This is a genomic window from Sphingomonas telluris (genome assembly GCF_022568775.1).
GTDB lineage: Bacteria > Pseudomonadota > Alphaproteobacteria > Sphingomonadales > Sphingomonadaceae > Sphingomicrobium > Sphingomicrobium telluris.
The window spans coordinates 748,936-861,054 of record NZ_JAKZHW010000002.1; the positions used below are offsets into that span (position 1 = coordinate 748,936).

Annotated in this window: 111 protein-coding genes and 2 tRNA genes (2 of these 113 cut by a window edge); 57 read left to right on the forward strand and 56 right to left on the reverse strand. The window is 63.1% G+C overall.

Going from position 1 to position 112,119, the window contains the following annotated elements:
* Nucleotides 1–113, forward strand: the 3' end of a protein-coding gene (locus LZ016_RS15770; RefSeq protein ID WP_241448216.1) for a LytTR family DNA-binding domain-containing protein. 541 nt of this gene lie to the left of the window's left edge; 113 of the gene's 654 nt are visible here — the last part of the coding sequence; its start codon lies off the left edge, out of view; it ends in the stop codon at nt 111–113.
* Nucleotides 114–225: 112 nt separating this feature from the next.
* Nucleotides 226–630 (forward strand): UrcA family protein, encoded by a 405-nt coding sequence (locus tag LZ016_RS14750; protein ID WP_241448218.1) that lies wholly within the window; start codon nt 226–228, stop codon nt 628–630.
* A 603-nt stretch (nt 631–1,233) separates the two neighbouring features.
* Here LZ016_RS14750 and LZ016_RS14755 read toward each other — a convergent pair.
* Together LZ016_RS14755 and LZ016_RS14760 are read right to left on the reverse strand one after the other, a co-directional pair.
* Nucleotides 1,234–1,419 carry a hypothetical protein gene (locus tag LZ016_RS14755; protein ID WP_241448219.1) on the reverse strand — a complete coding sequence of 62 codons (186 nt, stop codon included), beginning with the start codon at nt 1,417–1,419 and terminating at the stop codon, nt 1,234–1,236.
* A 27-nt stretch (nt 1,420–1,446) separates the two neighbouring features.
* Nucleotides 1,447–1,680, reverse strand: a complete 234-nt coding sequence (locus LZ016_RS14760; protein WP_241448221.1) for a hypothetical protein — start codon at nt 1,678–1,680, stop codon at nt 1,447–1,449.
* A 417-nt stretch (nt 1,681–2,097) separates the two neighbouring features.
* Between LZ016_RS14760 and LZ016_RS14765 the strand changes: the two genes are divergently transcribed.
* Nucleotides 2,098–2,886, forward strand: a complete 789-nt coding sequence (locus tag LZ016_RS14765; RefSeq protein ID WP_241448223.1) for a hypothetical protein — start codon at nt 2,098–2,100, stop codon at nt 2,884–2,886.
* A 62-nt stretch (nt 2,887–2,948) separates the two neighbouring features.
* On the opposite strand, the gene LZ016_RS14770 is transcribed toward LZ016_RS14765, so the two are convergent.
* Nucleotides 2,949–3,254, reverse strand: a complete 306-nt coding sequence (locus LZ016_RS14770; RefSeq protein ID WP_241448225.1) for a hypothetical protein — start codon at nt 3,252–3,254, stop codon at nt 2,949–2,951.
* Between the two features lie 268 nt (nt 3,255–3,522).
* On the opposite strand from LZ016_RS14770, the gene LZ016_RS14775 reads away from it, so the two are divergent.
* The 4 genes from LZ016_RS14775 to LZ016_RS14790 all read left to right on the forward strand — a co-directional run bounded on the left by LZ016_RS14775 (nt 3,523) and on the right by LZ016_RS14790 (nt 6,144).
* Nucleotides 3,523–3,765: a hypothetical protein gene (locus LZ016_RS14775; protein WP_241448227.1), complete on the forward strand. Its 243-nt coding sequence runs from the start codon at nt 3,523–3,525 to the stop codon at nt 3,763–3,765.
* A gap of 806 nt (nt 3,766–4,571) precedes the next feature.
* On the forward strand, nt 4,572–4,880 hold the full coding sequence (locus tag LZ016_RS14780) for a hypothetical protein (RefSeq protein WP_241448229.1): 309 nt from the start codon (nt 4,572–4,574) through the stop codon (nt 4,878–4,880).
* Between the two features lie 207 nt (nt 4,881–5,087).
* A complete protein-coding gene (locus LZ016_RS14785) occupies nt 5,088–5,807 on the forward strand; it encodes a hypothetical protein (RefSeq protein ID WP_241448231.1) in 720 nt (239 codons plus the stop codon).
* 154 nt (nt 5,808–5,961) lie between these two features.
* Nucleotides 5,962–6,144, forward strand: coding sequence for a Flp family type IVb pilin (locus LZ016_RS14790; RefSeq protein ID WP_241448233.1), 183 nt, complete (start codon nt 5,962–5,964; stop codon nt 6,142–6,144).
* Nucleotides 6,145–6,324: 180 nt separating this feature from the next.
* On the opposite strand, the gene LZ016_RS14795 is transcribed toward LZ016_RS14790, so the two are convergent.
* The 5 genes from LZ016_RS14795 to LZ016_RS14815 form a co-directional block, all read right to left on the reverse strand.
* Nucleotides 6,325–6,483, reverse strand: a complete 159-nt coding sequence (locus LZ016_RS14795; RefSeq protein WP_241448235.1) for a hypothetical protein — start codon at nt 6,481–6,483, stop codon at nt 6,325–6,327.
* 498 nt (nt 6,484–6,981) lie between these two features.
* Nucleotides 6,982–7,860: a fatty acid desaturase gene (locus LZ016_RS14800; RefSeq protein WP_241448393.1), complete on the reverse strand. Its 879-nt coding sequence runs from the start codon at nt 7,858–7,860 to the stop codon at nt 6,982–6,984.
* 407 nt (nt 7,861–8,267) lie between these two features.
* Nucleotides 8,268–8,957: a PEP-CTERM sorting domain-containing protein gene (locus LZ016_RS14805; RefSeq protein WP_241448237.1), complete on the reverse strand. Its 690-nt coding sequence runs from the start codon at nt 8,955–8,957 to the stop codon at nt 8,268–8,270.
* Nucleotides 8,958–9,038: 81 nt separating this feature from the next.
* Nucleotides 9,039–10,604, reverse strand: coding sequence for a winged helix-turn-helix transcriptional regulator (locus tag LZ016_RS14810; RefSeq protein ID WP_241448238.1), 1,566 nt, complete (start codon nt 10,602–10,604; stop codon nt 9,039–9,041).
* A gap of 661 nt (nt 10,605–11,265) precedes the next feature.
* A tRNA-Ser gene (locus tag LZ016_RS14815) sits at nt 11,266–11,355 on the reverse strand.
* Nucleotides 11,356–11,472: 117 nt separating this feature from the next.
* Between LZ016_RS14815 and hspQ the strand changes: the two genes are divergently transcribed.
* The 4 genes from hspQ (at nt 11,473) to LZ016_RS14835 (ending at nt 13,485) form a co-directional block, all read left to right on the forward strand.
* Nucleotides 11,473–11,850, forward strand: coding sequence for a heat shock protein HspQ (gene hspQ, locus LZ016_RS14820; RefSeq protein WP_241448239.1), 378 nt, complete (start codon nt 11,473–11,475; stop codon nt 11,848–11,850).
* Between the two features lie 92 nt (nt 11,851–11,942).
* Nucleotides 11,943–12,452: a 50S ribosomal protein L21 gene (rplU, locus tag LZ016_RS14825; RefSeq protein ID WP_241448240.1), complete on the forward strand. Its 510-nt coding sequence runs from the start codon at nt 11,943–11,945 to the stop codon at nt 12,450–12,452.
* 34 nt (nt 12,453–12,486) lie between these two features.
* Entirely contained in the window at nt 12,487–12,759 is a 273-nt protein-coding gene (gene rpmA, locus LZ016_RS14830) for a 50S ribosomal protein L27 (protein ID WP_241448241.1), read from the forward strand.
* Between the two features lie 174 nt (nt 12,760–12,933).
* The gene (locus LZ016_RS14835; protein ID WP_241448242.1) at nt 12,934–13,485 is read left to right on the forward strand and encodes a GNAT family N-acetyltransferase; all 552 of its coding nucleotides are present in this window, start codon (nt 12,934–12,936) and stop codon (nt 13,483–13,485) included.
* Here LZ016_RS14835 and LZ016_RS14840 read toward each other — a convergent pair.
* Nucleotides 13,482–14,360, reverse strand: coding sequence for a metal-dependent hydrolase (locus LZ016_RS14840; RefSeq protein WP_241448243.1), 879 nt, complete (start codon nt 14,358–14,360; stop codon nt 13,482–13,484). The genes LZ016_RS14835 and LZ016_RS14840 overlap by 4 nt on opposite strands.
* 27 nt (nt 14,361–14,387) lie before the next feature.
* Between LZ016_RS14840 and LZ016_RS14845 the strand changes: the two genes are divergently transcribed.
* The 4 genes from LZ016_RS14845 to LZ016_RS15775 all read left to right on the forward strand — a co-directional run bounded on the left by LZ016_RS14845 (nt 14,388) and on the right by LZ016_RS15775 (nt 18,219).
* Nucleotides 14,388–14,975, forward strand: coding sequence for a TetR family transcriptional regulator (locus tag LZ016_RS14845; RefSeq protein ID WP_241448244.1), 588 nt, complete (start codon nt 14,388–14,390; stop codon nt 14,973–14,975).
* A gap of 37 nt (nt 14,976–15,012) precedes the next feature.
* Complete coding sequence (gene obgE / locus LZ016_RS14850; RefSeq protein WP_241448245.1) at nt 15,013–16,056, forward strand: GTPase ObgE; 1,044 nt, start codon at nt 15,013–15,015, stop codon at nt 16,054–16,056.
* Nucleotides 16,053–16,958 carry an NAD-dependent epimerase/dehydratase family protein gene (locus LZ016_RS14855; RefSeq protein ID WP_241448246.1) on the forward strand — a complete coding sequence of 302 codons (906 nt, stop codon included), beginning with the start codon at nt 16,053–16,055 and terminating at the stop codon, nt 16,956–16,958. The genes obgE and LZ016_RS14855 overlap by 4 nt, the downstream gene beginning before the upstream one ends.
* A gap of 955 nt (nt 16,959–17,913) precedes the next feature.
* The gene (locus tag LZ016_RS15775; protein WP_366512944.1) at nt 17,914–18,219 is read left to right on the forward strand and encodes an energy transducer TonB; all 306 of its coding nucleotides are present in this window, start codon (nt 17,914–17,916) and stop codon (nt 18,217–18,219) included.
* A 182-nt stretch (nt 18,220–18,401) separates the two neighbouring features.
* Here LZ016_RS15775 and LZ016_RS14860 read toward each other — a convergent pair whose 3' ends face one another.
* A complete protein-coding gene (locus LZ016_RS14860) occupies nt 18,402–19,220 on the reverse strand; it encodes a hypothetical protein (protein WP_241448247.1) in 819 nt (272 codons plus the stop codon).
* Between the two features lie 571 nt (nt 19,221–19,791).
* Here LZ016_RS14860 and LZ016_RS14865 point away from each other — a divergent pair.
* The 15 genes from LZ016_RS14865 to LZ016_RS14935 all read left to right on the forward strand — a co-directional run bounded on the left by LZ016_RS14865 (nt 19,792) and on the right by LZ016_RS14935 (nt 40,629).
* Nucleotides 19,792–22,827, forward strand: a complete 3,036-nt coding sequence (locus LZ016_RS14865; protein ID WP_241448248.1) for a TonB-dependent receptor — start codon at nt 19,792–19,794, stop codon at nt 22,825–22,827.
* Between the two features lie 110 nt (nt 22,828–22,937).
* Complete coding sequence (locus LZ016_RS14870; protein ID WP_241448249.1) at nt 22,938–24,503, forward strand: tryptophan halogenase family protein; 1,566 nt, start codon at nt 22,938–22,940, stop codon at nt 24,501–24,503.
* On the forward strand, nt 24,500–25,216 hold the full coding sequence (locus LZ016_RS14875) for a SapC family protein (protein WP_241448250.1): 717 nt from the start codon (nt 24,500–24,502) through the stop codon (nt 25,214–25,216). The genes LZ016_RS14870 and LZ016_RS14875 overlap by 4 nt, the downstream gene beginning before the upstream one ends.
* Nucleotides 25,209–26,240 (forward strand): cupin-like domain-containing protein, encoded by a 1,032-nt coding sequence (locus LZ016_RS14880; protein ID WP_241448251.1) that lies wholly within the window; start codon nt 25,209–25,211, stop codon nt 26,238–26,240. Before LZ016_RS14875 ends, LZ016_RS14880 begins: the two co-directional genes overlap by 8 nt.
* Complete coding sequence (locus LZ016_RS14885; protein WP_241448252.1) at nt 26,237–27,739, forward strand: tryptophan halogenase family protein; 1,503 nt, start codon at nt 26,237–26,239, stop codon at nt 27,737–27,739. Before LZ016_RS14880 ends, LZ016_RS14885 begins: the two co-directional genes overlap by 4 nt.
* A gap of 3 nt (nt 27,740–27,742) precedes the next feature.
* The gene (locus LZ016_RS14890) at nt 27,743–28,843 is read left to right on the forward strand and encodes a LacI family DNA-binding transcriptional regulator (RefSeq protein ID WP_241448253.1); all 1,101 of its coding nucleotides are present in this window, start codon (nt 27,743–27,745) and stop codon (nt 28,841–28,843) included.
* A complete protein-coding gene (locus LZ016_RS14895; protein ID WP_241448254.1) occupies nt 28,836–30,032 on the forward strand; it encodes an MFS transporter in 1,197 nt (398 codons plus the stop codon). Before LZ016_RS14890 ends, LZ016_RS14895 begins: the two co-directional genes overlap by 8 nt.
* Nucleotides 30,033–30,093: 61 nt before the next feature.
* Nucleotides 30,094–31,305, forward strand: a complete 1,212-nt coding sequence (gene manD / locus LZ016_RS14900; protein WP_241448255.1) for a D-mannonate dehydratase ManD — start codon at nt 30,094–30,096, stop codon at nt 31,303–31,305.
* Entirely contained in the window at nt 31,302–32,702 is a 1,401-nt protein-coding gene (gene uxaC, locus LZ016_RS14905) for a glucuronate isomerase (protein WP_241448256.1), read from the forward strand. The genes manD and uxaC overlap by 4 nt, the downstream gene beginning before the upstream one ends.
* Entirely contained in the window at nt 32,699–34,177 is a 1,479-nt protein-coding gene (locus LZ016_RS14910) for a mannitol dehydrogenase family protein (RefSeq protein ID WP_241448257.1), read from the forward strand. Before uxaC ends, LZ016_RS14910 begins: the two co-directional genes overlap by 4 nt.
* Nucleotides 34,174–35,157, forward strand: a complete 984-nt coding sequence (locus tag LZ016_RS14915; protein WP_241448258.1) for a sugar kinase — start codon at nt 34,174–34,176, stop codon at nt 35,155–35,157. The genes LZ016_RS14910 and LZ016_RS14915 overlap by 4 nt, the downstream gene beginning before the upstream one ends.
* Complete coding sequence (gene eda, locus LZ016_RS14920) at nt 35,154–35,810, forward strand: bifunctional 4-hydroxy-2-oxoglutarate aldolase/2-dehydro-3-deoxy-phosphogluconate aldolase (protein ID WP_241448259.1); 657 nt, start codon at nt 35,154–35,156, stop codon at nt 35,808–35,810. The genes LZ016_RS14915 and eda overlap by 4 nt, the downstream gene beginning before the upstream one ends.
* Nucleotides 35,807–36,841, forward strand: coding sequence for an SMP-30/gluconolactonase/LRE family protein (locus LZ016_RS14925; RefSeq protein ID WP_241448260.1), 1,035 nt, complete (start codon nt 35,807–35,809; stop codon nt 36,839–36,841). The genes eda and LZ016_RS14925 overlap by 4 nt, the downstream gene beginning before the upstream one ends.
* Nucleotides 36,838–38,001 (forward strand): Gfo/Idh/MocA family protein, encoded by a 1,164-nt coding sequence (locus LZ016_RS14930; RefSeq protein ID WP_241448261.1) that lies wholly within the window; start codon nt 36,838–36,840, stop codon nt 37,999–38,001. Before LZ016_RS14925 ends, LZ016_RS14930 begins: the two co-directional genes overlap by 4 nt.
* A 21-nt stretch (nt 38,002–38,022) precedes the next feature.
* Nucleotides 38,023–40,629 (forward strand): glycoside hydrolase family 3 C-terminal domain-containing protein, encoded by a 2,607-nt coding sequence (locus tag LZ016_RS14935; protein WP_241448262.1) that lies wholly within the window; start codon nt 38,023–38,025, stop codon nt 40,627–40,629.
* On the opposite strand, the gene LZ016_RS14940 is transcribed toward LZ016_RS14935, so the two are convergent.
* From LZ016_RS14940 to LZ016_RS14985, 10 genes are all read right to left on the reverse strand, one after another.
* Entirely contained in the window at nt 40,626–41,876 is a 1,251-nt protein-coding gene (locus LZ016_RS14940) for an MFS transporter (RefSeq protein WP_241448263.1), read from the reverse strand. The two genes, LZ016_RS14935 and LZ016_RS14940, sit on opposite strands and share 4 nt — an antisense overlap.
* A gap of 128 nt (nt 41,877–42,004) precedes the next feature.
* A complete protein-coding gene (gene virB11, locus LZ016_RS14945) occupies nt 42,005–43,003 on the reverse strand; it encodes a P-type DNA transfer ATPase VirB11 (protein ID WP_241448264.1) in 999 nt (332 codons plus the stop codon).
* On the reverse strand, nt 43,000–44,103 hold the full coding sequence (locus LZ016_RS14950) for a TrbI/VirB10 family protein (protein ID WP_241448265.1): 1,104 nt from the start codon (nt 44,101–44,103) through the stop codon (nt 43,000–43,002). Before LZ016_RS14950 ends, virB11 begins: the two co-directional genes overlap by 4 nt.
* The gene (locus LZ016_RS14955) at nt 44,104–44,850 is read right to left on the reverse strand and encodes a TrbG/VirB9 family P-type conjugative transfer protein (protein WP_241448266.1); all 747 of its coding nucleotides are present in this window, start codon (nt 44,848–44,850) and stop codon (nt 44,104–44,106) included.
* Nucleotides 44,847–46,028: a TrbL/VirB6 family protein gene (locus LZ016_RS14960; protein ID WP_241448267.1), complete on the reverse strand. Its 1,182-nt coding sequence runs from the start codon at nt 46,026–46,028 to the stop codon at nt 44,847–44,849. The genes LZ016_RS14955 and LZ016_RS14960 overlap by 4 nt, the downstream gene beginning before the upstream one ends.
* The gene (locus LZ016_RS14965) at nt 46,025–48,424 is read right to left on the reverse strand and encodes a VirB4 family type IV secretion/conjugal transfer ATPase (protein WP_241448268.1); all 2,400 of its coding nucleotides are present in this window, start codon (nt 48,422–48,424) and stop codon (nt 46,025–46,027) included. Before LZ016_RS14965 ends, LZ016_RS14960 begins: the two co-directional genes overlap by 4 nt.
* Nucleotides 48,425–48,434: 10 nt before the next feature.
* Nucleotides 48,435–48,707 carry a VirB3 family type IV secretion system protein gene (locus LZ016_RS14970; RefSeq protein WP_366512935.1) on the reverse strand — a complete coding sequence of 91 codons (273 nt, stop codon included), beginning with the start codon at nt 48,705–48,707 and terminating at the stop codon, nt 48,435–48,437.
* Nucleotides 48,708–48,711: 4 nt separating this feature from the next.
* The gene (locus tag LZ016_RS14975; protein ID WP_241448269.1) at nt 48,712–49,014 is read right to left on the reverse strand and encodes a TrbC/VirB2 family type IV secretion system protein; all 303 of its coding nucleotides are present in this window, start codon (nt 49,012–49,014) and stop codon (nt 48,712–48,714) included.
* Complete coding sequence (locus LZ016_RS14980; protein WP_241448271.1) at nt 49,011–49,622, reverse strand: lytic transglycosylase domain-containing protein; 612 nt, start codon at nt 49,620–49,622, stop codon at nt 49,011–49,013. The genes LZ016_RS14975 and LZ016_RS14980 overlap by 4 nt, the downstream gene beginning before the upstream one ends.
* A gap of 1 nt (nt 49,623) precedes the next feature.
* Nucleotides 49,624–50,655, reverse strand: coding sequence for a DUF1996 domain-containing protein (locus LZ016_RS14985; protein ID WP_241448272.1), 1,032 nt, complete (start codon nt 50,653–50,655; stop codon nt 49,624–49,626).
* Nucleotides 50,656–51,123: 468 nt separating this feature from the next.
* Between LZ016_RS14985 and LZ016_RS14990 the strand changes: the two genes are divergently transcribed.
* The gene (locus tag LZ016_RS14990) at nt 51,124–51,723 is read left to right on the forward strand and encodes a hypothetical protein (protein WP_241448273.1); all 600 of its coding nucleotides are present in this window, start codon (nt 51,124–51,126) and stop codon (nt 51,721–51,723) included.
* Nucleotides 51,724–51,828: 105 nt separating this feature from the next.
* Nucleotides 51,829–53,841: a TonB-dependent receptor plug domain-containing protein gene (locus LZ016_RS14995; RefSeq protein WP_241448275.1), complete on the forward strand. Its 2,013-nt coding sequence runs from the start codon at nt 51,829–51,831 to the stop codon at nt 53,839–53,841.
* Here LZ016_RS14995 and LZ016_RS15000 read toward each other — a convergent pair whose 3' ends face one another.
* From LZ016_RS15000 to LZ016_RS15035, 8 genes are read right to left on the reverse strand one after another with little or no spacing between them, the layout of a single operon-like run.
* Complete coding sequence (locus LZ016_RS15000; protein WP_241448276.1) at nt 53,842–54,258, reverse strand: c-type cytochrome; 417 nt, start codon at nt 54,256–54,258, stop codon at nt 53,842–53,844.
* Nucleotides 54,239–55,117, reverse strand: a complete 879-nt coding sequence (locus tag LZ016_RS15005) for a cytochrome c oxidase assembly protein (RefSeq protein ID WP_241448277.1) — start codon at nt 55,115–55,117, stop codon at nt 54,239–54,241. The genes LZ016_RS15000 and LZ016_RS15005 overlap by 20 nt, the downstream gene beginning before the upstream one ends.
* Nucleotides 55,105–55,446 carry a hypothetical protein gene (locus LZ016_RS15010; protein ID WP_241448278.1) on the reverse strand — a complete coding sequence of 114 codons (342 nt, stop codon included), beginning with the start codon at nt 55,444–55,446 and terminating at the stop codon, nt 55,105–55,107. The genes LZ016_RS15005 and LZ016_RS15010 overlap by 13 nt, the downstream gene beginning before the upstream one ends.
* Nucleotides 55,437–56,051 carry a cytochrome c oxidase subunit 3 gene (locus LZ016_RS15015; protein WP_241448279.1) on the reverse strand — a complete coding sequence of 205 codons (615 nt, stop codon included), beginning with the start codon at nt 56,049–56,051 and terminating at the stop codon, nt 55,437–55,439. The genes LZ016_RS15010 and LZ016_RS15015 overlap by 10 nt, the downstream gene beginning before the upstream one ends.
* Nucleotides 56,048–58,012 (reverse strand): cytochrome c oxidase subunit I, encoded by a 1,965-nt coding sequence (gene ctaD, locus LZ016_RS15020; RefSeq protein ID WP_241448280.1) that lies wholly within the window; start codon nt 58,010–58,012, stop codon nt 56,048–56,050. The genes LZ016_RS15015 and ctaD overlap by 4 nt, the downstream gene beginning before the upstream one ends.
* Nucleotides 58,009–59,022 carry a cytochrome c oxidase subunit II gene (coxB, locus tag LZ016_RS15025; protein WP_241448281.1) on the reverse strand — a complete coding sequence of 338 codons (1,014 nt, stop codon included), beginning with the start codon at nt 59,020–59,022 and terminating at the stop codon, nt 58,009–58,011. The genes ctaD and coxB overlap by 4 nt, the downstream gene beginning before the upstream one ends.
* Nucleotides 59,019–59,573 (reverse strand): c-type cytochrome, encoded by a 555-nt coding sequence (locus LZ016_RS15030; RefSeq protein WP_241448282.1) that lies wholly within the window; start codon nt 59,571–59,573, stop codon nt 59,019–59,021. The genes coxB and LZ016_RS15030 overlap by 4 nt, the downstream gene beginning before the upstream one ends.
* Nucleotides 59,551–61,251 (reverse strand): PQQ-dependent dehydrogenase, methanol/ethanol family, encoded by a 1,701-nt coding sequence (locus tag LZ016_RS15035; protein WP_241448283.1) that lies wholly within the window; start codon nt 61,249–61,251, stop codon nt 59,551–59,553. The genes LZ016_RS15030 and LZ016_RS15035 overlap by 23 nt, the downstream gene beginning before the upstream one ends.
* A gap of 399 nt (nt 61,252–61,650) precedes the next feature.
* Here LZ016_RS15035 and LZ016_RS15780 point away from each other — a divergent pair, with 399 nt between their 5' ends.
* From LZ016_RS15780 to LZ016_RS15060, 6 genes are all read left to right on the forward strand, one after another.
* Nucleotides 61,651–61,785, forward strand: a complete 135-nt coding sequence (locus LZ016_RS15780) for a KGG domain-containing protein (protein ID WP_366512936.1) — start codon at nt 61,651–61,653, stop codon at nt 61,783–61,785.
* 121 nt (nt 61,786–61,906) lie between these two features.
* A complete protein-coding gene (locus LZ016_RS15040; protein WP_241448285.1) occupies nt 61,907–62,647 on the forward strand; it encodes an energy transducer TonB in 741 nt (246 codons plus the stop codon).
* 1 nt (nt 62,648) lies between these two features.
* Nucleotides 62,649–63,350 carry a 6-phosphogluconolactonase gene (pgl, locus tag LZ016_RS15045; RefSeq protein ID WP_241448286.1) on the forward strand — a complete coding sequence of 234 codons (702 nt, stop codon included), beginning with the start codon at nt 62,649–62,651 and terminating at the stop codon, nt 63,348–63,350.
* Between the two features lie 118 nt (nt 63,351–63,468).
* On the forward strand, nt 63,469–64,011 hold the full coding sequence (locus LZ016_RS15050; protein ID WP_241448289.1) for an RNA polymerase sigma factor: 543 nt from the start codon (nt 63,469–63,471) through the stop codon (nt 64,009–64,011).
* 103 nt (nt 64,012–64,114) lie between these two features.
* Nucleotides 64,115–65,824, forward strand: coding sequence for a vWA domain-containing protein (locus LZ016_RS15055; protein WP_241448290.1), 1,710 nt, complete (start codon nt 64,115–64,117; stop codon nt 65,822–65,824).
* Nucleotides 65,825–65,944: 120 nt separating this feature from the next.
* On the forward strand, nt 65,945–66,925 hold the full coding sequence (locus tag LZ016_RS15060) for a hypothetical protein (RefSeq protein WP_241448292.1): 981 nt from the start codon (nt 65,945–65,947) through the stop codon (nt 66,923–66,925).
* Here the strand turns inward: LZ016_RS15060 and LZ016_RS15065 are convergent.
* The 6 genes from LZ016_RS15065 to LZ016_RS15090 are packed head-to-tail and all read right to left on the reverse strand — an operon-like array spanning nt 66,922 to nt 73,428.
* On the reverse strand, nt 66,922–68,574 hold the full coding sequence (locus tag LZ016_RS15065; RefSeq protein WP_241448293.1) for an MFS transporter: 1,653 nt from the start codon (nt 68,572–68,574) through the stop codon (nt 66,922–66,924). The two genes, LZ016_RS15060 and LZ016_RS15065, sit on opposite strands and share 4 nt — an antisense overlap.
* A gap of 59 nt (nt 68,575–68,633) precedes the next feature.
* Complete coding sequence (acs, locus tag LZ016_RS15070; protein WP_241448294.1) at nt 68,634–70,577, reverse strand: acetate--CoA ligase; 1,944 nt, start codon at nt 70,575–70,577, stop codon at nt 68,634–68,636.
* Nucleotides 70,574–71,668, reverse strand: coding sequence for an NAD(P)-dependent alcohol dehydrogenase (locus tag LZ016_RS15075; RefSeq protein WP_277622786.1), 1,095 nt, complete (start codon nt 71,666–71,668; stop codon nt 70,574–70,576). Before LZ016_RS15075 ends, acs begins: the two co-directional genes overlap by 4 nt.
* Before the next feature lie 11 nt (nt 71,669–71,679).
* Nucleotides 71,680–72,510 (reverse strand): HpcH/HpaI aldolase/citrate lyase family protein, encoded by an 831-nt coding sequence (locus LZ016_RS15080; protein ID WP_241448296.1) that lies wholly within the window; start codon nt 72,508–72,510, stop codon nt 71,680–71,682.
* The gene (locus LZ016_RS15085) at nt 72,507–72,959 is read right to left on the reverse strand and encodes a MaoC family dehydratase (protein ID WP_241448297.1); all 453 of its coding nucleotides are present in this window, start codon (nt 72,957–72,959) and stop codon (nt 72,507–72,509) included. Before LZ016_RS15085 ends, LZ016_RS15080 begins: the two co-directional genes overlap by 4 nt.
* Before the next feature lie 37 nt (nt 72,960–72,996).
* Nucleotides 72,997–73,428 carry a hypothetical protein gene (locus LZ016_RS15090; RefSeq protein WP_241448298.1) on the reverse strand — a complete coding sequence of 144 codons (432 nt, stop codon included), beginning with the start codon at nt 73,426–73,428 and terminating at the stop codon, nt 72,997–72,999.
* A 146-nt stretch (nt 73,429–73,574) separates the two neighbouring features.
* On the opposite strand from LZ016_RS15090, the gene LZ016_RS15095 reads away from it, so the two are divergent.
* Together LZ016_RS15095 and LZ016_RS15100 are read left to right on the forward strand one after the other, a co-directional pair.
* The gene (locus tag LZ016_RS15095) at nt 73,575–73,820 is read left to right on the forward strand and encodes a DUF6582 domain-containing protein (RefSeq protein ID WP_241448299.1); all 246 of its coding nucleotides are present in this window, start codon (nt 73,575–73,577) and stop codon (nt 73,818–73,820) included.
* A gap of 116 nt (nt 73,821–73,936) precedes the next feature.
* Entirely contained in the window at nt 73,937–75,115 is a 1,179-nt protein-coding gene (locus tag LZ016_RS15100) for a sensor histidine kinase (protein ID WP_241448300.1), read from the forward strand.
* A 17-nt stretch (nt 75,116–75,132) separates the two neighbouring features.
* On the opposite strand, the gene LZ016_RS15105 is transcribed toward LZ016_RS15100, so the two are convergent.
* From LZ016_RS15105 to LZ016_RS15115, 3 genes are read right to left on the reverse strand one after another with little or no spacing between them, the layout of a single operon-like run.
* Nucleotides 75,133–76,422 (reverse strand): dihydrolipoamide acetyltransferase family protein, encoded by a 1,290-nt coding sequence (locus LZ016_RS15105; protein ID WP_241448301.1) that lies wholly within the window; start codon nt 76,420–76,422, stop codon nt 75,133–75,135.
* 5 nt (nt 76,423–76,427) lie between these two features.
* Nucleotides 76,428–77,432: an alpha-ketoacid dehydrogenase subunit beta gene (locus tag LZ016_RS15110; RefSeq protein WP_241448396.1), complete on the reverse strand. Its 1,005-nt coding sequence runs from the start codon at nt 77,430–77,432 to the stop codon at nt 76,428–76,430.
* Nucleotides 77,429–78,727, reverse strand: coding sequence for a 3-methyl-2-oxobutanoate dehydrogenase (2-methylpropanoyl-transferring) subunit alpha (locus tag LZ016_RS15115; protein ID WP_241448302.1), 1,299 nt, complete (start codon nt 78,725–78,727; stop codon nt 77,429–77,431). Before LZ016_RS15115 ends, LZ016_RS15110 begins: the two co-directional genes overlap by 4 nt.
* Nucleotides 78,728–78,812: 85 nt before the next feature.
* On the opposite strand from LZ016_RS15115, the gene LZ016_RS15120 reads away from it, so the two are divergent.
* Nucleotides 78,813–79,109, forward strand: a complete 297-nt coding sequence (locus tag LZ016_RS15120) for a DUF3297 family protein (protein WP_241448303.1) — start codon at nt 78,813–78,815, stop codon at nt 79,107–79,109.
* Here the strand turns inward: LZ016_RS15120 and LZ016_RS15125 are convergent.
* Nucleotides 79,076–79,306 (reverse strand): hypothetical protein, encoded by a 231-nt coding sequence (locus LZ016_RS15125; protein ID WP_241448304.1) that lies wholly within the window; start codon nt 79,304–79,306, stop codon nt 79,076–79,078. The two genes, LZ016_RS15120 and LZ016_RS15125, sit on opposite strands and share 34 nt — an antisense overlap.
* A gap of 236 nt (nt 79,307–79,542) precedes the next feature.
* On the opposite strand from LZ016_RS15125, the gene LZ016_RS15130 reads away from it, so the two are divergent.
* The 4 genes from LZ016_RS15130 to LZ016_RS15145 are packed head-to-tail and all read left to right on the forward strand — an operon-like array spanning nt 79,543 to nt 81,092.
* Nucleotides 79,543–79,680, forward strand: a complete 138-nt coding sequence (locus LZ016_RS15130; RefSeq protein WP_241448305.1) for a hypothetical protein — start codon at nt 79,543–79,545, stop codon at nt 79,678–79,680.
* Nucleotides 79,681–79,723: 43 nt separating this feature from the next.
* Nucleotides 79,724–80,443 carry a PspA/IM30 family protein gene (locus tag LZ016_RS15135; RefSeq protein ID WP_277622787.1) on the forward strand — a complete coding sequence of 240 codons (720 nt, stop codon included), beginning with the start codon at nt 79,724–79,726 and terminating at the stop codon, nt 80,441–80,443.
* A 17-nt stretch (nt 80,444–80,460) separates the two neighbouring features.
* The gene (locus tag LZ016_RS15140; RefSeq protein WP_241448306.1) at nt 80,461–80,862 is read left to right on the forward strand and encodes a PspC domain-containing protein; all 402 of its coding nucleotides are present in this window, start codon (nt 80,461–80,463) and stop codon (nt 80,860–80,862) included.
* On the forward strand, nt 80,862–81,092 hold the full coding sequence (locus LZ016_RS15145) for a hypothetical protein (protein ID WP_241448307.1): 231 nt from the start codon (nt 80,862–80,864) through the stop codon (nt 81,090–81,092). Before LZ016_RS15140 ends, LZ016_RS15145 begins: the two co-directional genes overlap by 1 nt.
* Nucleotides 81,093–81,175: 83 nt before the next feature.
* Here the strand turns inward: LZ016_RS15145 and LZ016_RS15150 are convergent, their stop codons facing one another.
* A complete protein-coding gene (locus tag LZ016_RS15150; RefSeq protein WP_241448308.1) occupies nt 81,176–83,314 on the reverse strand; it encodes a TonB-dependent receptor in 2,139 nt (712 codons plus the stop codon).
* 101 nt (nt 83,315–83,415) lie between these two features.
* Here LZ016_RS15150 and LZ016_RS15155 point away from each other — a divergent pair, with 101 nt between their 5' ends.
* Nucleotides 83,416–84,618 carry a threonine synthase gene (locus LZ016_RS15155; RefSeq protein ID WP_241448309.1) on the forward strand — a complete coding sequence of 401 codons (1,203 nt, stop codon included), beginning with the start codon at nt 83,416–83,418 and terminating at the stop codon, nt 84,616–84,618.
* A gap of 376 nt (nt 84,619–84,994) precedes the next feature.
* Entirely contained in the window at nt 84,995–85,768 is a 774-nt protein-coding gene (gene xth / locus LZ016_RS15160) for an exodeoxyribonuclease III (protein WP_241448398.1), read from the forward strand.
* 19 nt (nt 85,769–85,787) lie between these two features.
* Here the strand turns inward: xth and LZ016_RS15165 are convergent, their stop codons facing one another.
* Complete coding sequence (locus LZ016_RS15165; protein ID WP_241448310.1) at nt 85,788–87,377, reverse strand: Na+/H+ antiporter; 1,590 nt, start codon at nt 87,375–87,377, stop codon at nt 85,788–85,790.
* A 112-nt stretch (nt 87,378–87,489) separates the two neighbouring features.
* Between LZ016_RS15165 and LZ016_RS15170 the strand changes: the two genes are divergently transcribed.
* Complete coding sequence (locus LZ016_RS15170) at nt 87,490–88,176, forward strand: TMEM175 family protein (RefSeq protein ID WP_241448311.1); 687 nt, start codon at nt 87,490–87,492, stop codon at nt 88,174–88,176.
* 70 nt (nt 88,177–88,246) lie between these two features.
* Here the strand turns inward: LZ016_RS15170 and LZ016_RS15175 are convergent, their stop codons facing one another.
* The 4 genes from LZ016_RS15175 to LZ016_RS15190 form a co-directional block, all read right to left on the reverse strand.
* The gene (locus LZ016_RS15175) at nt 88,247–88,867 is read right to left on the reverse strand and encodes a hypothetical protein (RefSeq protein WP_241448312.1); all 621 of its coding nucleotides are present in this window, start codon (nt 88,865–88,867) and stop codon (nt 88,247–88,249) included.
* Between the two features lie 43 nt (nt 88,868–88,910).
* Entirely contained in the window at nt 88,911–90,095 is a 1,185-nt protein-coding gene (locus LZ016_RS15180) for a zinc-dependent alcohol dehydrogenase (protein ID WP_241448313.1), read from the reverse strand.
* A gap of 242 nt (nt 90,096–90,337) precedes the next feature.
* Nucleotides 90,338–90,937 (reverse strand): calcium-binding protein, encoded by a 600-nt coding sequence (locus LZ016_RS15185; protein WP_241448314.1) that lies wholly within the window; start codon nt 90,935–90,937, stop codon nt 90,338–90,340.
* A 181-nt stretch (nt 90,938–91,118) separates the two neighbouring features.
* A tRNA-Thr gene (locus LZ016_RS15190) sits at nt 91,119–91,194 on the reverse strand.
* Nucleotides 91,195–91,273: 79 nt separating this feature from the next.
* Between LZ016_RS15190 and LZ016_RS15195 the strand changes: the two genes are divergently transcribed.
* Together LZ016_RS15195 and LZ016_RS15200 are read left to right on the forward strand one after the other, a co-directional pair.
* The gene (locus tag LZ016_RS15195) at nt 91,274–92,266 is read left to right on the forward strand and encodes a PQQ-dependent catabolism-associated beta-propeller protein (RefSeq protein WP_241448315.1); all 993 of its coding nucleotides are present in this window, start codon (nt 91,274–91,276) and stop codon (nt 92,264–92,266) included.
* Nucleotides 92,263–93,054, forward strand: a complete 792-nt coding sequence (locus LZ016_RS15200; RefSeq protein ID WP_241448316.1) for a quinoprotein dehydrogenase-associated putative ABC transporter substrate-binding protein — start codon at nt 92,263–92,265, stop codon at nt 93,052–93,054. Before LZ016_RS15195 ends, LZ016_RS15200 begins: the two co-directional genes overlap by 4 nt.
* On the opposite strand, the gene LZ016_RS15205 is transcribed toward LZ016_RS15200, so the two are convergent.
* Both LZ016_RS15205 and LZ016_RS15210 read right to left on the reverse strand, forming a co-directional pair.
* The gene (locus tag LZ016_RS15205) at nt 93,048–93,551 is read right to left on the reverse strand and encodes a DUF4402 domain-containing protein (RefSeq protein ID WP_241448317.1); all 504 of its coding nucleotides are present in this window, start codon (nt 93,549–93,551) and stop codon (nt 93,048–93,050) included. The two genes, LZ016_RS15200 and LZ016_RS15205, sit on opposite strands and share 7 nt — an antisense overlap.
* A gap of 143 nt (nt 93,552–93,694) precedes the next feature.
* Nucleotides 93,695–95,029: an NAD(P)/FAD-dependent oxidoreductase gene (locus LZ016_RS15210; RefSeq protein ID WP_241448318.1), complete on the reverse strand. Its 1,335-nt coding sequence runs from the start codon at nt 95,027–95,029 to the stop codon at nt 93,695–93,697.
* 298 nt (nt 95,030–95,327) lie between these two features.
* Here LZ016_RS15210 and LZ016_RS15215 point away from each other — a divergent pair, with 298 nt between their 5' ends.
* On the forward strand, nt 95,328–95,861 hold the full coding sequence (locus LZ016_RS15215; protein ID WP_277622788.1) for a GNAT family N-acetyltransferase: 534 nt from the start codon (nt 95,328–95,330) through the stop codon (nt 95,859–95,861).
* A 271-nt stretch (nt 95,862–96,132) separates the two neighbouring features.
* Here the strand turns inward: LZ016_RS15215 and LZ016_RS15220 are convergent, their stop codons facing one another.
* From LZ016_RS15220 to LZ016_RS15240, 5 genes are all read right to left on the reverse strand, one after another.
* Nucleotides 96,133–97,401: a hypothetical protein gene (locus LZ016_RS15220; protein WP_241448320.1), complete on the reverse strand. Its 1,269-nt coding sequence runs from the start codon at nt 97,399–97,401 to the stop codon at nt 96,133–96,135.
* A gap of 365 nt (nt 97,402–97,766) precedes the next feature.
* Nucleotides 97,767–98,528 (reverse strand): hypothetical protein, encoded by a 762-nt coding sequence (locus LZ016_RS15225; protein ID WP_241448321.1) that lies wholly within the window; start codon nt 98,526–98,528, stop codon nt 97,767–97,769.
* A gap of 134 nt (nt 98,529–98,662) precedes the next feature.
* On the reverse strand, nt 98,663–98,866 hold the full coding sequence (locus tag LZ016_RS15230) for a hypothetical protein (protein WP_241448322.1): 204 nt from the start codon (nt 98,864–98,866) through the stop codon (nt 98,663–98,665).
* A gap of 136 nt (nt 98,867–99,002) precedes the next feature.
* Complete coding sequence (locus tag LZ016_RS15235; protein WP_241448323.1) at nt 99,003–100,688, reverse strand: ATP-binding cassette domain-containing protein; 1,686 nt, start codon at nt 100,686–100,688, stop codon at nt 99,003–99,005.
* A gap of 41 nt (nt 100,689–100,729) precedes the next feature.
* On the reverse strand, nt 100,730–101,416 hold the full coding sequence (locus tag LZ016_RS15240) for a TIGR02466 family protein (protein ID WP_241448324.1): 687 nt from the start codon (nt 101,414–101,416) through the stop codon (nt 100,730–100,732).
* 360 nt (nt 101,417–101,776) lie between these two features.
* On the opposite strand from LZ016_RS15240, the gene LZ016_RS15245 reads away from it, so the two are divergent.
* Nucleotides 101,777–103,114 (forward strand): HlyD family type I secretion periplasmic adaptor subunit, encoded by a 1,338-nt coding sequence (locus tag LZ016_RS15245; protein WP_277622789.1) that lies wholly within the window; start codon nt 101,777–101,779, stop codon nt 103,112–103,114.
* Nucleotides 103,115–103,173: 59 nt separating this feature from the next.
* Here LZ016_RS15245 and LZ016_RS15250 read toward each other — a convergent pair whose 3' ends face one another.
* Nucleotides 103,174–103,968 (reverse strand): hypothetical protein, encoded by a 795-nt coding sequence (locus tag LZ016_RS15250; protein ID WP_241448326.1) that lies wholly within the window; start codon nt 103,966–103,968, stop codon nt 103,174–103,176.
* 460 nt (nt 103,969–104,428) lie between these two features.
* On the reverse strand, nt 104,429–104,986 hold the full coding sequence (locus LZ016_RS15255) for an alpha/beta fold hydrolase (protein ID WP_241448327.1): 558 nt from the start codon (nt 104,984–104,986) through the stop codon (nt 104,429–104,431).
* Nucleotides 104,987–105,299: 313 nt separating this feature from the next.
* Here LZ016_RS15255 and LZ016_RS15260 point away from each other — a divergent pair, with 313 nt between their 5' ends.
* Nucleotides 105,300–105,737: a Crp/Fnr family transcriptional regulator gene (locus LZ016_RS15260; protein ID WP_241448328.1), complete on the forward strand. Its 438-nt coding sequence runs from the start codon at nt 105,300–105,302 to the stop codon at nt 105,735–105,737.
* A gap of 504 nt (nt 105,738–106,241) precedes the next feature.
* Here the strand turns inward: LZ016_RS15260 and LZ016_RS15265 are convergent.
* Complete coding sequence (locus LZ016_RS15265) at nt 106,242–106,412, reverse strand: hypothetical protein (RefSeq protein ID WP_241448329.1); 171 nt, start codon at nt 106,410–106,412, stop codon at nt 106,242–106,244.
* Nucleotides 106,413–106,621: 209 nt separating this feature from the next.
* On the opposite strand from LZ016_RS15265, the gene LZ016_RS15270 reads away from it, so the two are divergent.
* Nucleotides 106,622–108,712, forward strand: coding sequence for a S9 family peptidase (locus tag LZ016_RS15270; protein ID WP_241448330.1), 2,091 nt, complete (start codon nt 106,622–106,624; stop codon nt 108,710–108,712).
* A gap of 301 nt (nt 108,713–109,013) precedes the next feature.
* On the opposite strand, the gene LZ016_RS15275 is transcribed toward LZ016_RS15270, so the two are convergent.
* Nucleotides 109,014–109,448 carry a MarR family winged helix-turn-helix transcriptional regulator gene (locus tag LZ016_RS15275; protein ID WP_241448331.1) on the reverse strand — a complete coding sequence of 145 codons (435 nt, stop codon included), beginning with the start codon at nt 109,446–109,448 and terminating at the stop codon, nt 109,014–109,016.
* Between the two features lie 115 nt (nt 109,449–109,563).
* Here LZ016_RS15275 and LZ016_RS15280 point away from each other — a divergent pair, with 115 nt between their 5' ends.
* The 3 genes from LZ016_RS15280 (at nt 109,564) to LZ016_RS15290 (ending at nt 111,731) form a co-directional block, all read left to right on the forward strand.
* Nucleotides 109,564–110,265, forward strand: a complete 702-nt coding sequence (locus LZ016_RS15280; protein WP_241448332.1) for an alpha/beta fold hydrolase — start codon at nt 109,564–109,566, stop codon at nt 110,263–110,265.
* Nucleotides 110,266–110,622: 357 nt separating this feature from the next.
* Nucleotides 110,623–110,910, forward strand: a complete 288-nt coding sequence (locus tag LZ016_RS15285; RefSeq protein ID WP_241448333.1) for a nuclear transport factor 2 family protein — start codon at nt 110,623–110,625, stop codon at nt 110,908–110,910.
* Between the two features lie 251 nt (nt 110,911–111,161).
* Nucleotides 111,162–111,731: a VOC family protein gene (locus tag LZ016_RS15290; RefSeq protein ID WP_241448334.1), complete on the forward strand. Its 570-nt coding sequence runs from the start codon at nt 111,162–111,164 to the stop codon at nt 111,729–111,731.
* Between the two features lie 105 nt (nt 111,732–111,836).
* On the opposite strand, the gene LZ016_RS15295 is transcribed toward LZ016_RS15290, so the two are convergent.
* Nucleotides 111,837–112,119, reverse strand: the final stretch of a protein-coding gene (locus LZ016_RS15295) for a winged helix-turn-helix domain-containing protein (protein WP_241448335.1). 1,220 nt of this gene lie beyond the right edge of the window; 283 of the gene's 1,503 nt are visible here — the last part of the coding sequence; the start codon falls outside the window, past its right edge — the gene reads right to left on this strand; it ends in the stop codon at nt 111,837–111,839.

A 112,119-nucleotide genomic window follows, 5' to 3' on the forward strand; every position in this document is an offset into this window, starting at 1 on the left:
CTGCCGTGTTGAGCGACGGGACCGAGGAGCGCATCGCCAAGAGTAACGTGCCAGCGATCCTTCACATGTTACGGAACGGTTCCACGAGCGATGGACCCACTCTGTCGACGTAGGGCCTGATCGTCGAGGTACTGACGCGAGTTAGCGAAAATTAAATGCGAGAAGCGACTTTAGAGATCACCTCAATCCGCGTCCTCGATGCGAGGACCGCGAAAGGTGGGCTCCATGAATTACGGCAAAATCATTTCATTCAGCGCGGCAGTCGCGCTTGCTAGCGGCGTCTTTATGCTCGTTGCTTCCCCTGCGCACGGCAAGCCAGTCGTCGTCGTCGCGAATCCGGCCATACTGACGCGCCACATCAGTTTCGCGGATCTCAATCTCGCGTCTTCGTCTGGGGAACGCACGCTGAATCGACGCGTCGGCGGTGCCATTGGCGGACTTTGTTCAGAGGCCACCGGCGGTGAAGACGGCAGTTTCACCACCAGGCTGGAGAAGAGAAAGTGCAACAATAGCGCATGGGGCCAGGCCCGGCCTCAGATAGCGCGAGCAGCTCAGCGCGCCCGAGACATCGCCTCCACAGGCGTGTCACCTATCGCAGCAGCCGCCATCGCGATCGATTTCCAGAAATAGGCTCGTCCCTCAATCAAGGTGGCCCCTCGCGAGCCGGGGGGCCACGGAGGCTGCCTCTACTCCCCGTAGCGGCAGGAATGGGTCGAAAGCTGCCACTAACCCTCGAGTGGCGAGAATGGGTGGGTACTGACACCGGGCGATACGTTAGCGGACTAGAACGAGCCGCCGGCTTCCGCGCCATGAGCCCAACGGATCCTCGCCGACAGGTCGCGAATGCCATCTATTCGGATCAATACCTTCTCGCCGAGATTCGGCCTCAGGGTGACCACGAGACGAAAGCCGCGGTCAGTCCACTCGGTGATTGTAACAGCATCTTCTGAACCATCGTCGCGGACCAGCGTAGCGGCCTGCCTACTCCGCGGGTTCATCCGAAATGCATTCGCGAGGCTGTGGGTTGTCCGCATGACCTATCTTTCCAGGGCTCAGAACCTTTCGGGGTCCATCTTGCGAGCCGTACACGAGGATTTGGCTCAGTTCTTGCGTTGAGCCGATGTCATAGCACTGCACTTACCGGCGTTGTTCCGGCGCATGGTACGAACCCTTTCGAATGCCACAAACTTCTCCCGCGCAAGGCGGGCCTGCACCCTGCCTGCCATTTCCGTCCTAGGATCGCGCGGCGTCGTACTCATCCTCGGTCGGGAGCTGGTCAAATGAGGGCGAATAGCGTTTGGCCCGGTACGCCGCTTCAGTGACGTAAGTCGGAGTACCGCTGCCCCAGACATAGACCATTGTTTCCCGGTCTCCCTTGGGCTCCGTTCGATATTGGCCTTGCGGTTTTCGCTTATCCATTTCGTACTCCTCGGCCCCGGCAGCCCTTCACGGCCTCGCGATGAAACCCCAACCAGGGCCGCGCTGCTGCCGGGCAGCATCATCCTTCATCAGCTTCGCGGCCAGTTCGCGGCGAACCTGAGCCGCTCCATCGACGCTCATGCATACGAGCCGGGTCCCGCCGGTCGGTAACGTCTGAATGGATGAAATGCCGGTCTTCGTTGCGGCGCAGTGAGCGATCACGGCCTTCTCGGTCATATCGAGGAAAACGGCCCGGCTCATTGCGGCACTCCGCGTCTCGCCGCAGAGATTGCGTCCGTGGGGTTGCTATAACGGTACCCTCCCCACTCGTAGACCGCCTTTTGGACGACCGTGATGCGAAGTTGCTTCAGGAGCGCCGTGACATCCGCTGACGTAGAGGTCTCGCCATTGAGCGGGGGAGGCAGATGGCCATCATGGGCAGTTCCGGCCGCCCCCACGCACGTATTTGCGGACTCTTGCTCGTGTTTCGTGCTTGGAGATGGTTTTGGCACACAATGCTCCCTGGGATCAGCGGGAGCGTTACGTGTCTCTCAGTCGCCGAATGGCTGAAGGAAGTGCCGACGATCCATTGTACCTAGCAGAAGCCCATTCAAGCGGCCACCGAAAAGCCCAGGCCTGGAATATACCGTCTGACACCGGACGAGTGTAGAAGCCTAGATGCTCCGGGACCTGCATTTATGGCCCAACGTTCCGTGCTCGACACCCCAGCAGCCGCTGGCCGCAATCCAGCGCGAATGGTTTCCATTGCCGGCACATTCCGGTTCTTCGAGGACCATAGATCCCCTTCGGCCGCAGCTCGGGCAATCGCGCTCCCACCTCTTCTGGATCAGCGTCAATTCAAATCTCCGTTGGGGGCACGTTCGCTGGCTGTGGCGCTTTGACCGCCCGCAGCCAAGAAGCTCTAACGGCAACGCATTAGGAAAGAATGTAGATGTCCTGAGAACGGGGAGTAAAGAGGCTCTAGCCCTGTCCACCCTCCTCGCGGTGATCCTGGGGCCGAGCGGCCTTGCGCGCCCGCTTCGCCAGCTGCTTCTTTATCTCGGAAAGGTCCGGTTGCGATGTTTCCGGCGAAGCGTCGTGAGGCTCACCCATCGAGCCGAGCCATTGAGACATCACAGCGGCGGCTTCGTCTACCCGCCCGATATTGTGGCACCACATCTGCCGGCCAGGAGGCGAGCAGATCCAAACGTATCCTTGGTCGTCGGGGCCTTGTATCTCAAACGCCGGCTCGTTCATATTCGGAACCACCTTCAAGCCGACGAACGCGCGACTAAAGGCATCGGCATCATCCTCGCGTTCAACACAGCGGGTCGGCCCGTAGCTGAGAACGGTGAAATGCAGGAAAGCGTCGCCGAGGTGGTCGTCGAGTTTGACGAACCCAAATTTCTTTGCGGGGTTGAACCAACCATCCGTCCTGATGCGATCATGCCTGCAATGTCTCCGTGAACGGCGCTTTTCAAAAGCTCGGAATTTTCTCTCGGTAAGCAGCAGGGGCAGCGCCGGTTAGGCTAGCCGACGTCGTGATCATAGGTGGTCGATCTGCTTTGAGGACGAGGAGTATTGCGCCTGACGAAGGCTTCAGCCTCTTCCATGCTGCGAAAGGCGCATTCAAACGTGCTGCCGTCCTCCCGGCTCATGATTGCCTTGAACGGTTGCGTCCCGCCAGGCGTAGAGACGATCCTGCCGGCGATGCAGCTCATGTGCCCGTCTTCTCTTTCTGCCTGGCCAACCTTGCCGATCTTGCCTTCGGCTTCTTCCTGGGCCGTGCGGAAGATCGAGAAGGCCTTCCGCTTCGACAGTTTGCGTTTCGACATGCTGCCAGCCTCCGCATTGAATTGCCGCCCAGGGACATGGATAGATCGCCCCCGTCGTTCGCTAACGCACGACAACCAGCAAAAGAGGCTTGGAAACATGGCAAAGGGTCGGAGACCTCGAACAAGGAGGTTCGCAAACCTAAAGCGAACTCACCGAAGAAGTCCAACGCATCGGCTCCATCCTTGAAGGGCGGCGGCCTCGGTCCGAAGGAATAGCTGCGCCTGGGTGGGCTGACCTATTCGTCGCAGTCGCCAATGAGGTCTGGGCATGAGAACCCGTAAATCTGCCGTTACATTCAACAAGCCGTTCGTCCTGAACGCCGATGTCGGTGAGTTGCCGCCAGGAACCTACGACGTGGAGACGGATGAGGAGGAGATCGGAGCCGGCGAGTACACCGGGCACCGGCGAACCGCTGTCGTCCTGTACGTGCGACAGGGTGGATCCACACGTAGCATCTTCGCGACGCCCAAGGAGCTAGATTCAGCTCTTGAGAGGGATAAAGACGCTTAGTCAGGCAGCGCAGAAAGCTCTTGCACTGCGAGACTAGGCCATTGGAGGGTTCATTGAACCAGCAGCACGCGCATGCCGACAACGATCGTCGGACCCTGAGATCCTGGCATGAGTGGGCGTTCAAGGACGGAGGACGCCGGACGATACTCTGTGTCGAAACCGCGCTCGAAATGCGCTCTGGCGAGCCCGGCTTTGACCCTGACCAATTGTCCCTGTTGATCTCGGAAGCGATGGAGATGATGCGAGCTAGCCCGAGCCCAATCGATGAAGTCCGCATCGTCCCTGAACGTTAGCTCTGGACTGCCCGGGGCCCAAGCACAGATGGAGATAGGCATGGACGCTGATGAGTGGCGTAAGAAACGTGAAGCGCTGATTGGGCAGCTTCGCGATTTGGAGGCGGGTCGCATCTCGCATTGAGATGAGGGCGACACCCGCGAATTGAACAGAGAAACCACAGGAAAGCATCGAACGCGTGAAGCAACGGCTCGCTAACTTGGACGCCAAGTTTCAAGACGAGTCCGGTAGTCAAAATAGAGGTCGCCTATGGCATGGGGCTGAAGCTGATCCAAACTCTAGTCAAAGGCATCGACGGCACGCTCAGTATCAATAGCGCCGAAGGCACTCGCATCGAGGTCACGTTCCCGCTTTAAGCGGTGCCCACGTGCTTTGCACCCATTCCTGCCGGTAGCTAGTGGCAGCTTTAGACCCTTTGCTGCCATTAGCTGGACGTCCGCTCCCGACCCGTTGCGAACGTTGATCGACGTGAGGCACGCTTCTGTGTCTGTGTTGCGAGAGGACGCGCTACGGTGAGGCGGAAGAATTGGGGCGCCTTGGGCTGTGCTGCTTTTGTCGGTGCCGCAGTGGCGTTCCCCGCCGGGATGATTTTCGGCGGGCGCGACGCAAGCCCTCAGAACGACGGTGCGGGAGCCCAGCGGGATGGTGCGTCCGTGAAGACGAACTTCCGCAAAGTCTATTCGCCCAAGATCCATGACGATCCTTATGTCCAAGACCGGTGGCGGAAGGTGGTCGAGGCGCTTGAGGAACAGTGCCGGAATACAGGTGAACATTGCACCGAAGCGAAGGCGGCTCGTCGCTCGTTGGGTGAAAAGCCGTGAGGACTCTCGGCGTCTCCGGATGCACCCCTGCGGAGTGTCCGCTTTCGACCGAAAGCAGACATGAAGTCGACGCCCTCAGCGTGATCGGCTAAGGTGCGGCAAAGCCACCTGGGGGGTGCAATGGCTACTTCCATTGACGTGCCGTTCGCCGCGACTGCTACGGCGCGACGTGGGGACGAACGCTTTTTCTTGGGCGCGGCCATCGCGATGACTCTGGTCATCATCGCAGGCTTCTCGACCCAATTCGCGATGGGACGTTCCACCTTTTACTCGCCTCCCCTCGTTCATGCTCACGCGATCATGTTTATGGGTTGGGTCGCGATCTATCTCACGCAAAACATACTTGTTGCGACTGGGCGCATAGCCGTGCACCGTCGGCTTGGCTGGGTCGCCGCCGGCTGGATCGTGCCGATGATTGTACTGGGCTTTGCCGTGACAATCGCGATGGCCCGGCGGGGTCAGGTTCCATTCTTTTTCCAGCCACTGCATTTCCTCGTCTTCGATCCGCTTTCGCTTCTGACCTTCGCTGCGCTCACCGGTTGGGCTATCTGGTTAAGGCACAGAACGGACTGGCACCGCCGCCTTCACCTCTGCGGGATGGCAATGTTGATGGGGCCAGGTTTCGGCCGGCTGCTGCCAATGCCATTGCTTCAGCCCTGGGCTTGGGAAGCCACCTTCGTTGCCAGCCTTGTCTTCCCAATGGCCGGTTTGGCTTCCGACTGGAAACGCAGTGGCCGCGTTCACCCGGCGTGGCGTTGGGGAATCATGGCGATGACAGGCGGCTTCTTGCTCATCGAGGCCATCACCTACAGCAGCGTTGGGCAGGCGCTTTATACCTTGGTTACGGCCGACTCACCGGGTGCGCAGGTCCCACCGCTTCAGTTTGCGGCGCCCCGCGCGGACCCTTTGATGACTGGACGCGACTGACCTCCGAGCTCTTTAGTCGGCTTTGGGCCGGGGCGCGGGTCGCTCGTCTCCGCTCGCTGCAACGTCCGGTTTTGGCACGAGGGCCGATCACGTGGTTGATCAGGCGCTAACTAAAACGCAGTCCCCGGCGCACCAAACAAAGGGGATCTAAACAATGGCTAAGTTCATCAACATGCTGCGGGACGAGTCCGGCGCTTCGGCCGCCGAATACGCGCTCATTCTTGCGATCGTCGGTTCTGCGATTGCACTGGCGGCTATCTTCCTGGGTGGCACGATCTCGTCGGCTCTCAACGAATCGAGCACCTGCATCCGCACCAACGGCAGCACTTGTAATTAATGGTTCCGTAGCTCCCCCGCCATCGGGGAGCTCCGGCAAAAGGGGTCGCGTGGTCGCTCGGACACGCGACCCGTATCTGACTTTGGTCCACCCATTCCTGCCATTAGCTCGTTGATTGCCGCTCCTAGCCAGCGAGCGACCCATGATAGGGAGCGTAGGCACGGGACGGCTGAAACCCGATTACCTCTTCAGCAACTTGTCTTTGTGCTGGGCCAACAGATTGTCGAGCTCCTCGATCCGCAACCGTTGCGGCGTGCCCGCCGCCAAGCCCTTAAGGCGGCACTCGGCCCACAGTCGTTTGCGCTCCGACTCCAGTGCCTTGAGATACAGATCAGCCACTTCTCAGCTCCTGCTGCCGCGTTTCCTTGTGGGTCTCGATGTCGGGCCCGTCGGCTCTATGCCCGCCGGTCACGGCGGATCAGGCTGGACGGTCTGCAAGTTCCCTTTCGAGGTCCGCGATCAAGCATTTGGAGCGACTCAGTCGATCCTTTCGCTATCTCCTGGCGGGCATGGGTGAGAAGGTCCCTCCAATGGCCAAGCGTGTCTTCGTGGATCGTGTGGCCCTTCAGGCGGCGGGCGCTCTGGACCGCTGAGTTCAAGTTCCGTGCGATGCTGCCATGGATCTCCGTCAGGTGGTCCTTAGAGCAAAATCTCACCGACCGCACCGGAGTGGCATCACGAGAACCCGCAACATTATCGCCAAGACGCAGAACGCTCTCGCCGGATGGCGCACGAGGTTGAAGATGGACGACGCAATGCCAACCTCCTCGACGTGGCGCGGCAATACGATAAGGTCGCCGAGGAAGTCGTGACGAAGCAATAGTCTGCGTCTCGCTTCTATTGGCTAACTTCAGGCAGCGCGTCTCGAAAACTCACCAACGACCGGCGCCGCTCATCCCACAGCGCCAGGCGCCAGCATCCCAGGCTCTCCCGCAGAGTGACAACGTTGACGATGGGAATCAGCTCAGGGGCCGCGTCCACGCAGGCCTGAAGATGATAATTCGGAACCCGGCTGCAAAGGTGGTGCACATGGTGAATGCCGATGTTCCCCGAAAACCAGCCGAGAATCGGCGGGAGCTTGAAATGTGAGCTGCCGTTCAACGAAGCGGCATGGAAGTTCCAGTCGTGATCACGTTCCCAGTCTGCGGCGTGGAATTGGTGCTGGACATAGAACAGCCAGTTGCCGACCCACGCAGCGATAATGATCACCGGCAGATAGATCTTCAGCACGTGAACGGCGCCGAACGAAAAGCATGCAATGCCGAAGGTGACGACCAGCGCAAGATTGAGGCCAAGAATGCTGCGGCGTGAATCCTTATTATCGTGCGAGGGCAATCTCTGCAGGATAATGAAGTTGATCGGGGCTCCAAAGCCGACCATCACGAGCGGATTGCGGTAGAGCCGATACAATACCCGCTTCAACGAGCTGGCTGCCCAATACTCCTCGACTGTCCAGGTCTCCACGTCACCGCGGCCACGTCGATCCAAATTCCCAGTCGACGCATGGTGCGCCGCATGACCCTGAGCCCAACTACCGTAGGGCGTCAGAGTTAGCACGGAAAGCAGTCGCCCCAAGTGGTCGTTAGCGGATCGCGAGCGAAAGAAGGAACCATGTCCGCAATCGTGCTGAATGATGAAAAGCCTCACGAGCAATCCCGCCGCCGGCACTGCTAGTAACAGGGAAAGCCAGTAGCGATTCGCCGGAGTGGCGCCCATAAGGAGGAGCAGCCCCAAAAAGAGCGTCCCAGTCGCCGCTAGCTGGAGCAGACTTCGCTTTGCGTCCGCGCGATAGACGCTGAAACGTCGCGCTAGGAGTGGCCAGAGCGTCTCTGCTGTTGCAGGGTCACCCTCCCCAGGTTCGTGCACCACCAACGCAATCCACCCTTTCGCGGCCTATGGACGCAAGCGGATGAACTTTTCCCCTCGCTAAGACGCCATGGCGTATCGCGACCGTAAAGGCGACCTTTAGTCTTTGGGTCCTTGCAGCAGTGTTCCTCTGCCGGGAGACCGGTAATGGCAGGAATGGGTCGAAAGCTGCCACAGCACTCCACAAAAGTAAGATGCAGCCCGAAGTGATGCGAGGACTGGACCCGACACGCTCAATGCCGGGTCCGAAGGCAATTTCACGCGGCACTCACCTCCTCGTCAGGATTGTTGCGCCCCGCGCGAAGAAGCAAACCAGCAAACGCGAAGCCTAGCAGCAGCGTCATCCACGTCGCGGGCTCGGGGACGCTGCGCGCGGTCAGCGAGCCCGAAGACGTCAGGAAGTCGGCGATTTCCGCGTTTGTGCCATCTGCCGCTGGGTTCACGCGCGCTCGCGACCACAGGCTGAATGTGTAATTCGCTGGATCGAAGCCCATGGATCCGAGCAGCGCGAGGGGGACCGTCGCCGACAATGCGTCGCCGGCGACGCTAGTGCTACCCGCAAATTGATTAATCGTCGGAGCGCCCATCAGCGGGAAGGTGACCACCCGAAGCGTGCCGTCGGGGAACATCACCACGACCGCGTCGAACAGGATGCCCGCACCGACACTGGGGCTGCCGAACGACAGCCGTGGTGTCCCTGAGCCGCGATTGATGCCCCATACGAACAGGCTTCCGGGCGTCGTGCCGACGGTACCATTCTCAACGGTACTTAGAAGATAGGAGGACCCATCGAAGGCCACGTCACCGCTCAGAATGTCGACGTCGCCGTTTAGCGGGCCCGTGTAGGTGCCAAGATAATCGCCTTCTACATCGGCGATGGCGGCGGAGGCGGCCGTGGCCGACGTCAGGAGTGCCAACGCAGATACAAACTTGTACAAGAGCCGCATTACATCCTCCATGTTCAGGATTTGGATGCGCTCAGCATGGTGCGCGAACGTGCGCGGCCGATATGGGCCGCGGCTGATGATTTACCGGCGAACGCCTGATTTCAGGGCCGCGATGGGCGACTGCATGCCGATGCCGCTCCAATAGGCATCCAGGCCAATCGCGCGCGTCAGGTCGTCGAAGCGAGGGTCGCTCCAGGCGCCGCGCATCGGCGGCCAGAAGAGGAAATCTGTGTAGCGGCGGGTGTACGGTCCGATCGGCGCCGGAGTGCCAAACGCGCCACGGTTGAGGAAGTAGCGCTGCATGCTTTCGAAGCTCAGGTCGAGGCGACCTAACATTGCGAAGACTGGAGCGGCGTCGCCAATGGCTCGTACGTCTTGCTGAGCCATCTGCAGCTGGAAACGGATCGCCGCATCGATGTCGGCAGGTTGGCCGCGGTCGACGGCACGCGCGAGCGCCAGATAGGGCGCCACATCGGTGTCGGTGACCCCCGAGGGGCGGGCCTCCGGATCCAGCAGCAGCGCGACTGCCGAGGCGGGGCGGCCGCTGAACAGCAGGTGGTTGTACTTCGCGCTCCAAATGAATGGATTGGCAGGCCAGCGATCACTCGCCTCCTTGAGCAGTGCGTCCGCTTCCTGGATGCGGCCGGCGTTTGAAAGGGCTGCCGCGGCGAAGGCATAAGGCCCTGGAATGAGCGGGTCTCTCGCGATGACGCCCTGATGAAGCGCCGCACCTTCGAGGAGCCGGCCGACTTGATAATAAAGGATGGCGAGCCTGCCGTTGGCCAGCCAGTGTTCGGGATGGGCATCGCGGATGCGCCGAAGCTCCGTTTCCATGCGAGACCAATTACGGAAATAGGGTGTGATGCAGGCGAGCGCGAGCTGAGCGTCCGGATTGTCGGGATCGAGTTCCAGCGCTCGAAGCGCCGACGATCGGATGCGGGCCGGAAGTCCGTCCAGTTGAGCTTCGCTGAAGCCGTCCAGGCTATGAGTGTAGGACAAGGACAGCATGCCCCATGCTGCAGCGTATTTCGGGTCGACGCGCACAGCGCGTTCGAAATAGGCGACCGCCTGCCGCGTCTGGTCGGGCCTCGCGGCGCGTTGCGCGAGATCCCCACGACGCACGAGCTCCACGGCCTCAGGGTCTGGCCGGTGCGCCCACGGTTTCTGCCAAAGCATACCAATCCCGAGAGCGCCTCCCGCAGCTGACGCAGCCGCAATCAGCCACCTACGGCGATCCATGCGCGGGTTTGCCCCGCGCGGCAGCGACGCAGGGGACTTTGTCGCGCCAGTCCCCTCGACGATCCGGTAGCCGACCTTCGTGATGGTCTCGATGGTGAACGTGCCCGCGCCGACATCCGCAGCGACTTGGCGTAGCCGGAATATCGCGCGATTGATCGCGTCCTCGCCCACGATGCGTCCACCCCAGCACCAAGCAATCAGTTCGTCACGGGTAACGATGCGGCCGTTCGCGCGAGCCAGCGCGACAAGGACCTGCATCACGCGAGGCTCCAGTGTTTCCTCTTTGCCTTCATGCTGGATCTGACGGGTCGGTGGGTCGACCCGCAGCGCGCCCACAGTAAACGGCGGCTCGTGGGCGAGCACAATGTGACCTGGGATGGCGAGACCGTCGTGCTTCTCTTCCCCCATGCTGTGAGGTTAATCCATGTGGGCAAGGTTGGGAAAGAGGCCACTCGTGCTGGTTCCATGGGGTTCTAGAACAGCCGGAACTCACATATTAAGACATCGGGCCATCGATAACCCCGCGTCACTTCGCGCGGTCGTGCGGCGACTAGGTCATTGGGCCTAACCGCATCTCCTCATGGCAACTTTGGGTCGAAAGCTGCCATTACCTACTCACCAGAATGACGCGGGCGACCAAGAGCCCGCACCAGCCGGTATAACGCGCCTTGCATCATCATCTGTTATGGCGATCCGACGACCTGTTCGAGCAGGGTAAAATCCCTGTTTTGTCGATTGAGACACCTGTTCCGACCAATAACAGGGAACGCTCGCGGAACCTTTGAAAAGCGGCAGAAAATCGCCATTGCTTGGGGGATGGCTGCCCCAAACACGTTGCCCAACTGACTGTTTTGCGCAGCCAAATGAAGGTTTTTCCCTGTTCTTTCTGCTCGAGCAGGGAAAGTGGACCGTGCATCCGCCATACGGAGATAGGACCAGGCAAGTTGCCCTCTTCCCCCTGCACAGGTCCGGCTGGCGCGTCAGGCAGCGGCGGTTTGACTAGAAGAACCGGCCTTGTTCCGGGAGCTTAGGAGCTCGTTCAGGAGAAGAGACTAGTTGACCTGGTGCGTGGCGGAGAGGGTGGGATTCGAACCCACGGTACGGTTGCCCGTACGCCGCATTTCGAGTGCGGTGCTTTCGACCACTCAGCCACCTCTCCGCAGGGTTTGAAGGCGCTGGCCGGAACGAAGCCGGCTGGGCGGAGGGGCCTCTAGCAGCGCATATCGGGATTGCCTAGCCGCCTTGTCGACAGCCGCGAAACCCCTAGATTGCACCCATGACGCATCCCGAACGTTTCACGGACGTGACCTCGACCCCGATCCTCCCCCAGCTGCCGCAGGCGCGCTTCACGATAGGGGACGTCGTCCGCCATCGCCTTTTCGATTTCCGCGGCGTGATCTTCGACGTCGACCCCGTCTTTGCGAATACGGAGGAATGGTACGAGGCCATTCCCGAGGCGCTGCGGCCGTCGAAGGACCAGCCCTTCTACCACCTGCTCGCAGAGAATGCCGAGCAGAGCTACATCGCCTACGTAAGCCAGCAGAACCTGGTTGCGGACGAAACAGACGAGCCCGTCGACCATCCCGGCCTCGATGCCTATTTCAATGGCTACGAAGGCGGTCGCTACGAACTTCGCCCCGAGCACCGTCATTAGGTTGACAGCGTGAAGCCGCTGCCATAGGCGGCACGCTTTCGCGCGGGGGCCCTGCCTTGGCGCGCGTCCAGTTTTGCAAGAGAAGTGAGCCAATGTTCGCAGTCGTGCGCACGGGCGGTAAGCAATATCGCGTCACCGCCGGAGACAAGATCGTCGTCGAGAAACTCGCTGGGGAAGCCGGCGACCGCATCGACATCACCGACATTCTCCTCGCTGGGGAAGGTGCGGACCTGAAGCCGGTTGCCGGCCTGATCGTGGGCGCGGAAATCGTCGCCCAGGCGAAGGGCGAGAAGGTCACGGTCTTCAAGAAGCGCCGTCGGCACAACTATCGCCGGAAGAAGGGCCATCGCCAGCAGCACACGATCCTGAAGATTGTGTCGATCGGCGACCAGAAGGCCTCTTCCAAGGGTGCGAAGCCCAAGGCTGAGGCCGCTCCGGCCGAGACCAAGGCCGCTGCTGCACCTGCGAAGGCGGAAGCGGCTCCGGCGGCCGAGGCTCCGGCCAAGAAGGCTGAGCCGAAGGCAAAGGCCGACAAGGCGCCGTCGACAAAGGATGCTGCACCTGCTAAGGCCGCAGCCAAGAAGGCCCCGAAGGCCAAGTAATTCCACCTTTACGAAATTCAGGTAGCAGTACGTCATGGCACATAAGAAGGCAGGCGGTTCCAGCCGCAACGGTCGCGACAGTGAAAGCAAGCGCCTGGGCGTGAAGCTCTTCGGCGGCCAGAGCGCGCGCGCCGGAAACATCATCGTTCGTCAACGCGGCACGAAATGGCACGCGGGCACCAACGTCGGCATGGGCAAGGACCACACCCTTTTCGCCCTTACGGACGGCTGTGTGAACTTCCGCGACGGCAAGCTCGGCCGCAAGTACGTACATATTATGCCGAACGCAGCCGAGACGAACGCATAGGGACAGGTCGATAAAGGGCCATCCCGAGAGGGGGCAGCCCACCGAGTTCCAGCAGGATCTCAAAGGGAGAAGAGGGAAGCCCCCTCCTCTCCCTTTCTTGTTTCTGAAAGGCCCAAATCTTCTCCCGAAACAGTCACGGAGCGCCGCTATGGCGCGCCGCAGAGGAGAAGAACGATGTTTGCGAGAACCGAACGCCTGCTGCTGAGGCCCGGCTGGGCTGAAGACGCCCCGGCACTTGCCGCGGCGATTGCAGACGAGATGATCGTGCGCAATCTCGCGACCGCTCCGTGGCCCTATAGCCTGCGAGACGCTGAGGCCTTTCTCGCGCAGCCCCGCGACCCGATCCTGCCGTCCTTCCTCATATTCGAGCGGACGGACGGCGAACCCAATCTCGTCGGCTCATGCGGCCTGGGCCGGCGCCCATCCGGCGCCGTCGAGCTCGGCTACTGGATCGCCCGGCCTTACTGGGGGCTCGGCTATGCGACTGAGGCCGGCCTCGCGCTGGTCGAGATCGCCCGCGCGCTCCGTCTCCAGAACCTCGAGGCGTCTTACTTCCTCGACAACCCCGCGTCGGCGCGGGTCCTGGAAAAGCTCGGATTCGAAGCGATCGGCATCACTGCGCCTCGCATGAGCTGTGCGCGCGGCGTTGAAGCGCAGGCGAGGCTGCTGCGGCTGGACCTCAGCAATGCGGCAGAGATTGAGGAGGACGAAGCGCTGGCCGCCTAGGACGCGTTACGGACCTTCTTGAGCGGGGCGGGCGCTGCGGTCGCGGCGGCGCTCGCCTCGTACCGCCTCAGCAGGTCGCGGTCGTCGATCGACCAGGGGTGGAAGCCCGGCAGGAAGAAGTGGATCCAGGCACCGGCGATCTTCCGGAACATGCCGGGATAGACCCAGAGGTACCAAAGCAGCTTCGACCAGGCGCGCAGACCCGTCACGCCGTCCTGACGCATCAACTCCAGCGATCCCAGGGTGCGATCGACGAGGAAGTTGCGGGTGACGAAGAGCATCACCTTCGCCTTCACGCTCCAGCGCTTCTTGCGCGGCCAATTGCGGGTCGCGTGCAGCCAGGTGTCGTAAGCGACGCCCTTGTGCTCGATCTCCTCGCACGCATGCCACCGCCAAAGGTTGGCCGCCTCTTCATCGGCACCCTCGAGGTGCGACGGGTTCTTGAGCAGCTGGTGCGCGAGGATGGCCGTGAAATGCTCGAGCGCCATGGTGGCGGCGAGGCTGACGACCGGGGGCCGCTGGCGGCTGAAGCTCAACCGATATTCGATGCGCTCTTCCAGCTCGGTCAGATCGTAGCCGGCGTCCGCGGCTCGACGATTGAAGGCATCGTGCTCGCGGCTATGGATCGCCTCCTGCGTCGTGAAGGCCTTGATCTCAGCGGCAAGTTTGGGCGGCGTTCCCTCGCGGAAGGCGCGGACGCTCTCCACGAAATAGGCCTCGCCGGCCGGGAAGGTCGCCGACAGCGCATTATAGATGGCAGTGGCCTCGACGCGGCCGCCGTGCCACAGACGTTGACTGAGGGCTCCGCGCTCGAACTTCCGGTCGCGCGGAGTGATCGTCAGATCGGCGGGTGTAGGCAGAGTCGTCGTAGCCATATGCTCAGGGTAGAATAACTTACACAAGTGTCAATAAGCCGTAAACGCCTGAACTCCGAAGAGAGCCGTTCCGTCGCTCTGGAGGCCGCGCGTCTCCTCCTCCTCGAACAGGGTCCGCAGGCCGTCACGCTCAAGGCCGTGGCGGCGAAGGTCGGGCGCACGCACGCCAATCTGCTTCACCACTTCGGCTCGGCCGCGGGACTGCAGGCGGAGCTTGCCCGGTCGATCGCCGATCGCGTGACCGGAAGCATCGCCGAAGCCGTCGGCCGCGCACGCGCAGGAGAGGCTGAAGCGCGTGAAGTCGTCGACGGCACGTTCGACGCGTTCGACCGTGAGGGTGCCGGAGCGCTCGCCGCCTGGATGATCCTGTCGGGCAACCGCGACGCCCTCGACCCTATCCTCGAATCCATCCGCGCTTTGGTCGCCCAGCTCAGCATCGGCCACGAAGAGCATCACGTGGGCGAGACGACGCTTTGGCTCGTGCTTGCCGCACTGGGCGATTCCTTGCTCGGCGCATCGATCGCCGATGCCCTCGCCCTGCCCCGCGATGCCGCCCGGAGCCTCGCGGCGGAGCGCCTGCGGTTCCAGCTGGAGTCGGCGCATCCTCGCCCCTGAGGTGGCAATCCGCGCCGCGCGCGCCTAACTCCCTGCGATGCATTTTCTCGACCAGGCCAAGATCTACGTCCGTTCCGGCTCCGGCGGCCCCGGCGCCGTGAGCTTCCGGCGCGAGAAGTTCATCGAGTTCGGCGGCCCCGACGGCGGCGACGGCGGCAAGGGCGGCGACATCATTTTCGAAGCCGTTCCGGGCCTCAATACGCTCATCGACTTCCGGTACACCCAGCACTTTCGGGCCAAGCGCGGCACGGGCGGCGCGGGATCGAACCGCACCGGCGCCAACGCGCCCGACCTCGTCATCAAGGTTCCGGTCGGCACGCAGCTCCTCGCCGACGACGAGGATCGCACGATTCTCGCCGACCTGACCCTTGAGGGTCAGCGAGTCACCTTGCTCGAAGGCGGAATGGGTGGGCGCGGCAATGCCAGCTACAAGACCTCGACCAATCGCGCGCCTCGCCAGCACCAGCCGGGCATTGAGGGCGAGGAGATGTGGGTCTGGCTGCGGCTGAAGCTGCTCGCCGATGCCGGGCTCGTCGGCCTTCCGAATGCGGGCAAGTCGACCCTCCTTAATTCGGTGACGAACGCGTCGGCAAAGGTCGGCGACTATCCCTTCACGACGCTGCGGCCGCAGCTGGGCGTGGTTCGCCACAAGGGCACGGAGTTCGTGCTTGCCGACATTCCGGGCCTGATCGAAGGAGCGGCGGAAGGTGCCGGCATCGGCGACCGCTTCCTCGGCCACGTCGAGCGCACGCGGCTGTTGCTGCACCTTGTGGACGCCGCCGGCGAGGATCCGGTCGAGGCCTGGCGCGTCGTTCGCGGAGAGTTGGAAACCTACGGCGAAGGGCTGGAGGACAAGCCCGAGGTCATCGCACTTAGCCGCGCCGATCTCGTCGACGAAGAGCGCCTTCGCGAGCTGAAGGCCGAAATCGCGGACGTTACCGGCACAACGCCATTCCCCATCTCCGCCCCGCTTGGCGAGGGGCTGGAGCCGCTACTCGACGCCATCATCCAGCGGCTGGGGCCGTCCGATGAGCCGCTGGAGGAAGTGGCCGAAGGCGATCGGCCCTGGTCTCCCCTATGATTCTAGCCGTCACGGGCGGCACGGGATTCGTCGGCCGGCGGCTCATCACCCTCGCAGTTCAAAGCGGGCATCAGGTGCGTGCCCTCACCCGCCGCCCGCAACAGCCGGCCGACGGCGTCGAGTGGATCGACGGCGACCTCGGCAACCGCGACGTCCTGGAGCGGCTCGTCACCAGCGCCGATGCGGTCATCCACGTCGCCGGCGTGATCAACGCGCCGGATGCAGCAGGCTTCGAAGCAGGCAACGTCACCGGAACCCTGACGATGCTGGCCGCGGCCACGGCGGCGGGGGCCCAGCGCTTCGTGCACGTATCCTCGCTCGCCGCACGCGAGCCGAAGCTGTCGCAATACGGTGCGTCCAAAGCGCGCTCGGAAGAGCTCGTCGAAGGCTCGGGCCTCGACTGGGTGATCGTCCGCCCGCCGGCCGTGTACGGACCTGGCGACAAGGAAACGCTGGAGCTGTTCAAGATGGCTCGCGGCGGTCAGATCTTCATGCCGCCGGCGGGTCGCCTCTCGCTGATCCACGTCGACGACCTCGCACGGCTGCTCCTGTCCGCCGCGGCGCCGGACGCACCGAAGAAGATCGTCATCGAGCCCGATGACGGACGGCCCGGCGGCTGGAGCCACCGCGAATTCGGTGCTGCCCTCGGCAAGGCCGTAGGAGTGCCCGCGCGCACAATATCGACGCCGCGTTTCCTGCTTGCCGTGGGCTCCAGGCTCGACCGGATGGTCCGCCGCCACAAGGCGAAGCTCACGCCCGACCGCGTCGCCTATTTCTGCCACCCGGACTGGGTGGTCTCGCCGGATCGCGCGCCGCCGCCCGCCTTATGGCAACCGCTTGTCCCGACCCGGGAGGGCTTGGAGGAGACGGCTCGCTGGTACCGCGAGCAAGGCTGGCTTTAGCGACGCCGCCCCCGCTCGGGCCGGGCATTCCAGTATAACGCAGTTGAATGTCAGGCACTGGGGTCTCGGGTTAAGAACGATCCCAAGATGTCCTCGAACTTCGAAGATTTGGCGCGCATTTGTCGCCAGCAGGCCCTGCTTTCCCTGAGCAGCGAGACGCGGGCTGCGCTTCTAGGGCTGGCGGAACGCTACGACGCAGAAGCGAAGAAAAAGCTGAGCCGGAAAACTACTTTCGAGAGATAAAGAAACAGCTGGCTAAGCGAGCGCGTAAGGCCTCTCGACCCGCGGATCACCGCCAGGAGGGCGGAGAAGGCTAGCGCCACTTCACCGTGTGTTTGCCCAAGGGTCGCGACCTTCAGTTGCGACGACCAAGGCGTCGGCCTTCCACCCATTCCTGACACCGACTAGCGCACGCTGGATTGGTCTGTCGCAACTCTACCCCTCCGTTGGGCGTTGATGCGGAGGTGGAGACTGCATCTTCTTGACTGGCCGGTGCAGCGCTCGACGGACTTGTCGGGCCCCTCAAGTGTCGCTCGTACTGTTCCCGGGGTCTGCCGCCGCCGGAGGAAGATTTGTGTCCTACGCACAACGAAGACCAATAGGCGCCAGTCGAACATTCGCGATTGCGATCGTTGCGCTGACCCAGGCCTCGCTCGGTTACGCCATCGTCGCTGGTCTCGCTTTCACGCCAATCCATGAGGCGCACGATGGCTTGAAGACGTTCAACGTCGAGGAGGTGCAGCCGCCGCCAGAACTGCCGCTGCCAGAGGTCCCTCCGCCCAAACCGAAGGAAGCGCGAATGAGTGATCCGCCGGTCGTGGCGCCGCCGACACCGACCAAAGCGGATCCGTTCCCGCTCATGTTTGAGGCTCCACCCTCAGTAGCCGGCCCCGCGGCTGCACCCCTACCGCCGGCGCCGAGCTTTCCATCGCAGCTTTCCTCGGCGCCGCCCGTAATGGAGCAGGTTCCACCCCGCAGCGCGACTGGCGATCTGCAGAGCTTGTTTCGCTCAGCGGACTACCCGATCGCGGCGCTCGAACGCAGGGAGCAGGGCTCTGTGAGCGTAAGGATGACAGTAGGCGTTACAGGCCTTGTGACTAACTGCGACGTCACCTCCTCAAGCGGCTCGCGCACGCTCGACGAGGCGAGCTGTCGAATTCTGCAAAGTCGCGCCTTATTCACTCCGGCTCGCGACAGCGGAGGAAACTTGACGACGGACACCGTGCGCCAGGAAATCCGCTGGGTTCTTCGCTCAACCTGAAGCGTGTTTCCGACCCTTTCCTGCCGTTAGAAAGCGGGCATCATCACCGTGGTTAGCGGGATTTCTCATTTGCCCCTGTCGTGGTGCAGGAGACCAGCGCCAAGCAGCCTCTTTCGGCTAATGGCAGCTTTCGACCCAAAACGGACATTAGGGCGGCTGGAACGCGCGCGCCCAGAGCTAATCTAGTGTGCTGCCTGAACACTTCGGAATCGCAACGGATCGGCGCCCCCAGTCAACTCGGAAATCAGTACCGAGCCATGATGTTCCTCGACGAGGACATTACCGATGTTCGGGCAATAATACTTGAACTCGGTCGACCCCTTTTCGAGGCTGCTGAACTCTTTGGTCTTGATGCAATTGGTGAACGTTCCTGGCGGGTAGGCGTCTTCGCGTTTGAGCTTCACGGTGACGCTCGTTGACGTCACGGTCGCCTGATCGACGGCCACATCCTCAGCTTGCTCCTGGTAATAGGTATCGCCCGAACGAGGTTGGGCGAGCATGATGATTCCGGGGAGTGCACCGACCGGGTTGTCGCCGGCAATCCATGAACCTTCGCCGAGCGGGCAGGTGCCGAGGGCGCAATTATAAGTGTCCTCGCCGAAGTACCAGACATTGCCGTCATCATCCTGGGCGTAATAATCGAGGGTGTCTTCGACGAGCGCCGAGGCGTCGGTCGTGCAGGTTTCATTTTCATAGGCCGTATCGCGAACGACGCGGGTCGTGACCCCATCGATGACCCTCGTGTCGCTCGTGACGGTCGTGACGACGACTTCGCAGCCGTCCATGGATTCGGCTTTGTAGGTTTGCGTAGTGCCCGGAGAGAGTGGGAAGTAGGCGTTGTCGATGCCGAGCGGATCCGAGAAGTTGGTCGCGCTAAAGGTCGCCTCGATGGTTCGAGCCTGCGCGCCGGTCGCGATAACCGCACAGCCTGCTGCAAATATAGAACTGAGTGATCGTGCCTTGCCGGAGTTTCGCATCATTCTCTCCTGACGATGATCCAAGGAGGAAGTGCGGGGCTGAGCGAGTTTGCGGCCCGCGAGCGGCCTTTACTCTTTCACACGTCGGATTGCGAGGAAAAGCAAACGGATTGCAACGTCCGCTTTCCACCCATTGCTGCCATTAGCTCGTTGATTGCCGCTCCTAGCCAGGGAGCGAGCCAAGAACCGACCGCCGCAAGTCATCGTAGGAGCAAGGCTCCCGCTCAGACTTATGCACGTCTGGGCCATTCGGGTTCGGCTCCAGATCGAAGGAGGTGTGCTCTGAAGGTGCCGTATTCTGCGGTTGCAGAGCGCTGAACTAGGCAATGGGTCCGGAAACCAGACGCTCGCTAATGGCAGGTATGGGTCGAAAGCGGACGCTAGGAGTGGACGGCAAACATCTGAGAAAAGTTCGCAGGTGACTGCCTCCACCGCCAGAAGCCGGCTGCCAAACGCCTAACTGTTGCATCCAGCACACGGTGTGCCTTTCGCATGATCGGCGGGCTTGACAACTCCATCAGCCGCAATGAAAGTGAACGTTCTCAATATCGGGGCGTAGGGAGACCGCGCCGACGTTTGAGGGGGAGAGAAATCAATGCGTTCTTCGGCGGCTCGTGCACCCATGCACTGGTTGGTTGGCGTGTCTGCACTGGCGATGGTAGCGGTTCCGGGAACTGCGCTGGCCCAGGATGCAGCGACGACTGCAGGTCAACCTGGCGATTCGGAGATACCTCCGTCTCCGCCTGCCGACGAGGCGCCCGCAGGCGACATCGTCATCACCGGCATCCGTGCCAGCTTGCGCGCGTCAATGGACATCAAGCGCGATGCTTATGGTGTCGTCGATGCGATCTCGGCCGAAGACATCGGCAAGTTCCCGGACACGAACCTGGCGGAATCGCTCCAGCGCATCACCGGTGTGTCGATCGACCGTTCGAACGGCGAAGGCCAGTTTGTCACGGTTCGCGGATTTGGCCCTGAATTCAACCTGGTAACCCTTAACGGACGCCAGATGCCGACGTCCTCGCTGGGCGATGGCGCCAGCCCGCCGTCGTCGCGCTCCTTCGACTTCGCAAACATCGCGTCGGAAGGCATTTCCGCAGTCGAGGTCTACAAGACCGGCCGCGCCTCCATTCCGTCGGGCGGTATCGGATCGACCATCAACATCCGCACGCCGCGTCCGTTCGACAAGACGGGCATGCGCGGCAGCGTCGCGGTCAAGGGTGTCATCGACACCTCACGCGAAGGCGACTTGACGCCGACGCCGGAAATTTCCGGCATCTTCAGCGACACGTTCATGGACAATCGCGTCGGCATTCTCGTCACCGGTTCCTACCAGCGGCGCAAGGCCAGCACGAACCAGGCGAACGTCGGCTGGCGCGACGGATACCTGGGTTCCGAGAACAATTGGGGCTCGCTCGCACAGCCCGGCGACCCACGTTTTGGTAACATTATCAATCGGCCTGGTCCGACCGACGTTTACGAGGTTCCTCAGAACGCGTCGTACGACCTGAACCAGATCGACCGGAAGCGCGTGAACGGGCAGGCGGTTCTGCAGTTCGAGCCCGTCGACAATCTCGTCGGCACGATCGACTACACCTATTCGCGCAACACGGTCGAAGTTCGGAATGCCAACGTCGGCATCTGGTTCAATCACGGAGACACGTCCAGCGAGTGGACTGACGGTCCCGTTGCCGGGCCCGTGTTCTACACGGAGCGCTTCACGCCGCCGGATCCGGGCTGCGTCGCGCCGAACTCGACCTGCAACATCGGCAAGGACCTGTCCTACAGCGGCGCGCTGACGGCGAACCGCACCGTCAACAAGTCGCTCGGCGGCAATCTGCAGTGGAAGGGCATCGACAACCTGACCCTGACGCTGGACGGCCATCATTCGACGGCGGAATCGAAGCCGACCAACAAGTACGGCACCAGCGTTTCGGTCGGCACGGCGATCTTCGGCGTGACCAGCCAGACGATCAACTTCGACCACGACCTGCCGATCATCTCGTTCGACATGGCTGCCGGCGTCGACCCGATGAACAGGGCGCTGATCACTCCGACGGGCAATGCCTTCCGCAACGCCTACTTCAAGGACGAGATCAACCAGGGTCAGCTGACCGGGCGCTACGATTTCGACACGTCGTTCCTCGACAGCGTCGATTTCGGAGTCTCGTACACCGAGAACAAGATCCGCTCCGCCTACGGCTTCCTGCAGCACGACACCTGGGGCGGTGCCGGACCCGCGACCGACATTCCCGACGACATCTTCCGGCTGGTCACTCTGCCGGACAAGTTCGACGGCGTGTCGGGTCACAACGATCCGAGCATGGTCCAGAGCTTCTACTCCTGGGACTTCGAGCGGATGGTCGACCTGATCGACAGCCTCTACGGAGTCTGCGGCGGTGACGGTAACTGCCTCGCGGAGTTCACGGTCGACCGGCGCACGAAGGAGCGGACGTTCGCGCCGTATATCCAGCTGAACAACACGTTCGACCTGCTGACGCGCCCTGCGCACCTTGTGGCGGGCCTGCGCTACGAGAAGACGAAGGTCGACTCTTCGGCGTTGGTCCCGATCCCCTCTGGTACCCAGTGGGTCGCGGACAATGAGTTCAACGTCACCTACAGCGGCGACAGCGACTTCACGACATTCAAGGGCTCCTACAAGGAGTGGCTGCCGTCGGTCGACTTCGACATGTCGCCGATGGACAACGTGAAGCTGCGCGCTTCGTACAGCCACACAATCACCCGTTCAGACTATGCGAGCCTTCAGGGCGGCCGGACGATCGACACCTTGTTCCGAGTAGGCGGCGGCACCGGCAGCCAGGGCAACCCGGGCCTGCTTCCGTACAAGTCGAAGAACATCGATTTCTCGGCGGAGTGGTACTACGGGCCCGAAAGCTACGTCTCGATCGGCTATTTCCACAAGAACGTCAGCAACTTCATCTCTTCGACGCAGGTCCACACGCCGGCGTTCGACCTGCACACGCCGGTCGGAGGCCCGCGCTACAACGCTGCGCTCGCGGCACTGGGACCTGACGCCAGTGCAACGGCGATCCGGAACTACATCTTCCAAAACTATCCGGGCAGCTCGGCCCAGGCGCCGAACGGGCAGATCCTCATCTTCGGCCTGCCCGAGGATCCGCTGGTCGACTTCGTCATCAACACGCCGTTCAACAGCGACCAGAAGGCCAAGATCCACGGCTGGGAATTCGCGGTTCAGCATAGTTTCTGGGACACGGGCTTCGGCGTCATCCTGAACTATACGATCGTGAACGGGGACGCGAAGTACGACAACGCGCTGCCGTGGAACGTGCCGCAGTTCGCGCTGCCGGGTCTCAGCGACAGTGCCAACGCCGTGCTCTTCTACGACAAGAACGGGCTCCAGGCGCGTATCGCCTACAACTGGCGCGACGAGTTCCTGTCCGGAACGGGCATCAACCCGTTCTACATCGAAAAGTACGGACAGGTGGATGCCAGCGCGAGCTACGAGTTCCGCAAGGGGCTGTCGGCCTTTATCGAGGTCATCAACCTGACGGGCGAAGGCCGCAGGGGGCATCGCAGGTCCGACCGGAACGTGTTCTTCGCATCGCCGGGCGATGCCAGATGGTCAGGCGGTTTCCGCTTTACCTTCTGACGCGACAGGGATGCCGCGACCTTGCGGAAACGGTACCCTGCTGCGAGGATAGCTTCTCAAGCAGTTGAGCTTGGTGCGGGAGCGGCAGGCCGAGCGGACGGATTCGGGGCGTGACAACCGCAGTTTCGAAGGTTGTGATCGTAGGCGGCGGGACGGCCGGATGGCTCTCCGCATGCAGCATCGCGGCCGCTGCCGGGCCTGTTTCCGAGCGTCGCGTCGAAGTCATGCTCGTCGAATCCCCGGACATCCCGACCATTGGCGTCGGTGAGGGCACCTGGCCGACGATCAGGCGAACGCTGGAGCGGATCGGCATCTCGGAAGCCGAGTTCCTGGTCAGCTGCGATGCTTCGTTCAAGCAAGGCTCGCGGTTCGATGGTTGGCACACCGGTGAAGCCGGCGACCGTTATTACCATCCGTTCGTCGCGCCCATCGGCGGAGATCCCAGCGAAGCCGTAGAGGCCTGGCAACGCCATGCGCGGAGCGCCACTTTCGCCGAGGCTGTCTGCGCACAGCCGAAAGTCTGCGCGCTAGACCTCGCGCCGCGGCAGAGGACGATGCGGGATTATGCCGGCGCACTGAATTACGCCTACCATCTCGACGCCGCGAAGCTGGCCACGCTGCTCACCAGGCACGCGACCCAGCGGCTGGGGGTCCGCCACATCCGCGACCATGTCACGGAAGTGGAGATGGCCGGGAACGGGGACATCGCCGGAGTGCGTACGCGCGACAACGGACTGATCGAAGGCGACCTGTTCCTCGACTGCACGGGGCATTCCGCGCTGCTGATCGGCGATCGCTACGGAGTGCCATTCGTCGATCGCTCCGCGCAGTTGTTCAACGATCGAGCGTTAGCAGTGCAGGTGCCCGTGGCGCCGGGCATTGCGATCGCTTCGCAGACGATCGGGACCGCGCACGCAGCGGGCTGGCTGTGGGACATCGGCCTTCCGACCCGGCGCGGTATCGGCTGCGTCTATTCGTCGAGCCACATGAGCGACGAAGCCGCGGCGGAGACGCTCGAGGCTTACATCCGGCGCTCCACTCCTGGAGCGTCCATCGACGATCTTTCGCCCCGGCGCCTGACATTCCGTTCCGGTCATCGTCAGACCTTCTGGCATCGCAACTGCCTTGCCATTGGCCTCTCCGCGGGATTCCTCGAGCCGCTTGAAGCATCCGCCATCGTCCTCATCGAGCTTTCGCTCAACGCGCTGATCGAGAACTTCCCGGCGTCGCGCGACACGATGGAAATCCACGCGGGGCGCTTCAATCGCCTGTTCTCCTATCGCTGGGACCGGATTATCGAATTCCTGAAGCTGCACTATGTACTCAGCGAGCGAACCGAGCCGTATTGGCAGGATCACCGCCGCGCGGATTCCATTCCGGAGCGCCTCGCCGAATTGCTGCGCCTCTGGCACGACCAGCCGCCGTCGACATTCGATTTGCCGGAGATGGACGAGATTTTCCCCGCAGCCAGCTATCAGTACGTGCTCTATGGCATGGGTTATCCGGGGCCGAGACTGGGCCCGCTAACGGAGCCGTCGCAGGCCGACCTCAGCGGAGCCTTGCGGACGGTCAGCGATCGCTCACGGGCATTATCGTCGGCCCTTCCAACGAACCGCGCGTACCTCGACGCCTTGCGCGCCGCGCATGAGCCGATGCCGGCGGGAACAGTCCAATGAGCACGCACGAAATCCTGACGGCGGAAGCGCACCGCGACCTTCGCATCCGCACCGAGCGCAACGCGGATCTCGGCGACGCAGTCATGTCCTGCGTCACCGTGCCCGACGAGTTTCGCCGAGTTCAGAACGAATATCCGATCCTGTTCCGGCTCAGTCCGGAGCGCGACAGCTTCACCGCGCTGGCCATCTTCGGTTTCGAAACCGGCGAGAACCTGTTTCTCGAGGATGGGAAGTGGGATGCGCGCTACCGGCCGCTCGCCATGGAGATCCAGCCGTTCCTGATCGGCACGCCCGCCGAGGAGGGCGGTGGGCGGCAGGTCCATATCGACACGGCGAGCAGCCGCATCGGGAAGGGCGAAGGCGTCCGTGTCTTCGACGAGCATGGCCGTCCCACGCCTTTCCTCGAGAACATCGCCGACCAGCTTGGCGCTCTCCACGAGGGGTATCAGGCCTCTTCCGACTTCTTCGCGTCGCTACGCCGGCACGATCTGCTCGAGCCGATGACCCTTGAGGTGACGCTGAACGACGGATCGAAGAACCGGCTGGTCGGCTTTCACACGATAGACGAAGCGAGGCTTGAAGTGCTCGACGCCGACGCGGTGGGTGAGCTGCACGAGAACGGCCACCTGATGCCGATCTTCATGGCCGTCGCATCGCTTAGCAACCTGACCGCTCTCATCGCGCGCAAGAACAAGAAGATCGGCCATGGCTGAGGCTGATCCGGGTGCCATCGGCCAGATCGCGCCAATCGAGGAAATTTCGATTGCGGACGCCCCCGCTCTCGACGAGCAGCTCCGGAATGCGACCAAGCCCTTCGTCGTGCGCAGCCTCGTATCCGACTGGCCACTGGTGGAAGCCGGCAAGAAGTCCGGCCGCGAGGCGCGCGAATATCTGCTGCGCAAGCGCCGCAACGCGCAATTCACCGTGTCTATTGGCGAACCGGGCACGGGCGGGCGCCTGTTCTACGACGATGCGATGCAGATGAACTTCCGCACGGTGCGCGCGAAGCTTCCCGAGATCTTCGCGCAGATCGATGCGGCCGAGGACCAGGCCGACCCACCGCCGATCTATCTCGCCTCCATAGACATGCACGATTTCTTCGACGGGCTTCACGAGGCCAATCACGTCGACCTCGGCAAGCGCGATTGTCTAGCCAGCATCTGGATCGGGACGCGAACGCGGATCGCGGCGCACAACGACTTCCCGCAGAACCTGGCCTGCGTCGCGGTCGGCAGACGGCGCTTCACGCTCTTTCCGCCCGACCAGTTCCGAAACCTCTACCTCGGGCCGATCGACAATACGCCGGCGGGGCGCGCCGTCAGCATGGCCGACCTGCACAATCCGGACTTCGCCGCGCACCCGCGATTCCGCGAGGCGCTGAAGTATGCGCAGGTGGCAGAGCTCGATGCAGGCGACGCGCTCTACATCCCCTCCATGTGGTACCATCACGTCGAAGGGCTCGATCGCTTCAACATCCTCGTGAATTATTGGTGGCGCGAGACGCCGCGCTGGCTCGGCCAGCCGCAGGATGCGCTCAATCACGCCATGCTCTCCATCCGCGACCTGCCCGAAGGCGAAAAGGCGCACTGGCGCGAGCTGTTCGACTATTACGTGTTCGGAAAGCCTGAGGAGGTTACGGCCCACATTCCGGAGAAGGGCCGCGGAGTGCTCGGCCCTCTGACGACGGAGACGGCATCGCGCATCCGCAGTTTCCTGTTGAGGCAGCTTAGCCGATGAGCGGCGAGCACCGGCTTCGCCGTATCGTCGTCGCTGGCGGCGGAACCGCCGGCTGGATGGCGGCTGCCGCCATCGCGCGCACCTTGGGGAAGGTTGTCGACCTCACCTTGATTGAGTCCGACGCGATCGGGACGATTGGCGTCGGTGAGTCTACCATCCCGCCGCTGGTGACCTACAACCGCCTGCTCGGCATCAACGAAGCCGAATTCATGCGGGCGACCAACGCTACCTTCAAGCTCGGCATTCTATTCGATCATTGGAAGGACGTCGGCCACCGCTACTTCCATTCGTTCGGCCTGACGGGGAAGGACCATTGGTCCGCCGGTTTCCAGCACTTCTGGCTCTACGGCCTGGAGAAGGGACATCACGAGTCCTACGACGATTATTGCCTGGAGCTGATCGCGGCGCGGGAGGGCAAGTTCGCGCACCTTCCCGACGATCGCATGAACTATGCGTATCAGCTCGATTCCACGCTCTATGCGAAATTCCTGCGTGGCATGGCGGAAGGCGACGGCTGCAAGCGCGTAGAAGGCAAGATCGCCGATGTCGAGCTGGACGGCGAGAAGGGCGACATCGCTGCACTGCTGCTGGAGGACGGCACGCGGATCGAAGGCGATCTCTTCCTCGACTGCACCGGATTCAGAGCGCTGCTGATCGGTCAGACTTTAGGCGTCGGACATGACGATTGGACCCATTGGCTGCCATGCGATTCCGCCATTGCGGTGCAGACGGAGAGCGTCGGTCCGGCGGTGCCTTACACCCGCGCGATCGCGCACGACGCTGGCTGGCAGTGGCGCATTCCGCTGCAGCACCGCGTGGGCAACGGTTACGTCTGGTGCAGCCGCTATCGCGAGCAGGACGCGGCGATGGAGCGCCTCCTCGCCAACGTCGAAGGCGAGGTGCTCACGAAGGCGAACATCCTGCGCTTCGGTGCCGGCATGCGGCAGAAGCAGTGGCACCGGAACTGCGTCGCGGTCGGTTTGTCGGGCGGCTTCATGGAGCCGCTGGAATCGACCAGCATCCACCTGATCCAGCGCGCCGTGCTGCGCATCATCCGCATGCTTCCGCTACGCGAGATCAGCGAGCGCGACGTGAATGAATTCAACGATCAGCAAATCACGGACATGGTGCAGATCCGCGACTTCCTGATCCTGCACTATAAAGCGACCGAACGGGACGACAGCGACTTCTGGCGGTACTGCCGCGACATGCCGATTCCGGACACGCTCGAGCAGAAGATGGAGCTGTTCCGCGAGACCGGCCTCGTCTTCCGCAAGAATGACGAATTGTTCGTCGAGAACAGTTGGGTGCAGGTGATGATGGGGCAGGGCATCACGCCACGATCCTATCACCCGATTGCCGAGAAGCTGTCCGACGAAGAGCTGGCGAAGCTCCTCGCGACGATCCGCGAAACCGTCGCGCGCACCGTCGCGTCGCTTCCGGACCATGAAGCCTACGTGTCACGCTATTGCGCCACGTCTCGCGCGGCGGCCGCATAGCCCGTGAACGACGGGGCGACGGCAAAGGTGTCGGTAGACGAGAAGCGCGGCAAGCGCCCGAAGTCGGCCACGATCAAGGATGTCGCCGCCGAAGCCGGCGTCTCTCTGCAAACCGTTTCCCGCGTGATCAACAAGGGACCGAACGTACGACCTGCCATCGTCGAGCGCGTCAACGCAGCGATCGAAAAGCTCGGCTACGTCCCCAGCCTCGCCGCAAGGCGCATGGCCGGCAAGCGGTCTTACCTATTGCTCGCGCTGAACGACCGCGATCGTACCATCGAAGGCTGGCGGTCCGGCGACGGTACCGACTGGGTCGACCAGATGCTTCTCGGCGGCATGCTGGAATGCGCGAAGCACGGCTATCGCATGATCTTCGAGCTGGTCGACACGCACAGTTCGAACGTGGAACGCGAGCTGACGTCGGCCCTGGGGGCCATCCACCCGGACGGTGTGATCCTGACGCCCCCGCACGGCGATAACCCGATCATTCGCCACCTCCTGACCGAAAAGCACATCCCCTTCGCGCGGATCGGATCGGCTGGACCAGGGCCGGGGTTCGCCATCGCCATGGACGACGCGGCTGCAGCGGCTGCCGCCGTGAACCATCTGGTGGCGCTTGGTCATCGACGCATCGCTTACATCACCGGGAGCGATGAGTACGCGCTTAGCGCTGCCCGTCTGAAGGGATATCGTGACGCCATGGCCAAAGCCGGCTTGGGTGCTGACGATTCCCTCGTCGCAAGGGGCGACTTCACGTACCAGTCGGGCATCGAATCGGCGCAACGCCTGCTGGCACTGGCGGACCGCCCGACCGCAATAGTCGCCAGCGGCGATCAAATGTCCTTGGCTGCTCTCGAAGTCGCCAATTCCGAGGGCTTTTCGGTTCCCGACGACCTTTCGATCGTCAGCTTCGACAATACGCCCATCGTGAAGTTCAGCGCGCCCTCGTTCACTGCTATTCGCCAGCCGATCTCGGAGATGACGGCGCGTGCGGCGCAGCTCCTGATCAACGGCGGCAAGACCGACCGCGAGTCCGGCCCAGACATCCTGCCCTTCGATCTCATCGTGCGCGGCTCGACCGCGCCGCCACCGCAACGTGCTTGACCGGCGGCGGACATTCCTCATCCTGTTCGCGCTGGCGAACGCTGGAGGCGTGGTCGCTTATGCGCCGCTGCTGACGTTGATCTTCCCTGCGCGGATCTGGGCCATCGCCGGCGATTCCGCCATTCAATGGCTGAGCGCCGCAACCTTCGCGGGCGCGATCGCTGCGAGTATCGGCAACGTCGCCTTCGGCTGGGCAAGCGACCTGGTGGGCACTCGCCGAATCTGGGCAGCCGCGGGCCTCTGCCTCACGATCGTCAGCTATGTCCTAATGTATTTCGCATCGTCGCTTTTCGAAATCGTGAGCGCGATCGTCTTCTACCAATTGGCGCTCAACATGCTGCTGTCGCCGCTGACTGCCTGGGCGGCGGACGTCGTGCCTGACGAGGAGAAGGGCTTCCTCGGCGGCTGGCTTGCGGCCGGACCTCCGATCGGCGCCATTGCCGGCGTGCTGGCGACGCAATTCGCCGGGGAGCGCGTGCAGTTCAGCATTCTCTGCCTGCTGATCGTCTCCCTGACGATGCCGCTACTTCTTCTGCGGCGCGTACCGGCGGTAGAGCCGTCCGCGCCGGTTCGACAGGACCGGGCAAGGCAGCTGAAGGTCGATTTCGCACTGCTTTGGATCGCGCGACTTATCGTCCAGGTCGCAGGGGCGGTGCTGTTCGCTTTCCTGCTGTTCTTTTTCAGGAGCCTGCCCAGTCCGATCGCGCAATCGGATGTCGCGGTCCTGTCGGCGACGACGCTCAGCATCGCCTTTCCTTTGACCATCGGGCTCGGAAGGCTTTCGGACCGGATTGGGCCGCGCAAGCCTTTCCTCGTAGCAACCGTGCTCTTGGCTGCCGCAGGTCTCATGATCATGGCGATGCAGACCGAGACGCGCACGGCCATGCTGGGCTACGCGATCTTCGAGTGCAGCGTCGGCATTTTCCTCGCGTTGCACAACGCCTACGCCATGCAGGTGCTGCCTTCGCCGGTCCGACGCGGCCGGGACATGGGCATCCTCAACCTGACGAATACATTCCCCGCGCTCATCGCGCCCGTGCTGACGATCCTAGTCATTCCCGGCCACGGCTTCGGAATGCTGTTCGTCGTCCTCGCCGTGCTCATGGCGCTTGCTGCCTTGTGCCTGCTGATGGTGCGCGGCGATGCTAGGTTCGACATGCGGTCCGGGCAGCCGATCACCGCCGCATGATGTTCACCAACAGTGTCGATCCGCCTTGGCAGATGTTAGCGCTCACATTAGGGATTGAGGTATGAGTACGATCGAGCGAGCGCGGGTTGTCATTACGTGCCCCGGCCGCAACTTCGTTACGCTCATCATCGAAACCAGCGACGGCGTTCGCGGCGTCGGCGACGCGACGCTGAACGGCCGCGAACTGGCCGTGGCATCCTATCTACAGGACCATGTCATCCCATGCCTGATCGGCCGCGATCCGCATCGCATCGAGGACATCTGGCAGTTCCTCTATCGCGGCGCGTACTGGCGACGCGGACCGGTCACCATGTCCGCCATCGCCGCGGTCGACATGGCTCTATGGGACATCAAGGGGAAGGTCGCCGGGCTGCCGCTTTATCAGCTGCTCGGTGGGGCCTCACGGCAGGGCGTGATGGTCTACGGCCATGCGAACGGAAGCACGGTTGCTGAAACCGTCGAAGCGGCGCTCGAATATAAGACGCAAGGCTACAAGGCGATCCGATTGCAGAGCGGCGTGCCGGGACTCGCCTCGACCTACGGGGTTTCGAAGGATCGCTACTTCTATGAGCCAGCGGATGCCGATCTTCCGACCGAGAATGTTTGGTCGACCGAGAAGTATCTCCGCTCGGTGCCGGACCTGTTCGCCGCTGCCCGCGACGCGCTCAGCTGGGACGTGCATCTGCTGCACGACGTGCATCACCGCCTGACGCCGATCGAAGCTGCCCGGCTCGGCAAGGACCTCGAGCCGTATCGCCCATTCTGGATGGAAGACGCGGTCGTTGCCGACAATCAGGAGAGTTTCCGGCTCGTCAGGCAGCACACGACGACACCGCTCGCGGTCGGAGAGATCTTCAACAGCATCTGGGACGCGAAGCTGCTGATCCAGGAGCAGCTGATCGACTACATCCGCGCGACGGCGGTGCACGCCGGCGGGATCACGCACCTTCGCCGGATCGCAGCCTTCGCAGACATGTTCAACGTCCGCACCGGCTGCCACGGCGCCACCGACCTGTCGCCCATCTCGATGGCCGCCGCGCTGCACTTCGACCTGTCGGTCCCGAACTTCGGCATCCAGGAATATATGCGGCACACGGAAGAGACGGACGCAGTCTTTCCGCACGCCTACACGTTCGCGAATGGCGCCATGCATCCGGGCGAGGCACTAGGTCTTGGCGTGGACGTGAACGAAGAACTCGCCGCTCGCTACGAATACAAGCGCGCCTACCTTCCAGTGAATCGGCTGGAAGACGGGACGATGTACAATTGGTGAGCCGGAAGCTCACTCTTCATCCGGACCGGCTGTTCCCGGCCGAGGAGCGCACGCGGTCAATTGCGCGGGGCCTCTACCAAAGCGTTCGAGATATCCCGATCGTCAGTCCGCACGGGCACACGGATCCGGCGTGGTTCGCAACGAACGAACCATTCGCGAACCCGGCCGAGCTGCTGATCATTCCCGACCATTATTTGCTGCGGATGCTCTACAGCCAAGGCGTTCCGCTCGAGCACCTCGGCGTTCCACCCGCGCAGCCCGATCGGCGAGAAGCCTGGCGCTGCTTCGCCGAGAACTACCAGCTCTTTCGGGGCACTCCGTCGCGCATGTGGCTCGACTGGGTCTTCGCTGAGATCTTCGGCCTCGACGTACGTTTGTCGGCAGAGACCGCCGATCTTTATTACGACACGATCGACGCAGCGCTGCGTACGGCGGAGTTCCGGCCGCGCGCCCTGTTCGACCGCTTCAAGATCGAGGTGCTGGCGACCACCGAGAGTCCGCTGGATACCCTCGAACAGCACCGCGCCATTCGCGAGTCAGGGTGGAAGGGCCGGGTGATCACGGCCTATCGCCCGGACCCGGTGATAGATCCGGAATATCCGGGCTTTGCAGATAATCTCAGAGAATTCGGTGAACTCACCGGCGAGGACGTCTCCACCCACGCCGGCTACCTTCGCGCTCACGAGGGCCGCCGCGCTTTCTTCCGAGAGGCGGGCGCGACTTCCACGGATCACGGTCATCCAACGCCTTTTACGGCGGACTTGCCGCGCGAGCAGGCCGAGGCGCTCTACGCGAAGATATTCGGCGGCGGTTTTGCGGCCGCCGATGCCGAGCTCTTCCGCGGACAAATGCTGACCGAGATGGCGCGGATGAGCGTGGAGGATGGCATGGTCATGCAGATCCATCCGGGCGTGTATCGCAGCCACAATCCGCAGCTGCTCGACCGCTTCGGACGCGACAAGGGCGCGGACATTCCAGTCGCAACCGAATATGTGCGCAACCTCAAGCCGTTGCTCGACCGCTTCGGGAATGACGCGCGGCTCACGGTCATTCTGTTTACGCCCGACGAAACGACCTACTCGCGCGAACTTGCGCCGCTGGCGGGTCACTACCCGGCGCTTCGGCTGGGTCCCCCCTGGTGGTTCCACGACAGTCCCGAAGGGATGCGCCGTTTTCGCGAACAGGCGACCGAAACCGCGGGTTTCTACAATACGGTCGGCTTCATCGATGACACGCGCGCGTTCCTGTCCATCCCGGCGCGCCACGACATGGCTCGGCGGATGGACTGCGGTTTCTTGGCGCGCATGGTGGCCGAACATCGTCTGGATGAAGACGAAGCGTATGAAGTCGCACACCAACTGGCGTACGATCTCGTGAAGGCGGCATTCAAGCTATGAGGCCGCGGCTTTCAAACGCGACGCTGGCCGACCTCCCGACGAACGTGCGGAGGCCGCAATACGACCGTAGCGCGCTCAAGACCGGCGTATTTCATATCGGGCTCGGCGCCTTTCATCGCGCGCATCAGGCGCCCTTGTTCCAGGCGCTGGCGGAACAGGGCGATCTCCGGTGGGGCGTCATCGGCGCATCCCTCCAATCGCCTTCAGTGAGAGACATTCTTGCGCCGCAGAACTTCCTGTACACGCTGGCAATCGATGACGGCGATGTTCGCGACATCAGCGTCATCGATGTGATGCGCGGCGCCTTGGTAGCGCCGGAAGACCCTTCGCGTCTCGTCCCCGGCATCGCTTCTTCTGTAGTGAAGATCGTGACGGTGACAGTCACGGAAAAAGGCTACAAGCTCGACGCCTCCGGAGCGCTTGCCGTGAACGACAATGCAGTCGCTTCGGACATGGCAAGCCTCGATGCACCGACGACCATGCCGGGCATTCTCGCTGCAGGCTTGCTGGAGCGCCGCCGCCGGGGACTTCCGCCTCTTACGATCATCTCGTGCGACAATATCGCGGCTAACGGTCCCAAGCTTCGGTCGAGTGTGACGCAGATTGCTGGTGCGCACGACCGGTCAGGTGCTGACTGGATCAGGCAAAATTGCGCCTTCCCCGCAACCATGGTCGATCGGATCGTTCCCGCGACGCACGAGGCGGACATCGAGGCCATCTCCGCGCATATCGGCGCGACCGATTGCGCGACGGTGCGTACGGAGCCCTTCTCTCAATGGGTGATAGAGAACCGCTTCGCGGGCGAGCGGCCGGATTTTGAAGCAGCCGGCGCGCAGATCGCCAACGATATCGCGCCCTGGGAACAGGCCAAGCTTCGACTGCTGAACGGCGCGCACTCGACCATGGCTTACGTTGGTGTTCTCGCCAGCATCACGACGGTGGATCGCTTCGTCGCGCAGCCGTGGGGAAGGGGGCTTGTAGAACGGCTTTGGGATGAAGTCAGTCCCACGCTGAGCACGTCTCCTGGCCTGGATATCGGTCAGTACCGACGAACACTCATGAAGCGGTTCGGGAACTCGGCGCTCGGCCATCGGCTGCAGCAGATCGCCATGGACGGTTCGCAGAAGCTTCCGCAGCGCCTGGTCGGTCCGGCGCTCGAGCTCATTGATCGTGGCCGCCCTTACGCGACCGTCGCGTTTGCGATCGCTGCCTGGATCCGGTGCCAATCTGGGCGAAGCGACTGCGGAGGACACTTCAGGGTCGAGGATCCCTTGGCGTCCACAACGGCTCGGCTCTCCGTCTCTATAACCGATCCTAAGGAACTTGCCGCAGCAATGCTCGGACTGGAGGCCATCTTCCCTCCGCGGTTGGCACGTGACGATGCCTTCGTCTCGCAGGTCGCAAGCCATCTCGACGCCTTCCAGCGGCTGGGCGCGAAGGCGGCAACCGAACGCTTCCTAGGGGCTGGTCGATGAGTGTGGACCAGCCTGGCTCGATCCTTTGCTTCGGAGAGGTTCTCCTCCGCCTGAGCGCAGAACGCGGTACAAAGCTTGTCAACGCACAAAGGTTTGATGCCCACATTGGCGGGTCTGAGGCGAATGTCGGTGCTCTGCTTGCCCAACTCGGTCACTCGGTGCAGATGGTCACGGTTTTGGCCCGCTCGTCGCTCGGCCATCAGTGCGAAGCCGAGCTTCGCCGCGTCGGTATTGGTACCTCGCATTCCGTTCGCGCCGAAGGGCGTCAGGGGCTTTACTTCCTCGAAGGTGGAGGCGCTGCGGGGCGGATCATCTACGACCGCGGGGGGTCTGCCTTCGCGCAGAATGCCAATCTCCTCGACTGGTCGGCGCTGGTCGGACACGCGAGCTGGTTTCATCTGTCAGGCATCGATCTGGCACTCGGCGACATTGCAGCGGAGGCCGCGCTAGATGCCGTCAAGACCATGGCAAGTGCGGGCGTCGCCATATCGTTCGACGTCAATCACCGCGCCTCGCTTTGGGAGGGCCGTTCCAAATCCGAACTCGCTCGGGTCCGGGACGTCATGGCTCTGACGGACTATTTGTTCGCAAGCCCGCGCGACCTGGCGCGCACGCTCGGCTGCGAGATCGCTCAAGCGACCCAATCGGCGTTCGGCACGTTCGACCGGCTCACGCTGATCGCCTCGACCCAGCGCCTCTTGCAGCAGCAGCGCCTGTCGGTGCGGATCGCGACGCGTGAGCAGGCGCACGAGACGAACGGCGCATCCCTCGGTTGTGTCGTCGATCGCATCGGGTCCGGCGACGCGTTCGCGGGGGCAGTCATTGATGGAATCCTGCGAGGCGCTTCGCTCGAGGAATGCGCCAACTTCGGGCTGGCCGCAGCCATATCGAAGCACGGGATCGCTGGCGACCGCTGGATCGGCACGCGGGAAGAGCTGGAATCCTTCAATCCCTTCTCGCCGGGCGACGTTCGGCGATGAAGGGGGTTCGCGCGAGTTCCGCTGCCTCGATCGGCGAGATCATGCGGGTTTCGCCCGTCATTCCGGTCCTGACGTTGCATGATCCGAGTGGAGCACGCGGGATCGCGGAGGCCCTGGTTGCAGGCGGACTGCGCGTTCTGGAAGTCACACTGCGCACGCCCGCGGCGCTCAAGATCATTGAGGGTCTGCGCGGCGTCGACGGCGCGATCGTCGGTGCCGGCACGGTGCTGAACGCGAGCCAGCTCGATGACGCGATTTCGGCAGGTGCCGAATTCGCGGTCTCTCCCGGACTGACAGAGCCGCTTACTTTAAGAGCCGTGGCTCGACGCATCCCGTTCCTGCCCGGCGTCGCCACGGCCGGTGACATCATGCGCGGGCTCGACCTGGGGCTCAGCCATTTCAAATTCTTCCCTGCGGAGACTTCGGGTGGCATCCCCACGCTGAAGGCGCTGTCGGCGCCTTTCGCCAACGTCCGCTTCTGTCCAACCGGCGGGGTCAGCGAGGCGACCGGACCTTCATGGCTCGCGCTTCCTCAGGTGCTTTGCGTCGGCGGCAGCTGGCTCGTTCCAAGCGGCCCGCCGGATCTCAATTCCATCGAGGCAGCGGCACGGCGCGCTGCGTCATTCAAACCAAATTCGGGAGGGGCAGCATGAGAGGCATCAAGGGACTGTGTGCGGGCCTTCTACTGAGCGCCATGGCCGTAGCGCCGGCGACCGCGGCGCCTTCCGTGAACTCGGTCGCATTCCAGAGCCTCGTTCCCGAAGGCAGCACACCGACCATTATCGCCAACGGGCTGAAATGGTCTGAAGGTCCGGTCTGGATCCCGGAAGACGGCGGCTACCTGCTCTTCAGCGACGTCCCCAACAATCGCATTCACCGCTGGTCGGCGGATGGGGGCCAGACGCTGTTCCTGGAGCCGTCCGGCGGCAGCGAGACGAAGGGCTTCCGCGAACCCGGATCGAACGGGCTGAAGCGCGGACCGGCAGGCTTCATCATCCTGGCCGATCAGGGCAATCGCGGTGTCGCCCTCTTAAACCTGAAGACGCACGCCAAGCGCATCCTCGCCGAGCGATACGCGGGCAAGCGGCTCAACAGCCCGAATGATGTCGCCGCGGGCCCGGACGGCGCGATCTGGTTCACCGATCCGCCTTACGGCCTTGAAGGCCTCGACGCCTCGCCGCTCAAGGAGCAGCGCTTCAACGGCGTTTATCGCCTCGACCGCAACGGACGGGTGACGCTGATCGTTTCCCGCCTGACTTTCCCGAACGGACTGGCCTTCTCACGGGACGGCCGGACCCTCTACGTCTCCAGCTCGGACCCGGAAAAAGCCGTCATCATGGCGTACAAGCTCGGGACCGGCGGCAAGATCTTGTCGCGTCGGCTGTTCGCCGATTTCACTGCCCAAGCCAAGGCCGGGAAGCCCGGCCTCCCCGACGGAATGACGGTCGACGAGCGGGGCAATCTCTGGGCGACCGGACCGGGCGGCGTGCACGTACTCAGCCCCTCGGGGCGCGAGATCGGCCTGATCGGTCACGACAAGGCGATCTCCAACTGCACGTTCGGCGGCGCGGACGGACGCACGCTCTTTATGACCGCGTCCGACCAGGTGCTTTCACTGCGGACCAATGTTCACGGAGCGCCGGTGAGGATGCCGGCAATCCCCGGCAGGAGGACCAAGCCATGACGATGGATGTTTCCCGGCGCGGATTGATCGGAGCGGGCGTCGGCGCGGCGCTGCTGCCCTCGGTCGCAAAGGCCCAGGCGATGACCGGCAAGGCCACGGTCGGCGTCGCGGTCGTCGGCCTCGGCAAGCTGTCGCTCAACCAGATCATCCCGGGTTTTCGCAATTGCCGCAGTGCGCGGCTCGCCGCGGTGGTGAGTGGCCATCCCGAAAAGGCGCATCGCATCGCGGAAGAGCAGAAGCTCTCGCCGCGCTCCGTATACACCTATGCCGACTACGACAGGATCGCGTCGGATCCGAACATCGACGTCGTTTACATCGTGCTGCCGAACTTCATGCACGCCGAATATACGATCCGCGCGCTGAAGGCCGGCAAGCACGTCCTGTGCGAAAAGCCGATGGCCACGACCATCGGCGATGCCGAGCGGATGATTGCTGCCGCCCGGACCGCGAACCGGCACTTGATGATCGCCTACCGCTGTCATTACGAGCCGCTCAATCTCGCGGGGATGCGGCTGCTGCGGTCGGGAGAGCTCGGAAAGACGCGCGTCGTCTCCACGGTCATGGGCCGCCAGGCCGACCCGTCCGACCCGTCGGATGCCTGGCGGCTCGACATGATGAAGTCGGGCGGAGCGCTGACCGACATGGGGATCTACGGCGTGAATGGCGCCCGCTATCTGCTCAACGAGGAGCCGACCGAGATTCAGGCCTGGTCGCAGACCGACAAATCGGACCCGCGCTTCCGCGACGTGGTCGACCTTTACTCCTGGCAGGCCCGCTTCCCGTCGGGTGCGATCGCGACCGGATCGACCTCGTTCAACTATGCCGCGACCATGTCGTGGGAGGTGCAGAGCGAAAACGGGAAGATCACCGCCGATCCGGGCTGCTTCTACAGCGGCAATCGCCTGACGCTCGGCGGTACCAAGGTCGCCACGCCGGAAATCCGCGAGATCGACCAGTTCGCACGCGAGATGGACTGGATAGCGGACGTCGTGCGCGGGAAGGCGCCGATGGTCTCGACCGCCGAGGAAGGCCTGCAAGACATGCGGCTGATGATGGCGATCATGGAGTCGGCAGCGAAGGGCGGCGCCAGCGTCGCAACCAACTACGGCTTCCGGCGGCCCGTGGATCCGGCTGCGGTGGTGGATCTGCCGAAGGCATAGGCTTCGACAAAGGGGAGAGAGATGCGTTCAACACGAGCCTTGTTGCTTGGCGCCGCTGCGGTGCTCTTTGCAGCGCCAGCGTCGGCCGACAGCTTGGACGACCTCATCGCCAAGATGACGTTGGAGGAGAAGGCGGCCCAGCTCCAGGATAGCGCGCCTGCCATCCCTCGCCTGGGCCTTCCTGCCTACAGCTATTGGAACGAGGCACTTCACGGCGTTGCGCGATCCGGCGAGGCGACCGTCTTCCCGCAGGCTATCGGCATGGCCGCGACCTGGGACAAGTCGCTGATCCTTGCCGAGGGCAAGACGATCGCGATCGAAGCTCGCGCCAAGTACAATCAGGCGCAGAAGGAGGGGAACAGCGGGCGCTATTTCGGGCTCAATTTCTGGTCGCCGAACATCAACATCTTCCGCGATCCGCGCTGGGGCCGCGGGCAGGAAACACTGGGTGAGGATCCTTTCCTGACAGGAACGCTTGCGACGCAGTTCATCCGCGGCATCCAGGGCGACGATCCGAACTTCCTCAGCGCGGCAGCAACGGCGAAGCATCTCGCCGTTCACAGCGGCCCGGAGTCCGACCGCCATCAGTTCAATGTGAATCCTTCTCGTCAGGATCTTTCCGAGACGTACCTACCGGCATTCCGGCGGGCGGTGATCGACGGCAAGGCCGAGATCGTCATGTGCGCCTACAACGCGGTCGATGGGAAGCCCGCCTGCGCCAACGATCAACTCGTAAACGGCACGCTGCGGAGGGATTGGGGTTTCGCGGGCCACGTGACGTCCGATTGCGGCGCAATCGACGACATCACGACCGGCCACAAATTCACCAAGAACAATGTCGAGGCGACGGCTGTCGCGGTGAAGGCCGGCACCGACATGAACTGCGGCTTCAAGAACGAATACCTCGACCTGCCGAAGGCGGTCGCAGCGGGGCTGATCGACGAGAAGGAGATAGACGCATCGCTGAAGAGACTGTTCGGGACCCGCGCGAAGCTCGGCATCCTTCCGACGTCGACGAAGACGCCCTGGTCGAACCTCCCCTATTCGGCGAACCATTCGCCGGAGCATCGGGAATTGGCGTTGCGTGCGGCGCGCGAAGCGATCGTTCTCCTGAAGAACGACGGCATTCTTCCACTCTCACCGGGCAAGAAGGTGGCTGTGGTCGGGCCGACGGCTGCATCACTGATCGCACTGGAGGGCAATTACAACGGCACGCCTGTAGGCGCAGTCCTTCCCGTGGATGGGATCACAGCGACTTATGGCGCGCAGCGCGTGCGTTACGCCCAGGGGTCGCCGTTCGTGAGCGAGCTGCCGCTGCCCGTGTCGCGCACCGCACTCGGCGAGGGCGTTACCGCGACCTTCTACAAGGGCACCGAACTGGCCGGAACGCCCGTTGCGACGCAGCGCTACCGCGACTTCGACGTGAACTGGAACTGGATCTCGCCGACGGCAAGCGTGAACCCGAACGACTTCTCGGTACGATTTACCGGCACGATCAAGGTTCCCGAGCCCGGTACGTACCGCTTTCAGCTTGAGCGCCGCCGCTGCGACGCGAATGCCCAGGTGGAGCGCTACACGATCCGCATCGAAGGCGCCGACCCGCTGACCGTCGAGGAGAAGTGCAGCGCTCGCGATGCGGGCGGCTCCGCCAATGCGGTGTCGGTGAAGTTCGACGATGCTCGCCCCCGGCCGTTCACGGTCGAATATGCGCACCGGCATGCTGGGCACGGGTATGCGCCGGCGCTCACGTTCGTCTGGCAAACACCCGACGGAGCGCTGCAACGCGAGGCGATTCGCACCGCTGGGGGGGCTGACGTCGTCCTGGCGTTCGTGGGCCTAAGCGCCTGGCTCGAAGGCGAGGAAATGGACGTGAAAGTCCCGGGCTTCACCGGCGGCGATCGCACGGACATTCGCCTACCCGCCGCGCAGCGCGAACTGCTGGCAGCGCTCGAAGCCACCGGCAAGCCGGTCGTCATCGTTCTCCAGGCCGGATCGGCCGTCTCGCTGGGCGACGAGGGCAAGAAGGCCCGCGCCATCGTCAACGCCTGGTACGGTGGTGAGCAGGGCGGCCGCGCCATCGCCGACGTGCTCAGCGGCAAGTACAACCCCGCGGGCCGGCTCCCGATCACCATCTACGAAGGTAGCGAGCGACTTCCCGACTTTGCCGACTATTCGATGCGCGGCCGGACTTATCGCTACTTCACGGGCAAGCCCGAGTACCCCTTTGGTTACGGGCTGAGCTACACGGGCTTCGGCTATTCCGATGCGAAGGTCGACGCGGGTTCATTGGCGGCAGGGAAGGGCCAACGCGTATCTGTCCGGGTGCGCAACGACGGCAAGCTCGACGGCGACGAAGTCGTCCAGCTCTACATATCGACGCCAGATCGACGCGACGTTCCGCTGCGGTCTCTGAGGGGCTTCGAACGTGTGCGTCTCGCTCCCGGTGAATCGCGAACGATCGAGTTCAACCTCGATCCGCGCGACCTCGCCTTCGCCGACGCCGACGGAGTGATGCGGATCAAGCCGGGTAGCTACTCGCTCTGGATCGGCGGCGGTCAGCCCGGCACCGCGGCGCCGGGTGCAGCGGTTTCCTTCCGGATGACCGGCGAGACCGCGCTGAAGCCCTAGGCCAGCGTCGCTGGTGCGAACTTGGTGACCGGCGCGTAGCGCGGGTTGATGAGGTGCACGACCAGCAGGGCGATCAGATAGGCTGAGCCGGCGATGATGAAGATCGGCGTGTAGCTTCCGAACGTCTCCAGCACCCAGCCGGCATATTTCGCCATCAGCATGCCGCCGAGCGCACCCGCGAACCCGCCAAGGCCGACGACGGATCCGACCGCCCAGCGCGGGAAAAGGTCCGCCGGCATTGAGAAGAGGTTGGCGGAGAAGCCCTGGTGACCCGCGCAGGCGAGCCCAATCAGAAGCACGGCCATCCACACCGATGGGACCGAAACCGCGAACGCGACCGGTACGACGATCAGCGCGCAGGCGAGCATCGCCAGCTTCCGCGACCGGCCGAGGTCGGTGCCCTTGCCGAGAAGGCGCGAGCTGTACCAGCCGCCGAGGATCGAACCCACGTCGGCGAGGACATAGATCGCCACCAGGGGAGGGCCAAACGACTTGAGGTCGAGCCCGTGCCTTTTGTGGAAGAAGTCGGGCAGCCAGAACAGGAAGGTCCACCAGATGGGGTCGATCAGGAAGCGCCCGCTCATGTAGGCCCAGGCCTGACGCGTGGTGAGCAGGCGCCGCCAAGCGACGGGTTTCTGCGGCTCGACCTTGTCGGACTCGATGTACGCGAGCTCGGCCTGGGTGATGTTCGGATGATCGCGCGGCTTGCGGTAGAAGAGGAACCAGGCGGCGATCCAGACAAGGTTGATCAAGCCGGTAACGACGAACGCCGACTGCCAGCCCATCGCCAATGCAAGTGCAGGGACGATCATCGGTGTGAGGATCGCGCCCAGGTTAGCGCCGGCATTGAAGATGCCGATCGCCAATGCGCGCTCCCGCCGCGGAAACCATTCCGAAGCTGCGGCAAGCGCGGCCGGATAGGTGCCGGACTCTCCGAGCGCGAGGACAACGCGGGCGATCGCGAAACCGCGCGTCGAGGTGAAGAAGGCGTGGGCGATGTGCGCCGCCGTCCACACGCCCATGGCCAGCAAGTAACCGGCTCTCGCACCGATCCGGTCGATGAGGCGGCCGAAGAAGAGGAAGCCGATGCCGTACGCCGCTTGGAACCAGAAGACGACGTCGCCGTATCCACTTTCGGACCAGCCGTAGAGTTCCTGCAGCGTCGGCTTGAGGACGCTGAGAACGAGCCGGTCGATGTAGCTGAGAACGACCGCCGCGAAGAGCAGCCCGCAAATGACCCATCGCAAGCGCGCACCGCGCCCGGGAGGGGCGGCCGGCTGCGCAGGCGAGGCGGTCGTCACCGACGAATTGCAGTCATGGTAGCGGTAACACAGCGGTTGTTGGGCGCTTGGTCAAGCCAGTGCGCCGATACGTTTTACAAGCTCGTCGGGAGCTCGGCCTTGAAGAGGTCTGTGGTACGCTCGATCGCCGCGATTCCGCGCTGTCCGCCTTGCCGGTCGAGCTGGACGATCAGGTCGACGACCGAACGGACGTAGGCGATCGTATCGAGGCGGGAGAGGCCGAGGCCGGTCTGCATCACCATCAGCGAAAGCTGCTCCAGCGCGCCCCGCGGCGAGTTGGCGTGGATGGTGCTGAACGAGCCCGGATGACCCGTGTTGATCGCGCGCAGGAAGCTCACGGCCTCGCCGCCGCGCAGCTCGCCAAGCACGATCCGGTCGGGACGAAGCCTAAGGGCCGCCTGAAGCAGATCGTCGGTGCTGACGCGCGCCTCGCCCGTCTCGCCCTTCACCGCGATCAGGCCGACACCGTTGCGGTTGCTGAGGCGGATTTCCGGCGTGTCCTCGACCAGGATCAGCCGCTCGTGTTCCGGGATCTCGCGCAGCAGCGCGTTGAGGAACGTCGTCTTGCCGCTCGAAGTGCCGCCGGAGATCAGGATCGTCGCCCCGCCGCGCACCGACTTCTTCAGGAAGGTGATGTCGTCCATGCCGGGCTCGCGCTCGTGCCACGACTTGGTCGTGCTGCTGGAGCCCTCACGCTGATAGGCGGTCAAAGGAACATCCAGCAGCCGGTGCCGCCGGATCGACAGCGCGTAATGTCGACGTGTCGCGGGCGGGCTGACGATCTGGATACGCTCGCCGGTTGGCAGCGTGGCCGACAGCAATGGGCGCTCGCGATTGATGCCCTGGTGGCTGAACCGCGCGACCTGGGCAGCGAGACGGCCGAGCAGCACGTCGTCGATCTCCGGGGCGTCGTGCCTCGTCATCCCGAACGTACCCGCGCTCTCGGTCCATACCTCGCCGGGTGCGTTGACCAGGATCTCGGTGACGTTCTCGTCCGCCAGCCACTGCTGGAATGGCGCGAGGTAGGCGGAAAGATAGACGCCGAGGCGGGCTACCTCCGCCGGTGCATTCATCGACGCGCCCCCGAGACGACCGAGAAGTCGAGGTCTTTCGCCGTGAACACGCGGATCGGCTGACCCTGGCGGACCTTGATGGTCGGCGGAATGGTGCCGTTCTGCTGTGCGGCAATCGAGGCTGCGCTCTGGCCGCCCGACATGACGAGCGCCGTTCCCCCGCTTCCAACGGTCGAGGCCGCGCCGACGACGGACAGCAGCAGTGCCGAACCGAAGCGCTTCATGAAGTGGCTGTCGACCTTGCCGGTCAGACCGGTCTGGCCCGCCTCGTCCACCGCGGGAGAGGCGAGAGCGACGGACACTCCGTCCGGACGGATCAGGCGCGTCCACAGGATGTACGCGCGGGTCTGGCCGGCGGAGACGCCGCTCTTGTACTGGCCGATCAGTCGCGACGAGCGCGGGACCAGCACGCGGGCGCCGTCGAAGCTCTTCACGTCGCTGCTGACGACGGCGCGGACGTAGCCGGGCAGGTCGCTGTTGATCCCCGTTTCGAGGACGGCCGGGATCAGCGTTCCCTGCGAGACCGTGAAGCCCGGAGCCTTCATCCGCGTCGCGGCGGCGACCTCGGGACCTGCTGACCCGACGCGCGCTGCGAACGCCTCGTCGCCCGAAAGGTTTGCTCCGATGGCCGAAGGATTGGATGCCGAAGCGCCATTGTCGACGACGAGCGTCGGCGAATTCTGCGGGGCTGCTCCAGCGTTCGGCAGGATCGGGACCGCTGCTGCCGGTTCGCTGGGGGGCAGCGGTGACGTGGCGGCACCAGTCGCGGGAAGTGCGCCCGGGATCTGCGTCATCGCTTCGGGAGGAAGCGCCACCGGTGCCGGCTTCGCTGACGGAAGCGCCACTTCAGTGGCGGGCTTCGGCGCCGGGTGACGGACTTCGCTGCCGCCGGACATCGACCAGAAGGTAATGCCGCCGAGCATGATCGCACCGGCAACGCCGGCCACCATGCCCATGCCGTCCTTGCGCGCGGCGCGCTGCGCAACGACCGGGAAGGCGTTGCGCTGTGCAAGCGCGAGAGCCTGCGGTTCGATCTCGAGCCGCGGGTCGGACTGGAACTGTTGCTGCTCCTTCTCAAGCAGCATGAGCGAATTCTTCATTTAGCGCTCCGCAACCCGCATGGCCTGCACGGGCTTCTTCTTGTTCACGAGCACGGCCGTGCGCTTGCCCAGCCGCATGACGAGTTCGTGGGGGACGTGGTCGAGAACGATGAAGCTGCCGACCTGTGTGGCGTTGGCGGGAAGCTCCTCGCCTTTCTCGTCGCGCGTGAACAGCGCCGGCATCGGCTTTCCTGCGGTCCACTGGAGGTACAGGCGGTAACCGTCGTCGTAGCTGCGCGCCGGAAGAAGGTCCTTCTTGCCCTTGCCCTTCCAGGCATAGTTGGCCTGGGTCGCGGGCGCGGTGGGCGTTGCTGCGGCCGTTGCCGTCGCCGGACCATCGTTCAGAAGCTTCGGGTACGGGACTTTCTGCGGCTGGCGCGGCTGATCGTAGGTGAAGCGCAGGTTGTAGAGCGCCGTGCTGCTGCCCGGAGCAACGCTGAGGTCGAACAGGTAGAGCCGCTGGTCGGTGACCACGGTCATGTTCGTCTTCGCATGCGCCTCGAGCGGCTTCAGGAACAGCAGGTTGGCGCGCTTGTTGGGCGTGACCTGCCAGGCACTGGAATCGCCGACGGCGACATTCTCGATCTGCTCGCCGGGACCGAACTCGATCATCGACTGATAGCCGAGGCGGCCCTGGACCTGGACGACCTTGTCCGGCTCGAAATTGACGGTTCTTAGCCGCGGGTCGGCGGCGTGAGCGGAGGTGGCGAAAAGTACCGCTGCAAGAACGGCTGCGGGGATTCTCATGAACTTGTCCTCTGGGGCTGAAGACGTGGACGATAATGGCGGCTGAGGCTGCCAAGGCGGGGGTCGGAACGCGATGCCGCGGCTGCCGGTAGGGCTTCGACGTTCGAAGGCGTCGGGCCGTAAAGCGGATAGGTCGGAGCGGGGCTGCGCTCGGCGATCATCGCCGAATTGCCTGCCGCGGCCGTGACGATCGAGCTGACGCGCGGATCGCGGCTGGTGCTCGTCGGAGCCGGCCCCTGCAGCGCAAGCGGCGCGGTCTGCATCTCGGATGCGCCACCCGCTGTGACCATCGACGTCGAACGCTCGCGCCGATTGCCGAAGGGCAGGCGCCATCCGGCGACCATCGTGCCGGCGATCTTCAGCGTGATGATCATCAGCACGCAGTAGACCGCGGACGCCAGGAACAGGGTCGTCGTCAGGCGAAGCGGCACTTGGCTGCCGGCCGCCTGAAGCGAATCCAGCATGGGCGACAGCAAGGCGATCGTCCCGCCGCCGATGAGAACTGCGAGAAGGGGCGTCAGCGCGAAAAGGACCGCTGCCTTTAACCAGCCCTCGAACAGCCCGCGCGTGCCTTCAAACAGGCCGAAGATGATGAACACGGGGCCGAGCGCCAGCATGGCCGCAAGCGCAATGCGAGCCACGAGGAGCACGCCGACGGTGCCAAGCAGGAGGAGCAAAGCGGACAGCCACAGCAGGTCAGGGCCAGAAGCGAGCGAACCGGAATCCTTGAGACCGGCCGTTGCCGCTTCCGTTGCAGCGGCAGCTTGCGCGACGACGCCGAAAATCATGTCGAGCTTGTCGGCGAACAGCTCGGTCGCGCTTCCTTGCGCGCCGATCAGCAGGCTCGCAATCTGGTCGGGCGCTCCGACCAGCAGGTTCCAGATCACGGATTGGTAGGCGATCCACGATGTCGCGAAAGTTAGCGCCACGCCCAGAGTCATCATGCGCGGCGTCAGGCTGGAAAGCGACAGTGAGGCGCGGCCGGTCAGCAGGCCGATCGCATACCAAGCAATGTACAGAGTGAGGGCCGCGGTCAGCGCCTGGCCCAGCACCGCATCGGTTCCGAACAGGCGGGCGAAGGCGAACGATGCCGCCTCGCCGCTCATGCAGTCGACGACGCGCAGCGCCTCGGCGATGCCTGAGGGACCGCCGTCACCGAAGGTGGGGCAAGTGCTCACTCAGCGGCCTCGAGGTACATGACGTCGCCGTCTGAATCGCCGCCCGGCCAGCCGGCGCGGGTGAGCAGCGGATACCAATGCACCGGATTGTCGCCGACGCTCTGACGGATCGCGTCGAGGCGGCGAACGCTCGCCTCGCGGCCGGACAGGATCATCAGCAGCTCCGGCATGCCGGACAGGTCGAGGCGGACCACCACGCTGTGATTGGCATGACGGATCAGGAAGCAACGGCTGTGCGCGGGCAAAGAGCGGATCAGCTCCAGTTCGTGCGCGGACAGACCGAAGCCAGCGCAATAATCTTCAGCCTTCGCCTTCGCGTTCGGCATGAAGATCATCGTCGCGGTCTGCTCGACCAGCGCGGCCGAGATCTGGCTGTCCAGCGCGTCGCGAGCCGACTGCGTCGCGAACCCTACGATTGCGTTGCGCTTACGAAGCGTCTTCAGCCAGTCGCGGATGCGCGCGGCGAACACCGGATCGTCGAGAGCCTTCCAGCCTTCGTCGATGAGGACCTGCGTCGGCTCGCCATCCAGCCGCTCGTCGATGCGGTGGAACAGGTACATCATCGCCGGCGTGCGCAGGCGCGGGCTGTCGAGCAGCGCCGTCATGTCGAAGCCCAGGATCCGCGAGCTGAGGTCGAGCTTGTCGTCCTCATTGTCGAACATCCATGCGTGCTCGCCCTCGTGGATCCACGGTTCGAGCCGCGCCGCGAGGTCGCCCGCTTCCGGGCGGCGGCGCCCGCCGAGCAGCTCTTGGAAGTAGCGCAGGCGGCGGAATGACGGATCATGGTCGAAGCAGGCGTCGACCGCCGAAGCGATCGCGGCAAGTTCTTCGGGGCCCTCTGCGGTCAGCAGGATTCCGAGCCAGTCGCGGATAAACGCCTTGTTCTCCGGCGTGTTCGGCATGCTAAGCGGGTTAAAGCCGGTGGCCTCGCCCGGACGAAGCACAGAATAATGTCCGCCGGCCGCACGAAGGAAGAGCTCCGCACCGCGATCCTTGTCGAAGAAGATCGTGCGCGGTCCGAACTTCTGCGCCTGCGCGGCGAGGAAGTTGAGCACGACGGTCTTGCCCGAGCCCGACGGTCCGATGATCGAGAAGTGGCCGAGGTCGCCCTCGTGGAAGTTGAAGAAGTAGGGCGTCGAGCTGGTCGTCTCGAGAACGGTGACGGCGTCACCCCAGTGATTGCCCGTCGGCTTGCCGACCGGAAAACCGTGGAGGGAAATGAAGCCAGCGGCGTTCGTCGATGAGATCAGGGCGCGGCGGACGAGGTACGACTCATTGCCCGGGAACTGACCCCAGAAGAGCGGCTCCAGGTTGACGTCCTCGCGAACGGCGATGGCGCCGATATCGGCGACCGCGGCGGCCGCCGTCGCCATCGCCTTGTCGAGCGATGGCAGATCGGGTCCGCGCACCAGCAGGCTGAAGTGGTGATCGCCGAAGCCCGTCTGGCCGGCGCCGAGCGCGTCACGCGCCGTCAGCATTTCGCGACGCTCCGTGCCGCTGTCTTCCTCGCTCGCCTTCTGGCGGCGAAGGGCGAGGTCGATCCGCTCACGCGCGATCTGACGGTCGGCCGGCGCGAACGTCTCGGTCAGGACGAGCTCGCAAGGCAGGCGAAGGATGTCGTCGATCAGGCCCGGACGCGTTTCGCCCGGATATTCCTTGATCGACAGCATCGCCCCGAAGCTGCGGTTGCCCGCGCCCGCAAGCTCGATCGCGTCAAGGCCGAAGCTGACGCGGCGATAGGGCAGATGATGGCCCAGGTCGGTTTCTGCGGCTGGCAGAACGACCGGGCGCATCTCGCCGTTGTAGATGCTCGACAGGAATTCCAGCGGCTCCGAATAAGTGCCGCTTTCCTCGCGATAGCAGGACAGCAGGCGAGCCCCGTACGGCTCCAGTCCGGCAAGGAGTGAGGCAGTGGCAGCGTCGAGCTCACGGATCGCGCCGGGCTCGTCGTCGGTCTTGCGGCCGAACTTGCGCTGCAGACGCTCCGGCAAGCCCGTCTTGCCGCGCGCCGGACGGCGGACGATCGTCAGGAACTGCTCGTTGACGAACAGCTGGCGCTCGGCGAGGCGCTCGTCCCACTTGCGGCCGATCGCAGTGCAGAACGGGGATTCGAACTCGCCGCCCGAAGCGACGGTCACGCGGCGGCGAACGACGTGATGGTAGAGCACGAAGCGCGCATCGAGCACGCTGCGTAGAAGGACCTCGCGCACGGTCTGCGCGTGATCGAGCTGATCGGACTCCTGGGTCTCGAACTCCATGCCGCCGATGTGCAGCGTGCGCATCACTGCGCCGTCGCGAAGGCGGATGGTCGATGGATCGATGTGGCGATCGAAGGGAAGGCGGTCGCCCGCCTTGACTTCCTTCTTCATCCACTGTGCGGCGCCGGTCCACTTCATCGGCGTCTCCTCAAGGCGAATAGCTGTTGCAGCCCCAGCGCTTCCAGTTGGAAACTCGGGGGCAGCGGCTGACCTTGGTCAGCCACAAGTCGAAAATGCGCGGTTCGCGAAGGCACAGGAAATAACCGACGGCGTGAATGATCAGCGCCGCCGGAAGCGCCAGGAACGACCGCGTAAGCAGGAAAATCTCCGTCGTGAGCGCAGCGTTGATCACGAAGAAGTTGAACGTGACCCCCGCGAACATCTGGGGGCGGGTCAAGGCGCGAAAGAGCGGCGCGCGCACTTCGCTAGCCTGAGACCGTCGCGGTTGACTGAATGCCCGCCACGATTGCTGCCGATCCGAACAGGATGAAGCAGCCGATGATCACCGTCGCTCCGAAGCGCCAATTGAGGCGCCCCGTCAGCATCATGAAGCCGACCATGGCAACGGCCATGACCGCGACCGAAGTGGCGACCGTGCCGAGCAAGGTGCCCTGCAGCCACCCGAGGGCGGAAACGATCGGGCCGGAGCCCTGCGGATTGGATTGCGCGAAGGCGGTGCCATGCGCGGAAGCAGCAGCGATCGCCGCTGCTACGGTGAACTTTTTCATTGGCCTTTTCCTTGATTGCCAACGGTTGATGCAAGGCGCGCAACGATGTTGCGCACGTAGGCCTGCGTTTCAGGAATCGACGGAATCCCCCCAGCCGTCATAACCCGCCCCGGACCGGCGTTATAGGCAGCGAGAGCCTTCTCAACGTCCCCGTTGAAGCGGTTCAGTTGCTGGCGAAGGTATCTCGCACCCCCCGTGAGATTCTGTAACGGGTCATGTGGATTGACGCCAAGCTCCCGCGCCGTTCCGGGCATCAATTGCGCCAAACCGATGGCGCCCGTCCGCGAGACTGCTCCCTGATTCCAACGGCTTTCCTGCCAGACCAGGGCTTCGAGCAGCCTCGGACTGATGTCGTAAGCCTTCGAGACCTGGTCGAGCGCCTTGGCGTAGGCACCGTCGCTGAGCGGCTCGTCGACAACGGTCATGGCGGCGGAAGGCACTTCGCCATCCGCCGCTTCGACCGGTTCGTCGGGAGAGGACCAGGCCGCACCAGGCTGGTCGCCCAGCACCTTGACCGATCCGTTGGCGCCGATCTCGAGCACGTCGGCTTGCGCCACACCAGCCCAAGCCAACCCACCCGCCAGCGCGAGAAGGGCCGCCAGCTTCATGTTATGCCTTTGGTATCGATGATATGGCCACGAGGTGCTTCGGGTTCGTCCAGCCATAGGCCGGCTGGCTCGCGCCCTTGAGTTGCTTGCCATTGCCCAAGTCGCCGCCTGAGCAGTTCAGCAGCCTGTTGATGCAATTGTCCTGCCACATCTTTTTCACGCCCTCGTCCCACGCTTCGAAATAGTCCGCGTGGAAGGTCGAGCCCTTGGGCATATCCGGATGCATGGCGTCCGAAGACAGGGACCAAAGGCTCAAGTCGTCCCCGGCGGCGACGTTGTAGTGCACACCGAGCGTGAACTGCGGGATCAGGTACGGATGCGTCGCAGGGCACTGTTGATTGACCATGTCCGACAGGTGACTGCGGTGATCCGGCGTATCGAGATTCTTACCGTCCCAGCACTTCGGCGTGTCGATCATCGCGACGAGCTTCGAGCCGACGGCGCAAAGACCCTTCTGCTCGGTGATGCTGTAAGTCACCTTCGTCGTCGACCCCGCGCCTTCACACTGGAAGTGCCCTGGGTAGGTGCCGGCCTTCATGTTGATCATGTCGTAGCCGAAGATGAACCGCAGCCCGTTCGGGATCGCGACGCACTTGCCAGCAGCATATTTCTGGCAGTCGGCGGAGCCCGCAGGGACCGCCTTGTAGTAGACCTGGACGTAGTCCGGCTGGACCACGTTGCCCTTGCCGTCGAGCATCGCAGGCATCCAGTACGCGGAGCGGTTCGCGGCCGCACCGTTATTGTTGTTGCAGGTGGAATCGCCCGCGCCCCGAAGGCTCGTGAACGTTGAATTCGCGTTGGCGGTGGTGTTTCCGTAGAACTGGTGCAGGTGCGACTTGCCCGCCTGGCCCGGGTAGACGATGGGATCGTCATACGCGAGCTGGCCGGCACCGCAGATGAAGCGGAACGCGCCGACATTGTCTGGCGCGTTGGAAACCGGAATTTCACCCGTTCCCCAAGTTGGCTGCAGCGCCGAGCTAACAGTGAAGTTCGACGCAATGGCCGCCGCACCCAAGATCGAACCCGTTGTCACGGTCGTACCCGGGGTCGGAGTGGGCGTCGGTGTAGGCGTTGGCGTCGGTGTTGGCGTGGGAGTTGGCGACGGAGTTGCGGTCGCTACATCGGAGTCTGGCTTGCCTTTACCGTTGTTTTCATGAGCCGCAGAAACTTTGCATGCTGCCAACATAATAAGCAGCACGGTGGGCGCGAACGCCTTCGTGTTCGATTTCAAGTTACGAATGACCCCCCTCCGGGTCTAATTATTAACGGACTAACTGACACAGGTGTTGACGCAAACGGGGGAGTCACAACAAGCGTAGGGTGCTTGTCATACGATGTGTCGGTAGATTTTACAGGCGAACGGTGGAACGATGTTGGGATAACGTAAACGTAACGTTAATCATAGGCTTACAGTCGGTGCGGCACCGTAAGGTTTACGCATTCCCCTGACAGATTGCGCCAAAGCTGAAGATTGATTCGATTGTCGAAGATGACAAATTCATTGGCGCAAATGCTAATCCACGACCCCACGCCGCTCGCCTGGATTATCGTCGCGGCTTATTTCGTCGGGGCAATCGTCTGCTTTTTGGCAGGCCGATTGGCGGTCCAGAAGCGGGATCGGATGTTTTGGCTCGGCACCGGGCTTTTCCTCGTCCTTTTGGGCCTCAACAAGCAGCTCGACCTGCAGAGCCTGCTCACCGAAGCCGGGCGTTCGATCGCTCAGCGCGAGGGCGTCTACGACGCAAGGCGGCTGATCCAGGCGGTCTTCATCCTTGCCTTGGCAACAGGCTCCATCCTGGGCGTCGCAACACTCAGCGGTTGGCTTCGGCGGTCGGCAGCATCTGTGAAAGCGGCGACCGTCGGTATCGTTCTCCTGATCTCCTTCATCCTGATCAGGGCGGCCTCGTTCCACCACATGGACGGCTGGGTGACCCAACGTGTTGCCGGAATCCGCAGCGGCTGGTGGCTCGAACTGGCCGGGATCGCGGTGATCGGGCTCTCCGCCATGAGATATCGCGGGCAACACGCGTCTAATATGGCCGGAACACTAGAGCGCACGGCGGATTATTCCGCAGGGACGAACGATGGTGCGCAAGGCTGAAAAAGAGCTGTGGCCCTGGTGGTCGAAATGGGCGCTGCTCGGCGTGGTGTTGAGCAGCATCCTGACGATCGTCGCGACACTCAACGACATCTACTAAGGCGAGCAATGCAGGCCGCACCGCCGCCGGAACCGCCTCAGGTTCCGATCATCGTCACGGCGCGCGCCCTGCCTGACCCCGCGGCGGATCGCGCTTACGCGGTGGATAGGATCGACCAGCGTCGGCTGACCAACTCCCCAAGCACGCAGCTGGACCAGATCTTGAAGGACGTGCCGGGTCTGCAGCTCTTCCGTCGCTCCGACGCGCGCAGTGGCCATCCGACGAGCCAGGGCGTTACGCTTCGTGCGCTCGGAGGCAATGCATCGAGCCGTGCCCTGCTGATCCTCGATGGAGTTCCCCAGACCGACCCATTCGGTGGCTGGGTCAATTGGCCCGCGTACGATCCGGCAAGCCTGGCGGAGGTTCGCGTCATTCGCGGCGGGGGAAGCGTGGCCAACGGTCCCGGCGCCCTGGCCGGAACGATCGAGATGCGCAGCCGCCTTCAGGATATCGTTGCAGCTGACGCCTGGGCCGGCAGCCGGCAATCGCTGGAAGGCCGGGTCTTTGCGGGTGTCCCGGTGGGCGGCGGGACCCTCGGCCTGTCCGGACGCGCAGCTCGGGGCGACGGCTACACGCTTGTTACCGAGGGCACACGAGGCCCTGCCGACCGGCCGGCGCCGTACAAGGAGGCGAGCCTTCGCGCCTACTGGGCAGTGCCCGTGACGTCCGACGTCGACCTTCAGCTGAGCGGCCTCGGTTTCATCGACCGGCGCGACCGTGGTGTCGACTTCACGGAGAACCACACCGACGGAGCGGACGGCTCAATTCGGCTCGTGGGGCACGGTCGATGGCAGTGGTCGGCAACCGGCTATTATCAGTGGCGGGAGCTGGAAAGCAGCTTCGCGAGCGTCAGCGCCGGTAGGGCCACGGCCACGCGCGTGTCGCTTCAGGACTCAGTTCCGTCGCACGCCATCGGCGGGAGCTTCGAAGTCAGGCCGCCGCTGGGTGGCGGGATCGAATTGCGGCTGGGTGGCGACGTCCGCAGCTCGGAGGGGGAGTCCCGCGAGCTGTACAGTTACGTCGCCGGCGAACCGACGCGACGGCGGCGCGCGGGCGGGGACAGCGTCACCGCCGGATTGTTCGGCGAAGCGACTGCCGACCTCGGGCGGTTGACCTTGAGCGGCGGCGCGCGGATCGATCGCTGGACCATCTCCGACGGCAAGCTCGTCGAATGGGTCATCGCTACCGGCGCGCCCTTGAGAGACGACCAATATCCGAACCGCTCCGGGTGGCGACCCACTGCGCGAGGCGGCGGGGTGCTCGACGTTGGTGGCGGGTTCAGCCTGCGGTCAGCGGCCTATCTCGGCTGGCGGCTGCCCACCCTTAACGAGTTGTTTCGCCCCTTCCGGGCGGGCTCGGACGCGACGGCGGCAAACGCGTTGCTCGATCCTGAGCGCCTGCGTGGCGCGGAAGCGGGGGTGCGCTTCGACCGGTCGGGCGTGACGCTCTCCGCCACGGCCTTCGCCAATCGCCTCTCCGATGCCATCGCCAACGTGACGCTTGGCGAGGGTCCGGGCACGTTCCCCGGCGTGGGCTTCGTCGGACCAGGCGGGACGTACCGCCAGCGGCAGAATCTCGACGCCGTTCGCGTGCGGGGGATCGAGGCGTCGGCGGAGATCCGGCACGGGTCGCTTTCCGCAAACCTGGGAGCCAGCTTCACCGACGCCGAGGTTGAAGGCAGCGGCCCCGCCGCGGAGCTCGACGGATTGCGGCCCGCGCAAACGCCAAAGGTGGCGCTGACGGCCGGTTTCGCGTGGGAGAACCGGGGCCGCGCCTTGTCGTTCGTTGTTCGGCACGTTGGCTCGCAGTTCGAGGACGACCTCAACGAGGACAAGCTGAAGCCTGCGACCACGCTCGACGCGTTCGCCGCATGGCCCATCACGCGACAACTTCAACTGGTCGCTCGCGGGGAAAATCTTTTCAACGAACTCATCGAGGCGGGCATCGGCGGCGACGGTTCGATCGAGCGCGCCACGCCGCGAACGCTGTGGGTTGGCCTGCGCTTCAACTCGGGCCGGTAATCACTCCGCGCGCGTGTAGAGGAACGCCGTAATGTCTCGCGCGTCGCGCGCACCGACGTTGAGGTCGGGCATGGCCGTTCCCGGCGTCACGGCCTGCGGGTCACGGATCCAGCGCTCGAGGTTCTCCGGACTATTATTGAGCTTGCCCGCGACAATGGCGCGAATGGCAATCCCGTCGAGCGGCGGACCGACGGTGCCGGTGGCCTTGCGGACGTGTTTCAGGCCGTGACAGCTGCCACAGCCATATTCGATGAAAAGCGCATGTCCGCGATCCGGATTGCCGCCCGTGATCGCCGCGGCGTGCACGCTGATGTCGCGGCGATCGTCGATCCAGTCGTAGGCGATACCCGCAGCGATGACGGCAAGCAGCAGCAGCCCAAAGACAATGAGGCTGCGTTTAATGGACAGCCGGGGCATGGCTATCCTCCGAAGCTTTGAACCAGCGATAGAGCAGGATCAGTGCTGCGGCCGCATGGACCAGGCCGCCGGGGATCCACATCAGCAGCCCGGCGAGCTGCTGATCGGTCACGGGGTCCAACCCGATGCCCGTCATCCCCATCGCGGCGTAGCCGGCGTACCAGGGGCTGTTCGAGAAGGCCATCAGCGCACCGAGCGCACCGCCGACGAGCGAGGTGATGAACAGGCAGGCGGCGGAAAGCCCGTAGCGTCCCCGCTTCACGTTCAGCATCGCCGACCAGAACAGCAGCGACGTGATGATAAAGCTGAGGTGCTGGGCGATGTGCCAGCCTGGGCTTTCGAGCGTGCGGTCGAACAGAGGAGGGGCGTGCCACGCCCACATCGCGATCGCCTGCAGGATGGTAGCAGTGACCGGCTCCGTCAGGCGACGGTATAACTGCTTGAGCGGGCCGATGGTTTCGGCGGCAAAGCTCCGCGCGATCGGTTGCGGCAGGCCCCACGCAAGCGTCCCTCCCGCGCGCGATGCGGCCAGCAGCAACGTCGCGACAAGCATGATCAGCTCATGCTCGATCATATGCAGCGTGAAGCTTCGCTCACCGCCCTCGTGCAGCGGCGAAACCAGCGCCGACGTCAGGACGAACCAACCCGAAAGGAAAAGCAGGTTCGACGTGCCGCGTTGCTGCGCTCGCTTCCTCAAACGCGCAGCGCCGATGACGAAGACCAGCAGGAGCAAGTCAAGCGGCCCGAGCACCCACGGATCGAGCGTCCAGCCGAGCACTGCCGAATGATGTTCCCCGCCATGCGCCACTGCGGGCGAAGCCATCAGCAACGCGAGGGCGAATGCGCTCAGGCGTAGCATTGCGGGATCACCAGAGAGGCGATGACGGGGAGGATGATGGCGAAGGCGACGAGCGCATCCGTCGCCAGCGACACCGTGGCGATCAGGCGGCGGGCTGGGCCCTCGGTATCGGTGCGGAAGACCGGCCAGGATTGCAGCGCGCCGATCGCGATGATGGCGAGGCCGACCAGACACACGACGATTACCAGCGCGGGGCTCGAGTTGCACTCGTCAAACACACCTTGGGACCCGACCTGGTGGGCGAAGGCACCTCCGAGGACGCCGCCGACCAGGCCGGCCCAGGGCGCAAAGGCTTCACGGAAGCGCTCGCCGCGGCTGCTCACACCCATCGCGGCACCCAGTAGAGCATGAGGTAGACGGGCAGCCACGTGAGCCAGACGAAGCGCCAGTACATGGAATTCTCGCACACATCGATCATCCGCCGCCGTTCGTAGCCGAGAGGGGTGCGGACCAGGGCAGCGACGACGATGGTATCGGCCCAGTCCGTCAGGATGTGCGTCGTGTGCAGGAGCAGCAGCGCCCAGATGACCGAGCCGTAGGCGTTCTCGTACCAGTGGATGTTGAGGCTGTTGAATTCGAACGCTCGGATGACCAGCAGCACAAGCCCGATCAAGGCCATCAGGGGCAGGAGTCGCCGCACCTTTTCCACCTCGTCGGCCGTGGCGGCCTTCTTGATCCACGTGTTCGGAATCTCACTGAGCAGGATGATGATCGTGAACAGGGTGCCGGCGAGCCAGTCGGGCGCCCTCCACGGTTCGGGCGGCCACTGCTGCTCCTGGTTGATCAGGAAGAAGTAGACCGCGAAGGTCAGGGCGAAGAAGCTGCCCTCGATCACCATGAAGCCGATAGTGCCCCACCAGGTTAGGCTCCCCGATCCGACGATGTCGTTCGGCAGCTCCGATACGTCTTCGGTGAAGTGAGGCTGCAAGCTCATGAGATCACCGGCTCCGGCTCACGCCGCAAGCTCTTCGGCCAGAACCAGGCGATGAGCGCGATGGCGCAGGGGATTCCGCCGAACACGAATGCCCACGGGCTGAAGATCGAGCTGACGAAGAAGACCGCGACCGCGACCGCCGAGATAAAGGGCCAGATGCTCGCCTCCGGGATGGGCTCGCGAGACTCCGGCGCCGCGGCGACCACCGTCGTCAGCAGCGTCTCCCTCTCATCGACCCGGAGGCCCGTGACCACTGGGAGCCGGTCGCGAACGTCCCACAGGGGAGTTTCGCCTTCGACGGCCGGGATGTGATCGAAATTGTACGACGGCGGCGGTGAGGCCGTCGCCCATTCGAGCGTGGGGGCGTCCCACGGATTGGGGCCGGCCTTTGCTCCGCGCGCGAGCGACATGGCCATGTTGATGACGAACAGCAGGACGGCGGTCGCCACCACCAGCGATCCGATCGTGGCGAGCAGATTGGGGATCTCGAGGCCTATGCCCGCGGGGTAGGTGTAGACCCTCCGCGGCATGCCGTTGATGCCGGCGATGTGCATAGGGAAAAAGGCGACCTGGAAGCCGAGGAAGATCATCCAGAAGCCGACCTTGCCGAGCCCTTCCGACATCATCCGGCCGGTGATTTTCGGGAACCAGTAGGTAATTGCGCCCAGCAGCGGGAACACCGCGCCGCCAATCAGCACGTAATGGAAGTGAGCGACGATGAAGTAGGTGTCGTGCAGCTGCAGATCGAGCGGCACCGAGGCGATGATGACGCCGCTGAGACCGCCAATCACGAAAGTAATGATGAAGCCGATGACGTAGAGCAGCGGCACGTCGAAGCGCGGCCGGCCGTCCCACATCGTCGCGATCCAGCAGAAGATCTGCAGCCCCGTCGGAATGGCGACGGCCATGCTCGCCGCGGTATAGAAACTGTAGCCCACGCGCGGGAGGCCAGTCGCGAACATGTGGTGCACCCACAGTCCGAAGGCGAGCAGCCCTGTCGAGACGAGCGCAAGGACGACCACCGGCTTCGCGAAGACCGGGCGGCGGCAGAAGGTCTCGACGATCTGGCTGACGAAGCCGGCCGCCGGCAGGAAGATGATGTACACTTCCGGATGGCCGAAGAACCAGAACAGGTGCTGCCACAGGAGGGCATCGCCGCGTTCGACCGGATTGTAGAATTGCGTGCCGACGAGGCGGTCGGAAATGAGCAGGCCCGACGACAGCGCGACAGCGGGCATCGAGAAGATGATCATCGCTGCAACGACCATCATCGCCCAGACGTAGATCGGCATCCGCGCCAGCGTCATTCCCGGCGCGCGCATCTTCAGGATCGTGCAGACCAGCACGACCGCCGCCGCGAGGGCGGAGACCTCCGTGAAGGTGATCATCTGCGCCCAGATGTCGGCGCGCTTGCCGGGTGAGTATTCGGGGCCCGAAAGCGGAACGTAGGCGAACCAGCCGATGTCAGGAGCGACGTTGAAGACGAAGGCGATCCACAGCATCAGCCCGCCGCCCAGGTACATCCAGTAGCTGAAGGCGTTGAGGCGCGGGAAACCCGTCGATCGAGTTCCGAGCATCAGCGGCACGACATAGACCGCAATGCCTTCCATCACCGGGACGGCGAACAGGAACATCATCGTGCTCCCGTGCATCGTGAACAGCTCGTTGTAGCGGGACGCGCTCACCAGATCGTTGTCGGGCCGCGCGAGCTGCAGCCGCATGATGATGGACAGCACGCCGCCGAGCGCGAGGAAGATCAGCGCGGTGACGATGTAGCGGCGTCCGATCTCCTTGTGATCGACGCTCGACAGCCAGCCGAAGAGACCCAGCGGCGTTCGCCACGTCTTTTCGAGCCGCGTCGCGAGCTCGGCGCCCGTCATGTCCGGTGCGTCGCGGACGAGCTTCTTCCGCTCTTCGGCGAGGCGCCGGTCGTCGGCCTTCTTGTCGTACGGCGCGTTCACTGAAGCCCCTTCAGGTAGGCGACCACGGAATGAAGCTGCTGCGAGTTCATCGGGATGGTCGGCATCTTGGTGCCGGGCTTCTGCGACTGGGGATCGGCGACCCAGCCGTAGAGATTGCCTTCGCTCATCGGCAGCGTCCCGGCTGCGATCGTGCGGCGGCTGGCCAGATGCGTGAGATCCGGTCCGACGCGTCCGCCTGCGTCCGTTCCGGAGATCGCGTGGCAGGAGCTGCATTGGCGAGAGATGACGAACTGATAGCCCGCGAGCGCTTCCGGCGTGCGGGGTGCTTGCGCCGGCTGGAGCTGCCTTGCCCACCAGCGACGGAAATCGTCCTTGCTTTCGACCTGGACCGTCAGCGCCATGTTCGCGTGCTGCGTCCCGCAGAACTCGGCGCACTGTCCACGAAAGAGGCCCGTCCGCTGCGGGACGAACATGATGTCGTTGACCCGCCCCGGAATGAGATCCTGCTTGCCGGCGAGGTTCGGCACCCAGAAGCTGTGGATCACGTCCTGCGATTCCAGCCGGATGCGTACGGGAACACCGACGGGCAGATGAAGCTCGTTGGCGGTGCGGATGTTCATGTCGGGCGTAGGTCCCTGATACTCGACGTCCCACCACCATTGCTTGCCGGTGACCTTGATCGAGACTTGCTCTTCGCGAGGCGGCTGGGCGTCTAACCGGTCGGTCACAAAGCTTGCGACGCCGAGGACAGTCAGGCCCACCACGACAAACGCCGTCCATGCGATCAGCGCGGTGCGCAGCGCAGGTGTGGACTGGTGGTGCGTCCCGGACTCGACCGCATGCGTGCCGCGGCGACGGACCAGGGCGGCGCCCAGGAACAGCAGCACGAGCACGTAGGCGACGGTCGTGACCGCCATGAAGACGGTGAAGAGCCAGGTGAAGTTGGTGCTCCCCGACCCGTCTGAACCGAAGACGTTCTGGTAGCGATTGCATCCGGCAAGCGAGGTCGCGAGCGCAAGCGCCGCACAGGCTCGCCGGACCGAGATCATCGCTGCGCCGCGTCCGCCGAGCGCACCGTCTCACGCTTGGTCTGAGTCATGGGCTCGGTGTTGCTGACTTCGTCGGCGCGGCTGGAGACCGCGTCCTTGGGCGCCTGTCCTGACATGGAGCGCACGTACGCGGCGATCTGCCAGATCTGGTCGGACGTGAGCTTATCGCGCCAGGCGGGCATCCCGTTGGGCCGCCCCTCGGCGATGCTCGCGGCGATCTGGTCGATGCGGCCGCCGTAGCGCCACTCGTCGTCCATCAGCGCCGGGCCCATTCCGCCGCCGCCGTGGAAGTGACAGCCGACGCAGTTCATCTGCATGTACAGCTGCTGCCCTTGCGAGAGGGCGTTGGCGTTGCGTTCGTAGGCGGCGGCGCGCGGGTCGAGCGGAGGCACTGGCGCTCCGCCCGGATAGACGGTGTCGGGGCTCTGGCCTGCCGGCACGTTCTCCGCGAGCGGCTTCGAGCGCGACTGACGTTCCTCGCGGTCGCACGCGCCGACCGCTAGGATCAGCGCTGCGCCGAGGAGGAGGCTAACCCGGGAGCCTGAATACATAGAGCATTCCTCCCGCTGTGGTCTTGTTCGGCAGGTCCTTGACCGCATTGACCATACCGAGTGCGGCGGTGGGATCGCGCGGGTCGAGGTTGCCGGAGACGATGGCGCCGGCCCAGCCGCCGACCCCTGCAACGACCGCGACATATTGGCGTCCGTCGGGCCCGCGGTAGCTGATCGGCTGGCCAATGATTCCGCTGCCCGCCTTGAACCGCCAAAGCAGCTTGCCATCGCGGGCGTCGACGGCTTTGAACCAGCCGTCCATCGTTCCGTAGAAGACGAGCCCCCCGGCAGTCGTGAGCGCCGGGCTGAACAGCGGCAGGTCTTCCTTGATCTCCCATCGGGGCTTGCGCTGGACAGGGTCCCAGGCGGTGAACACGCCCCGGTTGCCACCCGGGCCCGCGTACATCTTCACCTCCGCGCCTACGTAGGGCGTGCCGGCGATATAGTTCGCCTCCATCACGCCCTCGTCCATGCAAAGGTTGAGGTGCGGAATGTAGACAAGCCCTGTGAGCGGGTTGAAGGCTGCGGGGTTCCAGTCCTTCATGCCCGGGGCGGCCGGACAGATATTGCGGACGACGCGACCGGACTTGGGCTCCTTCTCGGGGACGGGGATCAGGCGGCCGCTTTTCAGGTCGACGCCCTTTGCCGCATTGATGAAGCCGTAGGGCGTAGCGGCGATCACGCGCCCGTTGCGGCGATCCATCACGTAGAAGAAGCCGTTTCGCCCGGGCCGAAGCAGCGCCGGGATGCGCTCCTTGCCGACGGGATAATCGACGAGGATGCTCTCGTTGATGTCATCGTGATCGTAGAGGTCGTGCGACGTGCTCTGGTAGAACCAGCGGGCCTTTCCGCTCGAAATATCGCGAGCGAAGACGCCGGTCGCCCATTTGTTGTCGCCGGGCCGCTGTTCGGGGTTCCAAGGGCCGGGGTTCGACGTTCCGTAATAGATGAGCTTGAGCTCGGGATCGTAGCTGATCCAGCCCCAGACCGTCGCTCCGCCGATCTTCCAGGCGTCGGGCGGCCATGTCTTCACGCCCAAGTCCTTGCCCTTCTCGCCGGCGTAGTAAGGCTTGAAGTCGGGGCCGATCAGGACGTCCTTGTCGGGACCGGTATTGTACGCCTTCCATGCGAGCTTGCCCCTGCCCGCATCGAGCGCCGCGATCCAGCCGCGCACGCCCATCTCGCCGCCCGAATTGCCGACTAGGACTTTCCCGTCAGCAACCAGCGGCGCCATGGTGATCGTCTCACCCTTCTGGATGTTGGCAAGCGTGGTGCGCCAGACCTGCTTACCGCTCTTGGCGTCAACCGCGATCGTGTTTCCGTCGAGCGTGTTGAAGAAGATCTTGCCGTCCGAATAGACGGCGCCCCGATTGACGACGTCGCAGCAGGCGACGCCCTGCGCGGCGGCCGCCGGCTTCGGCTTGAACACCCACTTCGCAGGCGCGCCATCCTGGGTCAGGTCGAGGGCGTAAAGGTAGTTCGGGAACGGGGTGATGACGTACATCGTGCCGTCGACGACCAGGGGCGGCGCTTCGAACCCCTTGGTTGTGCCCGTCGCGAAGGTGAATGCGAGGCCGAGTCCCTTGACGTTCGCGGGCGTGATTTCCGTCAGGCCGGAGAAGCGCGAAGACGCATAATCCTTGCCCGGCATGATCCAATTGCCGTCGTCGTTCGGCATTGCCGGGGAGGCCTGCTTCGCAGGCACCGAGGACGTTGGTTGAGCCTGCCGCGATTGTTCGGACTTCTTCTCGCAAGCCGCGACTGCGGTCAGGGCAGCGACGGCAACACAATAGTGTACCCACGCGCGCATTGGCCGCATTTACTCTCCCCTGAACAACAACCGGGCAGTGTGGGAAGCGGGTCCTTCGACGCCCTGCCGGCCAGTGCGAAAAACAGGAAACCCGTATTGGTTCCGCGACGGATTAACGCAGGCCCAACGCACGAAAAACCGCACTTCTCCGCCGTTCCTAACCTGCATCAGCAGTAATCTATCTAACCCAAGTCAGCTATTTGAACCGCAGTAGGAACAGTGGGTTGGCAGGTCGCTACACAACCGTAGCAAGCCAGGAGGAAAGTAATGGCCGGATCCAAGAGTAGCGGCGGATCGAAGCGTGGTTTTGCAGCGATGGATCCCGCGAAACAGCGGGAAATTGCCAGCAAGGGCGGAAAGGCCAGCCACGGCGGCGGAAGGCGTAGCAGCAGCTCTCGCTGAACGCTCTGTCAGTGTGACCAGATGCGCCGGGCGGACTCCCTCCGTCCGGCGCTTTCTCGTATTCAAACAGCCGTGACAGGCGGGCAACTGTGCAGCAAGAAGCTGCGTTGACGGCCCGCCCATGTATCGATCCGACCTCAATAGCCGCGACAAGAGCGGAGCAATCGCCGCCGTCGTCGCGATCCATGCGGCGCTCCTGTTCGCCTTCCTCCATATTTCGGGGAAGATCGACCTGACCGATCCACAGCAGGTTCTCCGCGTGTTCGACATCACCGAAGTGCCGCCGCCTCCACCGGAACCGGAGGTGCCGAAGCCGGCCCAGGAAACGCAGAAGCCGAAGGAAAAGGAAGGCGCGGCCTCGCCTGCGAACCTGAAGAGCCAGGCCACGCCGGTGGTCGCGCCCAAGCCGCCCATACCTTTGCCGATTCCGCAGCCGGTGGCGACGACCGAAACTCCAAACCAGGGCGCCGCGCCCACGCAAGGCGCGTCCAATCTTCCGGGACCCGGGACCGGCGCGGGGGGCGTCGGAAACGGCACCGGCTCAGGCGGAGCCGGGAGCGGGACGGGCGGCGGCGGAAGCGGAATCGCGACGCGTGCATTTTTGCTGTCGCCGAGCCTCCGCAGCCGCGACTACCCACCGGAACTGCGCCGTCGGCTGTCGGAAGGTGCAGCGCCCTTCGTCATGTTCACGGTCATGCCGAACGGCCGAGTGACCGGCTGCAGGATCTACCAGTCGAGTGGCGATCCGGCGGTCGACGACATGACATGCCGGTTGGTCTCCGCGCGTTTCATGTATAGGCCCGCCTACAATCAGCGCGGCGAGGCCGTGGCTTCTCAGATGGCATACAGACAGGCGAATTAGGATGATCGAAGCCGAATGGTGGGAATATGACAGCGCCGACGAGATGGCGGACGCAGTCGCGGGCGACGTCGGCTTCATCATAGAGAGCGCGCTCGACGCTCGCGGCGCATCGCTGGTGGCATTGCCCGGCGGCGAAACCCCCAAAGCCATCTTCAAGGCTCTGGCGGCGAAGAAGATGCCGTGGAAGCAGGTCACGATCATTCCCACCGACGAGCGGCTGGTGCCGATGGACGACCAGCGCAGCAACATTCGCGGCATCGCGCAGACCTTCATTCCGGCGGGCGCTCGCGTCATTCCAATCACCGGCGACATCGCCGATTACAAGCTCGCCGGAAACTCGGCGGACGCGCGTCTTCAGGACCTGCCGTGGCCGCCGGACCTCGTCTGGCTCGGCATGGGCCAGGATGGGCACACGGCCTCGCTTTTTGCGGGTCCGGACCTGCAGGGAGCGCTCGATGCGCCCAAGGCCCGCCGGGCGATCGGCGTGATGCCCGATCCGATGCCCGAAGACGCTCCTGTGGCCCGCGTGACGCTGACCCGCTCGGCCATCCTGTCGGCACGGACGATCCTGATCACAATCACAGGCAAGAAGAAGCGCGAGCTTCTGGAGGGCGCAATCGAGGACGGCCAGAGCTCGAAGCTGCCGATCGGACGCCTTCTCGCCGAGGTCGACCAGCCGATCGACATTCACTGGGCGCCTTAAACGTAAAGTTAAGTTTACGCCTGCCGGAATGGGTGTCATTCTAAGCGGCACTGGCGTGCGTGCGCTTCATCGCTAATAAGCTGATCCGGTCAGTCAGTCGCACGCGGATGCCGTCGGGTTGGGGGAAATCGAAAGCGATCCAGACTTCAGCCTCGTCTCCCGGGCGAGGAACGGAGATCGCGACGCCTTCGCGGCGCTGCTCGAGAAACATTACGACCGCATCCATGGCCTCGCCTGGCAACTGAGCGGATCGCGAACGGACGCCGACGACATCGCGCAGGACGTCTGCTGCACCCTCGTCGAGAAGATCGGAAGCTTTCGCGGCGAGGCAAAGTTCTCGACGTGGCTATGCGGCATCACCTTCAATGCCTGCCGCGATTTGCGGCGCCGCCGCCGGTCCTTCTCCGCTTTCAGTGAGCGGCTGGCTGTGATCGTGGGGATCGCTGCTGCGGACGGGCGCGATCTCTACGACGCCATCTGGATTCAGAGCGCCATCTCCAGGCTGAAGCCGGCGCTCAGGGACACTGCGGTGCTCGTCGTCGGTCAGCAGCTCAACTATGCGGAAGCGGCGGCCATCCTCGGTGTGGCTGAAGCGACGGTCGCCTGGCGCATGCACGAGGTGCGACGCATTCTGTCGAAGAGCGAAGAACGCGAGCCATGACCTCTTCCGCAAATTATTTCGCGAACCTTCCAAGGATTTCTCCCCGACCCGCGTCTCAGGACCAGGCGAGCGATTTGGCTCGCCGATCTCGAGGGAGGTTTTCATGGGGAGCACTACCCGTCCGCTGATCATGACGCTGGGTGTCACTTTGCTTGCGTCATGCGCGGGCAACAACGTCGATTCCGCTTCCGCGCCGGAACAGCAGCCTGCGGCCGCGCAAGAGACAACTGCCGACCAATCTATCGTCACGACCGGCTCGCGTATCCAGGTCGGCAATGTCGAAGCGAAGAGCCAGTTCAGCCTCGGCACAGTGGCACCGGCCGCGCCGCCGCCTCCCTCGATGCGCATGGCAGAGCCAGTACCCATGCCGTACTACCACGACGTCGGTCGCGACAAGTTCAACGCCTTTGCGGAGAACGCCTTCAAGATCGTCCGGGAAGCGCCGGTTTCGACCTTCTCCATCGATGTCGACACCGCCTCTTATTCGTGGGTGCGCGCGTCTCTGAACAATAATGTCCTGCCTCAGCCGGCATCGGTTCGAACCGAGGAGATGGTCAATTATTTCAGCTACGATTACGCGCCGCCGCGCACGACGGATCAGCCGTTCAGCACAAACGTCGCCGTCTTTCCGAGTCCCTGGTCGGCAGGCCGCAAGCTCGTGCGTATCGGCATCAAGGGCTACACGATCCAGAAGACTACGCGGCCGCGCGCGAACCTCGTCTTCCTGATCGACACGTCGGGCTCGATGAACGAGCCGAACAAGCTGCCGCTGGTCCAGAAGTCGCTGGACATGTTGGTAGATGAGCTGGACGAGCGCGATACGGTCTCGATCGTCACGTACGCGGGCGGTGCCGGCACAGCTCTCCAGCCGACGCCCGCGAGCCAGAAGGCGAAGATCCGCGCAGTCATCGACAGCCTGGGCGCAGGCGGCAGCACCGCGGGGGCGGAGGGTATCCGTCAGGCCTACAATCTCGCCGAGGCGAACTTCGATCCGAAAGGCGTCAACCGCGTCATCCTGGCCACGGACGGTGACTTCAACGTCGGCATCACCGACCAGAACGAGCTGAAGGGTTATATCGAGCGCGAGCGCACGAAGGGCGTTTTCCTGTCGGTGCTGGGCTTCGGCATGGGCAATTACAACGACGCCCTGATGCAGACGCTGGCCCAGAACGGCAACGGCACCGCCGCCTACATCGACACGGCCGCCGAGGCACGGAAGACGCTGGTCGAGGAAGCCGGATCGACTCTCTTCCCGATCGCCAAGGATGTGAAGATCCAGGTCGAGTTCAACCCGGCCGCCGTCGCCGAATATCGCCTCATCGGATACGAGACGCGCGCCCTGAACCGCGACGACTTCGACAACGATAAGGTCGATGCGGGCGACGTCGGCTCCGGGCAGACCGTGACGGCCCTCTACGAATTCGTGCCCGTCGGCGGCCGCCGAACGATGGACGACCTCCGCTACGGAGCGAAGACAGCGGCGGCCACGCGCAGCAGCGAGCTCGGCTTCGTGAAGATCCGCTACAAGTTGCCGAAGTCGGACACGAGCCGGCTGATCTCCACGCCCATCGATGGCCGCTTCGAGGTTCGCAGCTTCGACGCCGCACCGCGCGATGCTCGCTTCGCCACTGCCGTCGCGGGGTTCGCGGAGCTGCTTCGCGGCGGCCGCTACACCGGGACGCTCAGCTACGAGGACGTGCTGCGGATCGCCAGCGCGGCTCGCGGTCCCGACGAGTACGGCTATCGCTCCGAGTTCCTCTCGCTGGTTCGCGCGGCGAAGAATGCCCGGACGATGGCGCAACTCGATCGATAGCGGGCTTGTGGCCGCCAGCGCTTTCGCCCCCGGGCGTTGGCGGCCAACCCAAAAGCCTTCGACGAGAATGCGATTGCCGTTATGAGTTCGTCGATGCTGCAGTGGGAAGGAAGGCGCTAGGTGGCGATCGACAGCGACAGCTCAGTCTGGCTGCCCACGCCTCCGCCCCCGCGTCCGGCGGCGCGCCGCGACGCGATCGAAGCGGCGATGCGGAAGTTCGATGGCGTTGAGGAACCTGATGCCCTCCGCGCCGAAAAGCCGTGGTGGGCGACGCACAGGCGGCAGGTTGGCGCGCTGGCGACGGCGGCGGTTGTCGCGGTGATCAGCGTCCCCTTGGCGATCACGGTCCTGCAGAATCAGCCGCATCCCGCTCCGCAGGCAAAGGCGCCCGCCAAGGTTCAGCGGGAGCCGCGGACGAACTTCGCTGCAGAGCCTACTCCGGTTGAAGCGGCGCCGGCGGACGGGGGAGCTGTCGCGGACCTGCCGCGGTCGAAGCTTCCACTCGAGCCGCACGAAGACACGCCCGCTGCGTCCGCGGAGGAGAAGATGGCAGCCAATGAGGCACCCGCTCAAGCGCTTGGCGTAGCTGCACCTCCGGCAGCGCCGCCACCCCCGCCAGCGCCTGCACCATCAGCGCCGCAGCGGAGCGAGGTTACCGACGCTCAGGAAATCGTCACCACGGGGTCGCGCATCCCCTCGGCATCATTCGAGCAGCGTCAAGTGGCCGCCAAGGCGTCCGGAGCCCTTGCCGCTCCCGCGTCGCCGCCGATGGCGGAGTACGGCAAATTCCTCACCGCACTGCAATCAGCGGTCCGGTCCGGCAACAAACATGCCGTGAGCGGGCTGGTCGCTTATCCACTGCGCGTGAACACGAGCGGGGGTCCGCGCATCTACCGCGACCGCAAATCCCTCGAGCGGGAATTCGAGCAGATCTTCACGCCGAAAGTACGAAAGGCCATCCTTGCTCAGCAGGCTGGGCAGTTATTCGTCCGGGACCAGGGCGCGATGATCGGCGACGGCCAAGTCTGGTTCGATCAGACGTGCAGCAACGATCGTTGCTCGCCCGCCGGACCGGTTCGCATCAGGGCCGTGAACCCCTAGACGTCCTCCAGCCGCTTGCCCCGTGTTTCGCGCATGAAAAACAATGCGACGAACACGGACACGGCCGTGAAGAAGGCCGGGTACCAGAGGCTTGCGTAGATATTCCCGGTGATGGTGGCCAGGGCGAGGCTGACCACCGGCAGGAAGCCGCCGACCCAGCCCGTTCCGAAATGGTAGGGGAACGACATGGCGGTGTAGCGGACCCGCGTGGGGAACATCTCGACCAGTGCCGCAGCCTGAGGGCCATACAGGGCGGTTGACGCCACCGCGAACACCATCAGCCAGAAGAAGAGAAGCGGGATGTTCATCCGGGCCGGGTCGGCGGACGGCGGATACCCTTCCGCCGCCAGCGCTGCCTTGATCTGCTTCGCCGTGCTCTCCCGAAGTGCCCTCAGACCGGCAGCGTCTAGACCGCGGCCGTCAGGAACTTCGATCTGTTCCGCGCCGACGGCGATGATCGCTTTGTCGCTGCCGTAAGGCCGGTTGGCGTAGGAAATGCCGGTCGACGCCAGGAGGCTTTTGGCGATGTCGCAGCTGCTGTCGAAGCGGCGAGTACCAACCGGATCGAACTGCACCGAGCATTGCGCCGGGTCGGCGTGGACTTCGACCGGCCGCAGCCGCTGCGCTTCGACTAGCGCCGGGTTGGCGGCCGCGGCCATCGCATGGAAGCCCGGGAGGTAGGCGAGAAGCGCGAGCAGCATCCCGCCGATCATCACGGGTTTGCGGCCGATGCGGTCGGACAACCAGCCGAAGAACACATAGAGCGGGGCGCTGGCGACCGTCATCGCCAGGATGAGCGCGTCCTTGGTCTGCTCGGGAACGCCCAGCGACTTGGTCAGGAACACCTGGATGTAGAAGAAGGACAGGTACCAGACGGCCCCCTGCGCGCACATGATTCCGAAGAAGGCGATCAGGACGCGCTTGAGATTGTCCCACTGGCCGAACGCTTCGCGCAGCGGCGCCTTGCTGGTTTGGCCCTCTTCCTTGAGCTTTGCGAAGGCCGGGCTCTCCGACAATTTGAAGCGCAGCCAGACCGAAATGATCAGCAGGATGACGGACACGAGGAAGGGGATACGCCAGCCCCAGGCGATGAACGCCGTCTCACCAACCGACGTGCGCGTTCCCAAGATGACGAGAAGGCCGGCAATCAGGCCCAGCGAGGCGGTGATCTGAATCCAGCCGGTCGTTGCGCCGCGCTTGGCGTTCTGGGCGTGCTCGGCGACGTAGATCGCGGCACCGCCATACTCGCCGCCGAGCGCGATACCCTGCAGTATGCGCAGCAGGATCAACAGGATCGGCGAGATGATCCCCGCAGTCGCGTAAGTCGGCAAAAGGCCGATGAGGAAGGTCGAGGCGCCCATCAGGCTGACGGTCGTCAGGAAGGCGCCCTTTCGGCCAATCCGGTCGCCGATGACTCCGAAAATGAGCGCGCCAAGCGGCCGGAACGCGAATCCCGCTGCGAACAGACCGAGAGCCGCGACGAGACCCGCGGTGGGATCGAGGCCGGCGAAGAAGACTTTCTGGATGGTCGAAGCCAGCGAGCCAAAGATGAAGAAGTCGTACCACTCGAACGCCGTGCCGGCGGCCGATGCCGCGACGACCCGCTTCATCGACCATGGCTGTTCGCCATGCGCTGCCACGCTTGCCATTGCTCCCCCTCGTGATCTCCCGCTTCAGGCTTAGCGGCTGCGACCGCCGCCGCAAGCAGTCAGGCGTGGGCGGTCTGGAACTCCCGAGCGCCCGCGACCAGTTGGTCGACGACTGTGGGATCGGCGAGGGTGGAGATGTCGCCGAAACCGCTGGTCTCGCCCTCGGCGATCTTGCGCAGGATCCGACGCATGATCTTGCCTGACCGGGTCTTGGGCAGCGCCGGCGCGAACTGGATCCGCTCCGGGGCCGCGAGCGCGCCGATCTCGCGGCGTACTTCCTGCACCAGCTTGGCGCGGAGCTCCTCGCTGCCTTCCTCGCCGGCGTTGAGCGTCACATAAGCGTGGATCGCCTGGCCCTTGATCTCGTGCGGGAAGCCGACGACCGCAGCCTCTGCCACGAGGTGATGGGCGACGAGTGCACTTTCCACCTCGGCTGTGCCGACGCGGTGGCCGGAAACGTTGATCACGTCGTCGACGCGTCCGGTGATCCAGTAATAGCCGTCCTCGTCCCGGCGGCAGCCGTCGCCGGTGAAATACTTGCCGCGATAGGTGGTGAAGTACGTCTCGAAAAAGCGGCGATGGTCGTTCCAGACGGTGCGCATCTGGCCCGGCCAGGACGCGGTGATGCAAAGATTGCCGCTCGCCGCCCCGTGCAATTCCTTGCCCTCAGCGTCGACAAGCATCGCCTGGATGCCCGGTAGCGGCTGGGTCGCGGACCCGGGCTTCAGCGGCGTTGCGCCGGGGAGGGGAGAGATGAGGGCAGCGCCCGTCTCCGTTTGCCACCAAGTGTCGACGATCGGGCAGCGCCCGTCGCCCACCACGCGCCAGTACCACTCCCACGCTTCCGGATTAATCGGCTCGCCGACGGTTCCGAGCAGCCGGATCGACTTGCGGCTGTGGCGCTTCACCGGCTCGTCGCCTTCGCGCATCAGCGCGCGGATCGCGGTCGGAGCGGTGTAGAAGATCGTGACGCCGAGCCGGTCGACCGTGTCCCAGAAGCGACCGAAGTCGGGATAGTTCGGAACGCCGTCGAACATGACGCTCGTCGCGCCGTTCATCAGCGGACCGTAGACCACGTAGGTGTGTCCCGTGATCCAGCCCACGTCGGCGGTGCACCAGAAGATGTCGTTCTCGCGGTAATCGAACAGCCAATCGAAGGTCGTCGCCGCCCAGACGGAATAGCCACCCGTCGTGTGGACGACGCCCTTGGGCTTTCCAGTGGATCCCGACGTGTAGAGGATGAACAGCGGATCCTCCGCATCCATCACCTCGGCTTCGCATTCGGTGGGCAGGCTGTCGCGGACGGCCGAATAGCTGACGTCCCGGCCTTCCTTCATCGGTACGTCGGCCCCTGTGCGCGTGACGACGATCACATGCTCGACATCGCGCTTCTGGAGCGCTGCATCGACGTTTCGCTTGAGCGGAATGACCTTTCCGCCGCGCACGCCTTCGTCCGCCGTGATGACGGCGCAAGCGTCGCAGTCCGCGATACGTCCCGCGAGGCTTTCCGGCGAGAAGCCGCCGAACACGACGGAGTGGATCGCGCCGATCCGCGCGCAGGCCAGCATTGCAGCAGCCGCTTCGGGGATCATCGGCATGTAGATCATGACGCGGTTGCCGCGCCGGATGCCGCGCTGCTTCAGCAGGTTCGCGAAGCGGCAGGTCTCCTCGTAGAGTTCGCGGTACGTGAGCGTGCGGCCCTCGCCAGGTTCGTCCGCCTCGAAGATGATCGCGGTACGATCGCCGTGCTTCTCGAGGTTCCGGTCGAGGCAATTGACGGACAGGTTGAGCTGTCCGTCGGCGTACCAGTTGATGTGGAAATCGTCCTCGTCGAAGGACCAGTCCCCCGACTGCTCGGGGAACCGGTACCAGTCGAGACGGCTCGCCTGATCCATCCAATGGCGGTGGGGATCGGCCGCCGCCACCGCGTTCAGGGCGTCGAGCTCGGTCTTCCCGATCCGGGCGTTGAAACCTTCCGGAACCGGATGAACCGCTTCGCTCATAGGCCGTGGCTCATGTCGATGACGAAGCGGTAGCGGACGTCGTTCTTGAGCAGGCGTTCGTAGGCCTCGTTCACCTGGTTCATCCGGATAAACTCGACGTCGGGGTAGATGCCCTTGGCCGCGCAGAAATCGAGCATCTCCTGCGTCTCGGGGATGCCGCCGATGGCCGACCCGCCGACCGCGCGGTTCCACCAGATGATGTTGAAGCCGGTGAAGCCAGGCATCGGCGTCAGCGCCCCGACGATCACCATCCGGCCCGACCGGCCGAGCAGGTTCAGATAGCCGTCGATCTCGTGGCTGACCGGGATCGTGTTGAGGATGAAGTCGAAGCGCGTCGCCGCCGCCGCCATCTGCTCGGGATCGGTCGAGATGATCACGTCGTGAGCGCCTAGCGCCCGCGCGTCCTCGCCCTTGCTCGGCGTCGTCGTGATCATCGTCACGTGCGCACCCAGTGCAGCGCCAAGCTTCACGCCCATGTGGCCGAGCCCGCCGAGACCGACGACGGCCATCTTCGTGTTCGGTCCCACGTTGTACTGGCGCAGCGGGGAGTAGGTGGTGATGCCCGCGCAAAGCAGGGGTGCCACTTTGCTCTCGTCCATGCCTGCAGGCACCTTGCAGCAGAAGTGGTCGCGTACGACGATATGGTCGGTGTAGCCGCCCTTGGTGATCGTGTGATCGTGGTAGTCGGGACTGTTGTAGGTCTGGACGCAGCCCTTGCGGCAGAAGACCTCCCAGCCTTCCAGGCACTGGTCGCACTCCATGCAGCTATCGACCATGCAGCCGACCGCCACGGTGTCGCCGACGCGATGGCGGGTAACCTCATCGCCGATGGCCGTGACCGTGCCGACAATCTCGTGCCCGGGAATGACCGGATAGCGCGTTCCGCCCCAGTCGTTCCGCGCCGTGTGAAGGTCGGAGTGGCAGATGCCGGCATAGGTGATCTTGATGGCGACGTCGTTCGGACGAAGCGCGCGCCGCTCGAACTCCATCGGGCGAAGTGGTTGATCGGGAGCGTCCGTGCCCCAGCCTTTGGCTGTCGTCGGACCGGTCTCGGAAGCCGTGGTGGAAGTGGGTTCAGCAGTCGTAGCCATGTTCGGCCTCCTTATCTTGCCCGGTCGAGTACCTTTTGTGCTTGTACCAGGTGCGGGCGGTCGACCATCCGTCCATTTACCGACAACACGCCGGCGTTGGGGTCGGCATCGAACGCTTGAACGATAGCGCGTGCATGCTCCACGTCGCCGGCCGATGGGGTGAAGGCGGCATTGATCACGCCGACCTGAGCAGGGTGGATCGCAAGCTTGCCGGTGAAGCCTTCGCGGGCGGCGGTCTCGGCCTCCGCGCGCAGCCCATCCTCGTCGCGGAAGTCGGCGAAGACACCGTCGACCGGCTGAACCTGGGCCGCGCGGGCGCCGGCAAGGCAGAGCGAGCGGGCGAGCTTGTAGGTGAAGCTCAAGCTTCCGTCCGCGTCGTACTTGGACGAAGCGCCGATCGCCGCGGACAGATCCTCGGCGCCCCAGCTCATCGCGGCAAGTGTCGACTTCGGATCGCGATAGCTGAGCATTCCGAACAGGCTCGCCGGAGTCTCGGTAACGATCGCGTGGATGGGGATGTTACCCGTGCGGTGCGCGAGCTGGATGACGTCCGCCCCGCTTTCCGCCTTCGGCAGAACGATGCCGTGGACATCGGCGATGCCGATCAGTTCGAGATCGTCCTTATGATGCTCGCTGCCGAGCGGATTGACCCGCACCCACCATTGCGGACCGCCCGAGCGCTTGCCGAGGCCTTTCAAGATCTGGCGAGCGGCGGCCTTCTGTTGAGGCGCGACACTGTCTTCGAGGTCGAAGATTACCGCGTCCGCGTCGCTCTCGATCGCCTTGGCGATCTTCTTCTCGCTGTCCGCCGGTACGAACAGCCACGAGCGGCACTCACTCATTGCGGCTTCTTCAGGAGCAGAGCCGAGCGCGTACATTCGCAGACGAGCTCGTCGCGTTGGTTGAAGCTGCGATGCGCCCAGATGACGATGCCGGCGTTGCGCCGCGAATTGCTTTCGCGGACTGCGACGCACTCGCTCTCGGAGCGCAGAGTGTCGCCAACAAAGACTGGCTTCGGAAAGACCAGCTTGTCGTAGCCGAGGTTGGCCACGAGCGTCCCGAGCGTCGTGTCGTTGACGCTGACGCCGATCATCAGGCCGAAGGTGAAGACCGAATTGACCAGCGGCTTCCCGAACTCCGACTTCGCCGCAAGCTCGTGGTCGAGATGCATCGGCTGCGGATTGTGGGTGAGCGTCGAAATGAGGAGGTTGTCGGTCTCCGTGACCGTGCGAGTGATGGAATGGTCTACCCGGTCACCGACCTGCCACTCGTCGAAATAGCGCCCTGGCATGGCTGCTGCTCTAGGCAGCAACCCGGGCCTTGCCAAGCTACAGCGATCCGCTTCGTTGCAAGCGAGCCTTCAGGTCGCCCATGCGGATGCTTTCGACGGCCGTTGCGGGCTCGTCGGATCGAACGACATTGGCGATATGCCCGAGCATTTGGCCGACCTTGTCGAGCGCCTGCAAGGCGACCGCGTGCCTGGATAGCGCGATGGGATCAGCGGCTATTTCCTCGCCCGTGGCGTCGAGCATCCGGCGCGCAAAATCCAGTTCCTCGCCGAGCCGCAACTGCAGCAAACTGGGGGGCGGCGAATCCGCATTGGTCAGACAAAGCTCAACGACCCTGTCGGGGGTGCCACGCCGGAGAGGCTTTCGCTCGATGTGCTGTGGATCGTCCACGCCCCAGGTCATGCGGACGCTGTCGCCTTGGATCATGGCGGCTTGCATATCCATCATCTGCACAGTCTTGGTTCGGTTCACTTCAGCCCCCCGTTGAATGGGTTGTGCCCGCCCGACGGTTTCGAATGCCTCGCCCATCCCTCCGATATGGACCAATCGGCCGATCGCCGGAGCACTTCCGGAGCGCGAACGGCCGTTGGGCGTTTTGACTTCGAAGGAGCTCGAACATGACCGAACTCAGTGAGAAGCAGCGCGACCGCCTCGACGAAGACCAGTTCGCCTTTCCCAAACAGCGGAAGGAGCCGCTCAACAATGCGACCCACGTCCGCAACGCCATGGCTCGGTTCAATCAGGTGAAGGGCGTCTCCGACGAGGATCGCGACGAAGCCTGGAGCAGGATCAAGCGCGTGGCGAAAAAGCACGGCGTCGAAGTTCGTGAGAAGAGCTGGCGAGAACTCGGTAGCGAAAGTTAACTGATCACTAGGAGAATCCCTGACTCGCTGTGGATAAGTTTCTAGTCTAATCCACGTTAAAGGCGTACCTGATCCTGATCCTCCCGTAGGAGGAACCAGCACCGTCGGGGGGCGGAATGAGACTGGAGTCGCAGTATACCGGACTAGACCTCGCGGATGGACTTCGCGAAGCGTGGAAAGCTTCGGAGGCTGCCCAGGACACGGCCGGCGGATCGGAGCGCGAACGCGGCTGGGCCACCACGGTCGACGTCTTTCAGGAGCTGATCAACGGGTTGCCGGAGCAGATCGCGCTCCTCGATTCCGACTGGAACGTGCTGACCGTCAACGAGGCGTGGCGGCACACCGCCAACATGTACGGTTTCCATGACCTCAGTCCCGGATCGAACTACCGCCAGTTCCTGGGCCGGATGGCGCAAGACGGGCATCCGTCGGCCGCGGCCGTCACTGCGGGCATCGACGAGATTGCAGCCGGGAAGCGAGATTCCTTCCGGCTCGTCTACAGCGGCAGCGGCGCCTGGGAGGGCCATGAATTCCAGCTGCGCATCAACCTGATCGATCTCGGCGGCCACCGCTTTGCGACGGTGACGCGCTACGATGTGACCGAACTCGTGCAGCTTCGCCGGATGCGCGAACGCTTCAGCAGCTCGGTCATCAAGAGCCAAGATGAGGAACGGCGCCGCATGGGCCGCGAGCTCCATGACTCGACCATGCAGCTGCTTGCCAGCCTCGGGCTCGCGCTCGGGCAGCTTAAGCGCTCGTCGCATCCGGAAGCCGCATCGGGCGTCATATCGGAGATGGAGCAGCTCCTCGTCGAAGCGCAGGGCGAGCTGCGTTCGATCTCCTATCTCGCTCACCCGCCGCAGCTCGAAAAGATGAGCCTGCTTGAGGCGATCCGCATGCTCGTTGAAGGCTTTGGGCGCCGCGCCGGACTCAAGACGGAATTTAGCATCGAGGGCGTCTCGAAGCTATCGTCGACGGCCGCGGAAGTGGCGCTCTACCGGGTGATCCAGGAGGCACTATCGAACGTGCACCGCCATGCGCGCGCGACCGAGCTGACGGTGAAGCTCATCGGCCGCCGCCAGATGATCCACGCAGTCGTGGTCGACAATGGCGTGGGGATTCCGGACCATGTTCTCGAAGGCGTCGGCCTCGCCGGCATGCACTCGCGCCTGGCAGAAGTCGGCGGCCGCCTCTTCGTGCGGAGAGCGTCGAAGGGATCCGGAACGATGATCCTCGCCAGCCTCCCCCCGCTAGCGCACCTGCGCGAGATCGGAGACCTCGCTGTAGCGGTCTAGCCTCACTGCCAGTTCGCTTAGCTAAGAAGCCGGAGCGGATTTTCTATCAGCGGCTTTAGCGTCTGCAGGAAGCTCGCGGCGTCCCAGCCGTCCACGACCCGGTGATCGCAGGATAGCGAGAGGTTCATCCGCTTCCGGATCTCGATCTCGCCATCGATGGGCACGAGCTTGTCTTCAATCTTGTTGACGGCGACGATCGCGACCTGCGGTGGATTGACCACCGGCGTCGACGTGATCCCGCCCATCGGGCCGAGGCTCGAGATAGTGAAGGTGGCGCCGCTGAGCTCCTCGCGCGTGGCCTTCCCCGTGCGGGCGCCTTCAGAGAGACGGGCAATCTCCGACGCCAGCTGCCACACCGAGCGCGACTGGGCGTCGCGGATGGTCGCAACCATCAGTCCATTTGGGGTCTGCGTGGCGACGCCCATGTGTACCGAGCCGTGACGAGTTACGACCATCGCTTCGTCATCGAAGGTCGCGTTGAGCATCGGCCATTCGGCGAGGCCGCGCGACAGCGCCGTGATCAGGAATGGCAGCAGCGTGAGCTTCGGGTTGTTGCCGCGGTCGCGATTCATCATCTGCCGCGTTTCTTCGAGCGCGGTGACGTCGAATTCCTCGACCAGCGTGAAGTGCTGAATGCGCCTGTTCGCCTCGGCCATGTTCTCAGCGATCTTGCGACGGAGGCCGACGACCTTGATCGTTTCGTCCTGCCGCGGGGCTGCGCCACGGGCAGATACGCTGCCGCCGTTGTAAAGAAGATAGGCGTCGAGGTCCGAGTGGCGGACGCGGTCGCCGGTCGTCTTCACCTGGGCCAGGTCGATGCCGAGGTCGCGGGCGCGCTGCCGTACTGCAGGAGACGTCAGCACCTTCGCGTGCGATGCGGCCTGAATCTCCGGTTCCTGCTTGGGCGCTGCCTGCGGAGCGGCGGCAGGCGCAGGAGCCGGCTCCGGCTCCACCTTCATAACCGGGATGTTCTCTTCGATCGCCGGCGTCGGTTCGACAGCGCCATCGGCGAGCGGACGCTCGCTCTCGCTCTCGGGAACCGGCTGCTCCACCGTGGCCGCGGCGCCCTCGGTCTCGATGACGGCGAGGATCGATCCGATCGGGATCTGCTCACCGACCTCGCCGGCCAGCTGCACGACCTTTCCCGCGACAGGCGATTCCATTTCGACCGTCGCCTTGTCGGTCATCATGTCGGCCAGCTGCTGGTCTTCCTCGATCTGGTCGCCGACCTTCACGTGCCAGGCGACGATCTCCGCTTCGGCGATGCCTTCGCCGATGTCCGGAAGCCTGAATTCGAAACGGGCCATGCGCGTCAGACCTCCAGTGCCTTCTTGATGGCCGTGCCGATCCGGACAGGCCCCGGGAAATATGCCCATTCGAGCGAATGCGGATAGGGGGTGTCGAAGCCGGTCGCGCGCTGCACGGGGGCTTCGAGATGATAGAAGCAGCGCTCCTGCACCAGCGCGGCGAGCTCGGCGCCGAAACCGTTGGTGCGCGTCGCCTCGTGAACGACGACGCAGCGGCCGGTCTTCTTCACCGAGTCCTCGATCGTCTCGATGTCGAGCGGAACGATGGAGCGAAGGTCGATGACTTCCGCGTCGATGCCCAGTTCGCGCACAGTGGCGAGCGCGACGTGGACCATCGTGCCGTAGGACAGGACGGTGACTTCCTCGCCCTCTCGGACGACGGCGGCTTTCCCCAGCGGGACCGTGTAGTAGCCCTCGGGCACGTCCGCCGCGTCCGTCTTCGCCCACGGCGTCAGCGGACGGTCGAAGAAGCCGTCGAACGGGCCGTTGTAGATGCGCTTCGGTTCGAAGAAGAGGACCGGGTCATTGTCCTCGATCGCGGAGATGAGCAGGCCCTTGGCGTCGTAAGGGTTGGACGGAATGACGGTCTTCACGCCGGCGACGTGGGCGAACAGCGCCTCGGTCGACTGGCTGTGCGTTTGGCCGCCGAAGATGCCGCCGCCGTAGGGCGACCGGATGACCATGGGCACCGTCCACTCGCCTGCGGTGCGGTACCGGATGCGGGCGGCTTCGGAAACGATCTGGTCGTAGGCCGGGTAGATGTAGTCGGCGAACTGGATCTCAGCGACGGGACGAAGACCGTAGGTCGCCATGCCGATGGCCGTCGCGATGATGCCGTTCTCGGCGATCGGCGTGTCGAACACGCGCTGCTTGCCGTACTTCTTCTGAAGGCCTTCGGTAACGCGGAAGACGCCGCCGAAGAAGCCGACGTCTTCGCCGAGGACGACCATGCCCTGGTCGCGCTCCATCATCACGTCGTGGGCGCTGTTGAGCGCCTGGATCATGTTCATCGTGGCCATTGGCGCTTGGCCTCCAGCTCGTCGACCATGTCCTGCTGCTGTTCCTTCAAGTTCCAGGGCATCTCTTCGTAGACGTCGTTGAACATCGTCCGGACGTCCTGCGGGAAGTCGATGCTGGCGGTCGCCAGCGTGCCCTTCTTCTCCGCTTCCTTCTGGGCGCTGCGGACGTCCGCAGCGATTTCGTCGACCATCGCCGAATGCCGCTCATCGTCCCACTCGCCGAGGCCGATGAGATGGCCCTTCAGCCGCTCGATCGGGTCGCCCAATGGCCACAACTTCGCTTCGTTGGAAGGGCGGTAGCCCGACGGGTCGTCGGAGGTGGAATGGCCCTCCGCGCGATAGGTGAAGAACTCGATGAGGGTTGGGCCGTAATTGGCGCGAGCGCGGTCCGCCGCCCAGCGCACCGCGGCGAAGACGGCAAGCGCGTCATTGCCGTCGACGCGAAGACCGGCGACGCCATAGCCGAGAGCGCGCTGCGCGAAGGTCGCGCGCTCGCCGCCGGCGATTCCCGAATAGCTCGAGATCGCCCACTGGTTGTTGACCACGGCGAGGATGACGGGCGCATTGTAGACCGTCGCAAAGGTCAGCGCGGCGTGGAAATCGCCTTCCGCCGTCGCGCCTTCGCCGGTCCAACCCATCGCGATACGGCTGTCGCCCTTGATCGCGCTCGCCATCGCCCAGCCGACGGCCTGGGGATATTGCGTGCCGAGGTTGCCGGAGATCGAGAAGAAGCCGTGCGCCTTGTCCGAATACATGATGGGCAACTGGCGGCCCTGCAGCTTGTCGCCCTTGTTCGAGTAGATCTGGTTCATCATCTCGACCATGGGATAGCCGCGGGCGATGAGGAGCCCCTGCTGGCGATAGGTCGGGAAGTTCATGTCCTCGCGGTCGAGCGCATTGGCGGCCGAAACGGCGATAGCCTCCTCGCCGGTGCACTTCATGTAGAAGCTGGTCTTCCCCTGCCTCTGCGCGCGGTACATGCGATCGTCGAACACGCGCACGGTGACCATGTCGCGCAGCATCTTGCGCAGGGTCTCCGCGTCCAGCTTCGGGTCCCAAGGACCGACCGCCTTGTTCTCCTCGTCGAGCACGCGCACGAGCGACATGGTCAGCGGGTGCGTCTCGGTTGCCGGGGCCGCGACGTCCGGGCGCGGTGCCGCGCCCGCGGGCGGCACCTTGACCGACGAGAAGTCGGGGGTCTCGCCGGGACGGGCCGGCGGTTCCGGCACGTGCAGCGAGAGCTTGGGCCGGTTCGGCTTCAGCTTGGAAGGGTCCTTGTCACTCATTGAGTGAGGCGCTTAGTCCCGCCGCGTAACGGCGGCAACTGGGCCGCGTTGACCTTCGTGGCGGCGCGAGGGTAGGGCGGCCGCCATGGCCGACGAAACACAATCCTCCGACCTTCCCGACCGCCTCTCGCTCGATCCGAGCAGCCCGCATTTCAGCGAGGATGTGCTGAAGCGCGGCGTCGGCATCCGTTTCAACGGGTCCGAGAAGACCAACGTCGAGGAATATTGCGTGTCGGAGGGCTGGATCCGCGTGTCGGCGGGCCGCAGCCGCGATCGCTACGGCAACCCGATGACGATCAAGCTCAAGGGAAAGGTCGAGCCTTTCGTTGAGCCCAAGTACGGGTACGGTCAGGACGAAGCGGGCGCCGAGTCCGAAGGATAAGCGGCGCGGCCGCGCGCGGCCTGCCTCTTCTCCCACAGCTTCTTCGCGGCCCAGCCGCTGCCGACCAGGAGGGCCAGCGGCCCGAAGCCGCGCCTGGCGACGGCCGCCACGCCTGCGCCCACGAGCGCACCGCGCAGGCCATTGTTACGGCCTGCAATCTTTTCTCCAATGAACGCACCGGCAAGCTTGCCCAACATCGCGAGATCCTTTCGTGATCGAACTTGCGGCATCAACGCGGCAGTAGGCGCCGAAGGTTCCGTCGCAGCGATTGGGATTCTTCACCAAGCCTAGGTGGCAATTCCCGCCAACGTCCCCCGTGAAATTTCCCATTCTCGTAATTTTTGGCGGTTTTCTGGGATTGGCACGGCTTTTGAATTAACCTTGGCATCGGCCCGCAACTCATATCGCGGACCGGCAAAAGGGAGATTTTGGAATGTCTGGTCAGTCGCACTTCACTCGCACGCTGGTGGCTTTCGCTGCTGCGCTGCTGATGAGCACCGTTGCGGTTAGCGCCGCGGTCGGTCCGGCTCAGGTTGCTGCGAACCCCACTGCAGTTTCCGTCCATGCCTGAACTCGAAATCATCGAAGCTAAGGTTCCAGTGAGGACTCCGCGCATGACCCAAGAGTCAGAGCCTCGCAATCAGGGCATCGCCCCGATCGCAACTTGGTTCAGCGGCCCCGTCTTCAGCCGTGCGAGGGACATCTTCGCGGCGAACATGACGGAGCTGCTGGATCGGGCCGAGGACCCCGCGCGGATGATCCGCATGATCATCCTCGAGATGGAAGAGACCCTCGTCGAGCTCCGGGCAAGCGCGGCACGTTCGATCGCTGACGCCAAGGAAATGAAGCGGGCGATCGGCCGGCTGGACGAGATCCAGATCAGCTGGACCGACAAGGCCGAGCTGGCGCTGTCCAAGGACCGCGACGATCTCGCCAAGCAGGCGCTGATCGAGCGGCAGAAGGCCGCGGACATGGCCGACGGCCTCCGCGCCGAGATGGACCAGATCCACCAGGTGCTGAAGAGCTATGAGGCCGACATCGCCAAGCTGCAGAACAAGCTGCGCGAAGCTCGCGGCCGGCAGAATTCGATTGCGGCCCGGCTCGAGAGCGCGGTCGCCCGCGCCAAGGCCCGCGAGATGATGCACGGCGCACGGACGCTGGATGCCTTCTCGAAATTCGAGGTCCTAGAGCGCCGCGCCGACTTCGCGGAAGGCCGCGCGGAAGCGCTGGGCTTCACCAGCCTCGAAGACCAGATCCACGAGCTCAAGGCGGCCGAGAAGGTCGACGCAGAGCTGGAAGCCATGAAGGCCGCGCTGGCGGCACGAAACAAGTGACGGAAAGGGATAGGGCAATGGCCCGTACGAACACTCGCTACTCGCTCGATCGCCACGACAAGAAGCTGGCCGGCGTCTGCTCGACGATCGGTGACGTCTTCAGCGTCGACCCGACCTTCATCCGGATCGGCTTCGTCGCCGCGGCAGTGCTGATCAGCTGGAAGCTGACGCTGATCGCCTACATTGCCGCCGGCATCTACCTGACGGTCCAGCGCAACCGCGCCAACGACGCCTACGGACGGCGCAGCAAGAGCGACTTCGACCGGATGGAAGAAGTCACTCGCGTCCGTCCCTCGGTCAAGGCGATGCGCGAGGACCTCGACGAGACCGACCGCCGGCTGATGGCGATCGACCACCACATCAACTCACAGAATGACGAGCTGGCGCGCGAAATCGAAGCGCTGCGGGAGGACAAGTGATGGATCCGCTGACGATTGGAATTCTGGGTGGCGGCATCTTCGCCGGAATGACGGCGGCAAGCCTGGTGGCACTCAAGGGATGGCAGGGCTGGCTCGAGCTCAAGCACTTCGAGCTGACCCACGATGCGGCGGACCGGCACCTTCCACCGGCCGGAAACCGGATCGAGATGGCCGATCTCCGCGAGCGTGTCCGCAAGCTGGAAGCGATAGCCGCAGGTATCGACCTTTAAAGTTCCCCGAGGCCGCTCACTCTCCCCGGTAGAGCGGCAAGGCGGTCCGGTTCTTCCCCTTGAACCGGGCCGCCTCCCTTTTCCTAGAATCCCAGGCGTGCCGTCAGGCGAATGTCGCGTCCGGCAAGAGGGGCGAAGTCCTTCAATTGGCTCGTGCTGCGACGGGCATCGACGTCGAAGATATTGTTCGCCGACAGCGACAGCGTCAGCTCCGGATCCTCAGCGAAGGCGTGCCAATCCAACGACGCATTCACCATCGTATAGCCCGGAGTGTCCGTCTCGACCGGCGCGGTGCGATTGTGATCGAACGCGTGTTCGACCTCCACGCGGCCGTCGAATGGACCACGGCTGCCGGCGATGCCACCTAGGATGCGGAGCGGCGGAATGAACGGCGCGGGGCCGTAATTCTTCACGGTCGCGTGGACCGCGTCCGCCTGGACCTCGCCGCTCCACTTGATGCCGAGCGCTTCACCCAGCTTCGCCTGCGCCTGCGCTTCAAACCCGTAATAGTTGGCGGTGTCCTGCAGATACCGGAAAACCGGCAAATCGTCCTCGATCGCACCGGTCGGCGCCTGGAAGATGAAGTTCGAGAAGTGGCTGTAGTAAAGGCTGCCGGTCAGGGTCAGGCGGCCTGACGTCTTGTGCAGGCTCGCTTCGACGCTGAGGCTCTTTTCGGGATCGAGGTTAGGGTCGCCGACTTCGAACGACTGGCTGCCGCCATGCGGCCCGTTCGCGAACAGTTCGTCGATCGAGGGGGCGCGCTCGCTGTGCGAGAGCGAGAGGCCGGCGCGCCAGCCGGGCGTGAATTCGTACTGGCCGCCGAGCGAGCCCGACCAGGTCGTGAAGCTGCGCGATTCCGCCGGGGTTTCGAGCTGCTCGTCTGCATCCGCGGTCAGCTTGCTGAACTCGACCCGTGCGCCGCCCTCAACACGCCACGGCCCGCTGACATAGGTCTGGAGCGTGAAGATGCCGGTCTGCTTCTGGTCGCTGTCCGGCAGGAATTTCTCCTCGCCACGGATCTTTGCGTTGCGATTCAGGTACTGGAGGCCGCTCGTGCCTTCCCAGCCGGATTGGGCCGCCTGCACCAGCTCGACGCGGCCCTCGCCGCCCTTGCTGAAAAAGCTCGATCCGACTTCGCCGGTCTCTTCGAGCTCGTCATGATGGTAGTTCGAGTAGCCTCCGCGAGCGCGGACCTGACTGAAGAAGCCGCCCAGCGGGATCTCCGCACGCGCGTCGTAGCGGGTCTGCTCGACGTCGATGGTCGGCGCTTCCGGCACGACCGCAGGATCGACCGAGTAGCGGATCGGCACTTCGTATGTCGCAAGGTGGCGAGTGATCGACGCGCCGATGTTCAGTCCGTTGTCGCCGACATAAGCGACGCCGCCGGCCACTTCCTTCGATTCCGCTGCCGAATTCGGGAGGTCGCCCTTGAGGTCGGCGAGGGCGCGGATCTCCGGATCAGGGCTCGCGAGCGCTTCGTCGCGAAGCTCTTTCGATAGGATGTGGCCGCCGGTGCGAAGGTCGTCGGTCTTCGTCCAGTTACCGTCGATGTGGAACACGACGTGGCCAGCCACGGGCACGTCGACCGAGCCGTTGGCCATGCGCTCGTTCGCGGCCGAACCGTAGCCAAGGAGCGCGTCCACGCCGACGACATTCTCGGGCACGTTGCGCGGGATGCGCGTGTCGATGACGTTGACCACGCCGCCGATTGCGGAAGAGCCGAACAGCAGTGCCGACGGCCCGCGAAGCACCTCGATCCGCTCGGCCGTGAGCGGGTTGATCGCGATGGCGTGATCCGGACCGGACGAGGACACGTCGAGCGTTCCGATACCGTCGGTGAGGACGCGGACGCGGTCGCCTGAAAGTCCGCGCAGCACGGGAGCCGAAGCAGTCGGGCCGAAGCTCGTGGCGCTGACGCCCGGCTGGCGGGCCAGCGTCTCGCCGATGCTCTGCCGGACTTCGCGCGTGAGGTCCGCCTGGTCGAGAACAGAGATCCCGCCGAGAACGTCGGCGGCCTTACGGCGCACGCCGGTCACCACGATCGGATCGTTCGTATGAGCGTCTTCGGCGTTGCCAGGTGCGGACGTGTCCGCAGCGGCGCCGCCGCTCGCGGCGTCCACGGTTCCGGTGTCCACCGACAGAGCCGGCGTCTCCTGCGCGAGGGCACTAGTGACCGGAAAGGCTGCAAGCGCAGCCGCAAGCGCAAATTTTGAGGAGAGCATCAGTCCTGAGTTGCTACTGATCGAATCGATACCCGCGTACGGCGTATGATATACTATTACAAGCTCGCTTCGACGAACGGTGCGAGCTAGGGGCCGGACGCATGTATGTGACCCATCTTGAATGCTCGCTTACGGGCGAGCGCTACCCCGCCAATCAGCCCCATAATCTCAGCGCCGCGGGCAAGCCTCTGCTCGTGCGGTACGACTTTGACAGGGTGCGGCAAACGCTGACCCGCGAAAGCCTGGCTGCGCGGCCGCAGGGGATGTGGAAGTGGCGCGAGCTTCTTCCCCTTGCCGAGGGAGTCGCGCCCGTGAGCCTCGGCGAGCCCGAAACGCCGATCATCCCTCTGACGATGACGGGGAGAAAGTCGGGCGCTTCGGACCTACTAGTCAAGGACGAGGGGAGGCTGCCGACTGGCTCCTTCAAGGCGCGCGGCCTGACGATGGCCGTGTCGATGGCCAGGCAGTTCGGGATCACGAGCGTGGCGCTTCCGACAAACGGCAACGCGGGCGCGGCACTGGCGGCTTATGCGGCGCGGGCCGGCATGGAAGCGGTGGTCGTGTGCCCGGCCGAGACGCCGGAGATAAACGTGCGCGAGACGGCGGCCTATGGCGCTCGCGTCTGGGTCGCGGACGGCCAGATCGACGAGTGCGGACGCCTGATCCGCGAAGGCGCGGCGGAAGGCCGCTGGTTCGACTGCTCGACGCTGAAGGAGCCTTACCGCATCGAGGGCAAGAAGGTCATGGGCCTCGAGCTGGTGGAGCAACTCGGGTGGAAGGTGCCGGACGCCATCTTCTATCCCACCGGGGGCGGCACGGGCCTGATCGGCATGTGGAAAGCCTTCGACGAGCTAGAGGCCGTCGGGCTGATCGGATCGGAACGACCGCGCATGTACGCCATCCAGGCCTCGGGCTGCGCGCCGATGGTCCGCGCCTTCGAGCGTGGAGAGGAGTTCGCGGAGCGCTGGGAGAATGCAGCGACGGTTGCCACCGGCATCCGCGTACCGAGCGCGGTCGGCGACTTCCTCATCCTGCGCGCGGTTCGGGAGAGCGGCGGCGCTGCAATCGCAGTCGAGGAGCAGGACATTTTGCAGGCCGTCGAAGACGCAGCGCGCGATGACGGTATGCTGCTTTGCCCCGAGGGGGGAGCGGTCCTCGCCGGTTGGCGCACGGCGCTCGATCGCGGGCTGGTTGGGCGCGACGAGACGGCGCTGCTGTTCAACTGCGCGAACGGAAACAAGTATCCGCTCCCGGATGCGTCGCGCCGGTTGAAGCTGTTCGAAGCGCGGGCGGAAAATCTCTGACGCCCAAAAAAGTAAACCCCGGCAACCGAAGTTGCCGGGGTTCCATGCTTTGGTTCTCTTTCGAGTTCCGAAGCACAATTGAAGAATACTCGAACCCCGCGGTAGTTCCAGCGGAATCTGCAGGGCCACAGGGGAAAACTGTGGATGCAACGGTGGATAAGGCTGTGGGACTCGCAAAAAAGAGGGGCCCCGGAAGCCAGAACAGCCGCCGGAGCCCCGTACTTCTGATCCAGTGATTCGCGCCGCTGCGCCGATCCTCAGGCTCTCGCCCGCGATCCACGCTTCAAAAGGGGCATGAATCTGGGGATCTGAAGTACCTTTGTAGAACGCTTTCGCCAGAAGGGGGTTCCTACAGCTGATGAGCAAGAAGCGCCGGCTGCGGATCGCAACCTACAACATCAACGGGATCAACTCGCGGCTGCATGTCCTGCTACGCTGGCTGGAGGAATTTCGGCCGGACGTCGTCGGGTTGCAGGAGCTGAAGTGCACCGATGAGGCCTTTCCCGCGAAGGATCTCGAGGCGCTCGGCTATTCCTCGATCTGGCACGGGCAGAAGAGCTGGAACGGCGTCGCCTTGCTCAGCCGCGTCGGCGAGCCCGTGGAAACGGGCCGCGGCCTCCCCGGCGATCCAGACGACGCACAAAGCCGCTATATTGAGGCGGCCGTTTGTGGCGTCCTAATCGGCAATCTCTACCTCCCTAATGGGAATCCCTGGCCGGGCCCGAAGTTCGACTACAAGCTGACCTGGATGGACCGGCTGCATGCCCATGGCCGTCATCTGCTCGACAGTGGACTGCCCGCACTTCTGATGGGCGACTTCAACGTCATTCCGACCGACCAGGACGTCTACAAGCCGGAGCGGTGGGCAAAAGATGCGTTATTCTCTCCGGAGGCCAAAGCGAAGTTCGCCGAGCTGGTTGCGCAGGGCTGGACCGACGCGCTTCGCAAGCTCCATCCGGATGAGCGCATCTATACCTTCTGGCACTATTGGCGGAACTCGTTCCAGCGCGACGCCGGCATCCGCATCGACCATTTCCTGCTCAGTCCGCCGCTGACGAAATCGCTCAAGGCCGCCGGAGTGGACCGCACGCCGCGCGGCTGGGAAAAGACCAGCGACCACGCGCCGGTGTGGATCGAAGTGGACGTCTGAGGCACCGTACGGCCCACGCCTATGCGTCCTCCGAAAGTTGCAGGATGATCCCTAACTCCTCGACGTCGAGATCGCGCTCAAGATTGTGCAGGACTTCGTCCTCAATCATCCCTGCCCGATGGATCCGCAGCAATTCAGCTCGTCCCGCGGAAATCGATCTCAACAGCAAATCGAAGTGCGGCCGCATCTTTTCCAACGCTCGCTCCGAATCCTCTGCGTAGCTTTCCGTCCCTGCCAAACGACGGCGGGTTTGTTCGAGTAGCTGCGGATGGACGAGTGTCCCGTCGTTCGCGTACGCGCCTGCCTCGACGGCCGCGTATCGCGCTCGCGCGATCCGCGCTTCGCACGCGCCAAGATCCATCTTCGCCGGCGGCTCCGTATCGACAGGACGTACTTTGCGAATGAGGAAGCCGAGGCTGGTCCCCTGCGCGACGACGGTCGCGAAGATCACCGCAAACGCGCAGACCAGCATGAGGTCGCGCGCCGGCATCGACGCCGGAAGGCTTAGCGCGACGGCGAGGGTGACGACACCGCGCATCCCTGCCCAGCCAAGGACGGTCGCCTGCTTGAACCCCAGAGGTCTGGCACGGCGGACACCGACCTTGCGCAATACTCCGACGAGCGCGTCGGCGCCGAAGATCCAGATGAACCGGGCGAGGATCACGGCCACGACCACGCCAAGTACGGGAGTGAGCATCGTCGACGTGACCGCTCCTACACCACCAACGCGTTCAAGGACGCCGCGGAGCGAGAAGCCGATCAGGATGAAGACGAGCGCCTCAAGAAGGAACACCATGGTGTGCCAGAACGCCGTGCCGCGAAGCCTTACGCTTGCCGGGAAGATCTGGTGCTGGAACCAGCCGAGGATCAAACCGGCGGTAACCGTGGAAATCACGCCCGAAACGTGAACTGCCTCGCCCGCGATGTAAGCGAGCCACGAGATCAGCGTCGACGCGACGATGATCAGAGTCTGATCCTTCAGCTTCCTGACTGCGAAAATCCAAGCGATTCCAACGGCCGATCCAACTACAAGTCCGCCTAGCGAAAGGATGAAGAAGTCCTGTATTGCGGCGCCTGCGTCGAACATGCCGCTTAGCGTGGCCACGACCGCGAACCGGAACAGCACCAGACCTGTTGCATCGTTCAGCAGGCTTTCGCCCTCCAGCAGGGCGAGCAAGCGGCGAGGCAGCGCAACGTTCTGAAGGATGGCTCGCGCGGAAACGGCGTCCGGAGGCGACACGATCGCGCCAAGCGCGAAGCAGGCTGCCCAGGGCAGGGTTGGCACAAGCCAATGAACGGTGATGCCTACTGCGAACGTGGTGAAGACGACCGCTCCAACCGCCAGCGACAATATCCCGGGCAGATGACGCCGGAACCTGCCGAACGCCGTGAAATAAGCGCCGTCCATGAGGAGCGGCGGGAGAAATAGTACCAGGACCAGCTCCGGATCGAGCTCCACGGCGGGAAGTCCCGGAAGAAAAGCGAGCAAACCCCCACCGACCAGCAAGGCGGTCGCGGTTGGCAGCCTCAGTCTCAATGCCAGCCATCGAAGAACGACGACGAGAGCGATAAGCGTGAGGATCAGCTCGAAAGTGGCGACTGCACTCATGTGTGCAGCCTAGCCGGGCGGCTTAGGTCTGCAATGGAGGTCAAGGGAACACACGGTCGCGTCGATTATACGACCGTAGCAACCTTGCGACGTGGGCTGTGTTTGCTTTCCGATGGCCCAACCCAGTCATGGAAAAACGCACGGAGCCGAGCGCGGGCTCAGTCGCTTTGAAGGATTTAGCGACGCGGTTTTCGCAATCGCGCTCACGCTCCTGATCGTCGAGATCAAGGTTCCAGGATCGCCTGAAGGGCCGCATGGCTATAGCGACCTGGCGAGTGCAATGGCCGAGCAGTGGCGCGAACACCTCGCGCTGGTCCTTTGCTACATGGTAATCGGTGCCTACTGGCTCCAACACCACTATTCCGGTCGCATCTATGCCAAGAGCGATCACTGGTTCAGCGCAATAAACTTGCTGTTTCTGCTGGCGATCGTGGTTGTCCCATACCCAATCCGCGCATGGTGCTTCCACGTCGGAACGCACTTTGAGCCGGTGGCATCAGTGGCCTTGGTTGTAGGACTGGCGCTGACCGCCTGCACCTGGATGGCAAAGTGGTTCTACGGAATGCCTGGCCGCCGTGTCATGGACGAGCGCCTTGCGCCAGACTTTCTCCGGCAGATGACACGCCGATACGGTATCGCGACGCTCATCCAAATCGCGGCTGTTCCAGTGGCCGTAGTAGCCCCGCGCTTCGGCGCGGCGTTGGCGTTACTGTGCGTCGCCTTCTTCCTGCTGCCGCAGCCGAAGCCCCGGTACAAGCCCGGCGAGGAGCCCAGTACCGAGGAGAAAGTCAGCCAATGACGGCGGCCATCTGAGTTCTGGCCGTCGTCATCCCGAAGACACGCGGATTCGGCCGTCCGCCTGACGCGGATTACGCGGGCACCTCGAGCTGGAGGTCTGCGGATGCAGGCGACGTCTCGCCGGTGGGTTTCGAAGCACCCGCGGCTGCCGGGGTGGCCCGGTAATCTTGCGGAGAGCCTTCCGAAGCCTTCCCGCGGGAATAGCCGACGCCTCTCGGGAAACCGCTGCGATCGCTATAATCCCTCACGGGCTCGCCTTTGCGATTGTGCAGGTTACGGATGGTCTGGCCGGCGAGCGCGTCGACGATCGTGATGCCGACAACGGCGGCAATGGCAATGCCGACGTTACCCTTCTTCGGATTGTCGTCGTTATACGCTGCGGCAAGCGACGCGAGGTCGAGCATGTCGCCTGCGACGCGGCTGTAGGCGCCGTAGTCGTTGTTCACGGACAGACACATTACGCCGGACGCGATTTCGCGCGCCCCGTAAGCCCGAACGAGCCCCTCCTTACCCTCAACGCCCAGCCAGCGGGTCAGCACCTGGGGCGCGAACAATTCGGTGAGGCCAAGGCCCATGCTGAACCAGCCGAGCGCGCGACCAAAACGGTCGGCAGGTTTGAGCGAACTTGGCCCCGTTTCAAGAACCTTGGGGTCTCCTGGCGAGCGAGTGACGTTGGAAAGCCGGGAAAGCATGAATGACATGATTGCACCTCGTAAGACGGGTCGTTGCGGCTAATCAGGCGGGTTGCAGCATCACCTTGATGCAGCTGTCCTGCTTGTCCCGGAACGTGCGGTACATTTCCGGCCCGGCCGACAGAGGCCGCTTGTGGGTGATGACGAACGAGGGGTCGATCTGCTCATCCTCGATCCGGTGGAGGAGATCGTCGGTCCAGCGGTTCACGTGGGCCTGCGCCATCCGGAACGTGATGCCCTTGTTCATCGCAATGCCGATCGGGAACTTGTCGACCAGGCCGGTATAGACCCCGATGATCGAGATCACGCCGGCGGGGCGGCAGTTGTAGATCATCTCGCGGAGCACGTGGCCGCGGTCGTTCTCGCTCAGCGTGATTTGCTTCAAGCGGTCGTACATCGTGTCAGGCTGGCTGAGGCAGACGTGGTTCTCAGACCCGACCGCGTCGATGCACTTGTGCGGGCCCTTGCCACCGGTGAGCTCCGTCAGCCTTTCCGTGACGCTCTCCTCCATGAAGTTGATGATGGTCGCTCCGGCCGCCTCGGCCATCGACAGGCGCTCGGGCAGGAAGTCAATGGCGATGACCTGTTCCGCGCCAAGAAGAATGGCGCTCCTGATCGTCATTTGCCCGACGGGGCCGCAGCCCCAAATGGCAACCGTGTCGCCCGGCTGAATGTCGGCCTGCATGGCGGCGTGCCAGCCGGTCGGCAGGATATCGCTCAGGAACAGCAGCTTCTCGTCCGGGATGCCCTCCGGAACCTTGATGTGCGTGGCATCAGCGAAGGGAACGCGCAGGTATTCGGCCTGGCCGCCGGGATAGCCGCCGGTGAGATGCGTGTAGCCGAACAGGCCCGCGGTCGGGTGCCCGAAGACCTTCTCGGCGAGGTCCGCCTTCCGGTTGGTCCGCTGGCAGACCGAGAAGTTGCCGCGCTTGCACTGGTCGCACTCACCGCAAATGATCGTGAACGGGATCACGACGCGGTCCCCGACATTAAGGTTGCCGCGTGCCTTGGCCTCCGGACCTAGCTCGACGACCTCGCCCATGGTTTCGTGACCCAAGACATCGCCCGGCAACATGGCGGGAATGAAGTTGTGGTACAGGTGAAGGTCGCTGCCGCAGATTGCGCAGCTGGTGACCTTGATGATGGCGTCACGTGCGTCCTCGATCTCGGGATCGCTGACGGTGTCGTACCGGACGTCCTCTTTGCCGTGCCAGACCAGAGCTTTCATTGGGAGCGCCTCCTGTAACGCAACGGGTCCCCTCAGCACTGCAACGGCGACGGAGACGGATTAGGTTCTGACCTTGCATGACCGTTGCGGCCCGCTGCCATGTCGCGTCGACGAGCGGAGCGAGGTCTGACTCTCGCTGGCTAGAAACGGCTGGGGGCACGCGCTCCATGCCCGCTTGGCTCATCAGTGGCCGCTCAGCTTGGAAATTTGATACTAGCGCAGAGGGCCATCCGGCGTGTTATTCAGAAGATAATCCGGTCTGCCGTCAGTGCGCTTTCACCCATGTCCGACCATAAGTTGATCATCAGATCCGCCCCCGGAAGGTTGTCGGTGTAGGCGAGGATCCATAGCTCGCCGCCAAAGCCGCCGATGGTAAGCGTACCGGGGGCCGTTACCGTTGGCGGATGTCCAAAGCTGTAATTCGCGAACTGGAACGCCTGGTTGCCATCAATGGTCTCATTTGCGTCGATTGCGGACAGGTCAATTCGATCATTTTGGGACCAGTCGGTTATAAACTCAGCGCCGTAAGTCGTGGAGAGTTCGGCGAGGCTCCAGTAGATGAACGTGTCGCTTCCAGCGCCGCCGGTTAGGCGGTCCGCGCCAAGGCCGCCAAGGATCCGGTCGTTCCCGTCGCCGCCGCTGATCTGGTCATTGCCGGTGCCGCCTTTGAGGCGATCATCGCCAGTTCCGCCATCGATAAAGTCGTTCCCCGCACTGCCGTAGATGACGTCGTTGCCGCCCCGGCCGTACAAAGTGTCATTTCCGCCAAAGCCCTTGATCGTATCGGCGTAAACCGTTCCATCAATCCTGTTTGCGAGCGGAGTTCCTGAAATGGTGGCCATTTTCTTCTCCTGCTTGGAAGTTCGGTCGAACTATCCTCAGGACGTGCGCCAAGACGCTCAATTGTGCGATGATCCACAAACGATCATGTTCTGATCATCTTCTGATGGGGTGCCATTCGGAAAACCCGCGGGCTTGAAACGCGCGATTTAGTCGTCGAGCCCTGGAGTTAAACGGGGCGGCTGGTGCCGGATGCAGGATTCGAACCCGCGACCTTCGGTTTACAAAACCGCTGCTCTACCAACTGAGCTAATCCGGCATGCCCGCGCCTTTGCCTGACAAGGCCTTGTCCGTCCAGACGCTCGACGATGCCCCGGGCAAGTTCTAGCAGCGCCGGAATGTTCCGCGTTCCAACCTTGCTGCAGCTTGCTTGGGCCGGTCCCGCGCTCTGCCTCGCAAGCTGCAATCCGGCGCAGCCCTCGACCGACAGGGTCTTCGTCTCCAACGAGGAATCTAATCTTGTTTCGGTCGTCGATGGCGCGACCGGCAAGGTTGGAGGGCGACTTGCGACCGGAGCGCGGCCGCGGGGCATGGTGCTGTCGCGAGACGGTCGAACCCTCTTCGTCGCCGCAAGCAACGCAAACCGCATCGAGGCTTGGGACACGCGCACGCTGAGGCGGACGCACATCTACGATTCCGGGCCGGACCCAGAACGCTTCGCGATCACACCCGACGACAAGACGCTGGTGATCGCCAACGAAAATGACAGCGCAGTCTCTTTCCTCGACCTGACGACGGGTAAGATTGAGCGGGAGGTGAAGGTCGGGCCCGAGCCGGAGGGCATCGAGGTCAGCCCGGACGGCAAGCTGGTCATCGCAACGTCGGAGCTTGCGAGCCTCACCCACTTCATCGACAGGGCTTCCGGCAAGCTGCTCGACAGCGTTCTCGTCGGAACCCGTCCGCGCTTTGTCCTCTTCCTCGACGGCGGGAAGCGAGCATGGGTCTCGTCGGAGCAGCGCGGAACGATAAGCGTCTTTGACACGGCGACGCACAAGATCGTTCACACGATCGACCTCGTCGAAAGCTTCGACATCGCCGAACCGGTCCAGGCCGTGGAGATGGCCGCGACCAAGGACCAGCGCCGGGTGTTCGTCGCCATGGGCCGGGCCAATCGCGTTGCCGAGATCGACCCTGCGACCTTCAAGGTCGTGCGCTCGTTTCCCACCGGGTTCCGGACATGGGGGATCGGCCTCTCGCCCGACGAGAAACGGCTTTATGCGGCCAGCGGTCTCGACGGTACGCTCACCATCATCGATCTCGAGCGAAACCGCGTAGCCCGAAAAGTGGAGCTCGGCGGCAAGCCCTGGGGCGCAATCGCGGTCGCGCGATGAAGGCGGTCGCTGCCATTGCGCTCCTGCTCCTTCTCGGCTCGTGCGGACTGGGCCAGCGCGAGATCACGGCCTGCGCGGATCCGAACAACATGCCTTTCTCCAACGAGGCAGGGCAGGGGCTGGAGAACAAGCTTTCAGAGATGATCGCGACGGACCTCGGCGCGAAGCTCAACTATGTCTGGTGGGCGCAGCGGCGCGGCTATGTGCGCAACACGCTGAACGAACGGAAGTGCGACTTCTGGCCAGGCGTCGCGAGCGGGTTGGAAATGCTGGCGACGAGCCGGCCTTATTACCGCTCGACCTATGTCTTCGTGACCCGGGAACGCGACAGTCTCGGCGGGCTCACTCTCGACGACCCGCGCCTCCGAAAGCTCAAGATCGGTGTCCAGCTCGTCGGGGACGATGCGAACAACACGCCTCCCGCGCACGCGCTCTCGGCCCGCGGGATGGTCGATAACGTTCACGGCTACATGCTTTACGGCGATTACGGTCGTCCCAATCCGCCCGCTGCCATTCTCGACGCTGTCGAGCGCGGGGACGTGGACGTGGCGCTCGTGTGGGGGCCGCTCGCTGGCTACTTCGCACCGCAGTCCACGATCCCGCTTCGACTGGAGCCGGTAACGCCATGGTTCGCGGATCAGCAGTGGCCGATGCAGTTCGACATTTCGGTGGGGGTCCGGAAGGACGACCAGAAGCTCCTCAAGGAGATCGATCGCATTCTCATTCGGCGATCGGCTGATGTCCGCAAATTGGTGGAGACTTACCGCGTGCCGATCGCGGCTCAGTAGTCGACCGTGACGTTGAACGTTCCAACATAGGTTCCATCGAGCGTCGACGGACTGAGGACGATCGATCCTCCAAGATCGAAGTCCACGCCCTTGTTACCTGAATTGTTGAGCGTCACCGTGCGCGGATTGTCGACCGTCAGGGTTAGCGTCTTCGCGGCGTTGGACTGGTTGACGAGCGTGACATTCGGCGCGGTGATGGTGACGACCTGGTTGTTCGTGCCCGCGACGTTGTACTTTGCGACCTGCCTTGAGCCAGTGCAGACGACGTTCGCGCCGCAGCTGAATACGCCGGCCTTCGTAATGCCGACCGTCGTGGTCGACCAGGAGCCGTTCTGCACGGTGATCGTGCCGAGACCGAGGTCTTGAACGAAGGTCAGGGTCAGCGGCTTGGTGACGGTCAGCTTTACCTGCGCGTTGACGGTCGTCGACGCAGGCGCCGCAGCAGCGGGCACTGCGGACAACGTCAGCAGGAGCAAGACCAGACAACGAAAGAGCAACGCCCCAAACCCATCCCAGCCGTGGTTAGGGGCCGATTAACCGTGAACTCCTGCCATCGCGTTAACAGCCGGCGGCACGAATCCCGGACAAAAGCTTGGAATTGAACGCCATACCGACCGAAAGCCAATCGCTCCGCGGCGATTCAGTGAAGCTTGAGCTTTGGCCTGACGACAGTGTTCACGCGACCGATCATGATCAGGATCGTGCCCTTCACCCAGCCGTGGATCGCAAGCAGATGCATGCGGTACAGCGACTTGTAGACGAAGCGCGCGATCCGGCCTTCGACGGCGATGCGCCCGCCGATGAGATTGCCCATCAGGCTGCCGACGGTCGAAAAGCGGGATAGCGAAACGAGCGACCCGTGATCGTAATAGCGGAACGGCGCCGGCGCTTGCCCGCGCATGATCCTGATCAGGTTGCGGTAGGTCGCCGATGCCATCTGGTGCGCGGCCTGGGCGCGGGGCGGCACCGCTTGTCCCTCGCCCAGCGCGCAGAAGCAGCAATCGCCGATCGCGAAGACCCGGTCGTCCAGCGTCGTTTGCAGCGTCGGTCGTACCACAAGTTGGGATCGGCCGTTCGTTTCGAGACCGTCTAGCGAAGCCAGCAAATCGGGTGCTTTCACGCCCGCCGCCCAGACCTGGAGGTGACCCGGAATGACCTCGCCCTCGTCGGTGACCATTTCATGCGCACGTGCCTCGATGATGCGCGTGGCCGGCCGGACGGCGACGCCCAGCGCCTCCAACTCTTCATGCGCGGCGGCCGCGAGCTTCTCCGGCAATGCTGGCAGGATCCTCGGTCCAGATTCCAGCAAGGTTACCTGGAGCCGCTTTTCATCGAACACTTCAAGCCCGTAGTGCCGCAGCGCCGATGCGCTGTTGTAGAGCTCGGCCGCCAGCTCGATGCCGGTCGCTCCGCCCCCGACCACTGTCACGCAGACATGCTCGTCCGCCTTCTCGTCGGCGCTCATAGTGCGCGAGACGCGCAGGCACTGGTTGAGGAGTCGGTGGCGGAAGGCGTCGGCCTGCTCTCGGTCGTCGAGGAAGAGGCAATTCTCCTGCACGCCGGGGATGTTGAAGTCGTTGGTTACGCCTCCGACCGCGAGAACCAGATAGTCGTAGCGGATAGAGTGGGCTGCCATCAGCTCCGTTCCGTCCACGTCGACCAAAGGCGCGACGACGACCCTGCGCCGCTTTCGATCGAGCGATTGGAGCGAGCCGAGGAAGAAGCGGTAACCCCAGCGGTGGCCGTGACTTCGGTAGCCGACCTCGTCGAGATTGGCGTCGAGCGAGCCCGCCGCGACCTCGTGGAGCAATGGCTTCCAGATGTGGGTAAGGTTGCGTTCGATAAGGACAATGTCGTGGTTCTTGCGTCCGAAGCGCGCCCCGAGCCGGCGGGCGAGCTCAAGGCCGCCGGCGCCGCCACCGACGATCACGATCTGCGTCTTTCGCGCCGTGGTGGTTGGCTGGTCGGCTTGCACGCCGCCTCCGGAGTATGGTTTCCAGTGCCGCTTTCAAGCCGGTGTGAACATTTGTCAGGGACAAGCCAAAGTTCCCGGAACGCTTCCGGAGAAACAGAACGACATCTTCATGTCCTTGAGTGCTCGCCGGATGAGGGTGTGCATCGCCTCGCACTGGCTGCGAGCTGGCTAAGTGCGATAGTTTCGTAAATGCGCGAGTGAGGCCAGCCCAGCTGGACCTGTGCCTTTTTCGCTACCTTGTTGCGCCAGCGGGAGCCGCCAGGATCGACAGGATTCGGCGGAAATACTAGAAAGAGCCATGCTGTGTGATGTTGTTGTCCGCGAGACAACCGAAGCCGATATGCCCGCGATCACAGCAATCTACGCAGAGGCCGTCAACGCGGGCGCGGCATCATTGGAGCTAAAAGCTCCCGACTTGGCCGAGATGACCCGCCGCTGGCGAGTGCGGGCCTCCAAGGGATACCCGCATATTGTAGCAACCAGCAGCGGCGTCGTCGTTGGCTACGCCGCCGCTCGCCGTCATCGCCCGAGCCCAGCCCATCGCTTCTTAGTCGAGGACAGCGTCTACGTATCTTACCATGCGCACGGCGGTGGTATCGGCCGAGCGCTCCTGGGTGAGCTGATCAAGCTCTGCGAGATATCGAAGTTCAGGCAGATGATCGCTTTGATCGGGGATGGTAATGTGTCGTCGGTCAAACTGCATGAACGCCTCGGCTTTCGACAGGTTGGCCTGATCGAAGGCTCAGCGTTCAAGCATGGACGCTGGTTCGACACGCTCCTGATGCAGCGCGCACTCGGCGAGGGGAATTGCTCACTTCCGCAGCAGAACTGACACCAGCTACGTCATTTAAGTGCACTGAGGAGCGGCAGGGGAGAGCGAGCGTACGCTCTTTCAATGCAACCTGCCTATGCTTGCTAGTCGTATGCTGCTGCGAAGCAGACGGTGCCGGCCGTGCGAGTGTCAGACCGATCTCGGCGAGCCCATAGAAAAACCCCCGACCGAAGCCGGGGGTTCTCCTGATCAGTTTGAAGAAGCCTGGACGACTGGCTTCTCAACTGTGTGGTGCGACCACATGGTCGCTGGTCGCACCACAGACGGCTGATCAAACGCCTTCGTCGCCCTCGTCACCCTCATTGCCCTCATTGCCCTCGTCGCCCTCGTCGCCCTCGTCGTTCTCGTCGCCCTCGTCGTTCTCGTCACCCTCGTTGCCCTCGTCGCCTTCATTGTCCTCATTGCCCTCGTCGCCCTCGTCGCCCTCGTCGCCCTCATTGCCCTCGTCGTTCTCGTCGCCCTCATCGCCCTCGTCATCCTCATCGCCCTCGTCTCCCTCGTCGTCCTCGTCGTCCTCGTCGCCCTCGTCGTTCTCGTCGCCCTCGTCGCCTTCATCGTTCTCGTCGTCCTCATCGCCCTCGTCGTTCTCATCGCCCTCGTCGTTCTCATCACCCTCGTTGCCCTCGTCACCCTCGTTGTCCTCGTCGCCTTCGTCGCCATCATTGTCCTCGTCGCCCTCGTCGCCTTCATCGTTCTCGTCGCCCTCGTCGTCCTCGTCGTTCTCGTCGCCCTCATTACCCTCGTCGTTCTCGTCGTTCTCGTCGTCCTCATCGCCCTCGTCGTTCTCGTCGTTCTCGTCGCCCTCGTCGCCCTCGTCGCCCTCGTCGCCATCTATGCCTTCATCGCCCTCATCGCCCTCGTCGTTCTCATCACCTTCATCGCCCTCGTCGCTCTCGTTGCCCTCATCGCCCTCGTTGTTCTCATCGCCTTCGTTACCCTCGTCGCCCTCATCGTTCTCGTCGTTCTCATCGCCCTCATCATTCTCGTCGTCCTCGTCGCCCTCGTCGCCCTCATCGTCCTCATCGCCCTCGTCGCCCTCATCGTTCTCGTCGTCCTCATCGCCCTCGTCGGCCTCATCGTTCTCGTCGCCTTCGTCGCTTTCGTCGCCCTCGTCGCCCTCGTCACCCTGCGCGCCCTCGTCGCCCTCGTCGCCCTCGTCGCCCTCGTCGTTCTCGTCGCCCTCGTCGTCCTCGTCGCCCTCGTCGTCCTCGTCGCCCTCGTCGTTCTCATCGTTCTCGTCGCCCTCGTCGCCCTCGTCGCCCTCGTCGTTCTCATCGCCCTCGTCGCCATCGACGCCCTCGTCGCCCTCGTCGCCCTCGTCGCCCTCGTCATCCTCGTCGTTTTCGTCGGCCTCGTTGCCCTCGTCGTTTTCGTTACCCTCGTCGCCCTCGTCGTTCTCGTTGCCTTCGTTGCCTTCGTTGCCCTCGTCGCCTTCATCGCCTTCGTCGCCGTCGTCCGTGAAGCTGACAGGGGCAAACAGATCGTGCGATCCCAGGCTGCCCAGGATCGCTTCGACGTCTTCAATTGTCGTGCAAGCCATCACCATTCTCCGATTCTTTGCGCGCCGCGGCGAAGCTGCCGATGACGCGCAGGTTTACGGGTTTGTAGAGAAAGGCCGACCTACGATGGGCCATGCCCCTTTGGCACGAGCAAACAGCTCCCCGAGGGAGCAGCCTACTGTTGGCGATCAGCTCGCGACGCCAGTTGTTGACACCCAGGGGGTCGAACAACGTTTAACGGGTCGTTAACACTTCACGCCCGGGTGGCCCAATACTCCTCTAGGCTGCCGGTTCCAAGTGCCCCAGCAGGAAAATTGCTCGCGCCGGCTTGCCTCGCAATTGCTCCCCCCTGACTGATTCGGTGAGCCGATGGTCGGATCAGCGGCGCTGAAGGTGAAGCCGCGGACTAACTTTGAGGAAAGCGCAACTCCCGCAAAACGTCGTTCAAGGACGACTTTCCCTGAAAGATGCTCCAGATGCAGTCTTGTGAGCACTGGTCTGCGATCTGGAGCGCCAGGTACCGAGCGATGGGATAATTCCAGGCGTATTTATAGGGCGTATCGGATGATGAAAGGGCCGCTTGCAGACCTTCTTTCAGGACTCCGAAATGTCGATGGTTGGCCTTATCCCAGGCCTGGACCAGATGCGTATACTGCGTTCGATGTCTGCGCCCGGCGTGGGACAAGAGCGCGCCTTCACCCAGAAATGCGCAGATTTCACGGATGATTGGCGGAACGAATGTTCCCTGACTTGCTACGATTTGCACCGCATGCGCAAACTCATGCGCAATAGTGAGTTCGTCGATCGGCTTGCTACGATAGCTGTAAACGATCGTCGGATAAGCCCCTGATCCATTGTCCAGCGTCAGCGCTTTGCGAGGCTTATCAGGGTCGTCCACGACAATCTTGGCGGAGTTCTCGAAAGTGTCGTCGACGATTCTTTGCTGCTCGGGCAGGAAATCGCGCATTGCCTCAACGGCTCTTAGCCAAGCGACCTCCGGGTCAATGATCTGATATTCTTCCAACTCGTCGTCGCTGGGTGGTGCAGCGTTCTCTAACGCCATGGCATCGAGAATGCGCCGGCAAGTTACCGGATCAAGCTCGTGCAGGGCGAGCCAGTCCGACAGACTATGCCGGCTGCTTTGCGAGTCAGCGGCACGATTGGGCATCGTCCGAACTGTCCATAACTGGCGTAGCTGCAACCATGGTGGGCCTCGGCAGTAGCCTTCTGAGCGGATGGCGAATTAGGTGAGAAAGATCTCCACCCGTCGCTTCGCCCATGTGGGCTTCACCGCAATACCTCCTAGCGCCGATGCGGATCCTCCAGCGGCGGCACGACTACCAGCCGGCGTCCGAGCGGCAAGGCATCGAGCAGGATGTTCACGCCCTCGGCTTCGTTCCGTCGCTTGTAGGCCACGCCGATCTTCACGAATATATCCTTGCCCGATCCGCCCTCACGCTCCCGAACTGCGAAGACCTCGAAATCGGGTTTGCTTCCTTCAGCCATTCCAAAATACTCCGCTGCTATGATTGTGGATCAGCTTGACGCGTCTCGCGCTCAATCGGGACTTTCGTTCAGATCAGTCGCGGTCATCTTCGCGAACGCCACGTGGATCAGTCAATTAGGGGGCAACCAGCTGCTCCTATCCACCTTGGATAGCAACGACCTTTCCGTCAGCCTTCGCATTGATCTCCATCTCCTTGAGACTGCCGTCGCTCAATACGAAGCTCCGGGTTGGACGGTACGACCTCAGCGCGATGCGAGTGAGCATTATCAGAATGCCTCCGCGCGCAAGGAAGCCGTTGATCTCGTCTTTCAAGTTTTTGGAAAGCGCCTCTCTTAAGCTCGTGTCGGGTTCATCGATGATCAAAACCCTCGGCTTCGTATAGAGCGCCCGGGCCAAGGCGAGCATGTGACGTTCGCTCTTGGAGAACCGACTGCCGAGCGCATCGACGCGCGTATCGTACCCCTCAGGAAAAGAGAGAATCTTTTCATGCACTTGCGCGACGCGCGCCGCATGCACGAGACTTGACCTGTCGAGTTTATCCTCCAGTCCGGCGATGTTTTCTTCTATTGTCCCGGGGACGAAGGAGACATGCTGCGGGACATAGCCAATCGTCCTGGCTGCATCTGTGATCGACAATCGCCCCAATTCGATGGCGCCAATTGAAACCTTGCCGGCGCTGGGCGCGAAGCGGCCGATCAACGTCTCAGCGAACACAGTTTTGCCGGCGGCGGCGCCTCCGACGATCTGAACCGATGAACCCGGTTCGATGTCGATGCTAACGTTGCGCAGAAGCTTGTTCTTAGTGAGAGGACAGCGAACGGTGACCTGTGACAGGCGCAAGGCTGCCATTCCGTCTAGGACTGCAGTCGGGGCTTCCGCTGCGCTCAAGGCCTTGTCGAGGCTTCTCCAATTTTCGCGTGCTTCGCGAATGCTGGGCAGCTGCTTAAGGAAACGCTCCGTCGCATAGGCGATGCGACGGCTCAGGACCATGGCCGCGACCATAGCTCCAACAGTCAATTCACCCTCGATCGTCAGATACGCGGCGGCCGCAAGCGCCAGATATTGGAGCATGAGGACTGTGTGCGACGACAGGGCTGTAAACCATCCTGTGAAGTCCTTGTGTTCGATCGCCGTGTCGCGGGACGAGCGTCGCGCCGATAGCCACCGTTTGTTGAAGGCGGCTGTCATCTGCTGAGACTCGATCAGATGACGCGACACAGACAGCGTGTTCTTTAGGTCGCCTATGCGGTCGCTTGCTTCGCTGTGCCGCTCTTCGCGCGCCTTCGAGAAATGCACCTTGGAGAGATTGATAAGCACCAGAAGCGCAAGACCGGCGACGTCGATCCATCCGATGAATGGGCTGATAATGAACACCACCCCGAGGAAAACCGGAGACCACATGAAATCGAGGATGGCGACCAACGACCCGGAGTGAAAAAACGAGCGCAGCCCATCCGCCTCGTTTAATCCCGCGGCTGGCTTGTTACCGCTTCTCGCGAAGTATGTGTCGCGGGCCGTGGATCTAAAGATGTGCTCCTCGATCCGCTCTTGAAACTGAGCGCCGAACCGGGCCAAAACCCGTCGCCGCGAATAGTCCAGCAGCGCCATGATCGTCAGAATGATGACCAGAATTATGACCAAGGACACCAGGGTGGCTTCAGACTGGGCGGGCAGGACCCGGTCGAAAACGAGGATCATGAAGAGCGGCCCGGCCAGCCTCAGCAGGCCATAGACAAGGCTGATCCCAACAGAAAAGAAGAGGATCGAGCGGAGACTGATCAAAGTGTCTCGCAGCACGGTTGCTCGTACCTTACCGGCCAAATGCACGCTCCACTTACATCAAATACCCCGACGAGTGGGAGTCACTTCTTAACTTGGTTTATGTTGAAAGACACGATTACGCGGTCACCCGCGCGGCCGCTTTTCTTCGATAAATTGGGGTCGACGCCATGATAGAGCCAAGCCGGGAAGATCAGCATTCGCCCGGCTACCGGTTTGTAGGTGACCTTGGTCCAACAATCACGCGGCCGCTTCTTCTTCTCCTCGTACTTGGGCTGATTCATGATCAGAACCGTTCGAGGATCGATGAATTCGATCTTGCCGCCGCTGTCGGACGCCTGGACGTAGTACACACCGCTCCAAAGACTGTTCGGATGAATGTGAGCGCGGTTACCGTTGCCCGGAGGATTGATGATGGACCACATGGAAGTCACTCTAAGGACTTGATGCGAAGCGTAACTCAAATCCTCAGATATGCGTCCCAGTGCGGCATTGACCTCCGTCAGGAGTGGCTCATAGGCTGGGTTCTTGTGCAATCCTGTCGCGCTGTGCCAACTGCCAAGAGCGGCCGTGTTTGACTTGTTGACGGCAACTCCCTGCTCTCGCTCGGCATAGACCAGCTCGAGAAGGGTCTTGTTGAGTTGCTCGCTGTCTTCGATGTCATATTGGAAGATCATCGTCGGGAAATAATTTTTCCGGACGAAGCGATCGGGGTCGGTAACCGCCGATCGTGCCTTGCTTGTCACCTCAGATTCTGAATCGGCTGGCATGAGGCACTCCATGTTTACGCATTTCCAAGCAGGACGACCGGCAAGTCCTTCCGGCAAGCCTGTAGTGATCCAGGTATGTCGTCAAGCGGCTCAGTCGCTGGGTCGAACGACAGGATTACCCTCATTCGTTGTCGCGAGGATCGAGAGATGACACGGGCTGCCGGTAATCGCTCGCTTGGGAAAATTATGCGGTGTTGAGAGGATTGAACGCTTGAATCGCATGAGGACTCAAGACAATTCTAAAGTAATGCGCTTGTTCCACTCTCACCTGAACGTTCGATGAGGAGAGATGTATTGGATTCGAGCCACACGTCGGCCAAGCACGACCCGGTCATCTCATCGAGGCAAAGGAAGATCGGCATGAAGCACGAGCTTGACGTCACCACCTTGCTTCGGAGTAGCGGCAACCGTCGCTCATCGACGATCCAAAAGCCGCTGAACGTCGGCCTGGCCGCATTGATCGGACTGTTCGGCCTTGTCTTCGTCTGGGCTGTAACCTTCAATATATCGGGCGCCATCATCGGCAAGGGCCAGGTTCAAGCATCGACCAACCGCATCGCAGTGCAGCATCCGATCGGCGGCGTGGTTGCGGAGATCCTCGCGAACAACGGCGATCGGGTGAAAAGCGGAAGCGTCCTCGTACGCCTTGAAGATTCATCGCTTCGTTCAGACCTCGCCGCAGTCGAAAGCGAGTTGTTCGAACTCCTCGCGAATGAGGCCCGGTTGGAGGCCGAACTGAACGACCGCAGTACGCTGTCGCTCGACCCGATCTTGCAAGAGGCCGTTGCGAGCAATCCTGGGCTCAGGTCGCTCCTGGACGAGCAACAGCGGCAACTGCAGGCTAGCCGAGGATCATTGTTTACCGAAGTCTCCGTCCTTCAGGAGCAAAGGAAACAGATCGCGGACGAGGCTCGCGGCGTCGAGGCCGCCCTTGCTGCGAAACGGGAAGAGATAGCGCTTCTGAGCAGCGACGTTGCTCGGGCGCAGGAGAGCCTCAAGAGAGGATACACAACAGTCACCGTCCTATCGGGCTTCCAGCGGGAATTGGCCAAGGCGAAGGGCGAAGCCGGCACTCTGGCGGCGAAGCGTGCCGAACTGAATGGAAAGCTGGCCGAACAACGGCTCAAGACGCATGCATCACCCTTGGATCTGAGGATGCTGAGTGCGGACAAACTCAACCTGTCCAAACAGCAGTCGAAGAAACTCATAGAGACCAGAAACGGGCTACTCTACAAGTTGGGCAAGCTGGATGTCAGAGCTCCAGTGAGCGGAATGGTCTTCGATTCCAAGGTGCTTGGCCCCCGATCCGTGATCGAGGCGGCCAAACCGATCATGTACATCGTTCCCGACACTAAGCCGAACCTGGTCGTGGTGCGCGTCGACGCGAGGGACATAGAGCAGGTCCACGTCGGACAGCCTGCTGGGCTTCGATTTACGACGTTCAACAAGCGCTCGACACCGATCATTGACGGCCGTGTGACCGCCGTATCGGCAGACGCCTTCGTCGACGAAAAGACGCAGAAGCCGTACTACTTTGTCGACGTGCGGCTGATCGACAGCGAGATGAAAAAGTTGGGCAAGGTCGAGCTCATACCGGGGATGCCGGTAGAAGCCTTCCTACAGACCGAAGGCCGTACCCCGGCCAGCTATGTCACTAGACCGATAACGGATTTCTTCTCCAGAGCCTTCAGAGACTAAGTGGCGCTTACACGCTCTGGCGAGTTCGATGAATTCGATTGAAAGGGACGCGCTCTAACTTAGTCGGCAAACACGCTCCTGAAGAAGGCAATGCGATTTGGGATCTGCTTTTCGATCCTGTCTCGCTCGGCTGCAGGAAGGCGTTCCGGATGATTGATCAGCGTGTAGGCAAATAGCGCGGATTCGGCGAAATCTTCCTGATCGTCGGTCTTCGCGTAGCGGGTTATGTACGCGTTATCGGCTTTTTTTGCCTCCTGCCATGCCGTTTCCCCGATGTACTTGGCCTGGATCGAGGCGTGAGTGCCTTCATGAAAGAAGGTCTCTTCAAGGTCGTGAGTTCCGATGCGCTTCGTCGCATTGTCGGAGTAGATGACGAAGAAATGACCTTTGTCTTCCGCAAACGAGGTTGTGTCGGCGCCGCCCGTGTGGACCACGACATGCTTGAGATTACGGCGATACAGCGACGGTAACTTCCCGAGCGGCGAGGTGTAGCGCCTCGCATCGTGCTCAGCCGCCTGCCTGCTGCCGAAATCCTTGTCTAGCGCGATGCCCACCTTCGTCCCGTCGGAGAAGTACGCGTTGAACAGGTATGCATCCTGAACAAGTGGTTCGCCCGTTTCTCGTTTGTCGGGCATCTCGAACTTCTGGAAACCAACATATTCCAGACGAGTGAACGCACTCGGATCGGCATCAGTGATAAAGTCGAAATCCGTCCCGACAACGGATGAACCGTAAATGGGGGCCTTGGTTTCTCGGATGGCCGTTTCTTTCTTGAGCGGCCCGCTCGACGTAAGACCCCTCGAGACAGCGAGCACGCCGAGCAGGATGGCCGCAGTGCTTAGGATTACAGCCATAGCGAACCTATTCTTCATCCGGTCACCTATCGTGCACGGCCCTTAACTCACTCGGCGTGCGTCTAGAGCCTATTGGGTGAGTATGGCATGAGTCTTTGGGGCATCCCATCGAATGAAGTAGTCGTGGATCTCCGCGCAGTGGCGTAGGTCGCGGCACTGACGCCGCGGCATTTCTCTCGCACCTGCAATTTGGGCGAAGCAGCCCGGTCGGCGGGCAGAATTCCTGCTAAGTAATTGATTTGATTGTTGCCAGGCTGGTGGAGCTGAGGGGAACCGAACCCCTGACCTCTGCAGTGTAATTGCTCGCCCCCAGGACGGAATCGCAGAAATCCGAGACTTTTCTGCGCCGATCTTAGCTGGAATCGAGCTAAATTCGCGCGTTTGCGATACCAGTGCGATACCAAGGACGTGCCTCCGGCCGCGCCTGCACGTAATGTCCGTTTTCGACCGATTGCAGAGACTACTTGCCCAGCGCTCCAAGCACCGCCTTCAGTGATTCTGGATGGCTCACCAACTCATTGTGCGGGCATGTCACTTCGACCTGTTCGTCGGTCTCCTTCAACGTCCCGCTGGCGCTCGCTGGAGCGACAATGCCGTCCTCCGATGACCAAATCGCAACGGTGCGCATCGATGGCTTTTTTTCGGGCGCAATCTGAACCGGCGGGTGATCGACATCATGGTCGTTCACGGCCTCGTAAGGCTTCCACGCGTTGTTATCGCGTAGTCCATGAGAGAAGGGGGTCCCGAGCGTGATTATCGCTTCAAGACTTTCAGGCCGGCGCTTCGCCGCTTCGCGCGCGTAAAGACCGCCCAAACTCCAGCCAATTAGTACGAGCCTCTCGCCAGTGGCCTCGGCAAGGTGGTCGATGCGATTGATCAGACCTTCGAACTTGCGCCTGCGAGCTCCCACGTTGAAGCCCTGCCCCCAGCCCCAAGTGCGGTGACCCGCAGCGCGAAGTGCACGGCGGAGTGGCAGAGTTGCCGCGTCTGGCGTCAGAAAGCCCGAGATAACGATCACGGCGCGTTTCCTGCCTGGTAAGCGCGTTCTAGGGTAGCGGCGCAATTGGGCTGCGAGGAGCCGCGTGGCGGCCGGCGCCTCTCTCAAGAGCTTCCTCCAGGAGGGTCGGCGAGTATCCAGAGATCCGGTCATAGCTGCGCCCAACCGGTAGGACGCGGAACGGTTCCTACTGATTGTATTGCGTCTTTGGGGAGGAGCTCCCGCCTTCTACCGTGCCTGCAGCTGGAAATAATGGCAGCTTTCCACGCCATTCCAGGCATTAGAGCCATTTGAAGCCACTTCAGCCCTGCAGGCGCTGTCAACGGCGACTATCGTGCGCATCCCGCACGGCGCGGTTCGAGAAGCGGCAGCGATGTTCCCCGCGCTCGCAGAGGCACTGTGGAGAGACTGCATGGTGGACGCCTCGATCCTGGCGCAGTGGGTCGTGAACGTAGGTCGCAGAGACGCGCGGGCCAGGATTGCCCATGTATTGTGCGAGATCGCGACACGTCTTGGCGCGGGCCCAGCCAAAGGCGAGATCATGTTCCCGTTCCCGGTGACCCAGATGCAGTTGGCAGACATCACCGGCCTCACTGCCGTTCACGTGAATCGCACGCTTCAAGGCCTTCGCCGAGAGCGCCTTGCTGACATCAAGCACAATGCCTGCATTTACGACTGGGATGCCTTGGCGGAAGCGGGCGACTTTGATGCTGCCTACCTGCAGACGGATGTAAGCCCGCAGAAGAGACTTCCGTTCGCGCAGGCTAGCTAAGCGGCTCGTGCATCGCTTCCAATTCCTACCGGTATGTCCGCTTTCCACCCAAAGAAGCGCCTCGTCGCTAACCCACGTTCGAGACTCCCGGCTGCGATGGTGCGAAGGGTCGGGCACCATCTCGGGGCTGAATTATGCGGATAGAACTGAACTGCGCGAGCTGTGGCGGCAACCGCTTCTCTCTCGATCAAGGTAACTCTGATCGATCGCTCATCATCTGTGAGGACTGCGGCCACGAAGTAGGGACCCTGGCCGAACTCAAGCAGATGGTTGCGAAAGAGGTGCTAAAGCGTACGAAGGTCATCCACGAGCGTGGTGAATGAGGGGGCCGGGTGAAACTATATCGTATCAACAAGTTGACGAAGCTCGGGGGGCTTGTGCTCAAGAAGAAGCACGTACTCGCGAAATCCGATAGGGAGGCCGTGCAACAGGCTGCCGACAGCCCGGACTGCCCTGTTTGCGAGGTTCTCAAAGACGGCGAACCGGTAGGGTCCATCGTCTGAGTCAGTCGCCGCCGTCTTCACGCTCCTGACGATGGCGGCGCAGCATCTTGTCGGATTCGCCTACAAGGCGCTCGGTCTCGGAAATGCTTTCACGCAGGGCCTCCTGACTTTCCTCCACCTCGCGCGCATGGCGCTCCCGCCGCTCAGCCCGTTCATGCTTGTTCTCGCTCATCGATGGTTCAACGCATCATCCCCACGGCAGTTCACCGGAACGGCTAACGTCTGTTTTCCACCCAAGCTTGCCATAAGCTTCGCGTTTGCTTTCAACCCAAGGCAGACATTAGTCTGACGTTGTCATTCGCCAGGTTGGCAGCACGGTCGCTCGCCATTGACGGCAGCCGGGGTCCCTCTACTCTCGCTAGAAGCGCAGGGGGCTCGCGGATGTTGAGGACTTACGTAGCTGCACTATTGCTGGCAGTCCCGGCCGCTGCAGCGACGCGGCCGTTCACCGCCAAGGACCTGGCTTCGATCGAGCGGGTGTCAGCGCCCAGCATTTCCCCTGACGGCCGCTACGTGGCCTATGCGCTGCGAACTACCGACTGGGATGGCAACAAGGGCGTTAATGCCCTGAATGTCATCGATCTCCAAGGAGACACGACCAAGCCGCTGGCGCTGCTCAGCAACGAGAAGGCTGGACCTGGCGCGAGTTGGTCGAGCGATGGGCGCTGGCTGTATTTCATCTCGGGCAAGTCCGGATCGGCGCAGGTTTGGCGCTCAAGTGCCGATGGCTCAGTCAGGCAACAGTTGACCTCATTCCCGATCGACGTCGCGGCCTTCAAGCTCGCACCCGATGGGCGCACGCTGATTGTTGCCGCGAGCGTGTACCCCGACTGCCCAACGCTAGCCTGCACCAAGGATCGCGCCGATGCTAAAGCGAAGGCAAAAGGCAGCGGTCTCGAGATCAAGACGGAGCCCCGATTTTGGGACTCTTATCTCGACCAGACAGTGCTCAACCTTTTCCGCGTCGACGTCGGCGAACCCGGCGCTCCGGCCGAGGGCACCGCGCTTATCAAGGGCTTCACGGCCGACGTGCCGGCCGACGGCGACAGTGGGGCGATAACTCTCTCGCATGACGGCCGAACGGTCTATTTCGCCAGCCGCGATCCAGCGAGCGATCGCGGCGGCGGCAATTCCTTTTCGAAAATTTATGTTGTCGCCGCCGACGGAAAAACGGCGCCGCGCCTGCTGATCGATCGCGCCGGCACTTCGTTCTCCTCGCCAGCGGTATCTCCGGATGGGCGAAGTCTCGCCTATGTCGCGGTTACCGGACCGCTCTTCAGCTTCGCCCGGACGGCCGTCATGCTGATGGATCTAAGGTCAGGCAAAACGCGCGAAGTCGCGCCCGGCTTCGATGCGGCTCTGGGCGCCATCGCCTGGTCGGCCGACGGCAAGAGCCTGCTGGCGACGGGTCAGGAGCGTGGCCAGGCGCCTCTTTATCGTATCGACCTGGCAAGCAACACGGTCACCAAGTTCAGCGGTGAAGGAGTGGTAAGCGCTTTTGACAGCGCCGGCGAATCAACTGTGTTCATCCGAGACACGCTCGGCTCCCCACAACAATTGTTCGTGCAGCAGGGGGCGGCGGCCCCGCGCCAGCTCACAAATGCCGGCGCTTCCATTCTATCAGTCACGCCTCTCAGCCCGTCCGAGCAGTTCAGCTTCGCCGGTTGGAATGGCGAAACGGTCTACGGCTACATCACGAAGCCGTACGGTTTCGTCGAAGGTCGGAAATATCCGGTCGCCTTCCTGATCCATGGCGGCCCTCAAAGCTCGTTCAGCAATGCTTGGAGTTACCGCTGGAACCCACAAGTGTGGGCCGGCATGGGCTATGCTGTGGTCACTGTCGATTTCCATGGCTCGACCGGCTACGGCGAGAAGTTCGCCCAATCGATCACCGGCCATTGGGGCGACCGTCCGCTAGAAGACTTGCAGAAGGGCTGGGCCCACGCCCTCGCGAATTTTGCCTATTTGGACGGGAGCCGCGCTTGCGCCCTGGGGGGCTCTTACGGCGGCTATATGATCAACTGGATTGCTAGCCAGTGGAGCGACCCCTGGAAGTGCCTGGTTAATCACGCCGGTGTGTTCGATGTACGCTCGCAGGCGTGGGTCATGGATGTGGGCTCCTTCGTGGATGTCCAGTTTGGGTCGACGGGCAACATCGCTGACTGGGAGGGATTTAACCCCGCCGTTTTCTCAAATCGGTGGAAGAAGCCAATGCTGGTTGTGCACGGAGGCAAAGACTTCCGAGTGCCGACCGAGCAGGGCATCGCGGCCTACAACGCTGCGCGGCGCGCAGGCGTGCCCACGGAGCTGTTAGTATTTCCCGACGAAAACCATTGGGTTTTGAAACCTCAGAACTCAGTCCAATGGTATCGGAAGGTGGAGGATTGGATGGACCGCTGGACGGGCAACGTTCCACCAACGGAGGCGAGGCAAGCTTCGTCTGAGACTGCCGACGCGACGCATCGCAACTAGTCGGCTGCTTCGACCCATCCGAATTCACCCTTGCTGATTTCGTCGCGGACGGCGGACCCACGATCAAGGCGGTGGGGCCAGGGATAGCGGTGAACTCGAACGGCCCGGGCCAGACCGCTTCAGTCCAGGTGCGCGAGTTCCGCATCTATACGAAGTAGTCGCCGAGGACTTCGCAACAGTTGGGGTATAAAACATTCAGCTCGAGTTGACGCCAGGAAACCTCTCGCGAGCAGTGTCTGCTTCCCAGTCGAAGCTGCCATCACGCCCCTAGTGGCAGGAATGGGTCGAAAGCGGACATTGGCTAGCTGCCAGCAAGCGCGTCACGCAGCTCGCGAACTTGGCCGTTGAGCTTCGTCAACTGATCCGGGGTGAGGCCTGAGCGCTCCAGCAACGCGTCCGTCAGACAAACCGTCTTCTCATTCAGCGAGCGTCCTTTTGCAGTCAGGCTGACGATCACCTGGCGCTCGTCCTTGGGATTGCGCTCTCGCGTCAAAAGTCCGGCAGCCTCCAGCCTCTTCACCAACGGAGTGATCGTGCTGGATTCCAGGGACAGACGGTCAGCGATTGAAGAGACGGGTAGCCCATCCTGCTCCCATAATGTGCTAAGGACGAGATACTGCGGGTACGTCAGGCCGAGGGGGTCCAGCATCGGCTTGTAGGTGCGGTTCACGGCGATCGACGCCGCGTAGAGCGAAAAGCAAAGTTGGGAGTCGAGGGGGAGCTTGTTCGGCTTCATGATGGTTTCCGGTCACTTATATATTGCGATAAGTATTGTCTTGACAAGAGATTCCGTCGTGTAGTAGCGGACATTTATCGCGATAACTATTATCGTGCCCAAAAGGAGATTAGATGTGACCGACAAGACCGTAAGCATCGTCCTCGTTCATGGTGGTTTCGTCGACGGTTCCGGCTGGCAGGGCGTCCACGAGGTCCTCACCAACAACGGATACGAAGTGATCGTCGCGCAAAATCCGACCCTTTCGCTGGCCGACGATGTGGCCGTCACTCGACGAGCGATTGCTGCCGCAAAGCATCCGGTCGTATTGGTGGGCCACTCCTACGGCGGCGTCGTGATCACCGAGGCCGGAAATGATCCGAAGGTCGCTTCGCTTGCCTACATCGCCGCCTTCGCACCCGATGCAGGTGAATCAGTCGAAACGCTCATCGCCAACCCGCCGCCGGGTGCAGCAGTGCCGCCAATCCTTCCTCCCCAGGACGGCTTCCTCATGCTGGACAAGGCGAAGTTCGCCGGCTCCTTCGCCGCCGACGTTGATCCATCGACTGCCCGGTTCATGGCAGACTCACAGGTTCCCTGGGGCGTCGAAGCGCTTGCCGGCAAGGTGACGGCTCCTGCGTGGAAATCGAAGCCGAGCTTCTATCTCGTGGCGAGCGACGACCACATGATTCCGCCTCCTGCGCAGCGGGCGATGGCGGAACGTGCGGGCGCCCAGGTGACCGAGACGTCCGGCAGCCACGCGATCTACGTGTCGAAACCAGCTGAGATTGCCCGGCTGATCGAGCAGGCCGCTGAGCAGTCGGTCGAAGTTGCCTAAATCGTTGCGGGTGGCTGGCTTCGGCTAGTCACCCGCCTTTCGAAGATCCCTGATGGATGTTCCGTGCTGTCTTGTGGCGCGGCAGGTGCCTGTTCCTCGTCCCAGCGGCACGGACTCAATTGATTTTTGTATCGTGGCGGGGTCGGTTTTGGCCGGCTCCGGTCTTCCTACAACGCGAAGTGGAGAAACGACAATGTACCATACGATCGTGCGCCGCCAGGTACGTAAGATATTTGCCGGCCTCAGCCGGGGCGACTGGGAGTCCGCCTTGGCGGGTATGGCCGAACGGTTCGAGCATATCTTCCCGGGCCAGCATGCGTTGGGCGGGACGAGGCATACCAAGCAAGGACTGCGTGCGTGGTGCGCCTGTATAGCGTACATCCCGAGTTGCGGTTTGCGATAAAGCACATCGCTTCGAGTGGTGCCCCATGGGATACAACAGCAGTCGTCGAGTGGCGTGACTATGCAGTTATGGCTGATGGTGACAGGTCGTACGTCAATGATGGTGTTCACATCATTCGCTTGAAGTGGGGCAAGATCGTAAGCCTGCATCCGTATCTCGATACGCAGAAATATGCGGCGGCGCTCCACAGACTTGCCGGAACCGGATTTGTGGAAGCTGCAGCGTCTCCGATCGAAGATTGATCTCGGCTTGGCGCGGAGCGCGGATAAATCCCCCACGCTTCGCGCCGACTCACTTCTCAACCTGCAATGTCCGCTTTGGGTCGGAAGGTGCCACTACGTAAGCAACCGGGAATGAGTGGACCGCTGAATAGCAACCCAGATTTGCACGACGTGGCTCAAGCAAACTGCTATTTCTCTCGCCTTCGAGCAGCCTTGCAGAGGTTGGTCGCGGTGCCGGTAGCGTTGAGTGTCAACCTGAGCGGGAGGCGGCCATGGTAAAACCTGTGAAGTTCGCGCACGTCGTTTATCAAACGCGACGCTTCGATGAGATGATTGCTTGGTACCGCCACGTCTTCGAAGCGGAGGTGGTTTACCAAAACCCAGCTCTCGCTTTTCTTACGTACGACGACGAACACCATCGCTTCGCGTTCGCCAACCTGGACATCCTGAAGCCCGGGGCAACCTCCCGCGATGATCGCGGTGAGATTGGCGTCAACCACGTCGCCTACACATACCAGAATGCAGGAGAACTGCTCGAGACCTATGCCCGACTAAAACGCGCCGGGATCACCCCATATTGGCCGGTCCATCACGGAACTACGATGTCACTCTACTATGCCGACCCGGACGGAAATCGAATGGAGTTCCAAGTAGACGTCGGAACGGTTGAGGAGGCGACGGCGCTCATGCGAACACCGGCATTCGCGTCCAATCCAGTGGGCGTTGCGTACGATCCGGATGCGCTGCTCGCCCGCTTTGAAGGTGGAGAGCGAGGGGAGAGCTTGCTCGTCATGCCAGCCGGACCGCCCTCGCCGATCCCTGCGGCGCACGGGATGACCTGACCGAGCCGCCCCTCGATGGCAGCAATGGGTCGAAAGCTGCCACTACGCTAATGGCAAGAATGGGTCGAAAGCTGCCATTAGCACTGGGCCTTCTGCACCTTCATTTTACCATTCGGGCAGGCGCGTATCTGGAACTACGCCGCGCTGCCGCCAGTAAGCGGACAATCCGATTTCCTCGCACAAGGCGGCGAACCGGTCATCGTTTCGGACTCTGGCGAGTGGCGGCATGAAGAGCCACTGCGTTCGGCACCAGCTCGGCGAGTTCGCCACGAAGCTGCGCGGGACTATCGGCCGTTCGGCTACCAACGGGCCCTTACTCAACAGCAAAGCGTTGATGACCGCGAATGAGGCATCGATCTCGCCAAGTTGGGCGAGAGCCATTGCCGCG

What these genes read in the sequence shown, in the direction of transcription:
- LZ016_RS14765 (WP_241448223.1), top strand. Translation starts at nt 2,098, where the DNA reads ATGCTCCGGGACCTGCATTTATGGCCCAACGTTCCGTGCTCGACACCC.
- LZ016_RS15170 (WP_241448311.1), top strand. Translation starts at nt 87,490, where the DNA reads ATGGCCCAACCCAGTCATGGAAAAACGCACGGAGCCGAGCGCGGGCTC.
- LZ016_RS15075 (WP_277622786.1), bottom strand. Translation starts at nt 71,668, where the DNA reads ATGGCTACGACTGCTGAACCCACTTCCACCACGGCTTCCGAGACCGGT.
- obgE (WP_241448245.1), top strand. Translation starts at nt 15,013, where the DNA reads ATGCATTTTCTCGACCAGGCCAAGATCTACGTCCGTTCCGGCTCCGGC.
- LZ016_RS15225 (WP_241448321.1), bottom strand. Translation starts at nt 98,528, where the DNA reads ATGCCCAATCGTGCCGCTGACTCGCAAAGCAGCCGGCATAGTCTGTCG.
- LZ016_RS14785 (WP_241448231.1), top strand. Translation starts at nt 5,088, where the DNA reads ATGACTCTGGTCATCATCGCAGGCTTCTCGACCCAATTCGCGATGGGA.
- LZ016_RS14910 (WP_241448257.1), top strand. Translation starts at nt 32,699, where the DNA reads ATGAGGCCGCGGCTTTCAAACGCGACGCTGGCCGACCTCCCGACGAAC.
- LZ016_RS14855 (WP_241448246.1), top strand. Translation starts at nt 16,053, where the DNA reads ATGATTCTAGCCGTCACGGGCGGCACGGGATTCGTCGGCCGGCGGCTC.
- LZ016_RS15275 (WP_241448331.1), bottom strand. Translation starts at nt 109,448, where the DNA reads ATGAAGCCGAACAAGCTCCCCCTCGACTCCCAACTTTGCTTTTCGCTC.
- LZ016_RS14955 (WP_241448266.1), bottom strand. Translation starts at nt 44,850, where the DNA reads ATGAGAATCCCCGCAGCCGTTCTTGCAGCGGTACTTTTCGCCACCTCC.
- manD (WP_241448255.1), top strand. Translation starts at nt 30,094, where the DNA reads ATGAGTACGATCGAGCGAGCGCGGGTTGTCATTACGTGCCCCGGCCGC.
- LZ016_RS14760 (WP_241448221.1), bottom strand. Translation starts at nt 1,680, where the DNA reads ATGAGCCGGGCCGTTTTCCTCGATATGACCGAGAAGGCCGTGATCGCT.
- LZ016_RS15775 (WP_366512944.1), top strand. Translation starts at nt 17,914, where the DNA reads ATGGAGCAGGTTCCACCCCGCAGCGCGACTGGCGATCTGCAGAGCTTG.
- rpmA (WP_241448241.1), top strand. Translation starts at nt 12,487, where the DNA reads ATGGCACATAAGAAGGCAGGCGGTTCCAGCCGCAACGGTCGCGACAGT.
- LZ016_RS15120 (WP_241448303.1), top strand. Translation starts at nt 78,813, where the DNA reads ATGGCCGACGAAACACAATCCTCCGACCTTCCCGACCGCCTCTCGCTC.
- LZ016_RS15220 (WP_241448320.1), bottom strand. Translation starts at nt 97,401, where the DNA reads ATGGCTTGCACGACAATTGAAGACGTCGAAGCGATCCTGGGCAGCCTG.
- LZ016_RS15155 (WP_241448309.1), top strand. Translation starts at nt 83,416, where the DNA reads ATGTATGTGACCCATCTTGAATGCTCGCTTACGGGCGAGCGCTACCCC.
- LZ016_RS15040 (WP_241448285.1), top strand. Translation starts at nt 61,907, where the DNA reads ATGTATCGATCCGACCTCAATAGCCGCGACAAGAGCGGAGCAATCGCC.
- LZ016_RS15165 (WP_241448310.1), bottom strand. Translation starts at nt 87,377, where the DNA reads ATGAGTGCAGTCGCCACTTTCGAGCTGATCCTCACGCTTATCGCTCTC.
- LZ016_RS14840 (WP_241448243.1), bottom strand. Translation starts at nt 14,360, where the DNA reads ATGGCTACGACGACTCTGCCTACACCCGCCGATCTGACGATCACTCCG.
- LZ016_RS14875 (WP_241448250.1), top strand. Translation starts at nt 24,500, where the DNA reads ATGAGCACGCACGAAATCCTGACGGCGGAAGCGCACCGCGACCTTCGC.
- LZ016_RS15115 (WP_241448302.1), bottom strand. Translation starts at nt 78,727, where the DNA reads ATGAGTGACAAGGACCCTTCCAAGCTGAAGCCGAACCGGCCCAAGCTC.
- LZ016_RS15145 (WP_241448307.1), top strand. Translation starts at nt 80,862, where the DNA reads ATGGATCCGCTGACGATTGGAATTCTGGGTGGCGGCATCTTCGCCGGA.
- LZ016_RS14925 (WP_241448260.1), top strand. Translation starts at nt 35,807, where the DNA reads ATGAGAGGCATCAAGGGACTGTGTGCGGGCCTTCTACTGAGCGCCATG.
- LZ016_RS14980 (WP_241448271.1), bottom strand. Translation starts at nt 49,622, where the DNA reads ATGAAGCTGGCGGCCCTTCTCGCGCTGGCGGGTGGGTTGGCTTGGGCT.
- hspQ (WP_241448239.1), top strand. Translation starts at nt 11,473, where the DNA reads ATGACGCATCCCGAACGTTTCACGGACGTGACCTCGACCCCGATCCTC.
- LZ016_RS14750 (WP_241448218.1), top strand. Translation starts at nt 226, where the DNA reads ATGAATTACGGCAAAATCATTTCATTCAGCGCGGCAGTCGCGCTTGCT.
- LZ016_RS14805 (WP_241448237.1), bottom strand. Translation starts at nt 8,957, where the DNA reads ATGCGGCTCTTGTACAAGTTTGTATCTGCGTTGGCACTCCTGACGTCG.
- LZ016_RS14800 (WP_241448393.1), bottom strand. Translation starts at nt 7,860, where the DNA reads ATGGGCGCCACTCCGGCGAATCGCTACTGGCTTTCCCTGTTACTAGCA.
- pgl (WP_241448286.1), top strand. Translation starts at nt 62,649, where the DNA reads ATGATCGAAGCCGAATGGTGGGAATATGACAGCGCCGACGAGATGGCG.
- LZ016_RS14965 (WP_241448268.1), bottom strand. Translation starts at nt 48,424, where the DNA reads ATGAAGTGGACCGGCGCCGCACAGTGGATGAAGAAGGAAGTCAAGGCG.
- LZ016_RS14865 (WP_241448248.1), top strand. Translation starts at nt 19,792, where the DNA reads ATGCGTTCTTCGGCGGCTCGTGCACCCATGCACTGGTTGGTTGGCGTG.
- LZ016_RS15055 (WP_241448290.1), top strand. Translation starts at nt 64,115, where the DNA reads ATGGGGAGCACTACCCGTCCGCTGATCATGACGCTGGGTGTCACTTTG.
- virB11 (WP_241448264.1), bottom strand. Translation starts at nt 43,003, where the DNA reads ATGAATGCACCGGCGGAGGTAGCCCGCCTCGGCGTCTATCTTTCCGCC.
- LZ016_RS15030 (WP_241448282.1), bottom strand. Translation starts at nt 59,573, where the DNA reads ATGTATTCAGGCTCCCGGGTTAGCCTCCTCCTCGGCGCAGCGCTGATC.
- LZ016_RS15290 (WP_241448334.1), top strand. Translation starts at nt 111,162, where the DNA reads ATGGTAAAACCTGTGAAGTTCGCGCACGTCGTTTATCAAACGCGACGC.
- LZ016_RS15240 (WP_241448324.1), bottom strand. Translation starts at nt 101,416, where the DNA reads ATGCCAGCCGATTCAGAATCTGAGGTGACAAGCAAGGCACGATCGGCG.
- rplU (WP_241448240.1), top strand. Translation starts at nt 11,943, where the DNA reads ATGTTCGCAGTCGTGCGCACGGGCGGTAAGCAATATCGCGTCACCGCC.
- LZ016_RS15035 (WP_241448283.1), bottom strand. Translation starts at nt 61,251, where the DNA reads ATGCCGAACGACGACGGCAATTGGATCATGCCGGGCAAGGATTATGCG.
- LZ016_RS15080 (WP_241448296.1), bottom strand. Translation starts at nt 72,510, where the DNA reads ATGAGTGAGTGCCGCTCGTGGCTGTTCGTACCGGCGGACAGCGAGAAG.
- LZ016_RS14880 (WP_241448251.1), top strand. Translation starts at nt 25,209, where the DNA reads ATGGCTGAGGCTGATCCGGGTGCCATCGGCCAGATCGCGCCAATCGAG.
- LZ016_RS15105 (WP_241448301.1), bottom strand. Translation starts at nt 76,422, where the DNA reads ATGGCCCGTTTCGAATTCAGGCTTCCGGACATCGGCGAAGGCATCGCC.
- LZ016_RS14790 (WP_241448233.1), top strand. Translation starts at nt 5,962, where the DNA reads ATGGCTAAGTTCATCAACATGCTGCGGGACGAGTCCGGCGCTTCGGCC.
- LZ016_RS15135 (WP_277622787.1), top strand. Translation starts at nt 79,724, where the DNA reads ATGACCCAAGAGTCAGAGCCTCGCAATCAGGGCATCGCCCCGATCGCA.
- LZ016_RS14835 (WP_241448242.1), top strand. Translation starts at nt 12,934, where the DNA reads ATGTTTGCGAGAACCGAACGCCTGCTGCTGAGGCCCGGCTGGGCTGAA.
- LZ016_RS15150 (WP_241448308.1), bottom strand. Translation starts at nt 83,314, where the DNA reads ATGCTCTCCTCAAAATTTGCGCTTGCGGCTGCGCTTGCAGCCTTTCCG.
- LZ016_RS14775 (WP_241448227.1), top strand. Translation starts at nt 3,523, where the DNA reads ATGAGAACCCGTAAATCTGCCGTTACATTCAACAAGCCGTTCGTCCTG.
- LZ016_RS15065 (WP_241448293.1), bottom strand. Translation starts at nt 68,574, where the DNA reads ATGGCAAGCGTGGCAGCGCATGGCGAACAGCCATGGTCGATGAAGCGG.
- LZ016_RS15085 (WP_241448297.1), bottom strand. Translation starts at nt 72,959, where the DNA reads ATGCCAGGGCGCTATTTCGACGAGTGGCAGGTCGGTGACCGGGTAGAC.
- LZ016_RS15095 (WP_241448299.1), top strand. Translation starts at nt 73,575, where the DNA reads ATGACCGAACTCAGTGAGAAGCAGCGCGACCGCCTCGACGAAGACCAG.
- LZ016_RS14975 (WP_241448269.1), bottom strand. Translation starts at nt 49,014, where the DNA reads ATGAAAAAGTTCACCGTAGCAGCGGCGATCGCTGCTGCTTCCGCGCAT.
- LZ016_RS15110 (WP_241448396.1), bottom strand. Translation starts at nt 77,432, where the DNA reads ATGAACATGATCCAGGCGCTCAACAGCGCCCACGACGTGATGATGGAG.
- LZ016_RS15200 (WP_241448316.1), top strand. Translation starts at nt 92,263, where the DNA reads ATGAAGGCGGTCGCTGCCATTGCGCTCCTGCTCCTTCTCGGCTCGTGC.
- LZ016_RS14950 (WP_241448265.1), bottom strand. Translation starts at nt 44,103, where the DNA reads ATGAAGAATTCGCTCATGCTGCTTGAGAAGGAGCAGCAACAGTTCCAG.
- LZ016_RS15130 (WP_241448305.1), top strand. Translation starts at nt 79,543, where the DNA reads ATGTCTGGTCAGTCGCACTTCACTCGCACGCTGGTGGCTTTCGCTGCT.
- LZ016_RS15180 (WP_241448313.1), bottom strand. Translation starts at nt 90,095, where the DNA reads ATGAAAGCTCTGGTCTGGCACGGCAAAGAGGACGTCCGGTACGACACC.
- LZ016_RS15245 (WP_277622789.1), top strand. Translation starts at nt 101,777, where the DNA reads ATGAAGCACGAGCTTGACGTCACCACCTTGCTTCGGAGTAGCGGCAAC.
- LZ016_RS15100 (WP_241448300.1), top strand. Translation starts at nt 73,937, where the DNA reads ATGAGACTGGAGTCGCAGTATACCGGACTAGACCTCGCGGATGGACTT.
- LZ016_RS14755 (WP_241448219.1), bottom strand. Translation starts at nt 1,419, where the DNA reads ATGGATAAGCGAAAACCGCAAGGCCAATATCGAACGGAGCCCAAGGGA.
- LZ016_RS14915 (WP_241448258.1), top strand. Translation starts at nt 34,174, where the DNA reads ATGAGTGTGGACCAGCCTGGCTCGATCCTTTGCTTCGGAGAGGTTCTC.
- LZ016_RS15215 (WP_277622788.1), top strand. Translation starts at nt 95,328, where the DNA reads ATGCTGTGTGATGTTGTTGTCCGCGAGACAACCGAAGCCGATATGCCC.
- LZ016_RS15140 (WP_241448306.1), top strand. Translation starts at nt 80,461, where the DNA reads ATGGCCCGTACGAACACTCGCTACTCGCTCGATCGCCACGACAAGAAG.
- LZ016_RS15185 (WP_241448314.1), bottom strand. Translation starts at nt 90,937, where the DNA reads ATGGCCACCATTTCAGGAACTCCGCTCGCAAACAGGATTGATGGAACG.
- LZ016_RS15005 (WP_241448277.1), bottom strand. Translation starts at nt 55,117, where the DNA reads ATGCTACGCCTGAGCGCATTCGCCCTCGCGTTGCTGATGGCTTCGCCC.
- LZ016_RS15000 (WP_241448276.1), bottom strand. Translation starts at nt 54,258, where the DNA reads ATGCCCCGGCTGTCCATTAAACGCAGCCTCATTGTCTTTGGGCTGCTG.
- LZ016_RS14885 (WP_241448252.1), top strand. Translation starts at nt 26,237, where the DNA reads ATGAGCGGCGAGCACCGGCTTCGCCGTATCGTCGTCGCTGGCGGCGGA.
- LZ016_RS14810 (WP_241448238.1), bottom strand. Translation starts at nt 10,604, where the DNA reads ATGGGGGAAGAGAAGCACGACGGTCTCGCCATCCCAGGTCACATTGTG.
- LZ016_RS15230 (WP_241448322.1), bottom strand. Translation starts at nt 98,866, where the DNA reads ATGGCTGAAGGAAGCAAACCCGATTTCGAGGTCTTCGCAGTTCGGGAG.
- LZ016_RS15175 (WP_241448312.1), bottom strand. Translation starts at nt 88,867, where the DNA reads ATGCTTTCCCGGCTTTCCAACGTCACTCGCTCGCCAGGAGACCCCAAG.
- LZ016_RS15195 (WP_241448315.1), top strand. Translation starts at nt 91,274, where the DNA reads ATGTTCCGCGTTCCAACCTTGCTGCAGCTTGCTTGGGCCGGTCCCGCG.
- LZ016_RS15010 (WP_241448278.1), bottom strand. Translation starts at nt 55,446, where the DNA reads ATGGGTGTGAGCAGCCGCGGCGAGCGCTTCCGTGAAGCCTTTGCGCCC.
- coxB (WP_241448281.1), bottom strand. Translation starts at nt 59,022, where the DNA reads ATGATCTCGGTCCGGCGAGCCTGTGCGGCGCTTGCGCTCGCGACCTCG.
- LZ016_RS14995 (WP_241448275.1), top strand. Translation starts at nt 51,829, where the DNA reads ATGCAGGCCGCACCGCCGCCGGAACCGCCTCAGGTTCCGATCATCGTC.
- LZ016_RS14935 (WP_241448262.1), top strand. Translation starts at nt 38,023, where the DNA reads ATGCGTTCAACACGAGCCTTGTTGCTTGGCGCCGCTGCGGTGCTCTTT.
- LZ016_RS15250 (WP_241448326.1), bottom strand. Translation starts at nt 103,968, where the DNA reads ATGGCTGTAATCCTAAGCACTGCGGCCATCCTGCTCGGCGTGCTCGCT.
- LZ016_RS15265 (WP_241448329.1), bottom strand. Translation starts at nt 106,412, where the DNA reads ATGAGCGAGAACAAGCATGAACGGGCTGAGCGGCGGGAGCGCCATGCG.
- LZ016_RS15015 (WP_241448279.1), bottom strand. Translation starts at nt 56,051, where the DNA reads ATGAGCTTGCAGCCTCACTTCACCGAAGACGTATCGGAGCTGCCGAAC.
- LZ016_RS15125 (WP_241448304.1), bottom strand. Translation starts at nt 79,306, where the DNA reads ATGTTGGGCAAGCTTGCCGGTGCGTTCATTGGAGAAAAGATTGCAGGC.
- LZ016_RS14770 (WP_241448225.1), bottom strand. Translation starts at nt 3,254, where the DNA reads ATGTCGAAACGCAAACTGTCGAAGCGGAAGGCCTTCTCGATCTTCCGC.
- acs (WP_241448294.1), bottom strand. Translation starts at nt 70,577, where the DNA reads ATGAGCGAAGCGGTTCATCCGGTTCCGGAAGGTTTCAACGCCCGGATC.
- LZ016_RS15780 (WP_366512936.1), top strand. Translation starts at nt 61,651, where the DNA reads ATGGCCGGATCCAAGAGTAGCGGCGGATCGAAGCGTGGTTTTGCAGCG.
- eda (WP_241448259.1), top strand. Translation starts at nt 35,154, where the DNA reads ATGAAGGGGGTTCGCGCGAGTTCCGCTGCCTCGATCGGCGAGATCATG.
- LZ016_RS14930 (WP_241448261.1), top strand. Translation starts at nt 36,838, where the DNA reads ATGACGATGGATGTTTCCCGGCGCGGATTGATCGGAGCGGGCGTCGGC.
- LZ016_RS15270 (WP_241448330.1), top strand. Translation starts at nt 106,622, where the DNA reads ATGTTGAGGACTTACGTAGCTGCACTATTGCTGGCAGTCCCGGCCGCT.